Origin of the sequence: Mesorhizobium zhangyense, assembly GCF_011045115.1 — a bacterium.
In the GTDB taxonomy this organism is placed as follows: Bacteria; Pseudomonadota; Alphaproteobacteria; order Rhizobiales; family Rhizobiaceae; genus Mesorhizobium_M; species Mesorhizobium_M zhangyense.
This window is the reverse complement of record NZ_JAAKZG010000003.1, coordinates 451716-560586: the sequence shown is the minus strand read 5'-3', so window position 1 is coordinate 560586 and position 108871 is coordinate 451716. Positions and strand designations below refer to the sequence as shown.

Annotated in this window: 117 protein-coding genes and 1 pseudogene (1 of these 118 running past the window's edge); 54 read left to right on the top strand and 64 right to left on the bottom strand. The window is 62.3% G+C overall.

Going from position 1 to position 108871, the window contains the following annotated elements; translation table 11 throughout:
• Positions 1 to 321 precede the first annotated feature (321 nt).
• Positions 322 to 702 carry a c-type cytochrome gene (locus G6N74_RS09555; protein ID WP_165116628.1) on the top strand — a complete coding sequence of 127 codons (381 nt, stop codon included), beginning with the start codon at positions 322 to 324 and terminating at the stop codon, positions 700 to 702.
• 68 nt (positions 703 to 770) lie between these two features.
• Here the strand turns inward: G6N74_RS09555 and gph are convergent, their stop codons facing one another.
• The 11 genes from gph to G6N74_RS09500 all read right to left on the bottom strand — a co-directional run bounded on the left by gph (position 771) and on the right by G6N74_RS09500 (position 12027).
• Positions 771 to 1472: a phosphoglycolate phosphatase gene (gph, locus tag G6N74_RS09550; RefSeq protein WP_165116626.1), complete on the bottom strand. Its 702-nt coding sequence runs from the start codon at positions 1470 to 1472 to the stop codon at positions 771 to 773.
• Positions 1469 to 2026 (bottom strand): thioredoxin family protein, encoded by a 558-nt coding sequence (locus G6N74_RS09545; RefSeq protein ID WP_165116624.1) that lies wholly within the window; start codon positions 2024 to 2026, stop codon positions 1469 to 1471. Before G6N74_RS09545 ends, gph begins: the two co-directional genes overlap by 4 nt.
• Positions 2027 to 2045: 19 nt before the next feature.
• Positions 2046 to 2732, bottom strand: a complete 687-nt coding sequence (gene rpe, locus G6N74_RS09540; protein WP_165116622.1) for a ribulose-phosphate 3-epimerase — start codon at positions 2730 to 2732, stop codon at positions 2046 to 2048.
• A 63-nt stretch (positions 2733 to 2795) separates the two neighbouring features.
• Positions 2796 to 3737: a CbbX protein gene (gene cbbX, locus G6N74_RS09535; protein ID WP_165116620.1), complete on the bottom strand. Its 942-nt coding sequence runs from the start codon at positions 3735 to 3737 to the stop codon at positions 2796 to 2798.
• A 66-nt stretch (positions 3738 to 3803) separates the two neighbouring features.
• Positions 3804 to 4238, bottom strand: a complete 435-nt coding sequence (locus G6N74_RS09530) for a ribulose bisphosphate carboxylase small subunit (protein WP_091917632.1) — start codon at positions 4236 to 4238, stop codon at positions 3804 to 3806.
• Positions 4239 to 4253: 15 nt separating this feature from the next.
• Positions 4254 to 5747, bottom strand: coding sequence for a ribulose-bisphosphate carboxylase large subunit (locus tag G6N74_RS09525; RefSeq protein WP_205826583.1), 1494 nt, complete (start codon positions 5745 to 5747; stop codon positions 4254 to 4256).
• 22 nt (positions 5748 to 5769) lie between these two features.
• The gene (fba, locus tag G6N74_RS09520) at positions 5770 to 6849 is read right to left on the bottom strand and encodes a class II fructose-bisphosphate aldolase (RefSeq protein WP_165116618.1); all 1080 of its coding nucleotides are present in this window, start codon (positions 6847 to 6849) and stop codon (positions 5770 to 5772) included.
• A gap of 3 nt (positions 6850 to 6852) precedes the next feature.
• The gene (gap, locus tag G6N74_RS09515) at positions 6853 to 7902 is read right to left on the bottom strand and encodes a type I glyceraldehyde-3-phosphate dehydrogenase (protein WP_165116616.1); all 1050 of its coding nucleotides are present in this window, start codon (positions 7900 to 7902) and stop codon (positions 6853 to 6855) included.
• A 13-nt stretch (positions 7903 to 7915) separates the two neighbouring features.
• Positions 7916 to 9922, bottom strand: coding sequence for a transketolase (gene tkt / locus G6N74_RS09510; protein WP_165116614.1), 2007 nt, complete (start codon positions 9920 to 9922; stop codon positions 7916 to 7918).
• A gap of 164 nt (positions 9923 to 10086) precedes the next feature.
• Positions 10087 to 10959 carry a phosphoribulokinase gene (locus G6N74_RS09505; protein WP_165116612.1) on the bottom strand — a complete coding sequence of 291 codons (873 nt, stop codon included), beginning with the start codon at positions 10957 to 10959 and terminating at the stop codon, positions 10087 to 10089.
• Between the two features lie 15 nt (positions 10960 to 10974).
• Positions 10975 to 12027: a class 1 fructose-bisphosphatase gene (locus G6N74_RS09500; RefSeq protein ID WP_165116610.1), complete on the bottom strand. Its 1053-nt coding sequence runs from the start codon at positions 12025 to 12027 to the stop codon at positions 10975 to 10977.
• Positions 12028 to 12147: 120 nt separating this feature from the next.
• Here G6N74_RS09500 and G6N74_RS09495 point away from each other — a divergent pair, with 120 nt between their 5' ends.
• On the top strand, positions 12148 to 13095 hold the full coding sequence (locus G6N74_RS09495; protein ID WP_165116608.1) for a LysR family transcriptional regulator: 948 nt from the start codon (positions 12148 to 12150) through the stop codon (positions 13093 to 13095).
• Between the two features lie 6 nt (positions 13096 to 13101).
• Here G6N74_RS09495 and G6N74_RS09490 read toward each other — a convergent pair whose 3' ends face one another.
• Genes G6N74_RS09490 through pedA1 form a run of 6 tightly spaced genes read right to left on the bottom strand, consistent with a single transcriptional unit; the run spans position 13102 to position 18249 of the window.
• Positions 13102 to 13734, bottom strand: coding sequence for a hypothetical protein (locus tag G6N74_RS09490; protein WP_165116606.1), 633 nt, complete (start codon positions 13732 to 13734; stop codon positions 13102 to 13104).
• On the bottom strand, positions 13734 to 14612 hold the full coding sequence (gene pedC / locus G6N74_RS09485; protein ID WP_246245688.1) for a lanthanide ABC transporter permease protein PedC: 879 nt from the start codon (positions 14610 to 14612) through the stop codon (positions 13734 to 13736). Before pedC ends, G6N74_RS09490 begins: the two co-directional genes overlap by 1 nt.
• Positions 14609 to 15394 carry a lanthanide ABC transporter ATP-binding protein PedB/LutE gene (pedB, locus tag G6N74_RS09480; RefSeq protein ID WP_165116604.1) on the bottom strand — a complete coding sequence of 262 codons (786 nt, stop codon included), beginning with the start codon at positions 15392 to 15394 and terminating at the stop codon, positions 14609 to 14611. The genes pedC and pedB overlap by 4 nt, the downstream gene beginning before the upstream one ends.
• Before the next feature lie 60 nt (positions 15395 to 15454).
• Positions 15455 to 15961: a cupredoxin domain-containing protein gene (locus tag G6N74_RS09475; protein WP_165116602.1), complete on the bottom strand. Its 507-nt coding sequence runs from the start codon at positions 15959 to 15961 to the stop codon at positions 15455 to 15457.
• Between the two features lie 42 nt (positions 15962 to 16003).
• Positions 16004 to 16978 carry a YVTN family beta-propeller repeat protein gene (locus G6N74_RS09470; protein ID WP_165116600.1) on the bottom strand — a complete coding sequence of 325 codons (975 nt, stop codon included), beginning with the start codon at positions 16976 to 16978 and terminating at the stop codon, positions 16004 to 16006.
• Between the two features lie 29 nt (positions 16979 to 17007).
• Positions 17008 to 18249, bottom strand: a complete 1242-nt coding sequence (gene pedA1 / locus G6N74_RS09465) for a lanthanide ABC transporter ABC transporter substrate-binding protein PedA1 (protein WP_246245687.1) — start codon at positions 18247 to 18249, stop codon at positions 17008 to 17010.
• Positions 18250 to 18518: 269 nt separating this feature from the next.
• On the opposite strand from pedA1, the gene G6N74_RS09460 reads away from it, so the two are divergent.
• Genes G6N74_RS09460 through G6N74_RS09440 form a run of 5 tightly spaced genes read left to right on the top strand, consistent with a single transcriptional unit; the run spans position 18519 to position 22890 of the window.
• Positions 18519 to 19709: a (5-formylfuran-3-yl)methyl phosphate synthase gene (locus G6N74_RS09460; RefSeq protein WP_165116596.1), complete on the top strand. Its 1191-nt coding sequence runs from the start codon at positions 18519 to 18521 to the stop codon at positions 19707 to 19709.
• The gene (locus tag G6N74_RS09455; RefSeq protein ID WP_165116594.1) at positions 19706 to 20344 is read left to right on the top strand and encodes an amino acid kinase family protein; all 639 of its coding nucleotides are present in this window, start codon (positions 19706 to 19708) and stop codon (positions 20342 to 20344) included. The genes G6N74_RS09460 and G6N74_RS09455 overlap by 4 nt, the downstream gene beginning before the upstream one ends.
• Positions 20345 to 20346: 2 nt before the next feature.
• The gene (locus tag G6N74_RS09450; RefSeq protein WP_091913351.1) at positions 20347 to 20898 is read left to right on the top strand and encodes a flavoprotein; all 552 of its coding nucleotides are present in this window, start codon (positions 20347 to 20349) and stop codon (positions 20896 to 20898) included.
• Positions 20891 to 22288, top strand: coding sequence for a DUF6513 domain-containing protein (locus G6N74_RS09445; RefSeq protein ID WP_165116592.1), 1398 nt, complete (start codon positions 20891 to 20893; stop codon positions 22286 to 22288). Before G6N74_RS09450 ends, G6N74_RS09445 begins: the two co-directional genes overlap by 8 nt.
• Positions 22288 to 22890, top strand: a complete 603-nt coding sequence (locus tag G6N74_RS09440; RefSeq protein WP_165116590.1) for a DUF447 domain-containing protein — start codon at positions 22288 to 22290, stop codon at positions 22888 to 22890. The genes G6N74_RS09445 and G6N74_RS09440 overlap by 1 nt, the downstream gene beginning before the upstream one ends.
• A 7-nt stretch (positions 22891 to 22897) precedes the next feature.
• Here G6N74_RS09440 and G6N74_RS09435 read toward each other — a convergent pair whose 3' ends face one another.
• On the bottom strand, positions 22898 to 23947 hold the full coding sequence (locus G6N74_RS09435) for a hydantoinase/oxoprolinase family protein (RefSeq protein ID WP_165116589.1): 1050 nt from the start codon (positions 23945 to 23947) through the stop codon (positions 22898 to 22900).
• Positions 23948 to 23988: 41 nt separating this feature from the next.
• Here G6N74_RS09435 and G6N74_RS09430 point away from each other — a divergent pair, with 41 nt between their 5' ends.
• Positions 23989 to 24696 (top strand): HisA/HisF-related TIM barrel protein, encoded by a 708-nt coding sequence (locus G6N74_RS09430; protein WP_165116587.1) that lies wholly within the window; start codon positions 23989 to 23991, stop codon positions 24694 to 24696.
• Between the two features lie 175 nt (positions 24697 to 24871).
• Here G6N74_RS09430 and fae read toward each other — a convergent pair whose 3' ends face one another.
• From fae to G6N74_RS09395, 7 genes are all read right to left on the bottom strand, one after another.
• On the bottom strand, positions 24872 to 25378 hold the full coding sequence (gene fae / locus G6N74_RS09425) for a formaldehyde-activating enzyme (RefSeq protein ID WP_165116585.1): 507 nt from the start codon (positions 25376 to 25378) through the stop codon (positions 24872 to 24874).
• A gap of 170 nt (positions 25379 to 25548) precedes the next feature.
• Entirely contained in the window at positions 25549 to 26391 is an 843-nt protein-coding gene (locus G6N74_RS09420; RefSeq protein ID WP_165116583.1) for a triphosphoribosyl-dephospho-CoA synthase, read from the bottom strand.
• A 4-nt stretch (positions 26392 to 26395) separates the two neighbouring features.
• Complete coding sequence (locus G6N74_RS09415) at positions 26396 to 27352, bottom strand: ATP-grasp domain-containing protein (protein WP_165116581.1); 957 nt, start codon at positions 27350 to 27352, stop codon at positions 26396 to 26398.
• Positions 27353 to 27453: 101 nt separating this feature from the next.
• Complete coding sequence (mch, locus tag G6N74_RS09410) at positions 27454 to 28410, bottom strand: methenyltetrahydromethanopterin cyclohydrolase (RefSeq protein ID WP_165116579.1); 957 nt, start codon at positions 28408 to 28410, stop codon at positions 27454 to 27456.
• The gene (locus G6N74_RS09405) at positions 28407 to 29537 is read right to left on the bottom strand and encodes an ATP-grasp domain-containing protein (RefSeq protein ID WP_246245686.1); all 1131 of its coding nucleotides are present in this window, start codon (positions 29535 to 29537) and stop codon (positions 28407 to 28409) included. The genes mch and G6N74_RS09405 overlap by 4 nt, the downstream gene beginning before the upstream one ends.
• On the bottom strand, positions 29515 to 30411 hold the full coding sequence (locus G6N74_RS09400) for an NAD(P)-dependent methylenetetrahydromethanopterin dehydrogenase (protein ID WP_165116575.1): 897 nt from the start codon (positions 30409 to 30411) through the stop codon (positions 29515 to 29517). The genes G6N74_RS09405 and G6N74_RS09400 overlap by 23 nt, the downstream gene beginning before the upstream one ends.
• Positions 30412 to 30452: 41 nt before the next feature.
• The gene (locus G6N74_RS09395; protein ID WP_165116573.1) at positions 30453 to 31421 is read right to left on the bottom strand and encodes a beta-ribofuranosylaminobenzene 5'-phosphate synthase family protein; all 969 of its coding nucleotides are present in this window, start codon (positions 31419 to 31421) and stop codon (positions 30453 to 30455) included.
• 160 nt (positions 31422 to 31581) lie between these two features.
• Between G6N74_RS09395 and G6N74_RS09390 the strand changes: the two genes are divergently transcribed.
• The 5 genes from G6N74_RS09390 (at position 31582) to G6N74_RS09370 (ending at position 36481) form a co-directional block, all read left to right on the top strand.
• Entirely contained in the window at positions 31582 to 31974 is a 393-nt protein-coding gene (locus G6N74_RS09390) for a 4a-hydroxytetrahydrobiopterin dehydratase (protein ID WP_165116571.1), read from the top strand.
• Positions 31975 to 32074: 100 nt separating this feature from the next.
• Entirely contained in the window at positions 32075 to 33154 is a 1080-nt protein-coding gene (locus G6N74_RS09385) for a molybdopterin-binding domain-containing protein (RefSeq protein WP_165116569.1), read from the top strand.
• Positions 33148 to 34779 (top strand): formylmethanofuran dehydrogenase subunit A, encoded by a 1632-nt coding sequence (locus G6N74_RS09380; protein WP_165116567.1) that lies wholly within the window; start codon positions 33148 to 33150, stop codon positions 34777 to 34779. Before G6N74_RS09385 ends, G6N74_RS09380 begins: the two co-directional genes overlap by 7 nt.
• Positions 34767 to 35675, top strand: coding sequence for a formylmethanofuran--tetrahydromethanopterin N-formyltransferase (gene fhcD / locus G6N74_RS09375; protein WP_165116565.1), 909 nt, complete (start codon positions 34767 to 34769; stop codon positions 35673 to 35675). The genes G6N74_RS09380 and fhcD overlap by 13 nt, the downstream gene beginning before the upstream one ends.
• On the top strand, positions 35672 to 36481 hold the full coding sequence (locus G6N74_RS09370) for a formylmethanofuran dehydrogenase subunit C (protein ID WP_165116563.1): 810 nt from the start codon (positions 35672 to 35674) through the stop codon (positions 36479 to 36481). Before fhcD ends, G6N74_RS09370 begins: the two co-directional genes overlap by 4 nt.
• Before the next feature lie 35 nt (positions 36482 to 36516).
• On the opposite strand, the gene G6N74_RS09365 is transcribed toward G6N74_RS09370, so the two are convergent.
• The gene (locus tag G6N74_RS09365) at positions 36517 to 36930 is read right to left on the bottom strand and encodes a MerR family transcriptional regulator (protein ID WP_165116561.1); all 414 of its coding nucleotides are present in this window, start codon (positions 36928 to 36930) and stop codon (positions 36517 to 36519) included.
• 345 nt (positions 36931 to 37275) lie between these two features.
• Between G6N74_RS09365 and G6N74_RS09360 the strand changes: the two genes are divergently transcribed.
• The 4 genes from G6N74_RS09360 to G6N74_RS09345 all read left to right on the top strand — a co-directional run bounded on the left by G6N74_RS09360 (position 37276) and on the right by G6N74_RS09345 (position 41687).
• Entirely contained in the window at positions 37276 to 39477 is a 2202-nt protein-coding gene (locus tag G6N74_RS09360) for a heavy metal translocating P-type ATPase (RefSeq protein ID WP_246245703.1), read from the top strand.
• Positions 39478 to 39643: 166 nt separating this feature from the next.
• Positions 39644 to 40621: a L,D-transpeptidase family protein gene (locus G6N74_RS09355; protein ID WP_165116837.1), complete on the top strand. Its 978-nt coding sequence runs from the start codon at positions 39644 to 39646 to the stop codon at positions 40619 to 40621.
• 95 nt (positions 40622 to 40716) lie between these two features.
• Entirely contained in the window at positions 40717 to 41079 is a 363-nt protein-coding gene (locus G6N74_RS09350) for a hypothetical protein (protein ID WP_165116557.1), read from the top strand.
• Positions 41080 to 41123: 44 nt separating this feature from the next.
• Positions 41124 to 41687, top strand: coding sequence for a L,D-transpeptidase (locus G6N74_RS09345; RefSeq protein ID WP_376767691.1), 564 nt, complete (start codon positions 41124 to 41126; stop codon positions 41685 to 41687).
• A gap of 80 nt (positions 41688 to 41767) precedes the next feature.
• Here G6N74_RS09345 and G6N74_RS09340 read toward each other — a convergent pair whose 3' ends face one another.
• The 3 genes from G6N74_RS09340 to G6N74_RS09330 form a co-directional block, all read right to left on the bottom strand.
• On the bottom strand, positions 41768 to 42211 hold the full coding sequence (locus G6N74_RS09340) for a BA14K family protein (protein WP_165116555.1): 444 nt from the start codon (positions 42209 to 42211) through the stop codon (positions 41768 to 41770).
• 291 nt (positions 42212 to 42502) lie between these two features.
• A complete protein-coding gene (locus G6N74_RS09335) occupies positions 42503 to 42715 on the bottom strand; it encodes a cold-shock protein (protein WP_018428999.1) in 213 nt (70 codons plus the stop codon).
• 377 nt (positions 42716 to 43092) lie between these two features.
• Positions 43093 to 43305 carry a cold-shock protein gene (locus tag G6N74_RS09330; RefSeq protein WP_008835623.1) on the bottom strand — a complete coding sequence of 71 codons (213 nt, stop codon included), beginning with the start codon at positions 43303 to 43305 and terminating at the stop codon, positions 43093 to 43095.
• 399 nt (positions 43306 to 43704) lie between these two features.
• Here G6N74_RS09330 and G6N74_RS09325 point away from each other — a divergent pair, with 399 nt between their 5' ends.
• On the top strand, positions 43705 to 44220 hold the full coding sequence (locus G6N74_RS09325) for a Kazal-type serine protease inhibitor family protein (protein WP_165116553.1): 516 nt from the start codon (positions 43705 to 43707) through the stop codon (positions 44218 to 44220).
• A 95-nt stretch (positions 44221 to 44315) separates the two neighbouring features.
• Here G6N74_RS09325 and G6N74_RS09320 read toward each other — a convergent pair whose 3' ends face one another.
• The 3 genes from G6N74_RS09320 to G6N74_RS09310 form a co-directional block, all read right to left on the bottom strand.
• Entirely contained in the window at positions 44316 to 44570 is a 255-nt protein-coding gene (locus tag G6N74_RS09320) for a hypothetical protein (protein ID WP_165116551.1), read from the bottom strand.
• A gap of 194 nt (positions 44571 to 44764) precedes the next feature.
• Positions 44765 to 45211: a hypothetical protein gene (locus G6N74_RS09315; RefSeq protein ID WP_165116549.1), complete on the bottom strand. Its 447-nt coding sequence runs from the start codon at positions 45209 to 45211 to the stop codon at positions 44765 to 44767.
• A 75-nt stretch (positions 45212 to 45286) separates the two neighbouring features.
• Positions 45287 to 45724 (bottom strand): VOC family protein, encoded by a 438-nt coding sequence (locus G6N74_RS09310; RefSeq protein WP_165116547.1) that lies wholly within the window; start codon positions 45722 to 45724, stop codon positions 45287 to 45289.
• Between the two features lie 178 nt (positions 45725 to 45902).
• On the opposite strand from G6N74_RS09310, the gene G6N74_RS09305 reads away from it, so the two are divergent.
• A complete protein-coding gene (locus G6N74_RS09305; RefSeq protein ID WP_165116545.1) occupies positions 45903 to 46550 on the top strand; it encodes a glutathione S-transferase family protein in 648 nt (215 codons plus the stop codon).
• 10 nt (positions 46551 to 46560) lie between these two features.
• Here the strand turns inward: G6N74_RS09305 and G6N74_RS09300 are convergent, their stop codons facing one another.
• Positions 46561 to 47157 (bottom strand): YdeI/OmpD-associated family protein, encoded by a 597-nt coding sequence (locus tag G6N74_RS09300; protein WP_165116543.1) that lies wholly within the window; start codon positions 47155 to 47157, stop codon positions 46561 to 46563.
• 279 nt (positions 47158 to 47436) lie between these two features.
• Here G6N74_RS09300 and G6N74_RS09295 point away from each other — a divergent pair, with 279 nt between their 5' ends.
• On the top strand, positions 47437 to 47808 hold the full coding sequence (locus G6N74_RS09295; RefSeq protein ID WP_165116541.1) for a DUF1428 domain-containing protein: 372 nt from the start codon (positions 47437 to 47439) through the stop codon (positions 47806 to 47808).
• Positions 47809 to 47811: 3 nt separating this feature from the next.
• Here G6N74_RS09295 and uvrB read toward each other — a convergent pair whose 3' ends face one another.
• Entirely contained in the window at positions 47812 to 50976 is a 3165-nt protein-coding gene (gene uvrB, locus G6N74_RS09290; protein WP_165116539.1) for an excinuclease ABC subunit UvrB, read from the bottom strand.
• A 301-nt stretch (positions 50977 to 51277) separates the two neighbouring features.
• On the opposite strand from uvrB, the gene G6N74_RS09285 reads away from it, so the two are divergent.
• Positions 51278 to 52411: a glycosyltransferase family 4 protein gene (locus G6N74_RS09285; protein ID WP_165116537.1), complete on the top strand. Its 1134-nt coding sequence runs from the start codon at positions 51278 to 51280 to the stop codon at positions 52409 to 52411.
• Positions 52412 to 52447: 36 nt separating this feature from the next.
• On the opposite strand, the gene G6N74_RS09280 is transcribed toward G6N74_RS09285, so the two are convergent.
• A complete protein-coding gene (locus G6N74_RS09280) occupies positions 52448 to 53458 on the bottom strand; it encodes a GlxA family transcriptional regulator (protein WP_205826582.1) in 1011 nt (336 codons plus the stop codon).
• A 131-nt stretch (positions 53459 to 53589) separates the two neighbouring features.
• Here G6N74_RS09280 and G6N74_RS09275 point away from each other — a divergent pair, with 131 nt between their 5' ends.
• Positions 53590 to 54414, top strand: a complete 825-nt coding sequence (locus tag G6N74_RS09275; RefSeq protein ID WP_165116535.1) for an alpha/beta fold hydrolase — start codon at positions 53590 to 53592, stop codon at positions 54412 to 54414.
• Between the two features lie 33 nt (positions 54415 to 54447).
• On the opposite strand, the gene G6N74_RS09270 is transcribed toward G6N74_RS09275, so the two are convergent.
• Together G6N74_RS09270 and G6N74_RS09265 are read right to left on the bottom strand one after the other, a co-directional pair.
• Positions 54448 to 54978, bottom strand: coding sequence for a hypothetical protein (locus G6N74_RS09270; protein WP_165116533.1), 531 nt, complete (start codon positions 54976 to 54978; stop codon positions 54448 to 54450).
• Between the two features lie 57 nt (positions 54979 to 55035).
• Positions 55036 to 55476 (bottom strand): SH3 domain-containing protein, encoded by a 441-nt coding sequence (locus G6N74_RS09265; RefSeq protein WP_165116531.1) that lies wholly within the window; start codon positions 55474 to 55476, stop codon positions 55036 to 55038.
• A gap of 284 nt (positions 55477 to 55760) precedes the next feature.
• Between G6N74_RS09265 and G6N74_RS09260 the strand changes: the two genes are divergently transcribed.
• The gene (locus G6N74_RS09260; protein ID WP_165116529.1) at positions 55761 to 56291 is read left to right on the top strand and encodes a DUF1097 domain-containing protein; all 531 of its coding nucleotides are present in this window, start codon (positions 55761 to 55763) and stop codon (positions 56289 to 56291) included.
• Positions 56292 to 56563: 272 nt separating this feature from the next.
• Complete coding sequence (locus G6N74_RS09255) at positions 56564 to 57601, top strand: CapA family protein (protein ID WP_165116527.1); 1038 nt, start codon at positions 56564 to 56566, stop codon at positions 57599 to 57601.
• On the opposite strand, the gene G6N74_RS09250 is transcribed toward G6N74_RS09255, so the two are convergent.
• Complete coding sequence (locus tag G6N74_RS09250; RefSeq protein WP_165116525.1) at positions 57586 to 57864, bottom strand: SWEET family sugar transporter; 279 nt, start codon at positions 57862 to 57864, stop codon at positions 57586 to 57588. The two genes, G6N74_RS09255 and G6N74_RS09250, sit on opposite strands and share 16 nt — an antisense overlap.
• Positions 57865 to 58285: 421 nt before the next feature.
• On the opposite strand from G6N74_RS09250, the pseudogene G6N74_RS31495 reads away from it, so the two are divergent.
• A pseudogene (locus G6N74_RS31495) lies at positions 58286 to 58948 on the top strand (FAD-binding oxidoreductase); the annotation flags it as partial.
• A 970-nt stretch (positions 58949 to 59918) separates the two neighbouring features.
• Here the strand turns inward: G6N74_RS31495 and G6N74_RS09240 are convergent.
• The gene (locus G6N74_RS09240) at positions 59919 to 60353 is read right to left on the bottom strand and encodes a hypothetical protein (RefSeq protein WP_165116521.1); all 435 of its coding nucleotides are present in this window, start codon (positions 60351 to 60353) and stop codon (positions 59919 to 59921) included.
• A 242-nt stretch (positions 60354 to 60595) separates the two neighbouring features.
• Between G6N74_RS09240 and G6N74_RS09235 the strand changes: the two genes are divergently transcribed.
• Complete coding sequence (locus tag G6N74_RS09235; RefSeq protein ID WP_165116519.1) at positions 60596 to 60850, top strand: type II toxin-antitoxin system Phd/YefM family antitoxin; 255 nt, start codon at positions 60596 to 60598, stop codon at positions 60848 to 60850.
• The gene (locus G6N74_RS09230) at positions 60847 to 61101 is read left to right on the top strand and encodes a Txe/YoeB family addiction module toxin (RefSeq protein ID WP_165116517.1); all 255 of its coding nucleotides are present in this window, start codon (positions 60847 to 60849) and stop codon (positions 61099 to 61101) included. Before G6N74_RS09235 ends, G6N74_RS09230 begins: the two co-directional genes overlap by 4 nt.
• Positions 61102 to 61113: 12 nt before the next feature.
• Here G6N74_RS09230 and G6N74_RS09225 read toward each other — a convergent pair whose 3' ends face one another.
• The 3 genes from G6N74_RS09225 to G6N74_RS09215 all read right to left on the bottom strand — a co-directional run bounded on the left by G6N74_RS09225 (position 61114) and on the right by G6N74_RS09215 (position 63318).
• Positions 61114 to 62244, bottom strand: a complete 1131-nt coding sequence (locus G6N74_RS09225) for a hypothetical protein (protein ID WP_165116515.1) — start codon at positions 62242 to 62244, stop codon at positions 61114 to 61116.
• A 4-nt stretch (positions 62245 to 62248) separates the two neighbouring features.
• On the bottom strand, positions 62249 to 62683 hold the full coding sequence (locus G6N74_RS09220; protein WP_165116514.1) for a hypothetical protein: 435 nt from the start codon (positions 62681 to 62683) through the stop codon (positions 62249 to 62251).
• Between the two features lie 227 nt (positions 62684 to 62910).
• A complete protein-coding gene (locus tag G6N74_RS09215) occupies positions 62911 to 63318 on the bottom strand; it encodes an OsmC family protein (protein ID WP_165116513.1) in 408 nt (135 codons plus the stop codon).
• 192 nt (positions 63319 to 63510) lie between these two features.
• Here G6N74_RS09215 and G6N74_RS09210 point away from each other — a divergent pair, with 192 nt between their 5' ends.
• The 3 genes from G6N74_RS09210 (at position 63511) to G6N74_RS09200 (ending at position 65083) form a co-directional block, all read left to right on the top strand.
• Positions 63511 to 63930: a MerR family transcriptional regulator gene (locus G6N74_RS09210; protein ID WP_165116512.1), complete on the top strand. Its 420-nt coding sequence runs from the start codon at positions 63511 to 63513 to the stop codon at positions 63928 to 63930.
• Entirely contained in the window at positions 63875 to 64294 is a 420-nt protein-coding gene (locus G6N74_RS09205) for a carboxymuconolactone decarboxylase family protein (RefSeq protein WP_165116511.1), read from the top strand. The genes G6N74_RS09210 and G6N74_RS09205 overlap by 56 nt, the downstream gene beginning before the upstream one ends.
• A 267-nt stretch (positions 64295 to 64561) precedes the next feature.
• Positions 64562 to 65083, top strand: a complete 522-nt coding sequence (locus tag G6N74_RS09200) for a hypothetical protein (protein WP_165116510.1) — start codon at positions 64562 to 64564, stop codon at positions 65081 to 65083.
• Positions 65084 to 65172: 89 nt separating this feature from the next.
• On the opposite strand, the gene G6N74_RS09195 is transcribed toward G6N74_RS09200, so the two are convergent.
• Both G6N74_RS09195 and G6N74_RS09190 read right to left on the bottom strand, forming a co-directional pair.
• Entirely contained in the window at positions 65173 to 66390 is a 1218-nt protein-coding gene (locus tag G6N74_RS09195) for a mandelate racemase/muconate lactonizing enzyme family protein (RefSeq protein ID WP_165116509.1), read from the bottom strand.
• Between the two features lie 183 nt (positions 66391 to 66573).
• Positions 66574 to 68193, bottom strand: a complete 1620-nt coding sequence (locus tag G6N74_RS09190; RefSeq protein WP_165116508.1) for a GMC family oxidoreductase — start codon at positions 68191 to 68193, stop codon at positions 66574 to 66576.
• Positions 68194 to 68363: 170 nt separating this feature from the next.
• Here G6N74_RS09190 and G6N74_RS09185 point away from each other — a divergent pair, with 170 nt between their 5' ends.
• Positions 68364 to 68756, top strand: a complete 393-nt coding sequence (locus G6N74_RS09185; protein ID WP_165116506.1) for an acyl-CoA thioesterase — start codon at positions 68364 to 68366, stop codon at positions 68754 to 68756.
• Positions 68757 to 68792: 36 nt separating this feature from the next.
• On the opposite strand, the gene G6N74_RS09180 is transcribed toward G6N74_RS09185, so the two are convergent.
• Complete coding sequence (locus G6N74_RS09180) at positions 68793 to 69188, bottom strand: winged helix-turn-helix transcriptional regulator (protein WP_165116504.1); 396 nt, start codon at positions 69186 to 69188, stop codon at positions 68793 to 68795.
• Positions 69189 to 69276: 88 nt separating this feature from the next.
• On the opposite strand from G6N74_RS09180, the gene G6N74_RS09175 reads away from it, so the two are divergent.
• Positions 69277 to 69882, top strand: a complete 606-nt coding sequence (locus G6N74_RS09175; RefSeq protein ID WP_165116502.1) for an NADPH-dependent FMN reductase — start codon at positions 69277 to 69279, stop codon at positions 69880 to 69882.
• 312 nt (positions 69883 to 70194) lie between these two features.
• On the opposite strand, the gene G6N74_RS09170 is transcribed toward G6N74_RS09175, so the two are convergent.
• From G6N74_RS09170 to G6N74_RS09150, 5 genes are all read right to left on the bottom strand, one after another.
• The gene (locus tag G6N74_RS09170) at positions 70195 to 71484 is read right to left on the bottom strand and encodes a hemolysin family protein (protein WP_165116500.1); all 1290 of its coding nucleotides are present in this window, start codon (positions 71482 to 71484) and stop codon (positions 70195 to 70197) included.
• Positions 71485 to 71552: 68 nt separating this feature from the next.
• Positions 71553 to 72260 (bottom strand): LssY C-terminal domain-containing protein, encoded by a 708-nt coding sequence (locus G6N74_RS09165; RefSeq protein WP_165116498.1) that lies wholly within the window; start codon positions 72258 to 72260, stop codon positions 71553 to 71555.
• A 102-nt stretch (positions 72261 to 72362) separates the two neighbouring features.
• Positions 72363 to 73445, bottom strand: coding sequence for an extensin-like domain-containing protein (locus G6N74_RS31490; protein ID WP_165116496.1), 1083 nt, complete (start codon positions 73443 to 73445; stop codon positions 72363 to 72365).
• A gap of 94 nt (positions 73446 to 73539) precedes the next feature.
• The gene (locus G6N74_RS09155; protein ID WP_165116494.1) at positions 73540 to 74667 is read right to left on the bottom strand and encodes an extensin family protein; all 1128 of its coding nucleotides are present in this window, start codon (positions 74665 to 74667) and stop codon (positions 73540 to 73542) included.
• Between the two features lie 66 nt (positions 74668 to 74733).
• Positions 74734 to 75159 carry a DUF3775 domain-containing protein gene (locus G6N74_RS09150; RefSeq protein WP_165116492.1) on the bottom strand — a complete coding sequence of 142 codons (426 nt, stop codon included), beginning with the start codon at positions 75157 to 75159 and terminating at the stop codon, positions 74734 to 74736.
• Positions 75160 to 75313: 154 nt separating this feature from the next.
• Between G6N74_RS09150 and G6N74_RS09145 the strand changes: the two genes are divergently transcribed.
• A complete protein-coding gene (locus G6N74_RS09145) occupies positions 75314 to 75664 on the top strand; it encodes a DMT family protein (protein ID WP_091913254.1) in 351 nt (116 codons plus the stop codon).
• Between the two features lie 8 nt (positions 75665 to 75672).
• Here the strand turns inward: G6N74_RS09145 and G6N74_RS09140 are convergent, their stop codons facing one another.
• Positions 75673 to 76569 (bottom strand): DMT family transporter, encoded by an 897-nt coding sequence (locus tag G6N74_RS09140; RefSeq protein ID WP_165116490.1) that lies wholly within the window; start codon positions 76567 to 76569, stop codon positions 75673 to 75675.
• Between the two features lie 361 nt (positions 76570 to 76930).
• On the opposite strand from G6N74_RS09140, the gene G6N74_RS31370 reads away from it, so the two are divergent.
• Together G6N74_RS31370 and G6N74_RS31365 are read left to right on the top strand one after the other, a co-directional pair.
• Entirely contained in the window at positions 76931 to 77056 is a 126-nt protein-coding gene (locus G6N74_RS31370) for a hypothetical protein (protein WP_312857852.1), read from the top strand.
• Between the two features lie 114 nt (positions 77057 to 77170).
• Positions 77171 to 77464 (top strand): tetratricopeptide repeat protein, encoded by a 294-nt coding sequence (locus G6N74_RS31365; RefSeq protein ID WP_312857851.1) that lies wholly within the window; start codon positions 77171 to 77173, stop codon positions 77462 to 77464.
• A 64-nt stretch (positions 77465 to 77528) separates the two neighbouring features.
• Here G6N74_RS31365 and G6N74_RS09130 read toward each other — a convergent pair whose 3' ends face one another.
• Complete coding sequence (locus tag G6N74_RS09130) at positions 77529 to 78674, bottom strand: PQQ-dependent sugar dehydrogenase (protein ID WP_165116488.1); 1146 nt, start codon at positions 78672 to 78674, stop codon at positions 77529 to 77531.
• 324 nt (positions 78675 to 78998) lie between these two features.
• Between G6N74_RS09130 and greA the strand changes: the two genes are divergently transcribed.
• The 4 genes from greA to G6N74_RS09110 all read left to right on the top strand — a co-directional run bounded on the left by greA (position 78999) and on the right by G6N74_RS09110 (position 82318).
• Positions 78999 to 79472: a transcription elongation factor GreA gene (greA, locus tag G6N74_RS09125; RefSeq protein ID WP_165116486.1), complete on the top strand. Its 474-nt coding sequence runs from the start codon at positions 78999 to 79001 to the stop codon at positions 79470 to 79472.
• A 73-nt stretch (positions 79473 to 79545) separates the two neighbouring features.
• The gene (locus G6N74_RS09120; protein WP_165116831.1) at positions 79546 to 80586 is read left to right on the top strand and encodes a glycosyltransferase family 4 protein; all 1041 of its coding nucleotides are present in this window, start codon (positions 79546 to 79548) and stop codon (positions 80584 to 80586) included.
• Positions 80583 to 81326 carry a glycosyltransferase family 25 protein gene (locus G6N74_RS09115; protein ID WP_165116484.1) on the top strand — a complete coding sequence of 248 codons (744 nt, stop codon included), beginning with the start codon at positions 80583 to 80585 and terminating at the stop codon, positions 81324 to 81326. Before G6N74_RS09120 ends, G6N74_RS09115 begins: the two co-directional genes overlap by 4 nt.
• A 107-nt stretch (positions 81327 to 81433) precedes the next feature.
• Complete coding sequence (locus G6N74_RS09110; RefSeq protein WP_165116482.1) at positions 81434 to 82318, top strand: glycosyltransferase family 8 protein; 885 nt, start codon at positions 81434 to 81436, stop codon at positions 82316 to 82318.
• 69 nt (positions 82319 to 82387) lie between these two features.
• Here the strand turns inward: G6N74_RS09110 and G6N74_RS09105 are convergent, their stop codons facing one another.
• The 3 genes from G6N74_RS09105 to G6N74_RS09095 are packed head-to-tail and all read right to left on the bottom strand — an operon-like array spanning position 82388 to position 84292.
• On the bottom strand, positions 82388 to 83089 hold the full coding sequence (locus tag G6N74_RS09105) for a glycosyltransferase (RefSeq protein ID WP_165116480.1): 702 nt from the start codon (positions 83087 to 83089) through the stop codon (positions 82388 to 82390).
• Between the two features lie 57 nt (positions 83090 to 83146).
• Complete coding sequence (locus tag G6N74_RS09100; RefSeq protein WP_205826581.1) at positions 83147 to 83776, bottom strand: hypothetical protein; 630 nt, start codon at positions 83774 to 83776, stop codon at positions 83147 to 83149.
• Between the two features lie 33 nt (positions 83777 to 83809).
• Positions 83810 to 84292, bottom strand: coding sequence for an Lrp/AsnC family transcriptional regulator (locus G6N74_RS09095; protein ID WP_165116827.1), 483 nt, complete (start codon positions 84290 to 84292; stop codon positions 83810 to 83812).
• 258 nt (positions 84293 to 84550) lie between these two features.
• Here G6N74_RS09095 and trxB point away from each other — a divergent pair, with 258 nt between their 5' ends.
• Positions 84551 to 85525: a thioredoxin-disulfide reductase gene (gene trxB / locus G6N74_RS09090; RefSeq protein WP_165116479.1), complete on the top strand. Its 975-nt coding sequence runs from the start codon at positions 84551 to 84553 to the stop codon at positions 85523 to 85525.
• Between the two features lie 131 nt (positions 85526 to 85656).
• Entirely contained in the window at positions 85657 to 86553 is an 897-nt protein-coding gene (locus G6N74_RS09085) for a LysR family transcriptional regulator (RefSeq protein ID WP_165116477.1), read from the top strand.
• A 22-nt stretch (positions 86554 to 86575) separates the two neighbouring features.
• Here G6N74_RS09085 and G6N74_RS09080 read toward each other — a convergent pair whose 3' ends face one another.
• Positions 86576 to 87076: a methyltransferase family protein gene (locus G6N74_RS09080; RefSeq protein ID WP_165116475.1), complete on the bottom strand. Its 501-nt coding sequence runs from the start codon at positions 87074 to 87076 to the stop codon at positions 86576 to 86578.
• A gap of 906 nt (positions 87077 to 87982) precedes the next feature.
• Positions 87983 to 90034 carry an elongation factor G gene (locus tag G6N74_RS09075; RefSeq protein ID WP_165116473.1) on the bottom strand — a complete coding sequence of 684 codons (2052 nt, stop codon included), beginning with the start codon at positions 90032 to 90034 and terminating at the stop codon, positions 87983 to 87985.
• A gap of 259 nt (positions 90035 to 90293) precedes the next feature.
• On the opposite strand from G6N74_RS09075, the gene G6N74_RS09070 reads away from it, so the two are divergent.
• Positions 90294 to 91883, top strand: a complete 1590-nt coding sequence (locus G6N74_RS09070; protein WP_165116471.1) for an ABC transporter substrate-binding protein — start codon at positions 90294 to 90296, stop codon at positions 91881 to 91883.
• Positions 91884 to 92264: 381 nt separating this feature from the next.
• A complete protein-coding gene (locus G6N74_RS09065) occupies positions 92265 to 92663 on the top strand; it encodes a (R)-mandelonitrile lyase (protein ID WP_165116469.1) in 399 nt (132 codons plus the stop codon).
• A gap of 80 nt (positions 92664 to 92743) precedes the next feature.
• Here the strand turns inward: G6N74_RS09065 and G6N74_RS09060 are convergent, their stop codons facing one another.
• A complete protein-coding gene (locus G6N74_RS09060) occupies positions 92744 to 93946 on the bottom strand; it encodes a pyridoxal phosphate-dependent aminotransferase (protein ID WP_165116467.1) in 1203 nt (400 codons plus the stop codon).
• A gap of 192 nt (positions 93947 to 94138) precedes the next feature.
• Here G6N74_RS09060 and G6N74_RS09055 point away from each other — a divergent pair, with 192 nt between their 5' ends.
• The 3 genes from G6N74_RS09055 to G6N74_RS09045 all read left to right on the top strand — a co-directional run bounded on the left by G6N74_RS09055 (position 94139) and on the right by G6N74_RS09045 (position 96581).
• Positions 94139 to 95029 (top strand): EAL domain-containing protein, encoded by an 891-nt coding sequence (locus G6N74_RS09055; protein WP_165116465.1) that lies wholly within the window; start codon positions 94139 to 94141, stop codon positions 95027 to 95029.
• A complete protein-coding gene (locus G6N74_RS09050; RefSeq protein WP_165116463.1) occupies positions 95026 to 95880 on the top strand; it encodes an EAL domain-containing protein in 855 nt (284 codons plus the stop codon). The genes G6N74_RS09055 and G6N74_RS09050 overlap by 4 nt, the downstream gene beginning before the upstream one ends.
• Before the next feature lie 89 nt (positions 95881 to 95969).
• The gene (locus G6N74_RS09045; RefSeq protein WP_205826580.1) at positions 95970 to 96581 is read left to right on the top strand and encodes a glutathione S-transferase family protein; all 612 of its coding nucleotides are present in this window, start codon (positions 95970 to 95972) and stop codon (positions 96579 to 96581) included.
• A 249-nt stretch (positions 96582 to 96830) separates the two neighbouring features.
• On the opposite strand, the gene G6N74_RS09040 is transcribed toward G6N74_RS09045, so the two are convergent.
• The gene (locus G6N74_RS09040) at positions 96831 to 97043 is read right to left on the bottom strand and encodes a cold-shock protein (protein WP_091913209.1); all 213 of its coding nucleotides are present in this window, start codon (positions 97041 to 97043) and stop codon (positions 96831 to 96833) included.
• A gap of 266 nt (positions 97044 to 97309) precedes the next feature.
• Here G6N74_RS09040 and G6N74_RS09035 point away from each other — a divergent pair, with 266 nt between their 5' ends.
• Positions 97310 to 97645 carry a hypothetical protein gene (locus tag G6N74_RS09035; protein WP_246245685.1) on the top strand — a complete coding sequence of 112 codons (336 nt, stop codon included), beginning with the start codon at positions 97310 to 97312 and terminating at the stop codon, positions 97643 to 97645.
• Positions 97646 to 97702: 57 nt separating this feature from the next.
• Here G6N74_RS09035 and G6N74_RS09030 read toward each other — a convergent pair whose 3' ends face one another.
• The gene (locus tag G6N74_RS09030; RefSeq protein WP_165116461.1) at positions 97703 to 98281 is read right to left on the bottom strand and encodes a methylated-DNA--[protein]-cysteine S-methyltransferase; all 579 of its coding nucleotides are present in this window, start codon (positions 98279 to 98281) and stop codon (positions 97703 to 97705) included.
• A gap of 187 nt (positions 98282 to 98468) precedes the next feature.
• On the opposite strand from G6N74_RS09030, the gene G6N74_RS31485 reads away from it, so the two are divergent.
• The 3 genes from G6N74_RS31485 to G6N74_RS09015 all read left to right on the top strand — a co-directional run bounded on the left by G6N74_RS31485 (position 98469) and on the right by G6N74_RS09015 (position 100513).
• The gene (locus tag G6N74_RS31485; RefSeq protein WP_446685569.1) at positions 98469 to 99308 is read left to right on the top strand and encodes a transglycosylase SLT domain-containing protein; all 840 of its coding nucleotides are present in this window, start codon (positions 98469 to 98471) and stop codon (positions 99306 to 99308) included.
• 97 nt (positions 99309 to 99405) lie between these two features.
• A complete protein-coding gene (locus G6N74_RS09020; RefSeq protein WP_165116459.1) occupies positions 99406 to 100035 on the top strand; it encodes a glutathione S-transferase family protein in 630 nt (209 codons plus the stop codon).
• A gap of 4 nt (positions 100036 to 100039) precedes the next feature.
• Positions 100040 to 100513 carry a GNAT family N-acetyltransferase gene (locus G6N74_RS09015; protein WP_165116457.1) on the top strand — a complete coding sequence of 158 codons (474 nt, stop codon included), beginning with the start codon at positions 100040 to 100042 and terminating at the stop codon, positions 100511 to 100513.
• 9 nt (positions 100514 to 100522) lie between these two features.
• On the opposite strand, the gene G6N74_RS09010 is transcribed toward G6N74_RS09015, so the two are convergent.
• Positions 100523 to 101191 (bottom strand): glutathione S-transferase family protein, encoded by a 669-nt coding sequence (locus tag G6N74_RS09010; RefSeq protein WP_165116455.1) that lies wholly within the window; start codon positions 101189 to 101191, stop codon positions 100523 to 100525.
• Between the two features lie 101 nt (positions 101192 to 101292).
• Between G6N74_RS09010 and G6N74_RS09005 the strand changes: the two genes are divergently transcribed.
• Both G6N74_RS09005 and G6N74_RS09000 read left to right on the top strand, forming a co-directional pair.
• Positions 101293 to 101739: a MarR family winged helix-turn-helix transcriptional regulator gene (locus G6N74_RS09005; RefSeq protein WP_165116453.1), complete on the top strand. Its 447-nt coding sequence runs from the start codon at positions 101293 to 101295 to the stop codon at positions 101737 to 101739.
• Positions 101740 to 101801: 62 nt separating this feature from the next.
• Positions 101802 to 102818, top strand: a complete 1017-nt coding sequence (locus G6N74_RS09000; RefSeq protein WP_165116451.1) for a serine hydrolase domain-containing protein — start codon at positions 101802 to 101804, stop codon at positions 102816 to 102818.
• Between the two features lie 17 nt (positions 102819 to 102835).
• Here the strand turns inward: G6N74_RS09000 and G6N74_RS08995 are convergent, their stop codons facing one another.
• Positions 102836 to 103327: a Gmad2 immunoglobulin-like domain-containing protein gene (locus tag G6N74_RS08995; RefSeq protein ID WP_165116449.1), complete on the bottom strand. Its 492-nt coding sequence runs from the start codon at positions 103325 to 103327 to the stop codon at positions 102836 to 102838.
• Between the two features lie 237 nt (positions 103328 to 103564).
• Between G6N74_RS08995 and G6N74_RS08990 the strand changes: the two genes are divergently transcribed.
• Positions 103565 to 104017: a GFA family protein gene (locus G6N74_RS08990; RefSeq protein ID WP_165116447.1), complete on the top strand. Its 453-nt coding sequence runs from the start codon at positions 103565 to 103567 to the stop codon at positions 104015 to 104017.
• 334 nt (positions 104018 to 104351) lie between these two features.
• Here the strand turns inward: G6N74_RS08990 and G6N74_RS08985 are convergent, their stop codons facing one another.
• On the bottom strand, positions 104352 to 104690 hold the full coding sequence (locus G6N74_RS08985; RefSeq protein WP_165116445.1) for a hypothetical protein: 339 nt from the start codon (positions 104688 to 104690) through the stop codon (positions 104352 to 104354).
• Positions 104691 to 104818: 128 nt separating this feature from the next.
• Between G6N74_RS08985 and G6N74_RS08980 the strand changes: the two genes are divergently transcribed.
• Positions 104819 to 105688 carry a hypothetical protein gene (locus G6N74_RS08980; RefSeq protein ID WP_165116443.1) on the top strand — a complete coding sequence of 290 codons (870 nt, stop codon included), beginning with the start codon at positions 104819 to 104821 and terminating at the stop codon, positions 105686 to 105688.
• Between the two features lie 543 nt (positions 105689 to 106231).
• Here the strand turns inward: G6N74_RS08980 and carB are convergent.
• On the bottom strand, positions 106232 to 108871 hold the 3' portion of the coding sequence (carB, locus tag G6N74_RS08975) for a carbamoyl-phosphate synthase large subunit (protein ID WP_165116441.1). Its footprint extends 840 nt past the window's final position; 2640 of the gene's 3480 nt are visible here — the last part of the coding sequence; its start codon lies beyond the right edge, outside the window; the stop codon is at positions 106232 to 106234.

The following is a 108871-nucleotide window of genomic DNA, read 5'->3' as shown; positions in this document are numbered from 1 at the left end:
CCGGTTCCGATCGCCCGTTGCCCGTGTTTCCCCAAGGTGCCATTGGGAAACCTTGGGAAAGGCTACGCGTTCACCGTAATTGCGTCAATAACGATGGCCGAAGGGAACTTGTTTCACCGGGCGCCAAATTCGCAGGGCAGCACCTTGGTATGATTGACTTCCGGCATTCACCGACTAGCTTCCCTTGTCGCGAGTGCCGCAATTCCAACAAGGGATGGCCGGATACTCCGCGTACCCGCATCAAAAGGGCGAGCCGGCGGGAGGAAAATAGCGGCATTCGCCCGTCGTTCAGGGCACCCTGACGATCAATGGGGAAATACCATGCGCTCAATTGTATTTTTCGCAGCTCTAGCCACGGCCAGCGCGCTGGTCAGCCACGCCCAAGCGCAGGACGCAGCCGCCGGTGAGAAGGTCTTTGCCAAATGCAAGGCCTGCCACGTCGCCGATGAGGACAAGAACAAGATCGGGCCTTCGCTGCACGGCCTGATCGGCCGGACGGCGGGAACCCATGAAGGGTTCAAATATTCGCCGGCTATGGTCGCTGCGGGCACGGGTGGGCTCGTCTGGGACGAGGCCCATCTCAAGGACTATCTGCATGATCCGAAGGCGAAAGTTCCAGGCACGAAGATGGCGTTCCCCGGCCTGAAGTCGGATGACGATATCGCCAATGTCATTGCATATCTGAAGCAATTCACGCCGTAACCATAAGGTTGACGAGCGCCGGCTCCCGAGGCATCCCTCGGGGGCGGTAGTTCTTGTATGTGCGCGGGTCAGGCGGCGCTTCGAAGCCCGTGCAGGGCGGTCGGCAAGTCTAGCAGGCTGTCGCAGACCATGTCAGCGCCGAGTTCTTCCACCGGAACCTGCGTATAGCCGCCGCGAACGAGCACGACCGCCATGCCGGCAGCGCGGGCTGCCCCGACGTCTGCAGAACTGTCACCGACCATCAGTGCGTCGGCAGGTTCGACACGAAGCCGCTCAAGGGCCAGGAAAAGCGAGTCGGGCGCCGGCTTCTGGTGGCTGACGGCATCGCCGCCGACGATCGCGCCAAGCTGGTCCGTAAACCCGAAATGCAGCAGGACCTCACGGGTCGCCAGTTGCGGCTTGTTGGTGGCGACGCCGAGGGCTACGCCGGCAACATGGAAATGCGCGACGACTTCCTTTGCGCCCGGCATCAAGGTGGTGAGCTTGGTTAGATGCCGCCGATAGATCGGAGCCATGTCGCGGTTCGCCTGCTCGAGTGCGCCGCCGTAAAGCGGCATTCCCGACGCTGAAAAGGCGCGCTCGACCAGCTTTTTGACGCCGTGCCCGATCATCGATTTGGCTTGCGCCAGCGAAAGCGGCGGCAGGTGACGTGTCGCCAGAAGCTCGTTGACGGCAGCACCTATATCGGGTGCTGAATCGACCAGCGTCCCATCGAGATCGAAGATGATGGCCTTCGGAAAGGCAAGGGAAGTTCCCGTCTCGCCGCTCATGCGGTCTCCTTCCATTTTATCGAGCAACCTATCGAGGTGATCTGTTCAACCGGGCCGTCGCCGGTGCGGGCGACCTGCTTCATGGCCTCATAGAGATCGCGCCTGAGGCCGGGCGGCCCGGCTTCCTTGCGCGAGGCGTCGAGCCGGCCGCGATATTGCAGCGTCAGGTCGTTGTTGAAACCGAAGAAGTCTGGCGTGCAGGCCGCCCCATAGGCGCGGGCGACGCTTTGATCTTCGTCATGGAGATAAGGAAAGGTGAAGCGGTGCTCGGCGGCGAAGAGCTTCATCTTGTCAAAGGAATCGTCCGGATAGGCATCCGCATCGTTGGAATTGACGGCGACGAAGCCGATGCCTTCCTTTTTCAGGTCGGCGGCGTCGCGCACGATGCGCTGGATGACGGCTTTCACATAGGGGCAATGGTTGCAGATGAAGGCAATGACAAGCCCGTTCGGGCCGGCCTGATCGAACAGCGAATGGGACTTGCCGTCGGTGCCGCGCAGCGGGGCATCGACAGCCGGCCATCCGAAATCGCAAACGGGCGGCGTTGATGCCATGGTGCCCTCCTGATCAATCTTACGCCGCTTTGCGCGCGGCGCCATCCGCCGCCTCGCGAATGGCTGCGATGTTGGCGCGGTAGGCGGCTTCGGTGCCGCCCTTGAAGACAGCCGAGCCGGCGACGAGGATGTTGGCTCCCGCTGCGGTGACCAATGGTGCGGTTTCCGGGGTCACGCCGCCATCGATCTCGATGTCGATCGGGCGGTTGCCGATGAGTGCCTTGACGCGCTTCACTTTCTCGACCATCGCCGGAATAAAGGCCTGGCCGCCGAAGCCGGGATTGACCGTCATCAGAAGCACGAGGTCGAGCCGGTCGAGCACATATTCGATGACGCTTTCAGGCGTCGACGGGTTCAGCGAAACGCCGGCCTTCTTGCCGAGGTTTCTGATTGCCTGCAGCGAGCGGTCGAGATGCGGGCCTGCCTCGGCATGGACCGTGATGATATCGCAGCCGGCGTCCGCAAAGGCGGCCAGATACTGGTCGGTTGGCGCGATCATCAGGTGACAGTCGAACACCTTGTCGGTACGGTCGCGGATGGCCTTGATGATCGGCGGGCCGAAGGTGATGTTGGGCACAAAATGGCCATCCATGACGTCGAGATGGATCCAGTCGGCGCCGGCACGAACCACGGCCTCAACTTCGTCGCCGAGGCGCGAAAAGTCGGAGGACAGTACCGAAGGGGCGATAATCGTATTGGCGGTCATGTCTCGTTCTCACCTCATTTGCACGGCTTGCGCCAGTCACATTGCCTTACCGATTGCGACGTCTCAAGGAACCGCGCCGTCAACCGGATCGCCGTCGAGCTTTCCTTCCACGAAAACCCGGCTGCCGCGGATATCTGCCTCTTCTATGGTGATCAGGTCGAGCCTGGTCAATTTTTCGCTCCGCCCGGCGAACAGGCGGTTGGCCTGCCGGAGGCGTGCCCGGTCGAGCGCGTTGCGGATCGATCGAGCGTTGGAAAAGTGCGGCAGCTTCATTCTGAGGGGGATGTATTCCTCCAGCGCCGCAGCCGCACCTTCGCTCAACCGGTAATTCTGGCCGGCCAGCATGATCTCGGCAATCGATTTGAGTTCGGTGGAACTATAGTCAGGAAAATCGAGATGATGGGCAACGCGCGAGCGCATGCCCGGATTGCTGTTGAAGAAGCGGTCCATCTTGTCCTTGTAGCCGGCAAGGATGACGACGAGATCGTCGCGGTTGTTTTCCATGCACTGCAGCAGGATTTCGATGGACTCCTGGCCGTAGTCCCGTTCGTTTTCGGGCTTGTAGAGATAATAGGCCTCGTCGATGAACAACACGCCGCCCATCGCGCGCTTGATCACTTCACGCGTCTTGGGCGCGGTGTGGCCGACATATTGCCCGACAAGGTCGTCGCGGGTGACCGAAACCAGATGTCCTTCGCGCACATAGCCCAGCCGGTGCAGAATCTCTGCCATCCGCAGCGCCACCGTGGTCTTGCCGGTACCGGGATTGCCGGTGAAGTTCATGTGCAAGGTCGGCGTTTCGGCGGAAATGCCGAACTTGCGGCGCAAGCGGTCGACGAGCAGGAGTGCAGCGATCTCGCGAATGCGGGTCTTGACGGGTACCAGCCCGACAAGGTCACGGTCGAGCTTGTCGAACACGTCATCGATGCTCGATGCCTCGAACTCCGCCTGCAGATCGACCGTTTCATCGTCGCCGACGACCGTCTGGCCCAGGCTATTCAGCATGGCGCCCTCCTGTTTGCTGGAAAACCGGCAACGCTGCTCCAGGTCGGAGCAGCGTTGCCGCTGCTGCTACGATCGCTCGCCTTCGGGCCGATCGGTCGCGTAGGGAACGATGGAGTAGCCCTGGCTGCGGCCGTCGCGCTCCTGGCGCAGCAGGCGGAAGCCCGGTTCGTTCGGCGGCCGGTTGACGATGAAGGACATCCGCGGCGCTTCCCAGCCCTTGCTCGAGTCGAATGCGGTGACGCGGATGTACATATTGGGCAGCGCCTTTCGGCAATTGTTGATTTCCATCAGGATTCCGGCGGGGTCCTTCAGGTCGAACATCGGATTGCCGTACATCTCCCAATAGGTATTGCGGGGATGCGGATCGTCGGAATATTCGACACTTACGGCCCAGTGGTTCTTCAGGGCATATTTGATCTGCGCCGAGATCTGCGCGTCGGTCAGGTCGGGCAGGAACGAGAACTGTCCCTGCGTGACCTTGTTTCCGGGGTTGGTCATCATGGCTGTGGTCCTTCCTTAGAAGCTCGGGGTCGCGGTCGGCACGAAATCGGCGGTGTCGGTCGATTCGTAGTTGAAGGTCACGTCCTTCCAGGTCGTCAGCGCAGCCTTCAGCGGCGAGCACCATTTTGCCGCATTTTCGAGGATTTGCGGCCCTTCGCGCAGATAGTCGCGGCCCTCGTTGCGGGCGAGGATCATCGCTTCCAGCGCCACGCGGTTGGCCGTCGCGCCGGCCTGGATGCCGTCGGGATGGCCGATGGTGCCGCCGCCAAACTGCAGCACCACATCCTCGCCGAGGTAATGGATGAGCTGGTGCATCTGTCCGGCATGGATGCCGCCAGAGGCCACCGGCATCACCTTGTTGAGGGAGGCCCATTCCTGGTCGAAGAACAGCCCGGTCTCGAGGTTCTGCGGCGTGCGTTCCTCACGCAAGGTATCGTAGAAGCCCTTGATCATCAGCGGGTCACCTTCGAGCTTGCCGACGACGGTGCCGGCATGGATGTGGTCGACGCCGGCCATGCGCATCCACTTGCAGATGACACGGAAATTCATGCCGTGGTTCTTCTGGCGCGAATAGGTCGAGTTGCCGGCGCGGTGCAGGTGCAGGATCATATCGTTCCTGCGCGCCCACTTCGCCATCGACTGGATCGCGGTGTAGCCGATGACGAGGTCGATCATGATGATTGCCGAGCCGAGGTTCTTGGCGAATTCGGCGCGCTCATACATCTCCTCCATGGTGCCGGCGGTGACGTTGAGATAGTGGCCCTTGACCTCACCGGTCGCGGCCGACGCCTTGTTCACCGCCTCCATGCAGTAGAGGAAGCGGTCGCGCCAATGCATGAAGGGCTGCGAGTTGATGTTTTCGTCGTCCTTGACGAAATCCAGCCCGCCCTTCAGCGCCTCATAGACGACGCGGCCATAGTTGCGGCCGGAGAGGCCAAGCTTGGGCTTGGTCGTAGCGCCAAGCAGCGGCCGGCCGAACTTGTCCAGCCGCTCGCGCTCGACCACGATGCCGGTCGCCGGGCCCTGGAAGGTCTTCAGGTAGGCGACGGGGATGCGCATGTCCTCCAGACGCAAGGCCTTGACCGCCTTGAAGCCGAAGACGTTGCCGATGATCGATGCCGTGAGGTTGGCGATCGAGCCGGGCTCGAACAAATCGAGGTCGTAGGCGATGTAGGCAAAGTACTGCTGCTCGGTCTTGGTGCCGGGTCCGGTGTTGGGCACGGGTTCGGAACGGTAGGCCTTGGCGCGGTAGAGTTCGCAGGCGGTCAGCCGATCGGTCCAAACGACGGTCCAGGTCGCCGTCGAGCTTTCGCCTGCGACCGCGGCGGCTGCCTCCTCGTGGTCGACACCGGGCTGCGGGGTGATGCGGAACATCGCTATCAGGTCGGTGTCCTTGGGCCGGTAGTCCGGCTCCCAGTAACCCATCTGCTTGTAGGGGAGGACACCGGAGCGATAGCGCTCCTTGCCTTCCTTGAGGGTTCCAGTCGTGTTTATGTCCACCTTGTTCATGACAAATCTCCTTCTAGTTGCTTCAGGCTGCCTTGGCAGCCGCGATATGCGGGTCGAGTTTTCCCGCGGCGTAACGTTTGGCCATCTCGTCGAGCGCGATGACCTTGATCTTTGAGGCATTGCCGGCGGTGCCGAAGCGCTCGAACCGGTCCCGGCAGAGATCGCGCATGGCGTCCATCGCCGGTTTCAGGAATTTGCGCGGGTCGAACTCATTCGGGTTTTCGGTGGCGATGCGGCGGAACTGTCCGGTCATCGCCATGCGGCAATCGGTGTCGATGTTGACCTTGCGCACGCCGTGGCGGATGCCGCGCTCGATCTCCTCCACCGGCACGCCGTAGGTCTGGGGCATCTCGCCGCCGAACTTGTTGATGACGTCCTGCAGTTCCTGCGGCACCGAGGAGGAGCCGTGCATGACGAGATGGGTGTTCGGCAGCTTGTGATGGATCTCCTCGATGACCCGCATCGCCAGAATGTCGCCGTCCGGCTTGCGGGTGAACTTGTAGGCGCCGTGCGAGGTGCCGCAGGCTATCGCCAGCGCGTCGACCTTGGTGCGGGCGACGAAATCGACCGCCTGGTCTGGATCGGTCAGCAACTGGTCGTGCGACAGCATGCCTTCCGCGCCGTGACCGTCCTCTGCCTCGCCATGGCCGCTTTCCAGCGAGCCGAGCACGCCAAGTTCGCCTTCCACCGATGCGCCGACCCAATGGGCCATGCGCGAGACGCGCTCGGTGATAGCCACGTTGTATTCATAGCTCGCCGGCGTCTTGGCGTCTGCCTCAAGCGAGCCGTCCATCATTACCGAGGTGAAGCCGTGGCGGATGGCGGTGAGGCAGGTGGCTTCGTTGTTGCCGTGGTCCTGATGCATGCAGACGGGTATCTGCGGATAAATCTCGGCGAGCGCGTCGATCATCTTGGCCAGCATGATGTCGTTGGCATAGGAGCGCGCGCCGCGTGACGCCTGGATGATGACCGGCGCGTCGCAGGCCTTGGCCGCCTCCATGATGGCGAGGCCCTGTTCCATATTGTTGATGTTGAATGCCGGCACGCCGTAGCCATGTTCGGCGGCGTGGTCGAGCAATTGCCTCAGCGTAATGCGCGCCATGGATCAGGCCTCCTCTTTCGTTCTGATGTCTTGCTTGGTGGGTTCGAGCGTGCGGCCGATGGCGACCGCCGTATCGGCCATGCGGTTCGAAAAACCCCATTCGTTGTCGTACCAGGACATGACGCGGACCAGCGTGCCCTCGATGACCTTGGTCTGGTCGAGCGCGAAGGACGACGAGGCCGGGTTGTGGTTGAAGTCGATGGAGACCAATGGCTCGTCGACGACCGAGAGGATGTGCTTCAGACGACCCTTGGTCGCCGCGATCATCGCCGCGTTGACCTCCTCGACGGTGGTCGGGCGCTTCGGCACGAATTTGAAATCGATGACCGAGACATTCGGGGTCGGCACGCGGATCGAGACGCCGTCGAGCTTGCCGTTGAGTTCCGGCAGTACGAGGCCGACAGCCTTGGCCGCGCCCGTCGAGGTCGGGATCTGGGAGAGGGCGGCGGCGCGGCCGCGGTAGAGATCCTTGTGCATCGTATCCAACGTCGGCTGGTCGCCGGTGTAGGAATGGATCGTCGTCATGAAGCCGCGCTCGATGCCGATGGCGTCGTTCAGCACCTTGGCGACCGGCCCGAGGCAGTTGGTGGTGCAGGAGGCGTTGGAAATGACGATGTGATCCTTGGTGATCTTGTCGTCGTTGACGCCGTAGACAACCGTGAGATCGGCACCGTCGGCAGGTGCGGAAACCAGCACGCGCGTGGCGCCGGCGGTTAGATGGGCGGAGGCCTTCTCCTTGGACGTGAAGATGCCGGTGCATTCCAGAGCGATGTCGACACCGAGTTCGGCATGCGGCAGCTCGGCCGGGTTGCGGATGGCCGTGACCTTGATCGGTGGCAGGTCATCGACCTCGATCGTGTCGCCCTTGACCGTGACGGTGCCGGGGAAGCGGCCATGCACGGAGTCGTAGCGCAGCAGATGGGCGTTGGTCTCGACCGGGCCGAGATCGTTCACTGCGACCACCACGATATCGGTCCGTCCGGACTCGATGATGGCGCGCAGGATGTTGCGGCCGATCCGGCCAAATCCGTTGATTGCGACGCGAACTGCCAATTTCCCCTCCCGTTCAGATGATGAGCCGCCGGGCCGCGTCGGCGACCGCTTCAGGCGTGATGTTGAAATGCCGATAGAGATCGGGTGCCGGCGCACTTGCGCCGAAGCCGGTCATGCCGACGAAGGCTCCGTTGTCGCCGATCCAGCGGTCCCAGCCGAGACGGGCAGCAGCTTCGACCGCGACGCGCGGGGCCGAGCCGAGAACCGACTTGCGATAATCCGCGTCCTGTTCCTCGAAGAGTTCCCAGCAAGGCATCGAGACGACGGCAGTGGCGAGCCCATGTTCGGCCTGCAGCTTTTCAGCGGCTGCAACCGCGATCTCGACTTCCGAGCCGGTGGCGATCAGCGTTGCGGCGCGGGGACCGTCTGTCTCGCGCAGCACATAGGCACCGCGCGCCGAGCGGTTCTCGTCGCTATGCGCGTGGCGCAGCATCGGCAGGTTCTGGCGCGACAGCACGAGAACGCTCGGCCGGTCCTTCGACTTCAGCGCAAGTTCCCAGCACTCCGCCGTCTCGATGATATCGGCGGGACGGAAGAGGTTGAGGTTCGGGGTGGCGCGCAGCATTGCCAGATGCTCGACCGGCTGATGCGTCGGGCCGTCTTCGCCGAGCCCGATGGAGTCATGCGTCATGACATAGATGACGCGCTGGCCCATCAGCGCCGAAAGCCGCATCGCGCCGCGTGCATAGTCGGCAAAGCAGAGGAACGTGCCGCCATAGGGCACGAAGCCGCCATGCAAGGCGATGCCGTTCATCGCTGCGGCCATGCCGTGCTCGCGGATGCCGTAGTGGATGTAGCTGCCGGCATAGTCGCTAGGTGCGACGCGGTTCATGCCCTTGGTGATGGTCAGGTTCGAATGGGTCAGGTCGGCGGAGCCGCCGACGGTCAGGTCGGTTGCAGTATTGATCGCGCCCAGCGCCATTTCGGAGGCCTTGCGGGTGGCGACCTTGGTCGCCTTCTCGACATGCTCCTTGCGGAAGGCGTTGAGCGCCTCGAAGACAGCATCAGGCAGCTCGCCGGCGGTGGCTGCCTCGAAGACCTCGCGCTGCGGCGAGCCGGCGAGGCGCTGTTCCCAAATGCGGCGCTTCGCTTGCCCGCGCGAGGCTATCCCACGCCAGGCATCGAGGATGTCTGCCGGCACATCGAACGGGGCAGAGGCCCAGCCGATGTTTTCGCGCGTGGCGGCGATTTCGGCGTCACCCAGCGGCGCGCCGTGGGTCTTTTCGGACCCCTGGAGATTGGGTGCGCCCTTGCCGATCAAGGTCTTGCAGGCGATCAGCGAGGGGCGATCCGACTGGCGGGCATTCTCGATGGCCTCGGCAATTGCTTCGGCATCGTGGCCGTCGATCGACTGGACATGCCAGCCGGCCGCTTCGAACCGTGCGGGCTGGTTCATCGAGGTCGAGAGCGAGGTCGGGCCGTCGATCGAGATGGAATTATCGTCCCAGAAGAGGATCAACCGGTCGAGCATGAGATGACCGGCGAGGTCGATCGCCTCGTGGCTGATGCCTTCCTGCAGGCAGCCGTCGCCGGCAATGACATAGGTGTGGTGGTCGACGAGATCGTCTCCGTGGCGGGCGGCAAGCATGCGTTCGGCCAATGCCATGCCGACGGCGGTGGAGATGCCCTGACCGAGCGGGCCAGTCGTCGTCTCGATGCCGAGTGCGTGGCCATATTCGGGGTGTCCGGCGGTGCGGCTGCCGAGCTGGCGGAAGCTCTGCAACTGCTCGATCGGCATGTCGGCATAGCCAAGCAGGTAATGCAGCGCATATTGCAGCATCGAGCCATGTCCGGCCGACAGTACGAAACGGTCGCGGTCGGGCCAGCTGGGGTTTGATGGATCGATGGCGATGAAGCGGTTGAAAAGCACGGTCGCGACATCGGCCATGCCCATCGGCATGCCGGGGTGGCCGGAATTGGCCTTCTGCACGGCGTCCATCGCCAGCGCGCGGATGGCATTGGCCATGTCACGTTCGGAAACGGCGGTTTCGGGGGCGGTCCCGATGGCGGTCTGGCTCATGACAAGTTCCTCCGGTTCCGTGAGTGGATCTTCACCGGTATCGGTCTCTCGACCGCTGGACAGAGAAGGTCGGTCAGCCCTCGTGCGAGGGTCTCGAGCATGCGTCGAAGCCGAGATGAAATCAGGCGAGGGGGCGTTCTGCGGTTGGCCATCATCGTCTCTCCTCAAGACATCCGGTTCTGGCGTTCGATCAGTTGCAGGATCAGCGGGGTCAGGATTAGCTGCATGGCGAGGTCGAGCTTGTTGCCCGGCACGACGATCGAGTTTGCCCGCGACATGAAACTGTCGTGGATCATCGACAGCAAATAGGGGAAGTCGATGCCTCGCGGCTTCGCGAAGCGGATGACCAGCATCGACTCGTCCGGCGTCGGTATCCAGCGCGCGATGAACGGGTTCGAGGTGTCGACGATCGGCACGCGCTGGAAGTTGATGTCGGTCAGCGTGAATTGCGGCGTGATGTAGCGGATGTAGTCCGGCATACGCCGCAGGATCACGTCCATCACCGCCTCGGCCGAATAGCCGCGCGTGGTGCGGTCGCGGTGGATCTTCTGGATCCATTCGAGATTGATGACCGGCACGACGCCGATCTTGAGGTCGGCGAACTTCGCCAGGTCGACCTTGTCGGTCACCGCGCAGCCATGCAGCCCTTCGTAGAAAAGCAGCTTGCTTGGCTCGAAGTCCCGCCACGGGGTGAAGGTACCGGGAGGCTGGCCGTAGAGCTTGGCTTCCTCGTCGTCATGGACATAGGTGCGGGTCTTGCCGGACCCACGGCGGCCATATTCCTCGAACACCGATTGCAAGGTTTCGAGTTCGTTGGCCTCGGCGTTGAAGTGGGTGAAATTGGGATTTCCCCCCTTTTCCTCCTTGGCGACCTTTTCCTTCATCGCGGTGCGGTCATAGCGATGGAATGCGTCGCCCTCGATGAAGGCGGCGTCGATGTTTTCGCGCCGGAAAATCTGCTCGAAGATGCGCTTGACCGAGGTCGTGCCCGCGCCTGACGAGCCGGTGATTGAAATGATCGGGTGCTTGGCTGACATGCTGAATTCTCCCGATCAGGCGCGAAACAGGCCGCGATTGCCGAACAGTGGCGAGCGTTCGCCGATGCTCGATGGGTCCGTGTGGTAGCGGGTGATGCGCGCCACCTCCTTGGCCGAGCCGAATACGACCGGCACGCGCTGGTGCAGGCTGTTCGGTTCGATCTCGAGGATGCGGCCGATCGTGTCAGTGGCTGCACCGCCTGCCTGTTCGATGAGATAGGCGATCGGATTGGCCTCATAGACGAGGCGCAGCCGGCCTTGTCCGTAGCCGCGGCGCTTGTCGCCGGGGTAGAGGAAGACGCCGCCGCGCATCAGGATGCGGTAGCAGTCGGCGACCAGCGAGGCGATCCAGCGCATATTGAAGTCGCGTTCGCGCGGGCCTTCGCTGCCCTTCAGGCAGTCGTCGACATAGAGCCGAACGGCCTCGTCCCAATGGCGGTAGTTGGCGGCGTTGATGGCGAATTCGTGCGCGCGGGTCGGCACGATGCGGCTTTCATAAGCCTGGACGAAGGTGCCGAGCCGCGTCGACTGCACGAAGACATGCGTGCCGCTGCCCAGCGAAAGCACCAATGCCAGCTGCGGCCCGTATATGAAGAAGCCGGCGCCGATCTGCTTTTCTCCGGGCTGCAAAAAAGTGGCGGCCGGGTTGCCGTCCGGCGCGCCAGTTGCAGGGAGGAGCGAGAAAATCGTGCCGATGGAAACGTTGGTGTCGATGTTGGACGAGCCGTCGAGCGGGTCGATGGCGATGGCAATCGGCGCATCCTTGTTGAGCAGCACCGGCTGCTCCAGCTCTTCAGAAGCGTAGAGGGCGACGGGCGCGTGGCGCATGGCGTCGAGAAAGATGTCGTCGGCGTAGACGTCGAGATCCTTCTGGGCGTCGCCGTCGGCATTGAAGCCGCCGCGCGTTCCGGCGAAGGCCTTGCCGAGCACGCCCTGATTGATGGTGTGGCGGATCTTGACTGCGGCCTGTGCGAGTTGCCGGACCGTCGCGGCAACCGCCGCGCGCAGATCGTCTTGCTCCTTGCCGACATAGGAATTCAGAACCGCATCGAGCGTTGCCACAGTCATTATCGTCTCCTCCGCCTGTTCCGGTTGGAGTGGTCAGGCACAGGGAATGAGAGCAAAGTGTATGCGATAAGTAAAATTTAATAACTTTACCTAGTCAGTAAAAATCTCTTATTATGCTATATGCGCAACCTGACCCTCAAGCAGTTCCGGGCCGTCGAAGCCATCGTCTCTCACGGCAAAATCATCAATGCTGCCAAGGTGTTGGGGCTTTCGCCGCCGGCAGTCACCATCCAGTTGCGGCAAATAGAGGAAGAGCTTGGTCTCCAGCTCTTCGATCGCACCAATGAGGGTATGCGTCCGACTGCCGCAGGTCTGGCCTTCGTCGACACGGCTCAGGCAATCGAGGAACGCATGCGCCTGCTGGCGGACCAGATCGACGCGATAAAGGGCGTGCGCACCGGCAGCCTCAGGCTCGGCGTGGTTTCGACGGCCAAGTATTTCGCGCCGCGGATGATGGCGGCCTTCATGAAGGACTATCCCGATATCGATATGCGGCTTGCCATCGGCAACCGTGCAGAGACTATCGCCCGCCTGAAGAACCATGAGGTCGATATCGCGCTGATGGGACGGCCGGCGAAGGACGTGCCGGTGCGGGCCTCGGCCTTCGGCGATCATCCGCTGGTGATCATCGCGGCCCCGGAGCATCCGCTGGCGAAGGCGCGCGACATTTCCAAGGAGCGCATCGCGCGCGAAAACTTCCTGATCCGCGAGCCGGGTTCCGGCACGCGCATTTCACTGGAGATTTTCCTGAGTGAACTGCCCGGCCGGCTCGACGATCTCGGCATCGAGATGGATTCCAACGAGACGATCAAGCAGGCGGTGATGGCGGGGCTCGGCATCGCCTTCATTTCCGCGCACACCATCGCCTTCGAGGTGGAGGCCGGTCGGCTGGTCATTCTCGATGTCGCCGGCATGCCGATCCGGCGGCAATGGTTCGCTGTCATGCGCACCGATCACGCGATCTCGCCGGCGATGGCGACCTTCCACGATTTCCTGATGCGCAAGGGCGCGATGTATCTGCCGCTGTTCGGAAAGCTCTATCCCGACCCGGAAGTGAAGCGCGGCTGAGCTAAATCACTTCTTGGGAAGGGTTTCCGCGACCGTTTTCGCTAACTGATACAGCCGCTGCTCGATAAGCGTCGGCACCTCGCAGACATAGGTCAGCGACTGCACGCGTTCTTCGAACACCCGCGTCTGCCAGGTCAGCTGGTCGGTGCGCTTCGTCACCTCGTTCTGGTCGGCGTCGGGCTTGTTGCGCAATGCATCGACGTCGGAAGACTCTTTCCGCAACGCGGTCGCCATTTCCAGCTGCTTGTGCGCATAGCGGGCGATGCCGGAAATGACATGCGAGCGCTCGGCGTTCATGTGGTCGAAAAGTCCCTGAACCAGCATGGTCAATTGCGGCTCCAGCTTTTCCGCCGGCAAGGTGGCGGCAAAATCCTTGATCTCCTTCTGCGCGTCCGGAAGCGGCAGGCGTCGGGCCGCCAGTTCTTCGACACGTTCGGAGATATCGGCGTTATTTGACCAGTCCTTCGCCGCCTCGGGCAGGTCCGGTCCGTTCCATATCTGGCCAAGCGAGAGTTCGGGCACCTTGCGCTGGATGCAGGGCCAGTCGGGATCGTTGTTGGCGGCAGCAAGCGCTGAACTGGAAAAGCCGGCAGCCAGCAGAATGGCTGTAAGGCCGAAAACAGGTCCGGTTCGTCTCATCAGGCATTTCCTCCCGTATCCTGTTTGCGGTTCATGAGACCGCGCGATGGGTCGTAGGCGATGATCGCTCCGCCAAGGAACAGCAGCGTGCATCCGACCACGACCGCAAGCGATGTCCAGTCGATCTGGCCATAGAAGGCAAAGCGCACCAGTTCGACGGCATAGGTGAAGGGGTTGGCGAGGCAGATCTTGTAGAGCAGGGGGCTCGATTCCTGGATGCGCCACAGCGGATAGAGCGCCGGCGAGGCGAAATAGGCCGGGAAGATCACGAAATTCATGATGCCGGCGAAGTTTTCGAGCTGCCTTATCATCGAAGACAGCAGCATGCCGAGCGCGCACAGCATCAGCCCGGACAGGAACAGCGCCGGCAGCACCATGACATAGCCGATCGGCGGGGCCTTCACGCCCCAGAACCAGGCGATAACCAGAAACGCATAGACCTGGGCGATCGAGACAGCGACGCCGGCAAGCAGCTTCGACACCAGCAGGAACCAGCGCGGGAAGGGGCTTACCAGCAGCGTGCGCATGTTGCCCATCTCGCGGTCGTAGACCATCGACAGCGATGACTGCATGCCGCTGAACAGCAGGATCATGCCGCACAGGCCAGGCGTGATGTAGACCTCGTAGAGCACATAGGTCTTGTAGGGCGGGATGATCGAGACGCCGAGCACTTGGCGGAATCCCGCCGCGAAGATGAAAAGCCACAGCAGTGGGCGGACCAGCGACGAGATGAAGCGCTCGCGCTGGTGGATGAAGCGCAGGCCCTCGCGCAGCAGGATACCCTTCAGGCAGATGAGATAATTGACCAGCCTGTAGGGTTTCGAGCGCACGGGCACGATGCCCGCGCCGGTCGCATTTGCGGGCAGGGTCGTGCTCATGTCTGCGCCCCCGTTGCTTTGCGCGCATCGAGCCCGCTCAGTTGCGAAAACGCCTCGCGGATCGTCTGCTTACCGGTCGATTTCACCACATCGGCGACACTGCCTTTGGCGACAAGGTTGCCCTCGCGCAGGACCACGACATGGTCGTTGTCATCAACCTCGTCGATGAGATGGGTGGCCCACAACACGCCAATGCCTTCGGTCACCACGAGCCGTCTTATGGTGGCAAGAATGCTGGCGCGCGACTGGATGTCGAGGCCGACGGTGGCCTCGTCCAGCAGCAGCAGGGAAGGGCGATGCAGCAGTGCGCGTGCGATCTCGACGCGCCGCATCTGGCCGCCGGAAAGGCTGCGGGCCTTGTCATGCAGGCGGTCGCTCAATTCGACGGATGCCAGCAGCGCATCGATGCGCTGGCGGGCATCGCGCGTACCGATGCCGTGAAGCGAGGCGTGGTAGGACAGGTTTTGGTAAACGCTGAGATCGAGGTCCAGCGTGCGCGCCTGGAAAACGATGCCGAGCCGCCGCAATGCCTCGCCCGAGGCGCGGTCGATGTCGTGACCGAAGATGCGGATGGCGCCGTTGCGTGTGTTGTAGAGGTGGCTGATGAGCGAGAACAGCGTCGTCTTGCCGGCGCCGTTCAAACCGAGCAGGACAGTGAAGCTCGCCGGCGCGATGAAGAAAGAGACGTCGGACAGAGCGCGTTTCGAGCCATAGGAATAGCTGAGCGCGGCGACGTCGAGAGCCGCCACGCTGCCATGTCCATTGGTCTTCACGTGCTGCAAGCCGGATTTCTCCTTCCCTGCCTCACAGGATAGCCCGCAAGTCTGTCACGCTCCATCGGACTATTTGATGGTAATCGTGCCTTTCAGGCCCTTGTCGGCGAGATCGGGCACGGACCATGTGTAGATGCCGGGCCGAACCGTGGTGAACTGCACCTGGATGGTGCCGTCGGCGTCATATTCCAGCCAAGCCGGCGCACCGTTCATATGAACTTCGAGATCGTTGATGACGATCTGGTTCATCCAGACATTGCGGAACAGGTCGGTCACGAACTTGTATTCAAGCCCGCCAGCAGCCGAAATCTTCCAGCGGTAACCCTGGCCGGCGATCAGTTCGAAATCCTTCTGGTTGGCGGTGAACTGGTCCTCCTTGGTGCCGAGGATCAGTTCGGGCACATCCTTGCTGGCGCGCGTCACCTGCTCCTTTTCGCCGCTCGCCGGCTCTGTGGTGGTGGCAGCAGCAGCCGGCTGCTCGTCATCATCGTCGTCGGCGTCCTGCGCCCAGCCATGCGACGCCGACAGTGCCGCTCCCATCAGTGCCGCGAAAGCGATCGTGCGGTATTTCCTCATTAACGTCTCCTCCTTTTGTTGCCTGCGTAAATTCTGTGCCGCTCAGTTCGGCGACACGACCACCCCCCATGGCAGCGCCCCGACGGTAACCGACTGGGTCGGCTCGTCGGTGGCGACATCGATGAAGGTGATGTCGTTGGATATGCCGTTGGTGCTGATGATCGTCTTCTGGTCGGGCGTGAAGGCGAGCTGCCAGACACGCTGGCCGACCAGCACATATTTCTCGACCTCGTAGGTCTCGGCGTTGACCACCGCCACCCGGTTGGCCGGCCCGAGCGCGACATAGGCCTTCTTGCCGTCGGCGGTGATGCGGATGCCTACCGGCTGGATCGATTCGGCGCGCAGGCCGGGAATTTCGAAGGTGATCTTGTGCGTCACCTCGCGGCTGGCATTGTCGATGATGGAGACCGTGCCGCCGATCTCGGCGCTGACCCAGACCTCCGAGCCATCCGGCTTGAACTCGGCAAAGCGCGGGCGCGAATCGACCAGCACGTTGTTGACGATCTCATGGCTTTCGGTGTCGATGAAATGGGCCATGTTGGTCGTTTCCGACGTGTTGACCATGACCTTGCCGTCGGGGCTGATGCCCATGCCTTCCGGCTCGACGCCGACCGGCACTTCGGCCAGCACCTTCTTGGTGGCGACGTCGATGACGGTGACGAGGTTGTCGTCCTCATTGGCGACGTAGAGCTTCTTGCCGTCTGGAGACAAAACGAACAGTTCCGGGTCGGGACCGGACGGCAGCGTGTCGACGATCTCGAGCGTTGCCGTGTCGATGACCTCGATCGTGTCGTCGTCGCTGGCGCAGAGATAGACGAACTTGCCGTCATGCGAGATGGTGATGCCACGCGGGCGCTGGCCGACATTGACGGTCTTGACCACTTCCATCGTCGTCGAATCGACGACGCTCATGGTGTTGTCCTTCTCGTTGGAGACATAGACCATATAGGCCCAGGCCGGCGAGGCCGCGCAACCTGCGGCCAGCGTCGCGGCCAGCAATGCCAATCGTCTTCCCATTCAGAACTCCTCCCGACTTGCAGTTTATTCTATTTAAAGTGGCATTTGGTCTCCGGCTGGTCGACCCCGAGCGTGTCGAGTTCGGAAACCTGATGCAGGAAACCCTCCTGCGGCGATGTGGTGACGACAGAGCGCCCGTCGCCGAGGAAAATCGGCTGGCGCAGCTGCCAGTTCCATTTGCGGAAGGTCAGCTTCTGGCCCTTGAAGGCGGCGATGGAAAAATCGTCGGCGCGGATGAAGGCCTCGATCTTGGCCGGGTCCGCACCTTGCGTGCGCGTGGCGGCATCGCCGAGAATGCGCGCTGCCGTCCATGCCGCCATATCCTTGGACAGCATGCGCCGGCCGGCGTATTTGGCAAAGCGGTTCTGGATCTGCGAGCCGCCCCATTGCTCGCTGGCCGGATGCCAGCCGGAAGGGATCAGGCCCGCAGTGCCGGCGACAGGGCGCGGTATCCATGTGCGAAATGGAACATAGGTGCCGAACACCTCACTCTCGTCGGCCACCAGCAGCACATCATGGTCGGGCAGATCCTGGGTGAAGACCGGCATCTGCCGCTGGATCTGCACGACGCCAGAATCCGTCCGGCGCGCCGTGCCGGTATCCTTGAATTCCTTTTCCGCGACGATCTGGCCGCCGAAACGCGTTGCAGCGCGGCGAAGCGCCTCGGCAAAGAGCTTGTCCTTCTCGTGCGAGCCATAGATCAGCGCCCATTTGGGCCATTGCTTCCAGATAAGGTACTGCGCCAGCCCGTCGGCCAGCATGGTTCGGGTGGGTGCCGTGTGGAAGACGTTGACGCGGCATTCTTCTTCTCGAAGGATGTCGTCGGTTGACCCGACATTAAAGATCAAAACACCGTGATCGCGCGCAATATCGGCGATCGACAGCAATTGCTGGGCCGAAATATCGGCAAGCAGATAGCGATCGCCCTTGGCGACCATCTCGTTGAAGACGGCAACGACATCGGCATCCGGCTTCACCTCGGTGACGTCGAGGACGAATTTCTGGCCGAGAAAGGAGCCGGTCGTGTTGTTGTCATTGAGCGCCACATTTGCGCCGGCGACACCTTCGTCGCGTGGCGCAATGTCGAGAACCGAAAGCGCAAGCTGCGGCTCATAGGCGCGCAGATAGCCGATCTTGATCTCGATAAGCTGCTTTTCGGGCTTTGCAGCCTGAGCCTTCGGTGCAGGTGCGACCTCCTGAGAGGTGGCTGGGCCAGCGTTGACGCTTGCCAAAAAAAGGGCGATGAAGACTGCGAGAGTGTTAGGCACCATACTCTTCATAGATACTCGTTCTTCTTGCATAAGCCGTCGCCCGATCTAAACCGGGAGATGCAGAAATACGGTGCCGCGATGAGCTTAACCCACGAGAAAAATTTATCAAACCCCGTAAGTCTACTTTTTCGGGCAGCTTTCGATGTTTGCCCAATCTCCGGTTTTGGCAAGGTGGCCAATAGAACAAGAAGCGGCGATTTGCGGCTCGTGCCCTGCATGGATTATCGCTATCGTGACATGCCGGTTTCGCGCCTTGAGGACCTGACCAAATGACAAAAATGCTGGCGAGCGTAAACGGGGTCGACGAGGCGGAGATCGCCCTCACGGGCGGTGCCGATATCATCGACCTGAAGGATCCAAAGGCCGGAGCGCTAGGGGCGGTCACCATCGAGATCGTCCGCCAGACCGTTGCGACCGTTGCGGGGCGACGGCCCGTCAGCGCGGTGTGCGGCGACCTGCCGATGGTGCCGGAAACGATCCGCGCCAAGGCCGAGGAAATCGCAGACGCCGGCGTCGATTATGTCAAGATCGGCTTCTTCCCATCCGGCGATGCTGCGGCTTGCGCAGAGGCGCTGGCACCGCTGGCCAAGCGGACGAAACTGATCGCGGTCTTGTTTGCCGATCTCAAGCTGGATCTGGACCTTTTGCCGGTGCTGGCGAAGAACGGTTTTCACGGCGCGATGATCGATACGGCCGACAAGGCGGGCGGACGATTGCTCGACCACATGCCGCCGGAACGTATTCCGGGCTTCGTCAATCGCTGCAGGGAAGCGGGTTTGATCAACGGGCTGGCAGGGTCGCTGGAAACGCCCGACATCCCCCGCCTGCTGCCTTCCGGACCGGATTTCCTCGGCTTTCGCGGCGCGCTCTGCGATCAGTCGCAGCGTACAGCGTCCATCGATATCGAGGCCGTGAGGCAGATACGCGAACTCATTCCCGAGGAACGGCCGGCCGGCAACGCGTCGAGCGTCGACTATCGTCTGCTGGCGGCGCGCGGCTATTCGCCGGGTGCGGCCGATCCGACGCTTGGAACCGACAAGATATTCGTGCGCGATTTCGTCGTGCCGGTGCAGATCGGCGCTTACAGCTTCGAGCACGGGCATACGCAGAAGGTGTGCTTCAACGTGACTGCCGACGTGCTGCGGGTGACCAATGCGCCGGAAGACATGCGCCACGTCTTTTCCTACGACATCATCATGGACGGCATCCGCACCATCGTCGCGCGCGGCCATGTGCAGTTGAGCGAGGCGCTGGCCGAGCAGGTCGCGGCGCTGGTGCTCGAAGACCCGCGCGTGATGCGCGTCGTCGTGCGGGTTGAGAAGCTGGAACTCGGACCCGGCGGCGTCGGTGTCGAGATCGAGCGCAAGCGCGCCAAGGAACAGACATCGTCATTGCACCCGCCGGCTCCTTCCCATGGCGGCGGCTTGCACGGGCGGGACAAGAAGGGCGCCTCTTCATGAAGCGCACTGTCGTCAAGCTTGGCGGCAGCACGGCCTATCATGCCGAAATGCGGGAATGGATTTTTGCCCTGGCAATAGCGGACTTACCGTTGGTCGTCGTGCCGGGCGGCGGACCGTTTGCCGATCAGGTTCGCGACGCGCAGAAGCAGATGCGTTTTTCCGACCAGGCCGCCCATTTCATGGCGATCCTTGCCATGGACCAGATGGGGCTGGCGATCGTCGAGATGCACGACCGGCTGGTGCCGACACGTACCTTCGAAGAAATAGATGCGGCGCTGGAGCGGAGGGAAATTCCGGTCTGGTTGCCTTCGCAGGTATGCTTTTCGGCGACCGAGATTCCGCAATCCTGGGACATGACTTCGGATTCGCTCGCGGCATGGCTTGCCGGAAAAATGGGTGCGGAGGCGCTGCTGTTGATCAAGCAAACCAATGCCTTCGATGAGAATTCTCAGCTTTTGAATCTGGTTGCCAACGGCATCGTCGATCCCTTGCTGCCGGCGATGCTGAAACTGGGAACGGATTTTTTCGTCGGCGGGCCTGATGCACTAGCAGCCGCCAGGGAGCGTTTTGCTGCAGGCGCGATGCCCGGTGTGAGGATTGGCGCTGAAAGATCCTTGGCCAGGGGAGCCGCATAGCCATGGCCAAGCTGCATACGCCGCGCTGGGCCTGGGTGCTGACCGGTTCCGGCCATTTCTTCACCGAGAGTTTTGCGCTGATCCACGAGTTGGAGCATTGCGATATCTTCGTCACCAAGGCGGCCAACGAAGTGCTGCGCATGTACAAGCTGAAGCTCGATTTCCCCGACACGATGCGCGTTCTGCACGACAAGACGTCGAGCTCCGTGCCGGTCGGCGGCTTCTATCACGGCGTCTACCACACCGTGGTGATCGCGCCGGCCACCTCCAACACCGTTGCCAAATGCGTGCTCGGCATTTCCGACACCATCGCCACCAACGTCTTTGCGCAGGCCGGAAAGTGCCGTGTGCCGGCGATCGTCTTTGCCTGCGATACCGCACCGGAGCTTGAAACGATGGCGCCGGATGGCATGGTCAAGGTCTATCCGCGGCCGGTCGATCTCGAACATACCGAGCGGCTGAAAAGCTTCGAACGCACCAAGGTGGTGGAGTCGCTGGCCGATCTTCAGGCGGCGGTGGCCGCGCGCCGGGCCGAACTCGAACGCCATGGCTGAGCGGCTCGTTTTCCTCACCGGCCATCTCGCGCGATCGCGGCTGGAAAAGCTGCTGGCCGGTCTGGGCGATACGGAATTCGAGTGGGAGATCGTCGATATCGGGGTGAAGGTCGCCGCCCTGATGACCGAGGAAATCATCAAGCGGCGGCTGACACTGCCCGAAGGCGCCGGACGCGTCATTCTACCGGGGCGCTATCGCGGTGAGCTTGAACGTCTGTCGGCGCATTTCAACGTGCCGTTCCTGCGCGGTCCCGATGAAATCGCCGACCTGCCGGCCTTTCTCGGGCGCGCCGGCGAACCGCCTGACCTGTCGCGCCACGACATGCGCATCTTTGCCGAGATCGTCGATGCGCCGATGCTGTCGGTTGCCGGGTTGCTGGCGCGCGCAAATGTCCTTCGAACGGCGGGCGCGGATGTCATCGACATTGGCTGCCTCCCTGAAACGCCCTTTCCGTTGCTGGGCGAGGCGGTGCGCGCGCTGAAGGCCGAAGGGTTTGCGGTTAGCGTCGACTCGGCCAGCCTCGATGAGCTGAAAATCGGTGCGCAGGCTGGGGCGGATTACCTGCTCAGCCTCACCGAGCACACCCTGCCGCTGGTGCTCGATTTTCCTGTGACGCCGGTGCTGATCCCCTCAGTGCCTGGCGACCTGGATTCGCTCGGGCGCGCCATCGAGGCTGCGCAGAAAGCGGGAATTGCTTTCATTGCCGATCCTGTGCTCGATCCGATCCATTTCGGTTTTGCTCAGTCCATCGGCCGGTTCATCGAAACACGCCGGCGCTGGCCGGAAATCGAGTTGCTGATGGGCACCGGCAATCTCACCGAACTGACCGACGCCGACAGCTCGGGCGTGACGGCGCTGCTTGCTGGACTGTGTTCGGAGCTTTCGGTGCGCAATGTGCTGACTGTCCATGTCAGCCCGCATACGGTGCGGACAGTGGAGGAACACGACGTCGCCCGCCGCATTCTGTTTGCCGCGCGCAACGATGGCGCGCTGCCGCGAAGCTATCATGCCGGCCTGCTGCAGGTGCACGACCGCAAACCCTATGCGGCGACCATCGAGGACATAGAGGCCCTTGCCGGTTCGGTGCGCGACGCCAATTTCCGCATCATGACGGCGCAGGACGGCATCCATATCTTCAACAACAAGGGCCATGCGGTCGCCACCGATGCTTTTGAACTGTTTTCCGGTCTGGGCGTTGAGAAGGACGGCGCTCATGCGTTTTATCTCGGCGCCGAACTGATGAAGGCTGAAATCGCCTGGCGCCTTGGCAAGCGCTATGCGCAGGACGAACCGCTGGCCTGGGGCGTGGCAGCTCCCGCGCCGGAAACCGATCGCACCCGCCTTGCCGAGGCGGGCCACACGCTGCGGGCGAAGAAAGAGGGTTCGTGATGCCTTACATTCGCGAGACGATCATCACCACGGCCGACAAAAGCGGCAATGTCCACATTGCGCCTATCGGTATCATCGCAGAGAAAGACGGCTGGATCATCGCGCCGTTTCGGCCTTCGACCACGCTCGACAATCTGGCGCAGGTCCCCTTTGCCATCGCCAACTACACGGACGATGCCCGCATCTTCGCCGGTTGCCTGACTGGCCGGAAGGACTGGCCGACGGTTGTCGTGAAAGGCTATGCCGTTCCGCGCCTCAAAGCCGCGCTGGCGCATTCGGTGCTCGAAGTCGTTCGCGTCGATGACGACGGTCTGCGCCCGCGCCATTTCTGCCGCGTCGCCTCGGAAGAAACCCACGCGCCGTTCACCGGTTTCAACCGCGCAAAGGCGGCGGTGCTGGAATTGGCGATCCTGGTCAGCCGCCTCGGCATGTTGCCGCGTGACAAGATCGAGGCCGAAATCGCCTATCTGACGATCTCCATCGACAAGACTGCCGGCCCCGAGGAAAGGGAAGCCTGGGGCTGGCTGATGGAGCGCGTGGCCAGCCATTTCGCCGATACCGATGCCAAGGGCGAGGATGTGCAGGTAAAATCGGCCGTATAAGCGGCGATCAGCCCTTCCTCGGCAAATCGCAGGCCAGAATAGCAAGCGCTGCGGCGGGTGCTGCGCTGCTTGCCTCGCTGCGGCTTTCCTCTGTCGCTGGGATCAGATCGGCGAAATCGATGAAGCGGCGCTGCAGGCGATCTGCCAGCCGCTTCAACTGCCGGCGTCCAATACCGGCGCCGACCAGCGGTGCGTCTGGCTTGGCCGCGAGCTTTCCCGCCACTCGAAAAGCAGCGTCGTGAACCGTGCGAAGCTGCTGTTCACTGAACCAGCCAGCGAGTTCGCGCCATTCCGGCGCGGTCAGGTCGGACGTATCGCGCCCGACCATCCGGGCAATGCGCGCGATTGAACCGTCCACCGTCTTTGCCTGGCCATCGGCGGCAGACTGCTTGTCATCGGCTTCATCGAGCACGCCGAGAATGCGATGCGCATCGGCGATGGATGCGAAATATTCGTTCATCAGCGGCGTCATCCGGCCGCGCACCGGGGCGCTGGAAGCCACGCCGATCAGGGCGCTGCGGGTGAAGCCCGTATAGACCAGTTCGCCGGCGAGCAGCCTTTCCGCATCGGTGTAACCGTCATTGGCAACGACACCACCTTGCGTGACGATGATGTCGGTGGTGGTCGAGCCCATGTCGACGAACAGTGCATCGCCGGTGAGCTTTGCTACGAGGGCAGCGCTCGCATGCCAGTTGGCCGAAGCGACGTCCATGGCAAGCGCTACTGCGCGGTCAGGGCTAACGAAGCCGGAGCGGCCGGCGTAGATATGTGCTTCGCCGGGGAAATGTTCGGAGATCATCTGGAGCAGCGTTGCAATGCCGGCCTCGCGCGACGGGAAGATGTCGGAGAGTTCGCCGGTCATGGTGAAGGCGTTGAGGCTGCTTCCCGAAAAGAGCGGCAACGCCTCGCGGATTGCCGTGGTGAGGCGATCGAGGCCGAGCCAGATCGGTGTCGCCAGCGTCAGCGCCTCGACAATGCGGCCGTCTTGCGCGCGCGCGACTTTCAGATGCGCGCCGCCGATGTCGCAGCCGACAGTGATGTTCTTTTCTTTTGTCACGCTTCAGGCTTTCATGGATTGATTCAACTGGAATTTGCCGCATGCGTATCATCCCCGTTCTCGACCTGAAAGGCGGGCAAGTCGTCCGCGCCGAACAGGGCAGGCGGGACCGCTACAGGCCGATCGTCACACCGCTCAGCACCAGTGCCGATGTGGTGGCTGTGGCCGAGGGTTTGCGGGGTTTGCATCCGTTTTCGACCTTCTACATCGCCGATCTAGACGCCATCGAAGGCCGCGCACCGAATGAGGATGCGCTGTCCCGGCTGAGAGGAATATCGCCGCCGCCCGAACTGTGGGTAGACGCCGGGCTCGCAGATGAGAAGGCGTTCGCCAGCGCTCTCGGCACGCCGTCGCTTTCTCCTGTGCTAGGATCGGAGTCGCAGGCCGATGACACGTTGCTTAAGCGCTTTTTGAGCCATCCCGATCTCATATTATCGCTCGATTTTTTCGCTGACGGGTTTCGCGGGCCCAAAGCCTTGCTCGAGAATCCGGACATCTGGCCACAAAGGGTGATCGTCATGACACTGGCCAAGGTCGGTTCTGCCGCCGGTCCCGATTTCGCTCGGCTCACAGAGATCAAGGCGAAGGCTGGAAACCGTATGGTGATTGCCGCCGGTGGCGTGCGCAATGAGGCGGATTTGCTTGAACTGTCCTCGCTCTGTATCGCCGCCGCTTTGGTCGCGACGTCGCTTCACGACGGCACGCTGACGCCGGCCCAGCTCGAAGCGCTGGCTGACAAATCGTCCTGACTTCAGCCCAAACAAACTTCATCCCGCAGGCTTGCAGGCTGGTCGCATAAGCAGTCATCCGAAGGATCGAAACAATCCTTCGGATGGGAGATCAAAATCCCAAGAGCTTTTTCAGCCGGCGCAACAGACCATCCGGCTCTGCAGAGGGTTTTACCTGTGCGGGGCTGTCTCTTGTCTAAGCGCCGAACGGATGCTTGACCTTGTCCCGCTGGGCAGTGGCTTCGGCGGCTGTCGGCGTGCCTGCGATAGCGCGCTGAATGGCTTCCTTGGTTGCCTTGTAGTTGTATTCCTGGATCTTGGCGTCATCATTGGCTTCCCAATGGATGAACACGCCGACGCAGATGAAAATGTCATCGGCTTCGGCGGCGGGAATGATGCCTTCGGCAACGCTGTCCTGCACGGCCTTGGCGACGGCGAACTGCGCCGGGCCGAACATCTGCACTGCCTGCTTGGCGCCCTTGATCGTGACCTTGTTGAACATCACGGTGTTGGGCTTGCACTGAAGATTGGGCGCGATCACCGCGAGAAGCGAGGTGAAGCCGTCCTTGTTGTTGGTGAGCGCGTTGCAGAACGCGGTCTCGACCGCACTCCCTCTCGGGCCGATCAGAAGATCGATGTGGGCAACTTCGTTGCCGTCTCCGACAAGCGATTCACCGACCATAACTTTAGAAATTTTTGCCATGCCAATTTCTCCTCCAAGACACAATTATGGTGTCCACAGATGCCGCGACCGAGCGGGCGCTCGATGGACAGCTATCCTTGTTGGCAGCGCCCGGGGAAATCCGGACCGGTTGGCTAGATAGCCGCGAAAGCGTTGCTTCCGCGAAGGAAATTCAACCATCAACGTTTCGATTATGCAAGGCGAAGCCGGAGATTGTGGACTAAAAGACAAGCTACCGTCAGATCGGCCGACGTGCCGGGGTTGATGCCGCGCTGCTTGAGGCGTCCATCGAATGCGGCGAGGATGCGAATACGGTCCTCCCGGTCGCCATTGCGGCCGATTGTGGCGCGCACGATGGCAGCTTCCTGACGTACTTCCTCGGCGATTTCCGCGCCATGTTTTCGCAGCACGTGGCTATCCGGAAAAGTGCTCAGGAACTCCATGTAAGCAAACACGGTCGGCCACATGGCGCTTTCGCCGCGGGCCGTTGCGGCTTCCAGCGCCGGCAACCCTCTTTCGAAAATATCCTGGTAACTCGTTACATATTGCCGGGCGATGCTGTCGCGCGCCGAGGCCTCGCGCATGGCTTCAAGCAGATGCACGGTCGGTTTTTCGCGGACATCGTGCTGCGACGACGATCCGAGCCCGCCGGGGGAGGCGAGTACGATCGCCTCGAACACTGCGGCGGTGTCTTCCAGATCCATGGCCCGCAGGGCTTCGTCGAGATTGCTGCGCAGATCGCCAGTGTTCGTTTCGGCTGCAAGCATGAGAGGCGCGCACAGCAGGATGATGCCGAGATTGGTGTTGGTGCCGACCGCGTTGCGCGTGGCTCGCACCGCCTCGAAGATGCGTGTTCCGAGCGATAGCTTCGGGTCGGTGAGCGGCTCGGACGAGACGTTCGCGCTGGTCAGGAATTGACCAACAGTCATGTCATGACCCTCGGCGAAGACGTGGACGTTGCCGGGCTTGAAAGCTTCGATTTCCTGCCGGCAGGCATCTTCATAGGCTGTACGAATGTCGCTGTGGGTAAGCATCGGCTTACGACTTCGCGACGGCCATCGGGAATGGCTCTACCAGCCGGAGCGGCGGACGCGTCTGAGCACGCGTGTCGAGGAAGGCGAGCAGTTCTCCCGCGATTGCCTCCGCGATGTTGACGGCCACGACCGACTGCAAGCCCGACCAGGCCGGCATGCTGTTGACTTCGAGCACGAAGAGATTTCCGTCCGAAGCTGGCACGATATCGACACCGGCAAAGTCAGCGCTGACTGCGACAGCCGCGGCAAGCGCCAGTTTTGCGAGTTCAGTCTCGATCCTGCCTGAGATCGCTTCGGGTGCCGCACCGCGATTGACGTTGGTGATCCAGTCATCGCCGCGCCGCGCCATCATCGCCAGTACCTTGCCGGCGCAGACGAAGACACGGTAATCGCGAAACGGTGGGCCGGCTCGCGGCACGTAATGCTGGAGATAATAGACGCCGTGGATCTCCTCCTCGGTGGGAAGGTCCAACAGTTCGCGTATCAGCCTTATGCCCCGGCCCTGTGCCCCGAACAGCGGCTTGAGCACCAGCGGTGTCTGGGGCAATTCACGCGCCGCGATCGCGGTTGCGGCTTCCAGTCCCTCAATGGCGAAGGTCGTTGGTGTCGGAACGCCGGCGTTCTTCAGCAAGAAGGTTGTCATCGATTTGTCGACGCAACGCTCTATCGCCTGCGCCGAATTCCAGACGGGAACGCCAAGCTTGCCGAGCGCGTGCAATATGCCGAGGCGGCGTGTGATCGCCTCGAAAGACCCGGCCGAAATCGAGCGGACGATGACAGCATCGGGCAACGTGCCCGCGTCGAAGCCGGGAATATCGAGGCCACTGCGGCTCGTCGTGTCGAAAGCGATGGCGGACAGCGAGGCCGTGGTCACGTCAAAGCCTCTTTCACGCAAGGCAGAGAGGAGCCGTTTCGATTGCGGCCCGGCATTGTCGTTGACGACGAGTATTCTGGCCTTCACGCGATGATTCCCTTGCCGGCGCCAAGTGGTTGTTTCGACGCGTGATCTTCGTTGCCGCAGTCTGCAACTTTTCGCGCCGGCTTTCGACAGGGCATCATGCGTCAGCCAAGGCTTTTTTCCAGCATTCCGAGATCGCGGCCGCCGGTTCGGAACGTGTCGCCTGTCTCGATCGCCGTCACCAGTACCTGCGCCGGGCTGAACAGCAGCGGGTCGATGGCATAAAAATCGCCTTTGAAATGCTTGAAGATGTCGGCGAAGGGACGGCCATGGTCCCGCGAAGCGCTGCTCGGCAGTTTCTCGGCAAGTGCTTGCGCATCCTTCGCCGTTCCGCGCACGAAAAGCTGCGCTACGCCACCATATATTATCGCGTCGTTGGTGCGGCCCATCGCCGTGAGAAAATCCGGATGGGGCGCCGGAATGGGAGCGGTGGCGATCCCGTCGACGATATTGTCGAGCGGGAATTTGAGATCGTTGGCCTTGTGCAAGGCAACCTCAAGCACGCGGCTGACGATCTGCACGGCACCGGCAATGCTCTGGGTCGGCGCGTAGATGAATGTCAGTTTTTCGGGGGCGAGGCTTGTTGCCTTCGCCACTTTTTCGACCACCGCTTCGGGTGGCGGTTTTGCTGTTTCCAAAATGATCACTGAAGCATTGGCCGTCTCACGATAGCTTAGCGTGGAGAACAACGGCTCGACCCGTGCCAGCGCGCGAACGGGGCCGGAACCCATGGCGAAATAGTCGCCGTTGGAAAGATTCCAGCCGGCATACTGGCTGGCGAGGCAGGCCAGGACGGGTTGCGAGGAGCGGACTTCGACATGGAGCGGCCAACTGTCCGAACCCTGGTCCAGATTGGTGGCGATGACACCGAGCCCGCCCATGGCAGCCTCGGCCATGCGTAGACCTGCTTCGACACTGCCTTGCGCCTTCGCGCCGGCGTCGATCAGGCATTCGCCGAGCGGGCCTTTCGAAACGGAAACACGCAAGCGTTCAGCATCGCGGATTATGTCCTGAACGATGCGTTGCGCATTGTCATTGAGATATGCGGAACCGTCCTTCATGACGGGTCTCCTGCCCATTGGCGTTGCAATTCCCGCACGCGGCGGTTCAGGGCATGTTGGGCGACATGTGCGCTGGGGCCGTTTGCGAAGATGGTGCAGACCGGATCGCCGGCATCGAGGCGGGACCCGGCTGACTGGCGGTCCGCCACCCATTCGGGCCACGCCATCTGCGGAAAACTTGGGATCGGTTTCTCGGCATAGGCGATCATCGACGCCATGCAATCGGAAAAGCCAGGCAGGCGATGGGATTCGCCGCGCGAGGCGCGCAGATGAGCTTCCATCAGCGGTGCCTCATCGGTGTCGAAGATGTCCAGCGTGGCGCCCGGGCGCGGATTGATTTCGAGCAGGTGATAGCCGTTCTCGTTGCGAATGAAATCGGCGCTGCACAGGCCGACAAGGCCGGCTCGAGCGGTGAGGGCATTCAGCCAGCTGCCAATCATTGCCGCATCCTTCCGGTCGAAGCGGCGCAGCCGCACCGCGCCGCCGTAGCGGTAGGGAGCGCTGGCGGTTGGTGACAGAAACTGGCGGCTGAAGCCGACGATACGCGCGGAGCTTCCGTCGCCGACAAACAGCGCCGAGATGCTCTTGCCTGGAATGAAGCGCTGGAAATAGCGGCCGGCTTTCGTCGCATCGCCAGTGGCCCGGTGAATATGCGTTCCACCGGCGGCGCCTGCGGTCTTGACCAGCCAATTCTCGGGATCGGCCGGTGGCTCGCGCCGCAATTCCGGGTGCGGAATGCCGAGTGCGGCGCAATCGGCGGCGAAAGTCTCAGGGTCTTTTACCCGGCGAACAGCATCGCCGCTGTTGCCGGCAAGCGGGAAATTCCTGGCGATCCTGTCGAGCGTGCCGGGCAGGCGCTCGAAGCCCGAGCCGCAAACGATGGCGAGGGGCTCTTCGCCTTCCGTGAGTTCCGTGAGCGTATCGATCATGCGCGTGCCGTCGATGCCGCTGTGCAGGTTGCCCGGCAGCCTGATCGCGCGGTCCGCCAGTTCCATCGTGTCGGCATCGCAGAACATGTCGGCGACCAGCGCGCGATAGCCGGCGCGCCGTGCTGCCGTTGCAAGCGCACGGCCGGAAATTGCCGCGATGACCACGGCCTTGGAGTTATTTTGCGATCTCGCGGGCAAGGGAAAATGCGTCCTGAAAATCGAATGTGACCGGCTTCTTGGCATCGATCATCTTCTGAAACAAACCGAACTCGGTCTTGTATTTGACATTGCCGATGGCGAGCGCGCCGATGCCGAGTGCGCTCGCGCCATCGATCGGATCGCTGTTGGCGTTGACGGCAAGGCCTTCGATGCCGGCTGGCGGCACGGCGTTGACATCGGCTGCCAGCAACAGCTTTGCGGCCCCGTTCAACTGTGACTTCGAGAGAACCTGAACACCGGCCTTGGCGGCGGCGAGCACGACCTCGCTGGCTTCCAGGATCGCCGTCTTCCTGGCTTCGGACGAGCCGTCTTCGGCATGGACCTCGACGCCGAACCGGCTCTTGATTTCCGCCGCGATCTTGCCGACACGCTCCAGCCCGTCATGACCGACCACCGTGACGTGCGCACCTTCCTTGGCAGCGATGACGGCGGTGCAGAAACCGACGACACCGGTGGCGCCGAAAACAGATATGCGCGTGTCCTTCAGCTTGCGGTCAAACTTCTTGTCCAGCGCCTTCTCGACCTTGGCGACCATGGCGGCTGCCGTGGTGAAGGAACCGGCCGGGTCTGCGAACACCGAAACCACGAAGGGCGGCACCATGGCCTGCTTTGCCGCGTCGAACATGTCGAGTGCCAGCGAGACATCCTTGCCGGCAATGAAGATGCCGGTATTGGCACCCGCATCCGGCGGGCGCGAGAAGATGGCGTCCTGAACGAGGCCGGTGACTTCGGCGAGCGTGACGCCGGTGTAGGGCACCACCGCGTCGAAGCCGGCATCCACCGCCATGTTGACGTCGAAGGGGCTCATCTGCCGGAGCGGCGTGAGCATGTGCAGAATGTGTTTGGTGGCCATGTGTGGTCTTTCCGACGTTTCGGGTGGTGCCCTTCGACGTCTCAGCTTCCAACGAGGTCGAGTTCTGACGGCGCGATCTCCGCGCCCGAATTGCGGCCGCGCACAATCTTTATCTCCATGCCGGTTTCGGCTGTTCCGGCAGCGGCACGGACCATCGCTTCGGCGGCGTCCTGCGAGGGGGCAAAGGCAAAACCCGTCGGCCCCCACGAACTCTGCCCGATGCCAACGGCGCCGGCTTCCGCCAGCCTGTTCGCGACGACTTCCACCCTTTTGCTGGTAAAAACCCCGCCTTGGGCCGGCGCGAAATAAGCGCCGATGGTGGATTGGATCGCGGTTATGGCGGTGCCGAAGGCTGCGAGATTGTGCTCGATCATCGCCGGCATGACGCCCATCAGCACATGACGGCAGATCTCGCCGGCGCTTGTTGTGGGGAAGGGGGGCAGCGCGCGAAAGGCCTCGAGTTCTTCCGAACCGTGAATGCCGTTCTGGTGCGAATCGAGGATGAGCAGGACGCGCCAGTCTTCCGGGAAGGGCAGGCGGGCGATCACCGGCGGCTGCTTGCCGCTGTCATCCTTGCCGGCGTCGATGATCAGGCCGCCGCTTTCAAAGCTGGCGATGCCGATGCCGGAACGCTCGCCGCGGCCGAGAAGGATTGCGTCGGTTCCGGTTTCCAGCGGCAGCCGGTGCAGCGTGCGCAAGGCCGCTGCCACGGCGATGGCGATCTGGGTGCCGGAGCCGAGGCCGGCATGGCGCGGTATGGCCTGCTCGATCGAAAGCCGATGGTGCGAGCGTATGCCGAGATGCTTGGAGAGTGTCGCAAGATGCTCGGCGGCGCGAGCACTGTCCGGCCCCTCTACGACTGTCTCGGCGGCGCGCGAAAGCGTCAGCACCATTTCCGGCTCGCTCAGGGGCAGCCCAAGGCTGCCGAACCGCCGTACGGCTTCGCCACTCAGATCGAGGAATCCGAGATGCAGTCGCGCCGGCACCTTTATCGTTACGGAATTAGACATCTGCCCCCATGTGGGTGCATCATACATGCATCACAGAAGTTTAGGTGCCCGACATCATGATAACTGCTTTCATCGATGGAGCAAGCGGGGGAAGAGGATATCTCTGCTCTTTCCGTGCATGCAGAAGCAACGGCGTTCTGTGCAACAGGCGGAGACGGCAATGAGCGACGATGACACAAAAGCTGCGAAAGAACGGGTTTACTCCGAAGCCGAAGTTACCGAACGGCTGAAGAAAGACCTGCCGAACTGGCGCTACGAAAACGGCTGGATCAGGCGAAAGTACAAGACGCACAGCTGGAAATCGACGCTGATGGTGATCAACACGGTCGGCCATCTGGCCGAGGCGGCGTGGCATCATCCCGATATCGCCGCATCTTACGCCTTTGTCGAGGTGAAGCTGATGAACCATGCGGCAAAGGGCATCACCGACAAGGATTTCGAACTCGCCAGGAAGATCGAGGATGTCGTGCAGTGGCAGCCGGCCAAGGAAGGCGGGGCGCTGGAAGGCACGCCGGCCACCGACCAGCGCTTCGCTTACGTCAAATACGATTGACGGCGCGGCAAAACGTCCGCACCCGGTTGTCTCGAGTGGGGTTTGCGCTCGAATTATTTTTGGCTACAGTCTGATCGGCACCAGAAAGTAAAAGCATAGCATGGCGGTTGCGTGGATCGGCGACCGGGATGTGCCTGTAGCGCAGGCGGCAAAACATGCCGCCGGGCTTTTGGTGTCCAGTCTCAGCCCGGTTTTCAGTTTCGATACGGATGTGCATGGCACGCGCGCGGCGATCGCGCTCGCCGAGCGCGTCGGTGCGGCCTATGACCATATCGGCGGCGAGGCGCTGGCACGGGAGACAGCGCTGTTCACCGATAGAGGCGGTATGTTCATCGCACCCGGCGAGACGAGGCGGCGGGCCGATGTCGTCGTCATTGCAGGCAGTTTGCCTGCACATCACCATGAGTTCGTCGGGAAACTTGCAAGCACGATTCCCGATCTTGGCGGTGGTGCCTCGCGACAGTTTTTCCTGATCGGCGCCGAAACCAGGGCTGCGTATCTCAGCAAGGTTAAGCCGACACGGCTTGCCGTGACGGGTTCGGACGTCGGCGGCACGCTGGCGGCAGTTCGGGCACAATGCGCCGGGCGTGCGGTGGCCGAGCCGGTGTCGAATTTCGAGCGTTTCGCAAAGGCGCTGGCTGAGGCGAAGTTCCCCGTCTTCCTGTTCTGCGGCCAGTCGCTCGACCTGCCCGGACTGGAAATGCTGCAGGGGCTGATCGCCGATATCAACCGCAAATCACGCGCCTCGGCACTCCATTTGCCGGCGAGCGAAAGCGGCTGGGGCAGCACGCTCGCCTCGACCTGGATGACCGGCTTTCCGATGCGCACCGGTTTTGGGCGCGGGATGCCCGAGCTCGACTCGTGGCGCTTCGACGTTGCGCGGATGCTCGCGGCGGGCGAGGCCGACCTTCATTTATGGGTATCGGCGAAGACTTCAGTATCGGTCGCGAAAGGCGTTTCAACGATCGCGCTGACCAAGGGCAAAAAGCCTGTGGCCGGTGCGGCGGTCACTATTTCCATCGGCGAACCGGGCGTCGACCGCGATGCCGTCGCCTGGTCGAGCCGGATCGGCACGCTGGCCGCCGTCAAGGCGCAGGCCGCGACTGATCTGCCGGATGCTGCCTCGGTCCTGCGGCTGATTGCCGAACACCTGCCTGACGGAAAGGCGCTGCCATGCTGACGCGGATAAAGGGCGGCGAGATCGTCGATCCCGTCAACGGACGGCTCGGCAAGGGCGACCTGTGGATCGAAGATGAAGCGATTGTCGAGGCCCCAGCCGGCAGGCGTGCCGACCGGACCATCGATGCCACCGGCTGCGTCGTCATGGCTGGCGCCATCGACATCCACTCGCATATCGGCGGCGGCAATGTGAACACGGCGCGTTTGCTTCTGCCGGAGCACCACGCGGCGCACGCGCAGCGACCGGCGGAAACGCCGCTTTCCAATGCCGGGTGGTCGACCTTCCAGACAGGCTGCCTCTACGCCAAGATGGGTTTTACGACCGTCGTCGAGCCGGCCATGTCGCCCGGCAGCGCGCTGCACACGCATCTCGAGCTTGCCGATATCCCGATCATCGACAAGGCGACGCTGGCGATCCTCGGCAATGACGATTTCCTGCTGTCGATGATCCGCGACAAGGCTTCCTCGCAGATGATCGAGGACTATGTCGCCTGGACGGTCGGCTCGAGCCGGGCGCTGGGCGTCAAGGTCATCAATGCCGGGGCGGCGGCGGCCTTCAAGGAGAATGTGCGCACCTTCTCGCTGGACGATGTCGTGCCGTCCTACGGGGTCAGCTCGCGCAAGATCGTGAAAACGCTGCAGGCGGCGGTGACGACGCTTGGCATTCCGCACCCGCTGCATGTCCACTGCAACAACCTTGGTGCGCCGGGGGCCGCGGACACCGCTGCCGCAACGATTGCCGCCGCAGAGGGCGTGCCGCTGCATTTGGCGCATCTGCAATTCTATGGCTACGGAACCGAAGGCAAGCGCCGCTTCTCCTCGGAAGGCGCGCGGCTTGCCGAATTGGTCAATTCGACGCCGGAGGTGACCATCGACATCGGCCAGGTGATGTTCGGCCAGACGGTGACGATCTCGTCGGACGTGATGCGGCAGTTCACCTCGCGGGGCACGGCCAGCCCGAAGAAGACGGTGATTTTCGATGGCGACGGCAATGGCGGCGGCATCGTGCCCTATCGCTATCGCGACGATTTCTACGGCTCGGTGCAATGGGCGATCGGGCTGGAGCTTTTTCTCCTGATCAACGATCCATGGCGGGTGTTCTTCACCACAGACCATCCCAATGGCGCGCCATTCACGGCCTATCCCGATCTCTTTGCGCTGCTGATGAGCCGCGATGCCCGTAATGCGGCGGCAGCAAACCTTTCGCAAAAGGCGCTGGCGCTTTCGACGCTCGGCTCGATCGACCGCGAATACACCTTCGAGGAAATCGCGATCATGACGCGGGCAGCACCCGCGAAGCTGCTCGGCTTGAAGGATCGCGGCCATCTCGGCGCCGGCGCGCTGGCCGACGTCGCGGTCTATCGCAAGGGCAAGGATATTGCGCAGATGTTCCGCGAGGCAGCCTTCGTGATCAAGAACGGCGACGTGGTGGTCGAAGATGGCGCGATCAAGAACTATCGCTGGGGCAGGGCGCTGCGGCTCAACCCGCCGCCGGACAAGGCGATGGTGCGGCGGCTGGAGGCATACTATCAGGAGCGCTACGGCCTGTCGCTCGACTGGTTCGATTTTCCCGATTCCGCCATCCGGCGCGATGAACCATTCGGCGAGGTGTCATGCAACGCTTGATGGTCAACGGTGTGGCGATCGACGACACTTTCGCGGAAGCCTTCGGCATGCGCGCGACCGCCATCATCATCACAGGGCCAAACCGCAAATGGGCGCGGCAGGCGGCGATTTCGATGACCGGTTTTGCCACATCGGTTATCGGCTGCGGCTGCGAGGCGGCGATCGACGTCGAGCTTCCCGCCTCGCAGACGCCCGACGGCCGGCCCGGCTGCCGGGTGATGATCTTCGCCGTCAGCACCGACGAATTGCAGAAGCAGTTGCAGAACCGGCTCGGCCAATGCGTGCTGACCTCGCCGGGCAGCGCCTGCTTTGCCGACCTGAAGGGCACTGCCGATCTCAAGCTCGGCTCGGCGCTGCGCTATTTCGGCGATGGCTGGCAGGTGTCGAAGAAATTCGGCGGCAGGCATTACTGGCGCGTGCCGGTGATGGATGGCGAGTTCCTGTGCGAGGCGACGACCGGCCTGACCAAGGAAGCAGTCGGCGGCGGCAATCTGCTGCTGCTTGCCGAAAGCAATGCCCAGGCGCTGGCGGCTGCGGAAGCAGCGGTCGCGGCGATCGAGAAGGTGCCGGGTGCGATCATGCCGTTTCCCGGTGGCGTCGTGCGCTCCGGCTCCAAGGTCGGCGGCAAATACAAGGGCATGACGGCCTCGACCAACGACGCTTTCGCACCAACGCTGCGCGGCGTGGTGAAGAGCGAGCTCGGCCCTGACATCAACGCGGCGCTGGAGATCGTCATCGACGGGCAAACCAGCGATGCAGTGGCTGCCGCGATGAAGGCGGGACTGGGTGCGGTAACCAAGCTCGGGCCGGCCAAGGGTGCATCGCGCATCAGCGCCGGCAATTATGGCGGCAAGCTCGGCAAGTTCCACTATCATCTGAAGGATTTGCTGCCGTGAAAGCGCTGACCTTCACCCTTCGCGAAACGCCGCCGGAGCGGCTCGATCTCTCGCCGCTGACACCGGAAAAGCTCGCCAGTGTCGACAAGCGAGAGATCGGCAAGATCCGGCTCGGCATGTCGAAGCGCGGTTTGACTGTGAGCGATCTGTTCAAGGTTTCAGGCAGCGATTTGAAGACCATCGTTTTCGAGGGTGGCAGCGAGCGGTTCGATCGTGTCGGAACCGGGCTTGTCGATGGCACGATCCGCGTGGTCGGTGATGTCGGTGCGCAGGCGGGTCGCCAGATGCGCGCTGGCCTCATTACCATCGAAGGCAATGCCGGTCCTCACGCGGGCTCATGCATGCGCGGCGGGCGCCTTGAAATTATGGGCAATGCCGGCGATCATCTCGGCGGGCCGCTGGCTGGCGAACTCGCCGGCATGAATGGCGGCGTGATGATCGTGCGTGGACGTGCGGGTGCTTTTGCCGGCGACCGGATGCGGCGCGGCGTTGCGGCGGTGCTGAAGGGATGCGGCGAGTATGCCGGGGGGCGGATGATCGCCGGGACGCTGGTGGTGACTGGCGGCGTCGGGCGATTGCCCGGCTATCTCATGCGGCGCGGCTCGATCCTGCTTGATCGCGCGCCGCAGGAGTTGTCGCCGAGTTTCGTCGAATGCGGCGCGCCGGACAGCAGTTTTGCGGCGGTGATGGATCGCTATCTGGTGGCTGATGGCATTCTGAAGCGGCCGCTGCTCGGTAAGGCGCCGGGTAAGTTCGGCGGGGATAATGCTGTGTTTGGTACGGGCGAGATTTTGTTTCGGCGGTAGAGCACTGACCTCAGACCAGAGATACCCCCGAATTTCTAATGCTCATGCTCACAAAGATCATGGTTCGCCAGCGCCTGAATGACATAGCAATCCTTGACCTGATCGCCATGGCAATGGGTCGTGATGCGCTCAAGTTCACTTTCGAGCCGCTTCAGCTTCTCGATCTTCTCGCGCACCGCCAGCAATTGCTCGGCGGCGATGCGGTCGGCCTCGGCGCAGGGCTGTTCGGGATGGGCGCTTAGCTCGATCAGCTCGCGGATCGCCTCGATGGTCAGGCCGAGGTCGCGGGCGTGGCGGATGAAGGACAGCCGGTCTCGTTCCTCGCGCGTATAACGACGCTGGTTGCCTTCGGAGCGCTCGGCCGCCGCGATCAAGCCCATCTGCTCATAGTAGCGGATGGTCGGAATTTTCACGCCGGTCCTGCGCGACAGGTCGCCGATGGTCAGCATTTTTGACTCCCTGAATAGCTCTAGTCTCTGGAGATGTGGGGCCTTTCTCGGCGTAGGTCAAGCTTCAAGGAGCGATCGCAGGTCGAGGATGAAAAATGTTAGAAAACGGCAAAAAGGCTCTTGTAGCTCTAGTTGCTATAGATGTTACGCCGCTTCTGAATGAACAGGAGCCGAACCATGTCTGCCCGGAAAACTACTCACTCTCACGCCGCTGAACCCGCGTCCTGCTGCGGTCATGACCATTCCGGGCATGCGAAAATCATCGAGCATTCGCACAAGCACGATGACCATGGGCATTCCCATAGCCATGACCACGCGCATGATCATAGCCACGATCATGGTCCGTTGCCGGAGGCGCCCACGGCGGCGCAGAAAGCATCCGGGCGCAGTTTCCGCGTCTTCGGCATGGACTGCGCAGAGGAAGTCGCGACGCTGAAGACGGCGGTCGGGCCGGTTGTCGGTGGCGACAGGCACCTTGCCTTCGACGTACTCAACGGCCGCATGACGATCCTCGACAGCGCCGGTTCGGTGCGTGATGCCGCTATCGTCTCGGCGGTCGCGGCGACTGGTCTGAAGGCTGAGCCGTGGCAGGAGGGCGCGCCGCCGGCCAAGGATGCGCGGCTCGGCGAACAGAAGCTTTTCACCGCGCTCAGCGGCATCTTTCTCCTTGCCGGTTTTGCCGTGCATGTCGTGACTTCGCCGGGGCAGTCGTTCCTGGAAATCATGGGTTTTCATCATCCCGCCGGTGCGCCGCTGGCCGAGCAGGCGGCGCTGCTGCTGTCGGTCATCACCGGCGCGCGTTTCGTCGCCATCAAGGCGTGGTATTCGCTGAAGCGCCTCTCGCCGGACATGAATCTTTTGATGATGGTCGCGGTTGCCGGCGCGCTGATCATCGGCGAGTGGTTCGAGGCGGCAACCGTTGCCTTCCTGTTTGCGCTGTCGCTGCTGCTCGAAAGCTGGAGCGTCGGGCGAGCACGCAACGCCGTCTCGACCTTGCTTGATCTGGCGCCGCCGGTGGTGCGGGTCAAGGACGCCAATGGCGAGCGCGAAATGAAAGCGGCCGAGGTTGCCGTCGGCAGCCGCTTCATCGTGCGCGGCGGTGACCGCATCGCGCTCGACGGGCGCATCGTGTCGGGTGCCAGCGCCGTCAATCAGGCGCCGATTACCGGCGAGAGCATCCCGGTTTCGAAAGAGATCGGCGACGAGGTGTTCGCCGGCACCATCAATGGCGATGGCCTGCTCGAAGTCGAATCCGCCAAGGCGGCGACCGACACGACGCTGGCGCGCATCATCCGCATGGTGTCGGACGCCCACAGCCGCCGTGCCGCCGTGGAGCAATGGGTCGAGCGTTTCGCGCGGGTTTACACGCCGGCGGTGATGGTTCTGGCGCTGCTGGTGTTCGTGGTGCCGCCACTGCTGTTCGGCGGGACATGGGAAGCCTGGTTCTACAATGCGCTGGTGCTGCTGGTCATTGCCTGCCCCTGCGCGCTGGTCATCTCGACGCCGGTTTCCATCGTCGCTGCTTTGGCTTCCGCCGCGCGCAACGGCGTGCTCATCAAGGGCGGCACTTTCATCGAACTGCCGGCCAAGCTCACCGCACTCGCCATGGACAAGACCGGCACGCTGACCAAGGGCGAGCCGCAGGTGACGCGCGTCATTCCGCTTTCCGGCCATTCCGAGGAAGAACTGCTGCAAAGGGCAGGAGCGCTGGAAGCCAGAAGTTCTCATCCGCTGGCGCAGGCTGTCACGCAGTATCTCGCCTCGAAGAAGGTCAAGGCGGTGGCGGCCGAGGACGTGAAGCTGCTTCCCGGCAAGGGCGTGCAAGGCTCGTTCAACGGCAAGACCTATTGGCTGGGTTCCTGGCGCTATGTGGTGGAGCGCGGTCAGGCGGACGATGCGGTGGCGGCGCAAATTGCCGAGCTGGAAAATGCGGGGGCGACAACGGTCATCATCGGCAATGACGAGCATCTTTGCGGCATCATCGCGCTCGCCGACACGATCCGGCCCGAGGCGAAAGCAATACTCTCGGCGCTTCATGCGGAGGGCGTGAAAGAAGTCGTCATGCTGACCGGCGACAACCGTGCTGCCGCCAATGCCGTGGCGCAGGCTGTCGGCATCGACACGGTGCGAGCCGAACTGCTGCCTGAGCAGAAGGTCGAGGCCATCGACGCGCTGACCAAGCGGCATGCGATGGTCGCGATGATCGGCGACGGCGTCAACGATGCGCCGGCGATGGCGCGGGCGCATTTCGGCATCGCCATGGGCGCGATCGGCAGCGATGCCGCGATTGAGACGGCTGATATCGCGCTGATGACGGACGATCTCTCCAAGGTGCCGTGGCTGATCCGACACTCCAGGCGGGCGATGTCGATCATCCGCCAGAACATTGTCTTCGCGCTTGGCGTCAAGGCGCTGTTCGTGGCCTTGACGGCACTTGGCATCGCCACGATGTGGGGCGCGATCGCTGCCGATGTCGGCGCCTCGCTGCTGGTCGTCGGCAACGCGCTGCGCCTGCTCAACGCAGGAGACAAGCGGATGCAGGGCTGACTGCGGTCAACTCTTCGTTAATCATGCTGACCAACAATAGCAGCGATGATATGAACCGCCATGCCCGCAGTTCTGCCACACAATTATGGCAGGTCGAGGCTGGGTGACGGGTTTCCTTGGACGGATCGGGTTGGATTTGCTGCGTAGATTTGCGATTCTTTTTGCGATGGTGACACTCTCGGCAGTCCTTTCGGGCTGCGTGTCGAGCGTGCTCGACGTCGACAAGAGGGCGATCCAGCCGATACCGGCCAAGCTGATGGGGCAGATGAATGCCAAGCAGATGAAGCCGTCTGATCCGATCGTGGTGCGCATCTTCAAGCAGGAAAGCGAGCTGGAGATCTGGAAGCGCAATCGCAGCGGCCGCTACGCATTGCTCAAGACCTATCCGATGTGCCGCTGGTCCGGTAAGCTCGGGCCGAAGGTCCGCAACGGCGACCGCCAGGCGCCGGAAGGGTTTTACACCGTTTCGGCATCGATGCTGAACCCGCAGTCGCAATATTACCTGTCGTTCAACCTTGGTTTCCCCAACCGGCTTGAAAGCGCGCTTGGCTATACCGGCGAGGCGCTGATGGTGCATGGCGCCTGCTCGTCTTCCGGCTGCTATGCCATGACCGACGATGGCGTCGCCGAAATCTACGCGGTCGCCCGCGAGGCGCTGAAGGGTGGGCAGACGACCTTCCAGGTCCAGGCCTTCCCGTTCCGCATGACGGCGCAGAACATGGCCAAATACCGCAACGATCCGAACATCGAGTTCTGGAAGAACCTCAAGGAAGGCTACGACATTTTCGAAGTGTCGCGCCGCCAGCCGACGATTTCCGCCTGCGGGCGCCGCTATGTCTTCGACGCGCAGTTCGAAGGCGGCGAGCCTGCCGATCCGCTGGCTGCCTGCCCGCCGATGACGACGATGGAAGAGCCGGCTCTGCTCGCCAAGCGTGACGCGGAGATGCGCGCCATGGAGACGGCGATGACCAGCAGCACACCCGTCGCCGTTCATGCCTATTCGGATGGCGGCATGCATCCGAGCTTCCGGGCCATCCTGCAGCGCAACGGCGCCAAGGAGCTTGCCAAAAAGACGTCGCGCACGCTGGTGCCGATCAGCCGTCCCGATGCAGCACTTGCCGATCCGCACAATCCCGGGGAGTGACCGCGAGGCAGCCAAGCCGCTGATTTGACTGCCATTCACGTCTTTTTGATCGAGCGCTAACCAGTCCGACAGGGTTTTCACCGATAGTGCGCGGCATGGGTAACATGCTGCTGCGATGCGTTATGGGTTTCGTCGTGGCGCTGGTCATGACGATGCATGCCGGCGCGGCAGATGGCGTCGCAAACATCGCTGCGCCCGCTTTCGGCAAGCCGACGCCGTGTTCCCAGAAGCTGGACGCGAAGGCCTTTCTTTCTGACGACCAGCCCGATGGCGATGTGCAGGACGAGCGGGCCCCACGAAAGGCGTTGTGCAAGATCGACATGACGCCGATCATGGCAGATGCGCTGCTACATGGCGTCATCTCGCCGACTCGCTGGATGGGCTGGCGCGGCGATCCGCAGCCCGTGACCGGTGTTTGGCCGGTTTCCGAGAAGCCACCCAACCTTCGAAGCCTTTGAAACGATAGCTCAATTCATGTTTCAGGTCTTCAAAGGGTAAGACAATGTTCAATCGTCGTGTTTTCATGCTCGGCCTCGCCGCCAGCGCGGTGGTGCCCGGTGTTGCCGAGGCTGCCAAGCCGAAAAAACAATTCGCAATCGATCCCAAATTCATGCCGCAGCTGGTCGATTTTCCGGGCGGCTATCCGATCGGCACCGTCGTGGTCGATCCACGCAACAGGTTCCTCTATCTGGTCGAGGGGTTCGGTGTGGCGCGCCGCTACGGTGTCGGGGTCGGACGGGCGGGGCTGGCGTGGTCGGGCAAGGCCGAAATTGCCCGGAAGGCGAAATGGCCGAGCTGGACGCCGACCGCCAACATGATCAAGCGCCAGCCTGACAAATACGCCAAGTATTCCAACGGTGTCCCCGGCGGGCCCGGCAATCCGCTCGGTGCGCGGGCGCTGTATCTCTATCGAAACGGCCGTGACACCTATTACCGCATTCATGGCACGACGGAGCCCTGGACGATCGGGACGGCTGTTTCAAACGGCTGCATTCGGCTCGTCAACGACCACGTTGCCGACCTCTATGAGCGGGTGCCGGTTGGCGCGGCTGTCGTGGTTCTCTGACAAGAACCGGAAGCCCAAAACACCAACGGCTCCCCATGCGATTGCACGGGGAGCCGTTTTTTTATCCGTTTGCGGCTGGATTAGCCGGCGTTGCAGAAGTGCTCCTGGCCGTCATAGCCGACATAGGTGCCCGACCGTGCGTCGAAGGTGCGGTAGCGGCCCTCGCAGTAGCGGTACCAGGCTGGCGACCACGGCTCCAGCGGAGCTGCGTATTCCTGAACGTAAACCCGGCGCGGACGCTCGCGATAGACGCGGCGCGGCTCGACATAGGTGTAGTCCGGTTCGCCGTAGCTGTAGTCCGGCTCATAATAGCGGTCGCGCGGCGGGGGCGGCGGTGTATTCAGCGCGCCGACGGCCAATGCGCCGACCGCCAGACCGAGAACGCCGGCGGCGATAGCGTCGCCACCGCCGCCATGGTGCCGATGATGACGCCAGCGATCGTCTGCATTTGCCGCCGAAAAGGCCGTCAGCGTGGTTGCGACCACAGCGGTGCCAAGGATGGCGGTCTTGAGAAAGCGATTCATTTTGGTCTCCTTCACGCGAGCCCGATTTTAAGGGGCGGGCCAAGCGTTGAGACGAGAAATAGGGCACCGCACCTGAATGCAGGCTGAACGGCTTTTATGTCTTAGTTAAGGATTTGCCAGTTTCGGTGAATCTGGCAGCGGATGCGCCATGTCAGGCAAATACGGGCCGCTTTGCCATATTGTCCCGGCCGCGTGGCCAGGACATTCGAACCTGGTAGAGCCGCCGTGCGGGCAATGCCGTCGGCGTCAGGCGCCTGCGAGGGCCGGAAGCCCGGGGCAGGCTGACGGGCCTCAGCCGACCGTCAGATTGACCGCCTTGGGACCTTTGCCGCGTTTGTCCGGCTCGGTGTCGAATGAAACCTTCTGCCCATCCTCGAGACCGGGAAGGCCGGAGGCCTGTACCGCCGAGATGTGGACGAAGACATCCTTCGCGCCATCGTCCGGCGTGATGAAGCCGAAGCCTTTGGCATGGTTGAAGAATTTGACTGTGCCGGTCTGCGGCATGGGAAACTCCTTATTATCCCCTCATAGTCCAGTTCAGCCGGGACGAATCCCATGCTGTCGGACGCTTACGGGAGGAGAAGAAACAGTTTATCGCGCCGGGGCTCTGCCGAGGCCCTCTCGTTTCGCGATCCAGCCGGGAGAACCTTGCAGCAACCCCCCGGTGCAGGCCATTCCAGTCTCCGGGCCGGCAAATGCCCGAAGCCGAAATTTCTCCATTATTTTAGCGGTTGGGGCAAGCAAAAGTTTTTGCGCCCGCCAGCAGTTCTAACCGCAGGCGGAATTTTGTCCGGTGACAGTTGCGGACAAAAAAGGCGAGACCGCGAGGTCCCGCCTTTTTCAAAAAAGCTCGAATGCCATCGCCGGGATGGCAGAAGGGCTCAGGCCGCGCTGAGGTTTACCGCCTTGGGGCCCTTGCCCATGCGGTCCGGCTCGACGTCGAAGGTGACCTTCTGGCCGTCGACCAGCGTGCGCAGGCCGGACGCTTCGATGGCGGAGATGTGGACGAACACGTCCTTGGCGCCGCCGTCAGGCGTGATGAAACCAAAACCTTTGGTTGCGTTGAAGAATTTTACGGTTCCGCTCTGGGACATTGGGGAGAACTCCTTCACCCGTTTCGTTGGTCAGTCCCGGTCTTCCGTCTGGCGCCGGAGGCCGGGTTGGTGGCTGCTTGGCGGTCATGCATTGGCGCATGGCAAAACCCCCCGCCAATGAACGGGGCTGTCAGAGATTCACAGTGTCGGGGAAAGGGCTCGTGCAAAACGTTCCAGTCTCCGGGTCAGCAAACGCCCGAACACAAAATTTATTGCACGGAAACGTGATGCTGGCAAGACGCCGGCGAAGGGCCGAAAAACAGGGGCTTTGCAAAGCCTAACGAAATCAGTCCCATGCAGGGTATTCCGCAACGCCGGGGATTGCATTTAGCGGCAAAGTTGCGAGGATTGAAAAGCAGCGACAGCCGTTGCTTTGGGGACGGGGCCAAGGGAGAGGTCATGAATTTCTTTGCGACATTGTTTTCGCGCCGCGGCGCGGCGATCGTCGGCGCGGCGATGCTTTCGGCCTGTACCGTGGTTGAGGGACCTGGCCCCGGCCCGGGACCTTATCCCGGTCCGCGCCCGGAGCCGGGTCCTCGCTTCTGCACCCGCGAATACCAGCCGGTGTGCGCTCGCAGGGGTGGTGACCGCCAGTCCTTCCCGAACGCCTGCGAAGCCGACCGCGCCGGCTACCGTGTGATCCGCGACGGCCAGTGTCGTGGCGACGATGGTGGCGGTGGCATGGGACCACGGCCGCCCCGTCCAGAATATCCCGGCCTGGGCACGCGCCCGCCGCGTCCAGAATACCCCGGTCCGGGCACGCGCCCGCCACGCCCCGACCCTGAGCAGGCCTTCTGCACCCAGGACTACAGGCCGGTCTGCGCCACCCGTCGCGGCAGCACCCGCACCTTTGGCAATGCCTGCGAGGCACGCGCGGCCGACTACCGCATCGTCGACCAGAACGGCCCCTGCTGAGGGACGGTTTCCTGACACTGCCCTGCCGGGCATGACCGGCAGGGTGCGATCGTTGGCCTTTCTGGTCATCGTGATCAGGCGATGTTGACGCGATGTCATTCCGCCTGCCGACCATGGCGATGAAGCCCTCGCTCGACCGCGGCGCAATCGGGAACGCGATGAAAGTGCCGCACCGAGCGCTCCCGTTCCGAGGCGTGATGCGTGCGATTGTCGGTATGGCAACCGCCGTCCGCAATTGCCTGGCTCTCGTCTTCGATGCTCCGCGGCGGAGACATGGCGGCGCTCGTGGCGGCAAAGCCGGCTGCTGCCGACAGGATGAGGGCAAAGGCGGTGGGCGGAAATTTCGTCATGAAAAAGCGTCTCCGAACATCTCGTCACAGCGCCGCACGCTCATCTGGACGAGGCCACGCTGAAGGTTCTCAAATCTGCGTCTCATGCTTGCCGAAGGCCAGAATCGGCTTTCGGCAAGCATGACGCGCCAGGCCCAGTTTAACGGTGTGTTAAGCGGAGTGTTCTCCTCACGTTTCGTAACATCGCTGTAAGGTTAACGCGCTTTGGAAACAGGCCGTTTCTTGCTGGCCCTGGGCTGTGCGGGCTGCGGCGGCACCAGAGCGTTGCGGGCGCGGTCGGCGCGGCGTTCTTCCAGTATCCAGGACAGAGCCATACCCTCGCAGGCGCCTTCGAACCTTTGCACCAGCGCGTCCGGCCAATGCGCGCCGCAGGGTGGACCTTGCTCGCCGAGCGTCTCGGCCCGGCAGATGCCGCTGCGACGGCAGGCGGCGTCTTCGCATTTTTCCGGAATGCCGGCATCGGTCGCCATGGAATGCAGCAGCGCCAGCATCTCGTTGCGCGGCCCGGGCCGTGCCTGACAATGCTGCGGCCAATAGGTCCCGGATAACCTCCGCTTCGCTCCGGTTTCCGGGATGACGACTTCAGGGTTGTTACCGTAGGCTTCGCTCGCCTTGCGGGATGACGCCGCTGCGAGCGCCATCTCGCTCTTCCCTCATCCTTCAACAGGCTCAGGATGAGGGAAGAAAGGCGCTCAGGACGAGGGCCGCGAAAGCGCTCAGGCCTGTTTAACAGGTGCGTTCATGGCCCAGTTGATGCCGAAGGGGTCGCGGAGCTGGCCCCAGCGGTCGCCCCAGAACATGACCTGAAGCGGCGTTATCACTTCCATGCCGGCCTTGACTGCGCGGTCCCACCATTTGTCGATGGTGTCGTTCTCCAGAATGAGCTGCATGGTGTAGCCCTGCGGCGCCTGATGCGGATGGCCATGCTCGGGATAGGCGTCGCACAGCATCAGCGACGAGCCGTTTATGTAGAGATGGACATGCATGGTCCGGCCCTGCTCGTCTGGCGGAACGGCGAAGACCTGCCTGGCGTCGAGAGCCTTGGCGTAGAACTCGGCCACCTTCATTGCGCCGTCGACCTGCAGATAGGCGATGAGGCCGCCAAGCACTTTCGGGGCCGGCTGTTCGAGGGTCTGTGCGCTTGCTTCGGACATGAAAAGCTCCTGTCGTTCGGGTTGTGCCGCGGAGGGCTGACACTATGACGAACGGGGAGGAGGGAAACCGACAGGGGCGGGGAATTTTTTAAAGTCGGCAACAGGTATATCGAGCAGGGGGTGTCGGCATCTCGTCTGGCCAATCGTCTTCAAGACGGACAAGCTATGGAGAACGGCGATGACTATTGTGATTACCGCCTTTGAGCGGTCGCCCGATGGCGGCAAGGGACTGGCGCGTGATACGCGCGTTCGCTGGGCGCTGGAAGAAGTGGGTCAGCCTTATGAGGTTCGTCTTGTTTCGTTCGGTGCGATGAAGGAACCGGCACATCTGGCGCTTCACCCTTTCGGGCAGATTCCGACCTACGAAGAACGCGATCTCGGCCTGTTCGAGACGGGTGCGATCGTGTTCCACATCGCGGAGCGCCATACGGGCCTGCTGCCGGACGATGCGAATGCCCGGGCGTGCGCGATCACATGGATGTTCGCGGCGCTCAACACGGTGGAGCCGCCGATCCTTGAACTCGTAACCGCCAGGATTTTTGAGAGCGACAAGTCCTGGTCCGCGCAACGCATGCCTCTCGTCGAGGATCGCGTCCGCAACCGGCTGGGCCAACTTTCTCGTCGCCTTGGCGATGCCGAATGGCTCGATGGCGCGTTCAGCGCCGGCGACCTGATGATGGTGTCGGTGCTGCTCAGGTTGAGAGCGTCGGGCTTGCTGGACGAATATCCGAACCTTTCCGCCTATGTTGCCCGCGGCGAAGCACGGCCCGCATACAAGCGCGCTTACGATGCTCAGCTGGCGGTGAACAAGCCAACGGCCGGCTGACAAAGGTCCGCTATTTCTCCCGCTGCGGGTAGATCGTTTCGCCGCGCTTGAGCATGTCGACGAAGGTGGCGATCTTCTTCTTGCGGCCGGCTTCGGTTTTCATGTTGTGGGTGCGGAAGGCCAGTGCGAAGCGGTTTTGTGCGCTGAGTTTTGCGAGCATCGCTTTGGCCGTCGGTTCGGCGTCGATCGCGGCCTGAAGATCGTCGGGAATCTTCATGTCCTTGCTGCTGTAGGCGCGGTCCCAGCGGCCGTCGGCCTTGGCGGCTTCGACTTCGCGCAGGCCGTGCGCGGTCATGCGGCCTTCCTCGATCAGGCGGGCGACGTTGTCGACATTGATCTGGCTCCAGATGCTCTTCTTGCCGCGCCGCGTGTAGCGTTGCAGGAAGCTGTTTTCGTCAAAACCCTTGCGGATCGCATCGATCCAGCCCCAGCAGAGCACGACATTGATGGCTTCGACCGGCGTGATGGACTTCAGGCCCGAATTCACCTTGTGAATCTTGATCCAGACCTCGTCTTCGCTGTCGTGATGTTTTTCGAGCCAGCGATAGAACGTCTCGGCAGTCTCGAATGCGTGAACCTTGTCCGGATCGACCTTGAATGGTGCCATCGGCCGGTATGCTCCTGTGCGGAAGACTCTGTGCCAAGCGGTGGCTCGTGCAGGCATAGACCGCAAATTCGTTTCTTTCAAACAATAGACTGCTTGCAAAACAATATCGGTTATGGCATTACCGTACTGGTTGTGAAAAGCAATCAGTTTGGAGGATTGAGACCGCGCTGTTTCTTCTTCGCCTCGCTCGCTGGCGAGGAACCGGAAAAATGAAGAAGCAATGTCGGAATCGGCCTCGATGAAACGTCCTTTGGACGTCAAACCGCAGAGGAGATCGTAATGTCTTATGTCGACGGGTTCGTGCTTGCCGTGCCGAAGAGCAAAATCGATGCCTACAAGGCCATGGCAAAAGTGGGTGGTGACGTGTGGATGGAGCATGGCGCGCTGGCCTATGTGGAATGCATCGGCGACGATGTGCCCTATGGCGAGTTCACCTCTTTTCCGCGCGCCGTGCATGCGAAGGACGACGAGGTCGTCATCTTCGCATGGGTCGTCTATGCGTCGCGCGAGGACCGCGATGCGATCAACAAGAAGGTGCAGGCGGACACACGCATGAACGACTTCATGACCGACATGCCCTTCGACGGGAAACGCATGATCTTTGGCGGGTTCCAGAGCTTCATGGCGCTGGAACAGGGCGAGCGCGGTTAGGCGCTACCGCCCCGGCCGACCCGTCTTGCCCGGACGCCGCTTCTGGCGGCGGGCATCAGTGGGGTCTTCATAGGAGCCTATGCCGGCGCGTTCGCGGTTGATGGGTTTGGCGTCGTCACCCCTCACCAAGTTCGCCGAACCGCTCGGCTTCGCCTCGCGGGGCGAGCTATCCTCTCCCACAAGGGGAGAGGAAGACGGCTTCGCCGGCTTGACGCCTTCGACCGGCTTTTCGGTGCGGCGGACGGTCATTTCGTCTAGCGAGTTCTTCTTGAACAACGATTTGTGGGCGTCATCCGGCAAGCCGTAGTCGGCGCCGTGGGCTTCGTGGGCGGACTGCTTCTTGAACAGCGAGCGCGACACCGCGCCGGCGGGTGTCGTCGCGTCGGTGCCGGGTCCCATGTCGTCCAGCGAGGGTTTTGCGAAGAGCGGTTTGGATGGAGGGGTCTTGCCAAGCGGCTTTGCGCCGTCGGCACCCATTTCGTCCAGCTCGGGCTTGGCAAAGAGCGACCGGCCCGAGGCGGCGCGCTGTTTGGTGCGCTCTTCCTGCGGGGAGAGCGCGTTGTCGTCGACCGCCCGGTGGATGGCGCGGCCCTTGTTGTGCTTGCCCTTTTCGCGGCCGGAAACCGGGCTTTCCATGTCGGCATATTTGGCCAGCGGGTCGTCGGAGACGGCGAGTTCCATCTCGCGCAGGCGCTTGATCTCGTCGCGCAGGCGGGCGGCCTTCTCGAAGTCGAGATCGGCGGCGGCGTTGCGCATCTGCTTGTCCAGCGCTTCCAGATGGGCCTTGAGGTTGTTGCCGACCATGTTGCCGTCGGCGGCGAAGTCCGAAATGTCGGCGCGGACATGGTCCTTTTCGTAGACCGAGTCGAGAATGTCGGAGATGCGCGACTTGACGCTTTCGGGAGTTATGCCGTTGGCCTCGTTCCACGCGACCTGCTTCTCGCGGCGGCGCGCCGTCTCGGCCATGGCGCGCTCCATCGAGCCCGTCACGTTGTCGGCATAGAGGATCACTTTCCCGTCGACGTTGCGCGCGGCGCGGCCGATGGTCTGGATGAGCGAGGTTTCGGAACGCAGGAAACCTTCCTTGTCGGCGTCGAGGATGGCGACGAAGCCGCATTCGGGAATGTCGAGGCCTTCGCGCAGCAGGTTGATGCCGACCAGCACGTCGAAGGCGCCGAGGCGCAGGTCGCGCAGGATCTCGATGCGCTCCAGCGTGTCGATGTCGGAGTGCATGTAGCGCACGCGGATGCCATTTTCGTGCAGATATTCGGTGAGGTCTTCGGCCATGCGCTTGGTCAGCACCGTCACAAGCGTGCGGTAGCCGGCCTTAGTCGTTTCGCGGATCTCGCCGACGACATCGTCGACCTGCGATTTGGCCGGGCGGATTTCCACCGGCGGGTCGATCAGGCCGGTCGGGCGGATGACTTGCTCGGCGAAGACGCCGCCGGCTTCCTCCATCTCCCAGCCGCCTGGGGTGGCCGAAACGGCGACCGAAAGCGGGCGCATGGCGTCCCATTCCTCGAAACGCAGCGGGCGGTTGTCCATGCAGGAGGGGAGACGAAAACCATACTCCGCCAGCGTCGCCTTGCGCCGAAAGTCGCCGCGATACATGCCGCCGATCTGCGGGATGGTGACGTGGCTTTCGTCGACGAAGACCAGCGCGTTGTCGGGGATGTATTCGAACAAAGTCGGCGGCGGATCGCCGGGGCGGCGGCCGGTGAGATAGCGCGAATAGTTCTCGATGCCGGCGCAGGAGCCGGTGGCCTCCAGCATTTCGAGGTCGAAGCGGGTGCGCTGCTCCAGCCGCTGGGCTTCCAGCAGGCGGCCGGCTTTTTCCAGTTCGACAAGGCGGCCCTTAAGCTCGTCCTTGATCGACTTGATCGCCTGGTTGAGCGTCGGGCGCGGCGTGACATAGTGCGAATTGGCGTAGATTTTTACGCTTTTCAGGTCGCCGGTCTTGTGGCCGGTCAGCGGGTCGAATTCGGTGATGCTGTCGATCTCGTCGCCGAACATCGAGATGCGCCAGGCGGAATCCTCCAGGTGGGCCGGGAAGATTTCGATCGTGTCGCCGCGCACGCGGAACGAGCCGCGCACGAAGTTGATGTCCTGCCGCTTGTATTGCTGGGCGACGAGGTCGGCGAGCAGCGCGCGCTGGTCGAGGCGGTCGCCGACCATCATCTGGAAGGTCATGGCGGTATAGGTCTCGACCGAGCCGATACCGTAGATGCAGGAGACGGAGGCGACGATGATGACGTCGTCGCGCTCCAGCAGCGAACGCGTCGCCGAGTGGCGCATGCGGTCGATCTGCTCGTTGATCGAGCTTTCCTTCTCGATGAAGGTGTCGGTGCGCGGGACGTAGGCTTCGGGCTGGTAGTAATCGTAATAGGAGACGAAATACTCCACCGCGTTTTCGGGGAAGAACTTCTTGAACTCCGAATAGAGCTGGGCGGCCAGCGTCTTGTTGGGCGCGAGGATCAAGGCAGGGCGCTGGGTCTCCTCGATCACCTTGGCCATGGTGAAGGTTTTTCCGGAGCCGGTGACGCCGAGCAGAACCTGCGTGCGGTCATGATTGCCAACACCTTCGACCAGATCCTTGATCGCGGTCGGCTGGTCGCCGGCGGGCTCGAAGTCGGACACCATCTTGATCGCCACGCCGCCTTCGGATTTTTCCGGGCGGGCAGGGCGGTGGGGAACCCACAGCTCGCCATTCTTGTGCAGCGGGTTGCCGGATTCGATCAGGGCGGAGAGCGCCGCGACCGTGGCGGTAACGCCGCCCGACGCAGACATTTTCTCGGCGTCTTCCAGCGAAATGTCGAGGCCGGCAACGGGGTTGAGGCCGGCCGCCGAGCGTTCACGGGCGGTGGCTGCGCCGCCCATGGAGGTGCCGCGCGCCGATTTAGTCGGGGCGGAGGAGCGTTCGGGGACTTTTTTGGGCTTGGCTTTGGCCTTTTCGGCTTCCTTCGAAATCTCCTCTGCCCAGTCCGAAATCGAGCCGCTCAATGGTGCGCCGGTGAACTCGGCTTGTGGTGCCTCGGCAAAGCCCTTGCGCTCCAGCGGTTCGGCGGCGTCCATGAAATCGGTCAGCGCGCTGCGGCGCACGCCCTTCGCCGGACGGTCGTCACGAGCAGCCGCTTCGCGCGGCGATTTCTTGTCGGGAGATTTGGCCATGACCGGAATATGGTGGGAGTCCGGAGAAATGAAAAGAGAAAGGTAGATGAAAGGCAGGCGCAATGTTCGGCTGCTGACAGTAGGGTGTCAGGAGTCGGCAGTGGTTTGACGCGACAATCAAGCTGCGGCCGATGTAGCCCGATTGCGCTATCCCGCTGAATTTTGCGAAGACTCGCAAACGGCTTTGCGCAAAGACAAATAACCCCATATGAGGGGTGCGGAAAAATCGACGCGCCCCACGCGGTTTTTCTGAATTGGAATCTCAGAGGCCGCTGAGGCCAAGCGGAAAAACCGATCGTTCATGAAGATCGCTCATCTCATAAGCCACGATGCCCTGAATGGTGTCGCGACGAGCACCAAGACCTTGATCGATAATCAGATCAAGGCTGGCCACGAGGTGATGCTGATCCACCCGCGAAAGAGCTGGATACAACGGCAGAAATTCGTTGGCCCGGTGAAGATGCTGGAAAGCAGCTTTCGAACCAATCCGACCGACCTGCGCAACACCGGCTATCCGATACGCGACTGGGGCCGCACGCTGGTTCATGCACATGGCAGCCGGGCCAACAAGTTCCTGATGATCTTCACCATTGCCGATGGTGCGCCGGCGGTGATGACGGCGCATACGCGGCAGTTCCAGATTCCGTGGCGTTTCGCCCATGCCGTTGTCGGGCTCAGCCGGCAGACGGCGGATTACTACATCAAGCGCCTGCTGGTCTCGCCGGCCAGGATGCACATCGTGCCCAACATGTTCGACAGCGCGGCCTTGCGGCCGGTTTCGGCCGAGGCCAGAAGCCTTGCACGCCAGAAGCTGGGCATCCGGCAGGACACTTTCCTTCTCGGCTCGGTCGGCCTGATCGGGACACGCAAGCGCCAGATCGACATGCTGCGGATCCTGAAGCGACTGCTCGGGAAGGGCATCGACGCGGAACTGATGCTGGTCGGGGGCGTGGACAAGAGTGCGATGATGCCGGGCTGGCAGGGCGCGCTCGACGATCCGGCCTTGCGGGGCAAGGTCCATCTCGTCGGCCCCCGCGAGGATGCCGTGCAACTGGTGGCGGCGATGGATCTTTTCCTGTGCACGTCGATAGCCGAGGAGGCGCCGATCGCGCCGCTGGAGGCGATGGCACAGGCAATTCCCGCCATTTCCACCGATGTCGGCAATATGGAAGATCTGCTTCCGGCCGACCGCCTTTTCACGGTCGGTGACGTGGACGGCCTTTCGAAAGCGGCGGAACGTTTTGCGCGCGACCCGCAATGGCAGGTTGAGGCTGGTGCGGCGGACAGGCAAACGGTCACCGAGCAACTGGCGCCTGAGGCGATGCTGCCGCAGATCGAGGACATCTATTTCGCCGCACTCGGCCGGGCGCGCGACCGCGGCTGGAAATATTTCAAGAACCCGGCGGACAGATGGGTGCCTGACAAGGCAAGGTAAGCAAGCGGTTCCGGGTCGTCGGGCAGCGTCGCCGGATCAACCCATTGCCGGCATTTCCTCGTGAAATGCCGAGCGGTTCTGCTCTGCTCCGAAACGACGCCGGTAGTCGCTTGGCGCAAGACCGGTCACCTTGATGAAGACCTTTCTGAACGAACCCGGGTCGTCATAGCCGACGTCCCAGGCAACCTGATCGATCGGCTGCGTCGACGATTCCAGCAATTCCCGCGCCTTGCTCACGCGCAGGTGCTGGCAATATTCGGTGGGCTTCAGGCCGGTGGCCTTGTGGAAGCGGCGTAGAAAGGTGCGCTCTTCCAGCCCCGCTTTTTCCGCCATCGCACCAGCCGTGACGTTGCGCCCGCCGACCTGCTGCAGCCAGTGCTGCACTTTGAGGATAGCGGCATCGCCATGGGTCAGCCGCGGCGCGAAGGGGTTATAGAAACGCTGCTCCCGGCCCGGCGGATCGACCAGCATGAACCTCGCCGTGTCCATCATGACTGCGGAGCCGAGAATTCTGTCCACGATCTTCAGCCCGAGGTCGGTCCAGGCCATGTAACCGCCGGCGGTGATGATGTCGCCATCGTCGATGACGAGCTTGTCGGCATCGAGCGCTATGTCGGGGAAGCGGGTGGCCAGGGCCTCCTGATAGGCCCAGTGCGTCGTGGCCGGGCGGCCGGACAGGAGACCGGATTCGGCGAGCACGAAGGCGCCGGCGCAGACCGAACCCAGCGTGGCGCCCGCCGCATGACGGGCCCGGAGCCAGGCAGCGTAGGGCTGTGCCGCCTCCCGGTCGATCGGGTCTCCGAGCGTCGGCGGTACGATGATCACGACAGGGCCGTCGCCGGGTCCGGGCTCGCTGTCGAAGGCGCGTGTCACCGCATCGCCGGAGCGCTGCCAGTGGCTGACGCGCAGATGCGCGGCATCAGGCGACCGAGCGGCGGCCATCTGGTTGGCCACCGCGAAAAGATCGGTGAGGCCATAGACGGACGCCGCCTGCACGCCGGGATAGAGGACGAGGCCGATTTCGATCGCTTCATCTCGATCCATCATTTGTCAGTTTCGCCTCGATCTTTGTCATTTCTGCCAGTCCGCACCATGCCGTATTGACGCTAGTGTTGCAATCAGGCGGCAGGGCTTCCGGCAGATTATGACCCGCAACCGCAACCACAGGAGACAGGCTCATGGGAACGATTACCACCAAGGACGGCACCGAGATCTTCTACAAGGACTGGGGCAAGGGACAGCCGATCGTGTTTCACCACGGCTGGCCGCTGAGCGGCGACGACTGGGACAACCAGATGCTGTTTTTCCTCGAAAAGGGCTTTCGCGTGATCGCCCATGACCGGCGCGGCCATGGCCGTTCGAGCCAGACCGCGACCGGCAACGAAATGGACACCTATGCCGATGACGTTGCCGCGCTGACCGCGGCGCTCGACCTCAAGGACGCAGTCCATATCGGCCATTCGACTGGCGGTGGCGAAGTTGCCCGCTACCTTGGCCGTCACGGAACCAGTCGTGTCGCCAAGGCGGTGCTGATCGGCGCTGTGCCGCCGATCATGGTCAAGTCTGACAAGAACCCCGGCGGATTGCCGATCGAGGTGTTTGACGGCTTTCGCTCCGCTTTGGTTGCCAATCGGGCGCAATTCTACATCGATGTGCCCGCCGGCCCGTTCTACGGCTTCAACCGCGACGGTGCAAAAGTCTCGCAGGGCGTCATCGACAATTGGTGGCGGCAGGGCATGATGGGTGGAACGAAGGCCCATTACGACTGCATCAAGGCGTTTTCGGAAACCGACTTCACCGAAGACCTGAAGAAGATCGACGTGCCGGTGCTGGTGATGCATGGCGACGACGACCAGATCGTGCCGTTTGCCGACTCCGCGCCGCTTTCAGCCAAGCTGCTGAAGAAGGGCGAGTTGAAGGTCTACAAGGGGCTGCCGCACGGCATGTGCACGACCCATCCGGAAATCGTCAATCCGGACCTTCTGGCCTTCATTCAGGCCTGACGCCGGCGGGGTGAGGCGGGTTCGGTGCCTGCCTCACTCGCAGTTACCGACGGCCTTGCGGATCGTTTCGCCATGGCCGTCGAGATCGAAGGAGGCGAAGGTTTCGAAGGTCGAGCCGTCGGCTGCGGTTGTCGGGTTGAGGTCGAAAGCGAGCGTCAGCAGCTTGCCGGCGGTCAGCGCCCCGATCAATGCGTCATCCAGCGGCGCCATGTAACTTTCGGCTTCCTTGCCCTCCGAAAACAGGACCACGGCATCGCCCGAGCCGGCAGCGACCATCGGGAAGGTGCTGCCGTCGATGTCGGCGCGGATGAAGCCGGGCTTGTAGAAATAGTCCACAACCTCGCCGCCGGCCGCCGGTTTTATCGTGCCGTCGCCGCCGGAATAGACGTCGATGGCCGCGCCGTCGACGCAATGGAGAACGACCGCCTGGATGGTGCTGTTGGTTTCCTTGGGAACCGACGATATGCCGCCGTCGATCTCTTCCCAGGCGGCAAGGGCCGGGCTGGATAGGAACAGCGCAAAAACAAGCGGCAGCACGGTTTTCATAGCTCGAAACTTACTCACGAAAACCCCGGTGCGACAAGGCCGTGCCGGGGTTGTTTGCCTGGATGGCTACTGCCTTCACGGGCAGGGGAAGCCGGGCGCGATCTTGCAGTGGTTGCCTGGACGCGGCGGGCGCGGCTTGGGCGGCCTTGGCCGGTGCGGCGGGCGGTTCCAGTGTGGAGGACGGTTCCAATGCGGCGGCCGGTAATGCGGTGGGCGCACGATGATGGGCGGCGGAACGACGACCACCGGCGGGCGATAGCTTGCACCCGACAGATAATTCGCCGAGACCCAGCCGCGCAGGCCGCCACCGCGGATGTTGCACCAGTTGGCTTCGCAGCCGCGCACATTGACCGTGGTGCCGGCGCTGAGCGTTCCGACGCGGTCATAGCCGGTGCCCGGGCCCGAGCGGACGTTCACATTGCCGGTGACATAAGCGTTGGCGGCAATAGCTGCCGCGGGCAAAAGCACCATCCCGGCCAGCATGGCTGCGGCGGTGACCAGTTTTCGAAAATTCATGGACCGTCCCTCCAGAGCGGATTGCATTTCGAAGCGGATACAACCTAGCGCCGATTCCCAGCCGCACCAATATGGCAGCGTGGTTATGCTTTATACCTGGTAACAGCGGCTTTCGCTGGCGTGGGCGCGGCTTTCTGTTGATGACTGATCAATCCGTAGGCACGGGCACAAGCTATGGTTGACGTAAGGTAAATTTGCTGATCTTTTGAGCAACAGGGCACCGGCATAGGACAGCGCACACGCGATGTGGCTGTCCTGATGAATCCCATAGGGAGGGAATTCACATGCCATTGCTCACCGCACTTGCACTCAGCGTTGGAATACTCGGCGGCATAGCCACCTGGCTTTTCGTCGGACCATTGGCCGGACTTGGCCTGCAGATATGGGCGGCCTTCATTGCCTGGGGCGCCTATTACCATTCGGGCGGCAAGGAAGGCTCGCTCAAGACCAACATTCCAGCCCACATATGGGGCGCGATCCTCGGCTGGATCGCGCTTTACGGCATATCGCTGCTTGCCGGCTCGCTCGGCGTACCACTGGCGGCGGGCATATCGGTAGCAGTCACCGTCATCGTGCTCATCATGGGTGCGAATGCGCCGCTGCTGGCGCAGATACCATCGGCAGTCTACGGCTTTGCCAGCGTCGCCGCCTATGCGCTGCTCGCCGGCAAGATGGCGACGTTGACTTCAACTTCCGTCGTCGACAATCCGCTGATCAACATCATCGTCTCGATGATCGTCGGCGCGCTGTTCGGCTGGCTGTCGGAGAAGATCGCCGGGGCACTGGTAGCCAAGCCTGCGGGGGTGGCTGCTTAGATCGTTCGGGTATCGGCGGAAACTGCCCCTCACCCTTACCCTCTCCCCGTAAGTACGGGGAGAGGGGGCGTCAGCGTCGGGGCTTCCTCCTTCTTCCCGTCACTATATGGGAAGAAGGTCGCGGCAGCGGGATGAAGGGTGGCTCTTCCTGAGTCGGAAAGGCCCCGGGGACCGTACGCAATCTCTACCGATCCTTCCGCGTTCAGGCGCGGAAGGATTTAACCTGGGCATCCGTTGCTGTAGCGTGCGCGCGCAAATCAACGGGCGGCGCGGTGTCGAATTTTTCTCTTTCCTACAAGCTGTCATGGCTGCCGCGCTTCCTACGACCATCGCTCCGTGGCGATCGAGCCGGCTTTGCACCCTTGTCGCGGCCGGCGCCGGCGAATGGCAGGTTGGTGCGGCTGGTTTTTCTCGGCGACCTTTCGGCGGTTGCCAACCGGCGTGCGCCGCTGGTCGACCCGGCGCTCGGCAGGATCATTGCATCGGCCGATCTGGTGGTCGCGAATTGCGAGAGCCCGGTGGTTGAAAGGCCCCATGCGCCGTTCGGGACAAGGCTCGGACTGCGTCACGCGATGACGCCGGGCTTTCTCGAAAGCGCCTTGGCGGCGCTGAGCATCGCGCCAAAAAAGCTTGTCCTGTCGCTCGCCAACAATCATGTGCTCGACCAAGGCATTGCCGGTTTCGATGAGACGGTCGCGAATCTCGGGCGTCTCGGCATCCGCACCGTCGGCACCGCGGCGGATGGCTGGGTGAAGCCTTTCGAAGTCGCAGGGCTGACCATAGGATTCTCGGCATTCACGCAGTGGCGCAACGCGGGGCGCGAGGATTTCGCCGGCCGGGTGCTGATGATGGAGGGTTTTGGCGGCTGGGACGCGGAGGCGAAAGCGGGCGTCGACCTCATCTGCGCCGTGCCGCATTGGGATCTGGAGTTCCGGCATTTTCCGCAAGGAACGACGCGGGCGTTCGCGCGCAAACTGGCGGCTGCCGGGGCAGGGCTGATCGCCGGGCACCACTCCCACGTCGTGCAGCCGCTGGAGGAAATCGGCGAAACTTTCGTCGCCTATGGCGTCGGCGATTGTCTCGGAACCGCATGGGCGCGGCAAACCTGGCCGGGGAGGATCGGCGCCATGCTGGTGGCCGACATCGGCACCAAGGGCGCGCGGCGCGGACGGATTGCCGGCTACGAGACGGTGCCGTTCATGCGGCTGCGCGAGGGCGACCGCGAGCGCCTCGTGCCGGTCGGAGTGCTGGAGGGCCGGCTGAAGCAAAAGGTCGCGGCGCGGCTTGGGGCCGTCTATCCGCCGGTCTGAACGGCGCGGGCGTAGTGCAGTTTCATGCCGACAATCGCGACGATGAATAGGAACGTCACGGCGTTGGCCATGATGACCGGCCACGAGCCGATGAACAGGCCGTAGAACGTCCACAGCAAAACGCCGGTGGCGATGGTGCCGATAGCGACGAGCGAGATGTCGTCGGCCTTCTTTTCACGGCGGATTTTCAAAAGCTGCGGCAGCCAGCCGAGCGTGGTGATGACGGCGGCCAGCGAGCCGAGAATTTCGACGACGGGGTGCACGGAGCGACTTTCGAAAAAGAGCGGAGGATTTCCCGACACTCATGCCAGAAAGCCCGATTCTTGTGAAGCGGGATCGTGAGGCTGGCCCAATCTTAGAATGCCAGGCCTTGCAAAGTCCCCCTCTCCGTCGCGCTTCGCGCGCCACCATTCCGGGGCGAGCCACGGGTCTCGCCCGTCCTTCGGACCCCCCGCGTTGCGTGGGCGAGGAACCGGCACTCGCTGAAGTCGCGGTAACTCCGCGGTCGAGGCATTGCAGAACTTGGGTTCCTGCCCCGCTTGCGGGGAGAGGTGGCTCGGCGAAGCCGAGACGGAGAGGGGGGACTGCTTGAACGCAATCATGCGCGCGCCTTGCCGTTATGTGATGCGCCTTATGGTTTTCATCGGAAGGCCGCGCTATCGGTGATCCCGCGAGGAGATCACCATGGCGGATGGGCGCAAGAGGTTAGGCATTTCGCGGCGACTGCTGCTGGGGGCCGCCGTGCTCGGCGGTGCCGCTGCCTGGGGCGGCACGACGCTGGCGCGGCTGGCGCGCGACCCATCAGGGGCGAAGGACGCCGGGCGAATTGCCGATTTCGACGGCGTGTCGCTGCCACTGGAACCGCTCGCCAATCCACCAGCCTACGATCCCTCGCTACCCTGGCTTTCCAAGGGCGGAAATATCAACGACGCCAGCGCGCTTTCGCGCACGCCGGTCTATGGCGTGGTCGCGGTGAGCGAGGAGGATCATGTCGCGCGGGCCTTGGCATTTGCGCGGCAAAACGGGCTGAAGGTCTCGATGGCCGCGGTGCGCCACTCGATGGGCGGGCAGGCTTTTGACGACAATGCGCTGGTGCTGGACATGCGCAAGTTCAACAAGGTCACTGTAGAGGCCGAGGCGAAGACCATGACCGTGCAGCCGGGCGCGACATGGCACGATATCCAGAACATGCTGCATCCGCGCTTTGCCGTGAAGGCGATGCAGTCGACCGACATCTTTTCTGTCGGCGGCTCGATCTCGGTCAATGCCCACGGCATGGACCATCAGGCTGGTTCGGTGGCCGGCTCGGTGCAGTCGATGCGGGTGATGCTGGCCGACGGCTCGGTCGTGACCTGTTCGCGAGGCGAGAATGCAGAGCTGTTCCGGCATGTGCTGGGTGGGTACGGCCTGTTCGGTGTGGTGCTGGAGGCCAAGCTCGATATCGTCGACAATGCCGTCTACCAGACCTCACGCGAGATCATCCGCTCCGAAGATTTCCCGGCCTTCTTTGCCGAGCATCTGGAGCAGGACAGGAATATCGGGCTGTTCTACGGGCATCTTTCGACGGCGCCCGGCAACTTTCTCGAGGACATGATCGTCTATCGCTATGACAAGGTCGCGGACCAGCCGCCGGCGGATATGCCGGCACTTGGCGAGCCGGACGGTGTCGGGATGAAGCGGGCGATCATGAACCTCGCCAAGCTTGGCGATACGTTCCAGAGCCTGAAATGGTATGCAGAAAAGAACCTCGAGCCGAAATTCGAGAGCTGCACGGTGCCGCGCACGGCGGCGATGGGCGAGGGCGAGGCGTGCCTGGTGACGCGCAACAACCCGATGCACGATTCCGTACCCTATCTGTTCAACGATCTCGCCTATGAGACGGATATCCTTCACGAATATTTCGTGCCGCGCGGCGAGTACGACGCCTTTATCGCCGGCGCGCGGGAGATTTTGCGCGGGCAGGATCTGCCGGTGCTGAACGCCTCGGTGCGCATCGTGCACCGCGAGGACGTGGCGCTGACCTATGCGCCGGAGCCGGCCTTCGCGCTGGTGCTTTACATTAACCAGAGCGCGGACGACGCCGGCAACGCCAAGATGCGGGCGCTGACCCGGGCGATGATCGACCTGACGCTGAAACATCGCGGCCGGTTTTTCCTGCCGTATCAGCTTCATTTTACGCGAGCGCAGCTGCTGGCGTCCTATCCGGAGCTGCCGGCGTTTCTGGCGAAGAAGCGGGAGGTCGACCCGGGGGAGCTGTTCCAGTCGACGTTTTATCGAGCGCTGAAGACGGCGGTTGGGGTGGCTTAAACCCGTCCCCTCAAAACGTCGGCAGCTTGGCGGCGATCCAGCCGGTGGCCCAGCTGGCAAGGTCGGCGGTGCTTTCGGCGGCGTGGCTGATGCCCTTGCGCACGACGGTGTAGCCGCCGGCGGTGCGGTAAAGCACGGAGCGGCCGTCTTCGACCAGTCCGGCGTAGATGGGCGCGCTGCGGCTCGGCTCGAGGGTTGGCGGCACGGGTGCCGGATCGGTCGCCTGGACGGAGGCCGTCTTGAAATCGTCGGGCTGGTTCGAACGGCAGATGCCGGAGACCAGCGGATAATCAACGGTTTTCTCGTGCAGGATCTGCTTTTTCAGCGCGGCCTCGCAATCGGCCACGGAGGCGTATTGCGGCGGCGTCTCGCGGATGAACTCGCACAGTTTCGCGTCACAGTCGCAGCCGACAATCGTCATGGCGATAAGCGCGGTCTTGATCATGGCGTCCTCGGAAGGGATATCTAGCAGACCGAAGATGCGCCCGGTTCGCGGCGGGATTTGGCTTGAATCGCGGAATAAGTGTGGTGAAGCGCAACTGAATGTTGCTGGAAATGCGGGGTCGGCTCCTACCGGGTTGATTCCGCTTGCGGGGCTATCGTTCTGATTGGAAAGGGTATTTCTGGTAGTTGTTTCCGGCCGGACGTGTCATTGCAAATATGTACGTAAATGCGTACATTAGCACGATGAAAACAACCTCCTACAGCGAACTGCGCCGCAACCTCGCCGCCGCACTCGACAGCGTGACTGCCGATCGCGAGCCGGTCGTCATCACGCGCGAGCGCGGCAAACCCGCCGCAGTCCTGATGTCGATAGAGGACTTCGCCTCCTACGAGGAGACGCGCTATCTGCTGAAGAGCCCGAAAAATGCCGATCGGCTGCTTTCGGCTATCGATGAGCTGGAAGCGGGAAAAGGCACCGAGCGGCCGCTTGCCGAATGAAGATCGTGTTCAGCGAACAGGGATGGGAAGACTATCTCTATTGGCAGGAACATGACCGCAAGCTGCTCGAACGCATCAACGCCCTGATCAGGGAGTGCACGCGTGCGCCCTTTGCCGGCATCGGCAAGCCGGAGCCTTTGCGCGGGCCGCTGAGCGGCTGGTGGTCACGAAGGATCACGCAGGAACACAGGCTGGTCTACCGGGCGGAAGGCGATCAGTTGATGATCGCCCAATGCCGCTATCACTATTGAGCGGCTTAGCTCTCAATAATCATAAACATGTTCCAGCTTCGCGCCGTCATCGATCAGCGTCGGCAGCACGGCGTGCAGTGAGCGAACCGAGACGGTCAGGCCGGTGCGGCGGCGGCTTGGCTCGGCCGGGAGCTGATACGAAAACAGTTCGCGTGCGCCGGCCGGAATTTCGACTTCGCCGTTGGACAGCACGGTGACGAGGATCTCGTCGTTGCCGCCGATTTCGACGAAGCTGACGCCCTTTTCGATCAGGCGCGGGATCATGTCGGTGAAGACCTGATAGCGTTTGGTTACGAAGACTACGCCGTCCGGGCCGAAATCCTTTTCGAGTTTCGTGTCGGGTTCGCCGGCAATCGCTTCCTCGACCGGGCCCTTGGCCCAGACATGAATGTCGAGGAAGGCCGGATCGGCGGTGGCCGACAGTGCCGATTTGATGAGGTCGGCATAGGCCTGCTTGATGGTGTAGGCGAGACCGAAGGCGATCTTGCGCTCGCTGGTGCGCAGCTGGTCCTCGTTGGCGGCGTTGCCGACCGCCATCAGGCCGGCGCGCTTTTCGGCGTAGGGAAACTGGTACCACGGCACCTGATCGAGAAAGGCGGCGTATTCCGTGGCGATCCGGGCCTGATAGACGTCGACCGCGATGCGCCTGCCCGAGGTCGCCTCGGTGATGCGGCCGATGGTGTTTTCGTAGGCCCACTGGATCAGGTGCTCGATGGTGTGGCTGGTGCCGATGACGGCGAGCATCTGGTGGTTGGCGAAGTTGAACGGCTTGTCCGAGGTGGCGCGGATGACCATGGCATGGTCCTGCCAGAAGCGGCCGATGGTGGACCAGTAAGGAAAGCCGCTTTCGCGATCGTTGCGGACGAAGCCGGCATATTCGCGCGCGGCGTAGACGATCGACCACTCGGGGTAGGTGAGATAGGTCGATTCCTCCGGGCGCTGGTAGCCGGGGATTTCGGCGCGCGCTTGATCGGCAAGCGCCTGCGGCGGCGCGCCCTGCTCGATGCCGGCAAGCGGCGTCTGGTCGATGCTGCTGGTGGTCAGGAAACCATAGGCGAGGCCGAGAAGCGGGATCGCCAGCACGACGATCAAAATGATGAGCAGCGTCTTGACGAGGCGCTTCAGCAGGCGGACGAGAAACATGCGCTCAGGCCGCCGCGAGTTTTTCATGCACGCGCTTCGACAGCCAGTAGCCGACGAAGACGGCAAAGCCGCCAATGGCCAGATGCGGCGCATTGGCGAAGAAGCGGGTCGGGAACTCGACATCGCCGAAAGAGCGGAAGCCGTCGATGAAGATGCCGCCATCCAGGCAGCCGGAACCGGTGACGAGGCCGAGCACGCCGTCGAACAGGTAGATCGCGCCGAACAGCTTGAAATAAAGCACCGACTGGCGATGCGAGACGAAGGCGGCGATCAGCGCCCAGACGCCGGAGAAAGCGTGCAGAAGGTCGTCATACCATTGCAGCGAGAACAGCCCGAACAGATAGCCATTGGCGTCGTTGAAGGCCGGCACATAGCCAATGCCGACAACGAAAAAGAACATGGCGGCGTAGAAGATCGCCAGCTTCTGGATCAGTGTCATGGTTGTCCCCGTTACCGATATTCAGGTGAGGGCGGCCTGCGAACAACGGCTTTCTGCGCTTCCGGTGCTCACGTACCCAAATGTACGCTCCGCTCCGATTCTCGAAATCCGCCGTTTTCGGCTCACCCTGACCTGAATCTCAAGACAATGCAGCTTAGCCGATTCCGTTCACCAAAGCGTGAGGTTCGGACCATGTCCACAGATATGGGCGATGGGATGACCGCAGGCTAAGCCGCCGCTTCGATCGTCACCGGCACGCCCTTTTGCAGCGAGTTGGCGACCATGCAGATCGATCTGGCCTTGTCGATGACGGCCTGCGGGTCGGTACCGTCGAGCGTTTCGCAGGAGACAGTGAGCTTTGCGGCGGTCGTCAGCAGCGGGCTGCCATCGAGATCGATCGTGACCGAGACGGCGATGCTGCCGAGGCGGACGCCCAGTTCATGCGCGGCGTAGCGCAAATCGTTGCAGAAGCAGCCGCCGAGCGCCAGCGCCAGAAGCTGGCCGCCGTTGAAGCCGAGGCCCTTGCCGCCGGCTTTTCCCTCCGGCCGGTCGACGACGATGGTGTGCGAGCCGGCCCAGCCCATTGCGGCTTCAGTGCCTTCGACATTGCGCAATTCGACAGTCATGGATGCCATGGCGTTTTTCCCGTTGGTGAAGTCCGGCTTGGGGCGAAGACTAGGCGCATGATTTGGCTCTCGCAAAGTCTCACAAAAGGAGGAGGGCAGGGCTGGATCTACCTACGCAATTTTTCCTCAAGAAACCCTATTGACTTAGAGTGCACTCCAACCCCTAGCCTTGTGAGCGTCGTGACGAGACAGGGCAAGATCATGAAGATTGGCGAACTCGCAAAGCGGTCGGGGCTGTCGGCTTACACGATCCGTTACTATGAGCGGATCGGGCTGCTTCCCTATGCCGACCGGGACCAATCGAGCCAACGTGACTACGACGCCTCGATCCTGACATGGATCGAGTTTCTCGGTCGCCTGAAAACGACCGGGATGCCGATCCGGCAGATGCTGCAATATGCGGCTTTGCGGGAACAGGGCGCCGATACGGACAGGCAGCGCCGCGAATTGCTGGAACGGCACCGCGAGCGCGTGCGCAATCATGTGGCTGAACTTCAGGCCTGCCTTCTCGTCCTCGATACCAAGATCGCCGGCTATGCCGGCTCTGAAAAAAGGACGAAACCCCATGACGCAGAACAACCACGACAGCAGATTCGAACGCGGCAAGCGGGCGCTCGCTGAAATAGACGGCGAAGGCGGCGAAAAGGTCATTGCGGCGCTGGCCGATATCGCGCCCGATTTTGCTCGCTACATCATCGAGTTTCCCTTCGGCGACATCTATTGCCGGGAAGGACTGGGTCTGCGCGAGCGCGAGATCGCAACCATCGCCGCACTGACAGCGCTGGGCAATGCCATCCCGCAGCTCAAGGTGCATATCGAGGCCGGGTTGAATGTTGGGCTGACCCGCGACGAGATCACCGAAGTGATCATGCAGATGGCGGTCTATGCCGGCTTCCCGGCAGCCCTCAACGGGCTGTTCGCGGCCAAGGAGGTGTTTGCGCATCGGAGCGAGGCGGAAGCTCTTGGGCAGGAGCGCGCGGCATGAAAAACTGACTCAGCCGCCTTGCGAAATGATTCCGGATCGCCGGCCAAGGCCTTGATCCGGAATCGCTTTCTCACGAGATGGCGGTCCTTGCCGCATCGATGGATGACGGAGAGCACAGCCGCGATGTGCGGTTGTGGGAAGTCAGGATCGGCCGTCTTCGGGGGAGGCTGGCTGAGATGTCGACATACCAGACATCGGCGGAAATCAGTGGCCGTCAGGCGAGCTTTCACTATATTGCGGCCGACGAATCTCTTGCCGGAGCATCCTGTGCCGCTTTATCGCCTGACCAGTTTTGCAACCGCCTTTGCCTGCACCATGGCCACTTCGGCGCTGGCTCAGGATATCAATCCGGCTACCACCGCCTGCCAATTGCTGACGGCCGAAAATATCGTCGAGATCGTGGGGAAGCCTGCGGCGATCTACGAAACCAACGACGGGGTCGGCGATGCGTCGAACTGCTTTTGGGAGGTTCCCGACGTCGATGGTTATGTGCAGGTCCATTTCGTCCGCTCGTCCGAGCCGAACACCACGCCGGCGATGGCGCAGGAAGGCTTCGATATCTATGAGAAAAACAAGCGAAAAGAGCTTCAGGCGAACGAGATCAGAAACGTCGAGGGCTTGGGAGAGCGGGCCTATCTGGTCAATCTTGCGGATAATCCGACCGCCTTTATCGGTATCCAGTTACTGAGCGGCACCGATATGATTTCCATCGATACAAGCAAACTCAGCGAAGAACTCGCGATTGCCCTGGCGCAGAAGGCTGTCGCCAACAAGCCTGGCGTCGACTAGTTACGCTGGAGCGAAACGGTCAATTCAACCGCCTTGCGAAATGATTCCGGATCGTCGGCCAAGGCCTTGATCCGGAATCGTTTTTTGGCTCAGGGAAACAGGGGCTCCTGCATCATGTCGAGATGCAGGTCCTTGCCGGTCCAGGGATGGGCCTCGCAGACGGCCTCGTTGAGCTCGACGCCGAGGCCGGGTTCCTTCGACGGGATGACATTGCCGTCCTGCCACTCGATCTTCTTCTTCAGCAGGGTCTCGTGGAAGCCGTCCCACTGCTTCAGCGATTCCAAGATGAGGAAGTTGGGCAGGGTGGCGGAAAGCTGGACGTTGGCGGCGCCGACGATCGGGCCGCAATAGCAGTGCGGGGCGATCTGGATGTGATAGGCCTCGGCCATGGCCGCGATCTTCTTGGTTTCGAGAATGCCGCCGGAGCGGCCGAGGTCGGGCTGGAGAATTGTGGCGGCTCGGTTTTCGATGACGCGGGCGAATTCGAATTTGGTCGTCAGACGTTCGCCGGTGGCAATCGGGATCGAGGTGCCGCGCGCCACCTGCGCCATCACTTCGGGCATGTCTGGCGGTACGGGCTCTTCGAACCACAGTGGGTCATAAGGCTCGATGGCGCGGGCCATGCGCAGCGCGCCCGAGGCGGTGAACTGGCCATGCGTGCCGAACAATATGTCGGCGCGGTTGCCGACCGCCTCGCGGATCGCCTTGACCATGGCCGCCGAGCGCTCGATGTCGATCAGGCGCGGCTGGTGGCCGTCGAAGGCGGTGTAGGGGCCGGCAGGGTCGAGCTTCACCGCGTTGAACCCCTGCTCGACATAGGCGAGCGCGCATTCGGCGGCGAGGTCGGGATCGTTGTAGACGTTCCTGTCCGGGTTATCGGCTTCGGCCGGAACGGCGCTGCCGGTGTGCGGATAGAGATAGGTGTAGGAGCGCAGGGCCTCGTGCACCTGGCCGCCGAGCAGCTTGTAGATCGGCTTGTTGGCTTCCTTGCCGATGATGTCCCAGCAGGCGATTTCGAGTGCTGAAAAGCAGCCCATGACGGAAATGTCCGGCCGCTGCGAAAAGCCGGACGAATAAGCGCGGCGGAAGAAGGTTTCAATGTCGTGCGGGTCGCGGCCGACGAGATAGCGCTCGGCCAGATCCTCGATCATTTTTGCGGTGACGTGCGGGCCGAAGGTGGCGTTGTAGGCCTCGCCATAGCCGACGATATTCGAGTCGGTCGTCAGCTTGACGAAGATGAAATAGCGCCCGCCAATGCCCGGCGGCGGATTGCCGACGACGAAGGTTTTAACGTCGGTGATTTTCATGGGTCTCTCCTCGGTCGTGGCGTCTTGCTTGTCAGGTCGGCGCTGCCCCTCACCCTTACCCTCTCCCCGTGAAGGACGGGGAGAGGGGGGCGTCAGCGTTGGAGCTTCCTCCTTCTCCCCGTCCCTATACGGGGAGAAGGTGCCGGCAGGCGGATGAGGGGCGGCGCCCAAGTTGGTGACTGTCTATCCAACATGATCCTCCAATATCATCGCCGCACCCTTGGCGCCGGTCATGATGGAAGCGGCGTTGGTGTTGCCGCTGATGTTGTCGGGGAAGATCGATGCGTCGATGATGCGCAGGCCGGAGAGGCCGTGCACCTTCAAGCGCGGATCGACGACCGACTGAGACGCGTCCGGGCCCATGCGGCAGGTCGAGACCGGGTGATAGACGGTGCCGCTGCGTTTGCGAAAATCGGCAACCAGTTCTTCGTCGGTCGTGCATTTGGGGCCGGGCAGCACTTCCTCCTCGATGATCTCGGCCATGGCCGGCATCGAAGCAATCTTGCGCACGAATTTTACCGCGTCGAGCATTTCGGTGACATCGGTGTTGGTGGAATAGGCGTTGGGCGCGATTCTGGGGTAGTCGAGTGGGTTTTTCGTGCGGATCATGATCGAACCGCGGCTCGACGGGCGGCAGTTCGACAGGCCGATGGAGAAACCCGGCCAGGGGTCTGGCGTGAGGATGGGACGCTCGCCGACCCGTGGCAGCACGGTCGAGAAGGCCTGGAAATAGAGCTGCATGTTGGGCCGGGTCTGGCCGCTGTCGGTGCGGAAGAAGCCGCCGCCCTGGTTCATGCTCATCGCCAGCGGGCCGCCGCGCGTCAGGATGTATTGCATGCCGACCAGCATCTTGCCCCACCACGGGCGAAGGATCTGGTTCAGCGTCGGGAGGCGGCCCCGAAAAGTGTAGTTGATGCCCTGATGATCCTGCAGGTTGTCGCCGACGTGGTCGTTGGCGTGGACGACCGGTATGCCGAGATTTTTCAGGAGGGCGGCGGGGCCGACGCCGGAAAGCTGCAACAGTTGCGGCGTGTTGATGGAGCCGGCGCTGAGGATCACCTCGCGGCCGGCGCGGGCGGTGAGCGTCTGGCCGCCGCGCAGATATTCGATGCCGACCGCGCGCGTTCCCTCGAACAGGATTTTGGTCGCCAGCGCATTGGTCTCGACGCGCACATTGGCGCGCTTCATCGCCGGGCGCAGGAAGGCGCGCGCCGCCGACATGCGGCGGCCATTCCTGGTGTTGATCTGGTAGACGCCGACGCCCTCCTGGTTCTTGCCGTTGAAATCCTGATTCAAGGTGAGGCCGGCCTGCTCACCGGCCTTGAGGAAGCGATGGGTGAGGGGGTGGACGCGGGTGCGATTGTCGGTGATGTGGACCGGGCCGCCGCGCCCGCGCCATTCATCGGCGCCGGCCTCGTTGTCCTCGATCGCCTTGAAGATGGGCAGGAGGTCGTCGAAGCCCCAGCCGGGATTTCCGGCGGCAGCCCATGCGTCGTAGTCCTCGCGCTGGCCCCTGATCCAGACCATGGCGTTGATGGAGCTGGAGCCGCCGAGCAGCTTGCCCCGCGGCCAGTGGTCGACATTGTTGCTGAGGCCGGGATCCGGTTCGGTCTTGTAATTCCAGTTCACCGCCGGGTCGAAGAAGGTCTTGCCGTAGCCGAGCGGCATCTGCACGAAGAAGCGGCGGTCGGTGCCGCCGGCTTCCAGCACGAGCACCGAGAAGCGGCCATTGGCCGACAATCGCTCAGCCACCACGCAGCCCGCTGAGCCTGAGCCGACGACAATGAAATCATAGCTTTGCATGTGAAACGAAAGGCCGCCCGTGAACTGGCTCAGATATTGATTCAGCCTAGCGTTCGCGGACGGGCTCTAACACCCCGGCATCCGGCATGGCTTGTGAAAAAAGCGACCGGTGCTTGCTGTAGTTTGTGTTAGCTGCCATCGATGCGGCTAGGCATTTACGGAGATTCACGATGGTTCATTACGCAGACGGCCAACCCACGGGCGAACTCACCTTGCGCACGCTGGCGATGCCGTCGGATGCCAATGCCGCCGGCGATATCTTTGGCGGCTGGGTGATGGCGCAGATGGATCTTGCCTGCGGCATACGCGCCGCCGAGCGCGCCAAGGGGCGTGTCGTGACGGCGGCGGTGAAGGAGATGTCCTTCGCCAAGCCGATGAAGATCGGCGACACGCTGTGCATCTACACGCACGTCAACCGCGTCGGGCGCACCTCGATGACGCTGAAGGTCGAAGCCTGGGCGCAGCGCTATCTGCAGGATCTGATGGAGAAGGTGACCGACGCCGATTTCATCATGGTGGCGCTGGATAAGGACGGCAAGCCGAAGGCGGTGCCAGCTGAGTGATTAGAGAGCGAAGCAGCTCAAATCCACTGCTCACTCTCAAGCTGCCTTCCTGACCTTCGCCCGTTCCGGGCAGGCGGCATCGAACTTCGCGCGGGCTTCGTTGACGCGGTTGGTGTTTTGCTTGGCCCATTCGCCCAGCGCGTTGACGGGTACGAGCAGTTCGTGGCCGAGTTCGGTCAAATCGTAATCGACGCGAGGCGGGATCGTCGGGAACATGGTGCGGGTGACGAAGCCGTCGCGCTCCAGCCCGCGCAGGGTCGTCGTCAGCATCTTCTGCGAGATGCCGCCGATGATGTGGCGCAGTTCGTTGAAGCGCATCGGCCCGTTGCCCAGCTTGCTGACGACCAGAACAGTCCATTTGTCGCCGATGCGCTGCAGGATGGCGCTGACGGCGCGACAGTCCTCGGTGTGATGGATGTGCCTAGGTTTCAAAAAAGTGCCTCCTTGTGCACTGGGTGATCAGTCACCAATATAGTGCGGGTATCCAATGGATACCAAGTGTTTCATAGGGAAAATTATCATGTCCAAGCCGAAAATAGGAATCATTATCGGTTCGACGCGCGCGGCCCGTTTCGCCGACGTTCCGACCGAGTGGTTCGCCAAGATCGCCAAGGCCCGCACCGACATCGACGTCGAGGTCATCGACCTGCGCGATTTTCCGCTGCCCTTCTTCGAAGAAGTGGCCTCGTCCGCCTGGGTGCCGTCGCAGAACGAAGTCGCGCTGCGCTGGCAGAAGAAGATCGCCAGCCTCGACGGTTTCATCTTCACCGCTGCCGAATACAATCATGGCCCGACGGCCGTGCTGAAGAACGCGCTCGATTATGCCGCGACCGAGTGGAACAAGAAGCCTGCCGGTTTCGTCGGCTATGGCGGCGTCGGCGGCGCGCGTGCCGTCGAACAGCTTCGGCTTCACGCTGTCGAACTGCAGATGGCGCCGACCAAGGCTGCCGTGCACATCGTCTGGGCCGATTTCCTTGCGGTGAAGCAGGGCGAAAAGAAGCTCGAGGATCTCGAGCATCTCAACCAGGCTGCGCATGGTTTGATCGAAGAGACGGTGTGGTGGGCCAAGGTGCTGAAGGCTGCCCGCCTGGCCGATGCCGAGGCCGCTGAAGCGGAAGCTGCGTAATTACGTTTGAAAGATTCCTCCCAAGGGATGAAAAGAGGGTGGCGGAAACGCCGCCCTTTTTGTTGGGCTGGGTGGGTCAATCGATGAACGCTGTGCTGCCCCTCACCCTTACCCTCTCCCCGTGAAAAACGGGGAGAGGGGGTCGCAAGCGTTGCGGCCAGCCTTCCTTCTCCCCGTCACTATACGGGGAGAAGGTCGCGGCAGCGGGATGAGGGGCAGCGCAGACCTATCAGAAGACGATCTGGTTCTGATTCATACGCCGTCGGCAAGCCATTGTTCTTGCGGTCAAAAACGCTTCGTTCAGATCGCCGGCTACCCCGGCAGTTTCGAAGCAATAACCTTGTCGATGCGGCGGCCGTCGAGATCTACGACTTCGAAGCGCCAGCCCTGCGCATCGACGCTTTCGCCGGTCGCGGGCAGGTGGTGCATGTGCGACAGCACGTAGCCGGCGACGGTTTCGTAGTCGCGGTTTTCGGGCAGGTCGATACCGAGCTGGTCGCCCATTTCGTCGGCCTGCATGTAGCCGGCCAGCAGCCACGAGCCGTCCTCGCGCTGGACTGCGCCTTCCGACTCGTCCTCGTCGAGATCGGCGCGGAAGACGCCGGTGATCGCCTCGAGGATGTCGGCGGGGGTGACGATGCCTTCGAAATGGCCGTATTCGTCATGCACCAGCGCCATCGGCACATCCGACTGCTTCAGCGTGGTCAAGACGTCGAGCGCGTCGGCCTGGTCGTGGACGATGGGGGCTGCGCGGACGTGCTTGCGCGCGTCAAAGGCGCGGCCGGCCAGAAGGGTCGCCAGGATTTCGCGCGTCTGCACGACGCCGACCATGGCATCGACCGAGCCCTCGCCGGCGGGCAGGCGCGAATGCTGCGTTTCCATCAGCAGTTTCTTGAGCGTTGTCTCGTCGGAATTGAGATTGAGCCAGTCGACCTCGGTGCGCGGGGTCATGACCGCGCGGACGGCGCGGTCGCCGAGTCGCATCACGCCGGCGATCATGCGGCGCTCGTCGGATTCGATGGTGCCGTGATGCTCGGCCTCGGCCACCAGCATCTTGATCTCCTCGTCGGTGACCTTTTCCTCGCTCTCGCCGCGCTGGCCGAGCAGCCACAGCACCGAGCGGCCTGAAATATCAAGCAGCCAGACCAGCGGTGCACCGACGACGGCAATCACGCGCATCAGCGGCGCGACCCTGACGGCGACGCCTTCGGGATTGCGCAGCGCGATCTGCTTGGGCACCAGTTCGCCGATGATCAGCGAGCCATAGGTGATGATTGCGACGACGATACCGACGCCGAGCGCATCGGCAATGCCGTCCGGCACGCCGTTGGCCGTCAGCACCTGGGTCAGGCGCTGGCCGAGCGTGGCGCCCGAAAATGCGCCGGACGCAACACCGACCAGCGTGATGCCGATCTGCACCGACGACAGGAATTTGCCGGGATTGGAACCAAGTTCAAGCGCGCGGCCCGCGCCCTTGACGTTGCGGTCGATCATGGCTTTGAGCCGTGCCGGCCGGGACGAAACGATCGCCAGCTCCGACATGGCCAGAAGGCCGTTCACGCAGATGAGGACGACGACGATAGCGACTTCGATGTATAGCATCGACGCTCAATAGCATTGAGGCGGGGCGCTAGAAAATAGGGAACGGCACTTTTCAGTGCGGTATTGTTTCAGGGCTTTCGGTTGAGATCGCAAATTGTGGCCATGCCGTCGGTAAAATAGCGGTCGCCGCCGCCGTTGCGGCCGTTCTGCGTCGCCCCTACTCCATCGACGCTGTGGCAGTCCTCGATTGCGCCGGCAGCTTTGAGGTCGGATATGAGCAGATTGCGCTCGGCGTCGATGTCGGGGCCGATATGGTGGGTGATCTGCCCGGTGTCATGGCTAAGGCCGACATCGCGATCGAAACTGGCCGATCCCAGCCAGAGCGGTCGATCGTCGCCGTCGGGCGGTGGGATCATCCAGAGGCGGACATGGTGGCGTTGATCGGCGCTTGCGCCCACCGATTTCTCAAAAACCACATCCTGCCTGCGCCCGTCGAACAGCAACGTGCTGACCGGAGCGTCGGCATAGGGGCGGTCGAAGAGGACGCTTTCGCCGATCTCAAGGCTGGAACGCCAGGTGATTGCGTCGGCCGGGTTCCATCCGGCCGCCGCAAAAGCGTGCATGAGATCGGGTTTGGAACCGATGAGCCCGACATTGATCGGATCGCCCGGAATGCCTTGCGGGGTGGTCGTCACCATCGCCTCGGGGAGCTTGCGGCTATCGTGCTCCCTGACCGTCCAGAATTCGGGTGCTGCCATATAAGCGACGAGGCCATAGGCCAGCGCCAGCGTCACAAGAGAGTTGGCGACACGCCGGGGCAATCTGTGTCGTGGCATGCGGCAGACACCGGGCTGCGACGCAGCCATGTGCTGCGTCGACGTTGAGTTCAAAGAGAGATTATGCCCGGCGTTCGAATTGGCAAGAATGGTGCTTTCGCATCACCGGCAGGCGACGTAGCCGTTGCGGCGCGGCTTGATGTCGAAATGGAAATGGTTGCGGTGGTCGTAATTGTAGCCGGGGCCGAGCACGGTGGTGAAATAATCGCAGCCATCGGCGCGCACCGTGTTGAGAAAGCCCTTTTCGCGGAAGGCGAACCAGCCGGGCTTGCGCACGTCGATATCCTTGCCGTTGCTGAGCTCGATGCGCATCACGTCGAGCGCATTGCCCTTGGAGTGTTCGGACATGGTGCGGGAGCGGGCGATGCGGCGGCAGGAATAGCTCGATCCCTGGTGGATCGTCTTGACGCCCGACCAATAGCGCATGCGGGCGGACGGCACGAGCTCCTTGCGGGTCCAGCGCGAGAAGGTCGCCGCCATGCTGCAGCTCAGCGTCGCTGCCGGCTTCATCTGGACGCTGCCGATGGCGGAAACTTTTACCGGGAAATCGATGCCGCAGCTGCCGTCGTGGATGGGAGCTAGGTTCTGGAAGGTGACGCCGAGGCGTTTCAGGTCGTTGCGACAGGTTACCTCGTCGGCAGGCATGGCCGTCGACCGCGCCATCGGCGGGTCCATGCGCGGATAGCCGACCATCATCGGATTGGAAGGAACCAGCGTCTGCAGGCCTCTCGGCTTGACCGAAGCGGGCGGAATGACGGCGGCGATTTGCGGCTGCGGCTGTACGGGCTCGATGGAAGGCTGGATGGTGGCCTGGGCAGGCTCGTCGACTTCCGAATCCATCGTGGCTTCCGCGGATTCGGGCTCGATCGGTGTATCAGCCGCCCCGAACGACGGTTCGACTGGTGCGACTGCCGGCGCAAGGTTTGGCTCGACCGGCTCCAGCATCGGCTCGACCGGCGCCAGCATGGGCTCGACGGGAGCGAGGGCAGGGGCAGGCTGCATGACCCGTGGCGCGACAGCGGCGGTCTGCGTGCCGACATCGACTTCCGGCCGCATCGACATCAGGCTGTCGGTGGTGCAGGACGCGACCATCGCCACCAGCAGCACCGCGCCGCCGGTGGCCGTCAAGCGCGCGCTGCCGAACCGCCGCGCCCACGCCAGCGCGGAAGGAGTTTTCTGGGCCATGACCGGTTCCCTGTCCCTTGAGTTTCAAGGATAGCGGCCGAGGGTAAAGGAAAGGTCAGCGGTCAAATTTACGCCTGTGACTTGAATGAGGCAGTCACTGGCAGAACGTACCGCCGTGCTTGCGCGGGGCGAGGTCGAAGTGGAAATGCAGCGAATGATCGGCGTCGCTTCCGGGGCCGAGCACGGTCTTGAACGGGCCACAGGCGGCCTTGCGGATTTCGGCGAGGAATTTCGCTGCCTTCTCGTCGGGTGCGGGTTCGACGTCGATCTTCGTGTCCTTGGAGAGAGTGAACTGGGCGATGTCGAGCGCGTTGCCGAAGGCGTGTTCCGACAGTTTTTTGGTGCCGTTGCGCGGCCGGCAGACATAGGCGGAGGCCTGCGAGATGGATTTCAGCTCCTCGCCATAGGCTGCCTTGGCGGCAGGCGAGATGACATCCTTGGCGAATTTGGCCGAGGTTTCTGCGAGGGTGCAGTTCATCAGCGCATCGGGCGCGAGCGCGATGGTCTTGCCGAGCGATTTGACGGTGATCGGCCAGAGCATGGCGCAGCCGGCGGGGTCGCTCTCCGGCTTATGCTCCTCGAACTCGACGCTGAGATCCCTAAGGCGCGCGCGGCAGGCCAGTTCTTCTGCCGGCATGGTGGCGGCGCGCGGGGCATTTGAGCGCGGATCGGGGAGGTATTTCGGCTCGGATTTTTCCTCGGACGGCTTTTCGCCGGGCTTTGGCTTTTCCTCCGGTTCGGTGGGTTTTTCGCCCGGTTTGGCGTCGTCAGTCGCTTTGTCCGGTTTAGGCGCTTCGGCAGGCGGAAGTGGCTTCTGGTCTTTGGAAGGCTCGTCGGATTCTTTCGGATTTTCCGTCGGGACTGGCGCCGTTGCCGGGATTTCCTGCTTTTCGGATTCGGACTTGTCAGCAGGCGTCTTTTCGTCCGGCTGTTCGGGGTTTTCGGTTGGCAAGGGCGCGGTCGCCGGGGCCGTTACCGGCTCGGTCTTGTTGTCGGCGTCGGGCTCTGCCGCGTCGCCTTTCTTATCGGGGCGCGGCTCGGGCACGGGTGTGTCGCCAAGTTTTTGCGGCGGGATGTTGCCGGCTGGAGGCTCGTGCACCTTGGGCACCGGCACTTCCCGCGGCAGCGCAGGCGGCTTGTTGTCGGCGGCGGTGATGAAAAGCAGCGATACTGCCAGCAAGGGCAGGGTTTTCAGGAAATTGCCACGCGGTGAAAGCTTCATCGCGGAGGCAACGGCAATAGCGGGTTTTTGGTTGCGCGCTGGCGATCACTCTGCGTGACAGGGCCGTTACGCGCCGACTGCCTCCAGGCCTTCTTCGAGCCAGTCGCCCAGCATCGGCATGCCGAGCAGATATTTGGCGGTGCGCTTGTTGCCGCGCTGGCGCGCTTCGGCAAGCGCCTCGGCCCATTCCGACGCGTCGTAGTCGCCGCGGCCTATCCACATCAGCGCGATAAGTTCGGCGGCTTCGTCGACATTCAGGTCGTTGATCAGCTCCGAGAGTTCCTCGGCCATCAGGTTGTCGGCCTTTTCTTCGGCCAACCCGTCATGGTGGTGGTTGTCGCGGGTGTCGCCGTCCAGCTCGACCTCATGCTCGTTGCCGTCGGCATAGTCGTCCTTGATGGCCGCACTGATGGCGTTGGCCTTTTCAATGAAAAGGCGCACGGTGTCGGGACCGATCGTCAGTTCCCATTCCCTTTCCAGCCGTTGCTGCACGGGCCACCTCCTTGCCGGATGATACCTGATTTGCAGGCTACGTCACGCCCCTGCCGTTTTTGAGGGATTTGAAGGCTTTCGCCGCCGTCGGCCGGACATTGACAGTGGCGTGGTTCCCATTGAAATGGCTGCTCCCTCCAACACGGTTTCTCCCATGGCATCCCTGCTGTCGCCCAAGATCCTGCCGATCCTGATGCTCGTCGCCTCGAACGTCTTCATGACCTTCGCCTGGTACGGGCACCTGAAGTACAAGACCTCGCCGATCTACATCGCGGTGATCGCCAGCTGGATGATCGCTTTCTTCGAATACTGGTTCGCAGTGCCGGCCAACCGCATCGGCAGCGCGGTCTATTCGGCGGCCGAGCTGAAGACCATCCAGGAGGTGGTGACGCTGACGGTGTTCGCCGTGTTCTCGGTGTTTTACCTGAAGGAAGCGCTGACCATAAACCACGTCATCGGCTTCGCGCTGATCGCGGGGGGCGCGGCGTTCATCTTCAAGGGCTGAACCTGACTTCAGATGGTCTCGGCGGCAGGCTTTTTCGCAAACAGCTGCGGCAGAACCTCGACCGCAATGATCGCGACGAAGATCAGGCCGCAGCCGAGCAGACCGGTAGCCGGCAGGCGCTCGCCCAGGAATAGCGCGCCGAACAGGCCGGCGAAAACCGCTTCCGACGACAGGAAGATGGCCGCCTGCGAGGCCGTGGTGTAGCGCTGTCCGATGATCTGGAGCGTGAAGGCGAGGCCGCCGGAAAAGATGCCGGCATAGAGGATTTCAGGAAGCGCAAGGCGTATTGCCTGCCATTCGATAGGCTCGACCGCCAGCGCGATCACCAGGCCGAGCACGGCAACGACAGCGGATTGCGTGACGGCCAGCGTGAGGGGCCTGCCGGTGGGCGCTGCCGCGCGGCCGATGAAGATGAGCTGGAGGGCGCAGAAGCCGGCAGCAAGCACGGTCAGCCAGTCGCCGGTGCTGAAGGTGGTCGCGCCGCCGCCCGACAGGAACCAGATGCCGGCCATTGCCGTGATCGCGGCCGGCCAGATGATCGGATGCGGCCAGTTGCGGAACAGGATGACCGCGAATATCGGCGTTATCACCACGTAGAGCCCGGTGAGAAAGCCGGAATTGGTGACCGTGGTGGAGAGCAGTCCGATCTGCTGGAAGACGATGGCACCGAAAAGCATCAGGCCGATCCAGCCGAAGGAGAGCCAGTTGCGCGTGGTCAGCGGGCTGACCGCGCGCCCGGATTCGCGCAGCGCGAAGGGCAGGATCGCCAGGGTCGCCATCGCGAAGCGCAAGCCGGTGAACAGGAATGGTCCGATCGCCTCCATGGCCGTCGACTGGGCGACAAAGCCCATGCCCCAGATGGCACCGGCAAGCAGCAGAAGGAGATTGGCCTGAATTCTTGTCATTTCACGCGCATTTACAGAAGGCTGGAGAATATCGCCAGCGTGTCTTAGCATCGCCGGGCGCGGCCGCATGAGCCACGCGGGGGACAATGGGGGGTTCAGCCTGACCGGGCGGCAAGAAGTGAGGCGGACGCCCGGACGGCAAAAAAAAGCCCGTCCCGGTGGTAACCGGTGCGGGCAATGAAGCCTGGGAGGCCTAGGCTTCTAACCTAGGGGCATTGCGGCGCGCCGAATATGAACTGCTTCACACGGCTCGCGGAAAACGCCGCCAAACCGGCAGGAAGGCTCTACCGCATATTGTCGGGATGAAAGCGGGCGCGCGATGCGTTAGTATGGAAAACGGATCTTTTCAGGAGGACTTTCCATGCAAACCCGGATTGCCATCTATGCGGCTTCGCTGATCGTCGCAGCGCCGCTCTTTGCCGTGCCAGTGTTTGCCGCGGGCGGCGATGCGCCGACGGTTCCGACGTGCAGCAAGGGGCAAGTTTAGGATCAGGCGAAGAAAAAATGTGTCAAGCAGAAGGCCGGCTATACCGACGACAACAGCCTCTACCTGACCGGACGCCAGCTCGCGCTGGCCGGCCGTTATGGCGAGGCGATCAGCGTGCTCAGCCTTGCTGAAAACAAATCCGATCCGCGCATCCTGAACTATCTCGGCTATTCGCACCGGAAGATGGGCCGCGTGACTGTCGGGCTCGGTTACTACCAAGAGGCGCTGAAGGCCGATCCGAACTACACGCTGGTGCGCGAATATCTCGGCGAGGCGCATCTGCAACTTGGCGATGTCGCATCGGCCCGCCAGCAGCTTTCGGAGATCGAGAAGCGCTGCGGCAAGGGCTGCGAGGAATATGCCGAGCTGTCGAAGCAGATCGACGCCTTCGAGAAGACGAAGTCCTGATCCCACGCGGTTGAGCGGGGTGTGATGAGAGCTTGATCGCGAAAGCGATCGGGCTCTTTGTCATCTAGCCGGCAGACAGCCTGATGATAGCGCCGTCGCTTTCGTCGGTCAGCAGCCAGACCGAGCCGTCGGGCGCGACGTTCACGTCGCGGATGCGGCCGAAATCTGCGTCGAACATGCGTTCTTCGCCGGTGATCTTGCCGGCATCGTCGCGCTCAAGCCGCGACAACTGGCCGAATTTCAGCGAGCCGACCAGCAGGTCGCCCTTCCATTCGGGGAACATGTCGCCCTGATAGCTGGCGAGGCCGGACGGTGCGATGGACGGGTCCCAGTAGAATTGCGGTTGTTCGTAGCCAGCCGCCTCGGTGCCGGTGCCGATCTTGGCGCCGGAATAATCGACGCCGTAGGTGATGACGGGCCAGCCATAGTTTTTGCCGGCTTCGGGATAGTTGATCTCGTCGCCGCCCTTTGCGCCGTGCTCGACAGTGATCAGCGCATTTATGACCGGATCGAAGGTCGCGCCCTGCAGATTACGATGGCCCTTCGACCAGAGGATGGGCAGGCCTTTTCCGCCATCGGCAAACGGATTGTCGGCGGGGGCGAAGCCATCGGCATTGATGCGAATCACCGCGCCGGCGCTGTCCTGCATGTCCTGGGCACGATCGCCCTGGCCGCGATCGCCGGTGGTGATGAATAGGGTGCCATCAGGCCGGAAAACCAGCCGCGAGCCGAAATGATGCGACGTGCCGGTCTTCTTCGCCATGGAGAAGATGGTGGTGAGGTCTTCGAGCTTGGCGCTTGCGCCGTCACGGACGAGTTTCGCCCGCGCCACTGCCGTGCCCTGGCCGCCTTCGCCCGGCTCGGAATAGGAGAAAAAGATCAGATTGTCGGTGGCGAAGTCGGGCGACAGTGCGACATCGAGCAGGCCGCCCTGTCCGCTTGCCGCGACCTGCGGCACTCCGGCTACGGGTTCGGACAGCTTGCCGTCGGCGATGATGCGAATGCGGCCATCGCGTTCCGTCACGATTGCCTCGCCATCGGGCAGGAAAGCGAGACCCCAAGGGTTTTCGAGGCCATCCACGACGGTTTCGGCCAGTATTTTGGCCTTCTGCGTTTCGAATGTCTGCTGGGCGAGGGCCGGAGTGATGGTTGATCCTGCAAGGAGGCCAAGCAGGACGGCGGAGCTGGCAAGGGTTTTTGTCGGGCTCATGCTAAGCAAGGTAGGCGAACACAAATGTGAGGCAAGACGTGGCTGAGCGGCAGGGGGTAAACATTGCGGCTTGCCGATCACAAGCCGGTGAGTTGTGCGTGAAGTGCGAGTGCCCGGCGAACCGCGAAAAGAGTGGCTGCCGGTACAAGAATTTTGCCGGGTTCGTTTTTTGACGTGAAAAACGTGAGAAGATCGCTATATTAATTGGAACTGTAAGGACGGTTCCTGTGGCCAAGGCTGCCGGACCGTTTTCTTTTTGTGCTCGCCCGCGTCTTTTCAGGAAGGATTCCGACGGGCAGGTAATTTGAGGAAAGGCCGATTGAAATGAATAAGGTCCCGATGACCGCCGCCGGATTCACGACGCTGAAGGAAGAGCTGCGGTGGCGCCAACAGGACGAGCGTCCGCGCATCATCGAGGCGATCTCCGAGGCGCGCTCGCATGGCGACCTTTCGGAAAATGCCGAATATCATGCCGCCAAGGAGTCGCAGAGCCTGAATGAAGGCCGGGTCAACGAACTCGAGGATCTGATCGCGCGCGCCGAAGTTATCGATATCTCCAAGCTGTCCGGCGACAAGATCAAGTTCGGCGCCACCGTCAGGCTGGTCGACGAGGACACTGAAGAGGAAAAGACCTATCAGATCGTCGGCGACCAGGAGGCTGACGTTAAGTCCGGCCGCATCTCCATCTCTTCACCGATCGCGCGGGCGCTGATCGGCAAGGAAGTCGGCGAAACCATCGAGGTCAACGCGCCCGGCGGGCCACGTGGCTATGAGGTTGTCGCAGTCCAGTTCATCTGAGGATAACCGGATGAACGCCAAGGGTGCAGCGGCAGCCCCATCGGCTGCCGCCGGACGCTCGGCTGTGCCCGACATGTCGACCGTCGAGGTCATCGCTCCCAATCTCAAGCAGCGCCTTTCCGGCGTGACCAGCACGATCATCCAGCTTGTGCCGGTGCAGGCACGCACGCTGGGCATCGTCACGGTCGGTCCCGGCCTGCCCGACAGCCTGCCCAAGATGCGCTGGTGGCAGCTTCCCAGCCTGCGGACGCGGCCGAAGTCCGGCCGGGATCGCATCTGGCATGCACGGCGCAATACGGAAATGGTCGCGGGGCTGGTGCTGCGGGATATCTTCCGTGCGCCTTTGAAACTCGTCTTCACCTCGGCTGCGCAGCGCGACCACCGGCCTTTCACAAAGTGGCTGATCCGGCAGATGGATGCTGTAATCGCCACCGGCGAGAAGTCGGCGAGTTTCCTGAAAGTGCCCCATAGCGTGGTCATGCACGGCGTCGATCTCGACGTGTTCCATCCGCCAGCGGGCGACGATGATGCGTTTATGGCATCCGGCTTGCCCGGCAAATATGCCGTCGGCTGCTTCGGGCGCGTGCGGCACCAGAAGGGGACGGATCTGTTCGTCGACGCGATGATCGCGTTGCTGCCGCAGCATCCGGAATGGACAGCCGTGATAACCGGCCGCGTCACGGCGGAACACAAGGCGTTTGCGGACGAACTCAAGGCGCGTATTGCCAAGGCCGGTCTGTCCGACCGCATCCGGTTTCTCGGCGAGGTGGACGACATCAAGCCGTGGTATCGCCGCGTCTCGCTCTATGTCGCGCCGTCGCGCAATGAAGGTTTCGGGCTGACGCCGCTGGAGGCGATGGCCTCGCAGACGGCGGTGGTGGCAAGCGACGCCGGCGCTTACGCCGAGATGATCGTGCAGGGTGAGACCGGCGCACTCGTGCCAGCGGGCGACGGCAATGCGCTGCGCGAGGCGATCAGGCCCTATCTTGCCGACGCGGCCTTGACTGAAACACATGGCATCAACGCGCTGGCCGAAGTCCGGGCGCGGTTTCCGCTCGAGCGTGAGGCCGAGGGCGTGCGGCGCGTCTACGACCATGTCTGGGCCATGCGATGAACGCCGAAGCCTTCATTATCCATCTCCAGCGCGCAGAAGGGCGTCGGCCACAGGTCGAGGCGCTGAAAGCGATGCTTCCGTTGACGGTGAACGTTATCGACGCGGTCGACGGCCTGAAGCTGAGCGAGAGCGACATTGGCGCTGTCTATCGCCGCAACGTGCATCGCCCGCGCTACCCGTTCGAGCTTCGTGCTGCCGAGGTTGGATGCTTCCTGTCGCATCGCAAGGCATGGCAGGAGATCGTCGACCGCGGGCTCGATGCCGGGCTGATCGTCGAAGACGATGTTCAGCCGGAGGGCGAGGGTTTCCGCGAGGCGCTGACGATGGCGCTGAAGACGATCAAGCCCGGCGACTACATCCGCTTTCCCTATCGCAGCCATACCGACAAGGGTCGGGAGGTGGCGGGCTGGACCGGCGCGATGCTGGTCGAGCCGGATCATGTCGGGCTGGGCATGCAGATGCAGCTTGTCGGGCGGGATGCAGCAGCGGAACTGCTGAAAGCGACCGAGATATTCGATCGCCCGGTCGATACGACCATCCAGATGCGCTGGCTGACCAAGGCGCGCATTCTCTCGGTTTCACCTGTCTGCATTCGCCAGATCGATCATCTGCTCGGCGGAACGGTGGTGCAGAAGAAGTCGAAGCCGCTTGGCGAGGTGATTTCGCGCGAGATCAAGCGGGCAGCCTACCGGCTCTCCTTGCGTGCCGTGTCGTATCGAAACCGTCCGCGCCGCGCATAGCCGGCAGACCTTCAAACCACTGCAATAATTCTTTGGCTATTCGGCCTTTGCGGCGCTGCGAGGCGCGCTATGTTTTTGACGGTTGGCAACGGACTCGGGACGGGAGGATGATGCTTATCGCATGTGCTACCGATCATCATTATGCGGAATTGGCCGGCGTCATGCTGGCTTCACTTGCAAAAAATGGTGATTCAGCGGGCAGCGAAGTGGTGCTGTTCGGGGCAGGGCTTAACAACCGGGACAAGAAGTGGCTGCGCGAAAGCGCCGGTCAAAGCATCAAGGTCACCTTTTTCGATCTTGATGGGCGGCAACTCGCCGCTCTGCGGCGGTTGCGCACGACGCGCTACATCACCGCCGTCGCCTATGTCCGCATGCTCATGCCTGACCTCCTGAACGACCGTATCGGACGGCTGCTCTATCTCGACTGCGACGTCGTGGTGAACCACAGCCTTGCCTTCCTGCGCGAGTTCGACCTGAAAGGTCTGCCACTTGCTGCGGTGCGTTCGAGCATTGCGCCGGACAAGCTTGCGGCCATCAATGCCGGCATAGGGCGCCAGGCAGACGCGCCTTATTTCAACTCGGGCGTGCTGCTGTTCGATATCGACGAATGGCGCCGCCGCGATCTGGGACCGCGCTGCATGGATTACGCGGCAAACCGCAAGGGACCCATCCATTTTCACGATCAGGACGTCCTGAACCATGTTGTCGGAGGCGACTGGGTCGCGATCCCCGGCACGTGGAATCGCGGTGTGAAAGGGCTGTCGCTGGAAGAATGCGAGGCGACCGCTGTCCTTCACTTCAAAGGCAAGAGGAAACCGTTCCACTCCGATTTCGTCTGGCCGGCAAAGCAGATCTACGATCGCCACCGGGCCGCGACACCCTGGGCGGCACGTCGTCCGATTTCCGCGCTTCGGCGAAGCCTGCGGATGCGTTGGAAGACACTCAAGGGTCGAATTCGGGGCACGGTCAGCGCTTCGGCTGGCGAAGAATGAGTTTAACGCCCGGCTTGAAAGACTTCATGGCGAGCATCTCTTGATACCCGCCATGAAATCGGGGTTCGATCAGATCGGCTTGAAAGCGGGGTCGATCTTCAGCGCCTCAGTGCGCCATTCGTCGCCATAGTCGACGTCCTGCCAGTCCTTGAACCATGGGCCGCCGCTCGTGAAATGGACGGCATTGGGCAGGCCCTTGGCCGGCTTTTCGTTCCAGCCTTCGAGCCAGTTCCATTCGATCGGCAGGTCGCCGATCTCATCGTCGGCGGCCCACTGCATGCGGTGCAGATAGGCACCGGTCTGGCTGTTGATCAATTCCGGGGTCAGCTGGCGCGTGGAGGGATGCGCGCAGTTGAAGAACATGAAGGACGACCAGTTCTTGCGCGGATAGCTGGTCTGCACCTTGCCATCCATCTTCACGCCATCCTTGGGTTGATAGTCGTGCTTGGCGCACAGAACGGCCTTTGACGGGTCCTGATAGTTGCGGAGGTCGGCGAGGTCGCCGAAGAACAGGAAATCGCAGTCGCAGAACAGCGCCCAGCCGTCATAGCCGGCAAGATGCGGCGTGAAGAAGCGGGAATAGGTGAATTCGGTGGAGGCCAGCGGGTCTATATCGCGCGAATACAGGCCCTTGGCGACGAGATCGTCGAGCTTGATCGGCTGGATATCGAGCGGGATGGAGGAATTTTTCAAGGCTGTCGCCTTGGCGACTTCGTAGGCGATTGGCTCGCGGGAGTCCCAGCCAATGAAGATTCTCAATGCTTCACTCATCTGAATGTCCGTTTCCTTTCTCGATGTGGGGCTACTTAGATTTGCGTCCACAAAACTCTAATTGACGCCCTCGTCGATGAGGACAATGCGGCCCTGGTCGACCTGCTCGCCAACCCAGCGCCGCTCGTCGGCCCAGGCATGACGTTGCCATCCCTGCCATGAGAAGCCGCAGACCTCTATACGCCACTCTTGGGCAGAATAATGCTCAAGCGCATGCCAGATGCCGAAAAACCCGGTGCTGGGAAATACCTCGTGCATCTTGTCGGCGGGAACGCCGAGGAGACGGCAGCCCTCCATGTAGAATTGCGGCGGCATGATGCGGATTTCCTTGCCGGCGCCGCCGAATTTCTCGATCGCGGGCAAGGTCCAGTCGGTGCGGCGGCCTTTCAGGCGCGACAGGATGTTGGGCCGGCGGAAGTAGCGCGCGATGATGTGCGGGTGATAGGCGAACATCAGCTCCTTCGTCGCGCGGAAGATCGGCGATTCGAGCAGTGCGGGATCCTCGAGCCGGCGCTGCATCGGCTTGCCGGAATTGGCCATGATCAGGCGGTCGGTGCGGACGCCGCTCATGCCGATGGAGGCTTTCGGTTCGTTGAAGCGGATGACGAAATCGGCAGCATCGACCTCGGCGGAAAAGTCCCGCGACAGCGGGCCGTTGCCGACGATTAAGAGGCGCTTTGGGATCATGCGTTTTGACGGAGCGGACGGCATGTGAGGCACTTAGGCCCGATCGCCGATCGCCACCACGCCCTCGTCCTTGACCTGGCGGATGGTGAGCGCGGTGCGCACGGTGTCGACATTGGGCGTCGAGGTCAGATCCTCGATGACGAAGGCCTGGAACGTGGCGAGGTCGCTGGCGACGCAATGGAGCAGGAAGTCCGAATCGCCCGACACCATCCAGGCCTGACGCACGATGGGCCAGAGCCGCGTGCGGTCGGCGAAGGCTTTCAGTTCGACCTCGGCGTGATGATGCAGGCCGACAAGGCAGAAGGCGACGACATCGAGCCCCAGCGCCGGGCTGTTGAGCAAAGCGCGATAGCCGCGGATGATGCCCGAATCTTCCAGCCGCTTGACCCGCCGCAGGCAGGGCGGAGCGGAGATGCCGACGCGCCGCGACAATTCGACATTGGTCATGCGACCCTCGTCCTGCAGTTCGCGCAGGATTTTCCAGTCGATAGCGTCGAGATCGGCCTTGAGAGGCATCATTGTCCTTTCGGTGCGTTGGGCGCAAGAATCTGTCGCGATCGTGTAATTAAACTATAAGATTGCTTCCGTCAGGCCCCGGAAGAAGGAAATTTTCCCGGCAGGTCGAGGCCGAAACGGCAGGCATGAACGGGCGCGGGGCAAAGCTTTCCGGGGACTATCGATTCGTTGCCTTGCTGCCACACCCGGCAACACCTAGATTAATGGCACTATTTCGTTGAAATCGCTCTGCCGTTTCCAGTTTACGAAGGCTGTCCCATGACGACCAAACACGCGCCTGTTCTCATCATCGGTTCCGGTCCGGCCGGATATACGGCCGCGATCTACGCCGCCCGCGCCATGCTCAAGCCGGTGCTGGTCGCCGGCATGCAGCAGGGCGGCCAGTTGATGATCACCACCGATGTCGAGAACTATCCGGGCTTCGGCGATCCGATCCAGGGGCCGTGGCTGATGGAGCAGATGCTGAAGCAGGCTGAGCATGTCGGCACCGAAATCGTCAACGACCTGATTACAGAGGTCAATCTCGACGTGCGGCCGTTCCGGCTGAAGAGCGATTCCGGCACCGAATACACCTGCGATGCGCTGGTCATCGCCACCGGCGCGCAGGCCAAGTGGCTCGGCATTCCGAGCGAGCAGACCTATATGGGCTTCGGCGTTTCGGCCTGCGCCACCTGCGACGGTTTCTTCTATCGCGGCAAGGACGTCGCGGTGATCGGCGGCGGCAATTCGGCGGTCGAGGAAGCGCTCTATCTGTCCAACCTGGCCAAGAGCGTGACGGTGATCCACCGGCGCAATGATTTCCGCGCCGAACGCATCCTGCGCGAGAGGCTGTTTGCCAAGGACAACATCAAGGTCATCTGGGACACGGTCGTCGACGAGATCACCGGCCAGCCGGGCAAGGCGCCGATGCCGCCTTCGGCCGACGGGTTGAAGCTTCGCAACGCCGTGACCGGCGAGGAAAGCCACCTCAAGGTCGATGGCGTGTTCGTGGCGATCGGCCATGCGCCGGCGGTGGAGCTGTTCGTCGGCAAGCTCAAGCAGAAGCCGAACGGCTATCTGTGGACCGCTCCCGACTCGACGCGCACCGACGTGCCGGGCGTGTTTGCGGCGGGCGACGTGACCGACGACGTCTATCGCCAGGCGGTGACGGCCGCAGGGCTTGGCTGCATGGCAGCACTGGAAGCGGAAAAGTATCTGGCAGGCATCGAGGTGCACAGAGAAGCGGCGGAATAAGCGGAACAGACCGGCCCCAATGTTTGTGGATTGAATCAGGATTGCGCTCTAAATCGTTGTTTTGACGCATTCTTGTCCAAAAGCCTGCAACTTCGGGAGTATAAATAAGGGCCGGCGGAACGAGGGGAACCATGGCACTGGATTGGGATAAGCTACGCGTGTTTCACGCTGCGGCGGAGGCGGGTTCGTTCACACATGCGGCCGAGACTTTGCGTCTTTCGCAATCGGCGATCTCGCGGCAGGTGAGCGCGCTGGAGCATGATGTCGGCGTGCCGCTGTTTCATCGCCATGCGCGCGGGCTGGTGCTGACCGAACAGGGCGAGATGCTGTTTCGCACGGCGCATGACGTGCTGATGAAGCTGGAATCGATCAAGACCCGGCTGACCGAGGCGAAGGACCGGCCATCCGGCGTGCTCAAGGTGACGACGACGGTCGGCCTGGGTGCGGGCTGGCTGACGGAACGGGTGCAGGAATTCCTTGAACTCTATCCGGAAATCAACCTGCAGCTGATCCTCGCCAACGAGGAACTGGACCTGACCATGCGGCAGGCTGACTGCGCGATCAGGCTGAGGCAGCCGCAGCAGCCGGACCTGATCCAGCGCCGGCTGTTCACCGTGCATTTCCACCTCTATGCCTCGCCGGCCTATATCAACAAATACGGCAAGCCCGACACGATGGCTGAGTTGAAGAAGCATCGCATCGTGACGTTCGGACTGCCGGTGCCGTCGCATCTGAGCGAGCTGAACTGGCTGGAGACGGTCGGCGATTTCGAGGGTGGGCAGCGCGTGGCCAATCTGCAGATCAACGACCTGCTTTCGATCAGGCGCGCCGTGCAGACGGGGGCGGGCATTGCCATGCTGCCGGATTATCTCGTGAACAAGGACACAGAACTCGTCCAGGTGTTGCCGCAGACCGAGGTGCCGTCCTTCGACACCTACCTGGCTTATCCCGACGCGATGAAGAACCAGGCCAAGCTGCATGTCTTCCGCGACTTCGTGATTGCCAAGGCGCGAAGCTGGTCGTTCTGACGCGCACTTTTCCTGGAATTGCTTATTTGCCCTTCCACGGCGTGAGGCGCGGCCACCAGCCGGGGACCGCGCGGCGGTAGACTTGGTATGAAGCGCCGTAGCGGCGCGCCAGCGTCGGCTCTTCGTAGGTTTTGACGAAGGCGAACATGGCGGCGCCGGCGACACAGGCATACAGGGCGACCGGCGAGTGCGCGAAGAGCAGGGCCTGTCCAAGGATGATCGACAGCACTGCTACATACATCGGGTTTCGGACATAACGGTAGATGCCGCCGACAACCAGTTTCTCGGTCGGCGCGACGGGGGCAGGCGTGCCTGATCCTTCGAGTGCAAAGCGGGTAAATGCGTGGAGCAGCACTGCCAGTCCGGCAATGACGAGCAGCGATCCCGCTGCGACGAAGCCGGCCATGGAAGAGAACGGCAGGCCATAGCGGTCGGTGAGCAGCCATGGCAGCAGCCCGGCCACGACACCCGGAGCCAGGATCAGGAAGAGTACACTGCCTGCAATCGCGGATGGCTTGCGCATGCGTAAAACTTAGCCCCTTTTCGTCGGTGTCTATAAAATAGGCAAGAAGTCTCGCCTGTTCCTCATCAGACTGCAAGCCTGCGGGATTTCGAAAACGAACGGTCGAGCCTGCTTTCTCCTTGGATTCCCTTGGTCCTATGCGATCGCCCCGGCGATTGGACCACAGCCTGCGTCATTTTGCATGGCAGCCTTGCAAGGTTTTTGCTTGTTTCTTGGGCAGGAGAGGCGCATATAACAGTCATCTCCTGGGCGCGTTCCTCCTCCCATTAGCGCCCGAGAGTGTTCCCCTCTGGAGGTTTAGCCTTAATCGGCACTTCCAATCAAACTCAGCCGGGTCTTTCAGATCCGGCTTTTTTGTTGCCTGGCGTCAGCCGGCCAGCCCGCGGTATTTGCTTTGAGGGGTGGGTGATTGCGCCATCGGTTTCCCGCAGGCCGCATCCTTCAGCACTGAAGGGAACGCACGGCCACTCTCCTGATTTCGAGAACGTCGCTCTCGTGTTTGTGAACGCGCAGGCTGTCTCGTTGCGTTACCTTCGCTGTATGGAAGCGCATATGACGCGTAACATGGCACCCGGTATCCTTGCTGTGAAAAGGGCCGGCGACGTAACAGTGACATGTAACCCCCGGTAACGTGCCGCACAGGTTTCGAATTTGCTAGGCATCGTTCAGGACGCGGCGTTGGGCCGCCGGGAGATGGGGGCATCACTCGGCTGGACCAGGGCTTAGGCAGCCGTCGCGTCCAGCCAGTTTCGCGCCACATGTTTCGGGGCGCAGTCGTATCGGAAAGTGTTGCGGCGGACCTGACGTGCCGCTTTTCCTCCCCACCCACTCCCCATGGGCGGTACGGTCCGCAAAGACGGCGTCTGGATGTTGGTCCAGGCGCCGTTTTGCTTTTCACCGTTTGCTTTATGCGGCCTTGCCGTTAGCGTTCATCGCTTCGTCGGCCAGCCTGCCGGTCAGTTCGGCCATATGGTCGAAACCGGCGCGGTAGCTGGCAACGCCGGCGGTGGCCGAGCGCAGCTCGATGATGAGATCGCCGATCTCGGCCTGCGGCATGGTCGCCTCGACGACATCCCAGCCCGGCCAGCCTGGCCGTGCGTCATAGCCGAGGATCTGCCCGCGCCGCTGCGGCACGATGCCGGTGATCTTGGCCGTCGCGTCCGAAGGCGTGAAGATTTCGACCTTCATCACGGGTTCGAGCAGCACCGGCGAGCACGCCGCCATGCCTTCCTTCATGGCGAGCTTGGCGGCCATCTGGAATGCCATGTCGGAGGAATCGACCGCATGGTAGGAGCCGTCCGACAGGTTGACCGCGACATCGACCACCGGAAAGCCGAGCGGGCCGGTTTTCAGATAATCGCGCACGCCTGTTTCGACCGACTGGATATAGGTCTTGGGCACCACGCCACCGGTGATGGTGTCGCTGAACTGGAAGCCCGAGCCGCGGGGCAGGGGTTTGATCTCGACCACGACATCGCCGAACTGGCCATGGCCGCCCGACTGCTTCTTGTGGCGGCCGCGCTGCTGGACGCCTTTGCGGATCGTCTCGCGATAGGGCACGGCCGGCGTGTGGCCTTCGACGGCGATCTGGTTCTTGCCCTCCAGCCGCTCGACCGTAACGCGTAGATGCATCTCGCCGTGGCCGGACAGCACCGTCTCGCTCGAATCCTGCTGGTGGCGCAGGCCGAGCGACGGGTCTTCTTCAGCGAGCCGCTGGATTGCCGCCGACATCTTGACCTCGTCCTTGCGCTCCTTGGGCCGCAGCGCGAAGGCATAGACCGGCTGTGGTGCCTCCAGGGCGATGAGGGGCGCGATGCCGCCCTTGGCAGAGGTCAGCGTCTGGCCGGTGCGCACGCCGTCGAGCTTGCCGAGGGCTACCGTCTCGCCGGCCTTGGCCGACGCCTGCTTGGCCTGATCCTTACCGAGCATGCGGTAGATGCCGGACACCTTGGCGCTGTCGCCGCCTTGCCCGAACAGTTCGGTACCGTCGGCGACGCTGCCGGAAAGGATGCGCGCGATGGACAGCTTGCCGCCATGGGCCGTGTGAACCGTCTTCATCACCTGGACGAGGGTTGCAGCACCATCCGGTGCGTCGAGCCGCTTGCGCGTCGCCTCAATGTCGGGCGCATCGTGGCGGATCGCCTTCAGCAGGCGCAGCACGCCGTTGCCCTTCTCGGCAGTGCCGATCAGCACAGGCGTGACGGAGCCGTCGCGCAGATCGGCCGACAGGTCGTCGAAGACGGCATCCTTGGGCGGCTCGATCTCTTCGAGGAGTTGTTCCATCAACTGGTCGTCATGGTCGGCCAGTGTCTCGAGCATGGAGAAGCGTGCCTCGATCTCGCGCGCCTTTTCGTCGCCTGGAATCTCGGCAACTTCGCTTTCGGCATGTTCGCGGTAGATGTAGGCGCGCTCCAGCGCCAGGTCGATCGAGCCGATGACGATGTTGTCCTTGCGCAGCGGTATCTGGCGCAGCAGCAGAGGCGCGGTGCTTGCCGGCTGCAGCATCTTCAGGGTTTCGCGCACGCCGGCGATAGCCTTGTCGACCTTGTTCAAAAACAGGATGCGCGGCACGCCGAGTTCGTCGAGCTTGCGCATGATGAGCTGCAGGGCGGGTATCTTTTTCTCGTCGGCTTCGGCGACCACGACGGCGAGGTCGCAGGCGGCGAGCACCGGTTCGGCCTCGAAGGCGAATTCGATCGAGCCGGGGCAATCGACGAAGGTCAGGCTGTCGCCCATGAACTCGGTGGTGGCGAAGGTCGCCTCGACGCTCATGGCATGCGCCCGCGCTTCGGCGGAATGATCTGAGACGGTGTTTCCCGATGAGACCGGGTTCTGGCGGGCTATGGTGCCCGTTCGGGCAAGTATGGCTTCAAGAAGGGTTGTTTTTCCGCTTGCAAAGGGACCGACGATGGCAATGCATTTCGGTCCCGTGCGTCTTCCTCCGGCGCGATTTCCCATGGTCTGACGACCTCCTCCTCACGTGTTGACACCGAGGCGGCGGCCGGCCTCCTCCCGGCCGTCGCGCGGCGGGACAGGCTTGTCCCGTCGAAAGGCCATCGTCACATGAGGACGGGCCAAGGGCAAGGGGATTGGCGAGCCGCCATGCCAATTGCGCCATCAAATGTCGCAACCGGCTCCGTGGCCTGATTGGCCGTCCGGCCAATATCCCCTTGGGGAATGCAACAACCGTCAAACGGTGCTGGAGGAATTTTCTGCCATGTCCGATGAACTGAAATTCTTGAGCCGTCATGTCATTTTCGGGCGGCTGTCGCGCCGCGATTTTCTCGGCCGGGCAGCCGCACTCGGCGTGACCGCGACTTTCGCCAACTCGCTGCTGGCGGGTGCTGCGCGCGCCGAAGGTCCGGTCAAGGGCGGCCAGCTGAAGGGCGGTCTTGTCGGCGGCGCTGCCACCGACAGCCTCGACCCGGCGACCTGGGCGAGCCAGGTGCCTTACACGTTCGGCCGCTGCTGGGGTGAGCAGATGCTGGAGGTCTCGCCGACCGGCGAGATCGAGCCGCGGCTTGCGGAAGAATATCACGCCTCCGATGACGCCAAGACCTGGACCTTCAAGATCCGCAAGGGCGTGACCTTCCACAATGGCAAGGACCTGACGCCGGCCGATATCGTGGCGACGCTGGAGCGCCACGCCGACGCCAATTCGAAATCGGCGGCACTGGCCTTCGTCTCGAGCTTCGAGAGCATAAAGGCTGACGGCGACAACGTCGTCATCACGCTGAAGGATCCGAATGCCGATCTGCCCTATGTCGTGGGCGATTATCACCTGATGATCCAGCCCAATGGCGGCAAGGACAACCCGACCGAAGGCATCGGCACCGGCCCTTACAAGGTGGCCGTCAACGAACCCGGCGTGCGCCATGTCGGCGAGCTTCACAAGGGCTATTGGGGCTCGGACAAGCGCGGCCATGCTGACCAGATCGAGATCATCGTGATCAACGACGCCACCGCGCGCACCTCCGCCCTGCAAGGCGGGCAGGTGCATATGATCAACCGCGTCGAGCCCAAGATCGTCGAACTGGTCAAGCGCGTGCCGGGCGTCGAAATCCGCAACGTGCCGGGCAAGGGCCACTATGTCTTTATCGCCCATTGCAACACCGCGCCCTTCGACAACAACGACCTCAGGCTGGCGCTCAAATACGCCGTCGACCGCGAGGAGATGGTGCAGAAGATCCTCGGCGGCTACGGCTCGGTCGGCAACGACATGCCGGTGACGGCGGCCTATGCGCTGTTTTCCGACGATATCGAGCAGCGCAAATACGATCCCGACAAGGCGGCCTTCCACTTCAAGAAATCCGGCCATGACGGGCCGGTGCTGCTGCGCACCTCCGACGTGGCGTTTCCCGGAGCTGTCGATGCTGCGCAGCTTTACCAGCAGAGTGCCGCCAAGGCCGGCATTACCCTCGAGGTCAAGCGCGAGCCGGGCGACGGTTACTGGTCGGAAACCTGGAACAAGCAGCCCTTCTCGATGTCCTACTGGACGGGGCGGCCGACGCAGGACCAGGTCTACTCGATCGCCTATCTCAAGAACGCCGAATGGAACGACACGCGCTTCTTCCGCGACGATTTCGACAAGCTGATCCTCGGCGCGCGGGCCGAACTCGACCAGGCCAAGCGCAAGCAGATGTACCGCGATGCCGGCATGATCCTGCGCGACGAGGGCGGGGTGATCGTGCCGATGTTCAACAACTACATCGACGCGACCAGCCAGAGTGTCGGTGGCTGGGTCGACGATCCGAATGGCGAGCTGATGGGTGGACATGCGCTGACCAAGTGCTGGCTGAACGCGTGAGGAAAACGCAGCGTTGTGCACCGCCGATCTACTGAGCTGATTGAGCGGCGGCACAGGATGTCGTCATCCCGGAAACCGGAGCGAAGCGGAGGCTATCCGGGATCTATTGGCCGCAGCATCGTCAGGCACGGCCCGGTCCTTGCCTTGGTGCGCTTCAATACCGCAGCGCGAACTCAGTACCCGGCCGTGCTGGTCAATGGATCCCGGGTCTTCCCTTCGCTTCGCTACGGTCGCCCGGGATGACGACGGTTCGGCGGACGTCAGGGCCGGCAATGGTTCATTGCGCTCCGGATGATAAAGAGCAACAGTGCCGCCGCTTCCACAAAAAGGAGCGGGCGGTTTTGTTTGTTCATCCGCGCATACCCGAAGGAGTACCCGACCATGAAGATCGTTGCCTGCGGCAGTGTGCCGACGATATCCGCGCCGGAGAACTACTTCACCGGACGGGTTTTCCAGACGCCCCTGATGACTGAGCCGGAAGAGCCGGCGAGACTGCGAACCGTCCTGGTAAGTTTCGAGCCTGGCGCGCGGACTGCGTGGCATACGCATCCCTTTGGGCAGACGCTGCATGTCGTTTCCGGCGCAGGCCGCGTCCAGAGCTGGGGCGGGCCGATCCAGGAAATCAGGGCCGGCGATACGATCTTCTTTTCACCCGGCGAAAAACACTGGCATGGCGCCGGCCCGAATACGGCCATGTCGCACATTGCCATGCAGGAAGCGCTCGACGGCGTTACCGCCGACTGGCTGGAGAAGGTGTCTGACGAGCAGTATGGCGGCTGAGGCGCCGGAAGGCGTATTAAATGCTTCCAAGAAAAAACCCGGCGCGAGGCCGGGTTTTCCGTTTTCGATTTATGCGCCGATCAGGTCAGCGAAGCGGTAAAGCGCTGGATGCGGGTGCAGGCTTCTTCCAGCAGCGCCTCTGACGTTGCGTAGGAGATGCGGAAGTTGGGTCCGAGGCCGAAGGCCGAGCCCTGAACCACCGCCACGCCTTCGGCTTCCAGAAGCTCGGAAGTGAAGACCGCGTCGTCGGTGATGACCGTGCCGGCTTGCGTCTTCTTGCCGATCAGCCCTGCGCAGGACGGATAGACATAGAAAGCGCCTTCCGGCGACGGGCAGGTGATGCCGCGCGCCTGGTTGAGCATCGACACGACGAGATCGCGGCGCGCCTGGAACACCGCCTTGTTCTTGGCGATGAAGTCCTGCGGGCCGTTCAGCGCCTCGACCGAGGCCCACTGTGCGATGGTGCAGGCGCCCGAGGTCTGCTGGCCCTGGATCATGTCCATCGCCTTGATGAGCTGGACCGGGCCGGCAGCATAGCCGATGCGCCAGCCGGTCATGGCATAGGCTTTGGAGACGCCGTTCATGGTCAGCGTGCGGTCGTAGAGTTTCGGCTCGACCTCGGCGATCGTCTTGAAGACGAAATCGCCATAGGTCAGGTGCTCGTACATGTCGTCGGTCAGCGTCCAGACATGCGGATGCTTGAGCAGGACATCGGCGAGCGCCCGCAGTTCGGCCTCGGTGTAGGCCGCGCCCGACGGGTTCGACGGCGAGTTCATCAGAAGCCACTTGGTCTTCGGCGTGATCGCCTTTTCCAGCTCCGCTGCCGTCAGCTTGAAGCCGTTGTCGATGGAGGTCTCGGCAAAAACCGAGGTGCCGCCGCAGATCGCGACCATCTCGGGATAGCTGACCCAGTAGGGACGGGGGATGATGACCTCGTCGCCGGGGTTCAGCGTCGCCATGAAGGCGTTGAACAGAATCTGCTTGCCGCCAGTGCCGACGATGGTCTGCTCTGGCTTGTAGTCGAGATTGTTCTCGCGCTTGAACTTATTGGCGATCGCCTCGCGCAGCGGCGCAATACCGGACACCGGCGGATACTTGGTCTCGCCGCGACGGATCGCGTCGATGGCCGCATTCTTGATGTTGTCCGGCGTGTCGAAGTCGGGCTCGCCCGCGCCAAGGCCGATCACGTCCCGGCCCGCATTTTTCAGCTCGCGCGCTTTCTGGGTGACCGCAATGGTCGCAGAAGGCTTTACGCGTGAAAGGGCATCGGCAAGGAAGGCCATGACGTTTTATCTCCGGTTCATGGATGGGCCAGTTTTCAGCCGCGCTTCTCATGTCGGATTGTGCGGAGAATCGCAAGTGTTGCTTGGCCGTTGCCAAGACAAATCGCCGTGTGGGCCGATTCATGGATTTATTAACGCGCAATAAAACGTTGCGTGGCAATCTCCGGCGTCAATTCCGGAGCAACGAGCATCGTGTCGCGCAGTGTCGGCCTCAATCACGTCATCCGCGGCGATGACGGTACCGCGACAGGCGTATGGGGTGCATTCACGCTGGAAACGGCGTTCCAGCCGATCTTTGCCTTCCGCGATGGCAAGCTGCAGATCGTTGCCTATGAAGGCCTGCTGCGGCCTTCGCGCGACGGCGTTCAGGTGGCGCCGACGACTTTCTTCAACGAGATCGCCGCCGCCGACCGGCTGTCCGTCGAGACACTGACGCGCACGCTGCATCTGCTGAACGCGGCGATCTGGCTGGACCCGGATGCCACGATCTTCGTCAATTTCGACCCCTCCATCTTCACCGAGCGATCGGTTGTCGACAACGCTCTGCGCGACCTGCGCCTGGTGCTGCACGAGGCCGGCATCGAGCCCTATCGCGTGATCTGCGAAGTGACGGAGCAGAAGGCCGCCTCGCAGGAGGTGCTTTACGCCTTCGTCGAAGCGCTGCGGGCTAATGGCTTGAGGATCGCCATCGACGACTATGGCGCAGCCGAGTCTGACATCACGCGCATCCGGGAATTGCGGCCCGACATCGTGAAATTCGACGCGCAGTGGATTGCCCGGCTGATGGAAACGGGAGCCGGCTTCGCGCTGCTGACCTCCATGGTCGAGAACTTTGCCGAACAGGGCATCATGACCGTGTTCGAGGGTATCGAGGAGGGCTGGCAACTGGACCTCGCCGAACGATCCGGCGCCTCCATGGTGCAGGGTTTCGTGCTGGCTCGGCCGGAAACGGTGGTGGCCGTGGCGTCACCCTTGCCGGAAACGCCGCCGGCAGAACTGGCCGTCGAGCCGCAACCCCAAGTGAAACCCGTCCACAGTGCCCGGCGCGCAGACAGAAAATTCGGCCGGAGGAGGCCTTCATGACATTCGCATCAGGCCTTTTGGCTGCCATCGACGAGGCGGTTTTCGTCGACGAAGTGGGTATCGAAATCGGCGTCATGGGCGATCTTCGGCTTAAGAGCGCCTGCCAGCCGATTTTTTCGCGCTCGGATGACGTGCTGGTGACGGTGGGCGTCAAATCCGTGCCGGCCTTCTTCCGGCATGGACGGTCTTTGACGGTCGAGGAGTTTCGGGACGGTGCGGCAGCTCCGTCGGCCGAATTTGCCGAGATGCTGTTTCAGGTGCTGCATCTGCGGAACTATCGCAATATCGGGCTCGGCGACGTCGACATGTTCATCGATTTCGATCCGGGATCGGCCGATCTCGATACCTTCTTGAGCTTCCTGCCGACCGCCGCGTGGGAACCGGAACATACCCTGCTGTGCCCGGACATGCTGGTTTGCGAACTCGACAACGCCATGCAGTTAGAAGCCGGGCATGTTTTGCAACTTGCCGAGCAAATGCGCTGGAAGGGCATTCGGACAGGTTTGCGCGTCTACGGCGTCGGGCAGGCCGGCGACGATGAGATCGAGTTGATTCGCCCGGATGTCGTGCGCGTGGACGAGACATGGTTCGGTGAGATCTGCCGGGACAGCGCCACCGCGCGGCTGTTTGCGCCGATTGTTTCGGCCTTGCAGGACCAGGGCGTGAAGGTGCTTGTCGAAGGCATAGCCGACGCCGCGTCGCTGCGTGTCGCGCTGGATGCAAATGTCGATCTGTTCCAAGGCGACCTTCTGGCGCTTGCCGCGCTGGCCGGAACGGTTTTCGACGAGAAGCCACTGCCGATCGCGCGGCTGCTTGATGGCGGGCGCAACGTGGTGCGGCTGTTCGGATAAACACATCAGCCGCGCTGATAGACCCGTCATTACAAATCACTGGATGGATTTTGCGGCAGCGATAATCTGCGCGCAAACAGGAGATATGGATGATGCGAATCTACGGCATGGTCGACAGCGGCAATTGCTACAAGCCGCGGCTGCTTCTGGCCAAGCTCGGCCAGAGTTTCGAACATGTCGAGGTGAGTTCGCATAGCGGTGCGACACGCTCGGCCGACTATCTGGCGAAAAACCCGAACGGCATGGTGCCGCTGCTCGAACTCGACGACGGGCGGCTTCTGGCCGAATCGAACGCGATCCTGCTCTATTTCGCCGAAGGCACGCGGTTTCTGCCTTCGGACCGCTATCTGCGCGGGCAGGCCTATCAATGGCTGTTCTTCGAACAATACAGCCACGAGCCCTATATCGCCGTGCGCAAGGCCCTGCTGACCTTTCCCGAGCGGGCGAAGGACGCAACGCCGGAGCGGCTGGCCCTGACGCTGGAACGCGGCAACAAGGCGCTCAGTGTCATGGAAAAACATCTGGCCAAGAATGCGTTCTTTGCCGGCGATGCCATGAGCGTCGCCGACATCGCGCTCTATGCCTATACGGCCGATGCGGGCAAGGGCGGCTTCGACCTCGGTGCTTATCCGGCGGTGTCAGCCTGGCTGGAGCGTGTGAGGGCGGACCCGGGGCACGTATCGATCGACTGGCTGCCTTGAATTGTTGATTGCGCTGCGGGCGACTTAGGAGCGCCCGGCGTCGCTGCAAACTCCAGACAACAAAAAGGCGGGGAGTTACCCCGCCTTCCGCGCCCAAAACAGGCTGATCTGGAATTCATCGACCAGGTCTGGCGGCTATCTGCCGCTTCAGTTCCTGGCCTTGACCTCCGGCGCGCTTGTCGCGCGGCCGCCAGTACATCCGTGACTTGCCGTGCGCTTCGAACCTTTCAGTCCGAGGCGCGCGTAAAATCAGCCGGCCTTGGAAAGAGAACCAGCAGACGACTTGCCGGTGCGGCGGTCCTGCTCGATCTCGAAGTTGATCTTCTGACCTTCGACGAGGTTCGACAGACCAGCGCGCTCAACAGCGGAGATGTGGACGAAAACGTCCGCGCCGCCTGCGTCAGGCTGGATGAAGCCGAAACCCTTGGTCGAGTTGAACCACTTTACGGTGCCAGTAGCCATTTTATATTTCCTTGCGTTTGCAACGTTATTTAACCAAGCGAACTTGGTCGCCTTGTATCGAGATTTTGGAGATAGACGTCAGCAAACGCGAATAAATCGCGGGACTACCATATCGATCGGCCGAAATATCAACGGGGCTGATATAATGCGTATTGCTCGCAAGCACAAGAGCCAGAGAAGATGATCGTTCACCGGGATGTGATCGGCCAGCATGAGCACTTCCGTCGATCCCGCTCGTTCCTGTCTATAGGAGCATTTGGTGATGCATGCGCAGGGAGGTGACCTTGAAACGTGTTTTGCTCGTTCTTTGCCTGTCTTTGATCGCGGTCGAGGCGCAGGCGATTTCCCGCTATACCTCTACCAGCATGAGTTGCGGCGAGGTTCAGGCAACCGTCCGGCGCGATGGTGCGGCGCTGCTGCGTTATCGTTCGGAGCGCAATCCTTCCATCCTGCGCTATGACCGCTATGTCGCGGATCGCCGATTCTGCAAAAGCGATGAGAGCGCCGAGACCGTCTTCGTACCGACGGCCGACCGGTCCTGTCCGGTGCGCCGGTGCGAGCGGGTGGACCCGGACGACCGTTTCCTGATTTTGCGCGACTGAGGCGCATTGATATTATTGATATTCAGGTGAGGCAGCCTGTCCAAGCAGCCAGGCGGTTCAGAAGCCGAAAGACGCCTGTGCGGACGGTGGCGGGCCGACCCGCACGCCTTCCATGGTCAGAAGCTTCTCCTTGGTGGCAGAGCCGCCGGGAGCCGAAAAGCCGCCGATCTTGTTGCCGGCCGCGAGAATGCGGTGGCAGGGCACCACGATCGGCACCGGGTTGGAGCCCAGCGCCTGGCCTGTTTCGCGCGCCAGCCCGGTGTGGCCGGCACGCTGGGCTAACTCGCCATAGGTCGTCGTCTCGCCGAAGCCGAGCTTCCGCGCCGCGTCGTAGATCGCCAACCGGAAGTCGTTGATGCCGGCGAGGTCGACCTTGATGTCCGAAAAGTCCACTATCTCGCCCGCTGCATAGCGCGTGATCTCATCGACTGCGGCGACGATGTTCGCCGGCAGCTCTCTCGCCGTCTGTTGCGACGGCTCGCCGGACTGTGAGATTCGGGACATCGTCGCCAGCAGCCGCCTTTCGGTGGCTGCACGGTCGCGCTCGGGCAATTGCACCCGCGTCAGGCCCCGCTCGCTCCAGGCGATCCCGATCCAGCCGATGGCGGTTTCGAAGAGATGATAGGGTATGGTCATCACGCTTTATCCAGAAAAGCCACGCGGTTTTTTACCACAAAAGCTGCCCGGTACAAAGCGGGAACAGTCTCTTATCAGTGGACAGCGCAAAGCCTGCTGACAGGGTGGCGGGATACACTTGCAACCGGGCCGTGTTGCCGAAACGGCGCGGCTGATGTATTGGGGTTTCCAATCGTTAACAATTGATTTGCAGACAACGAGCGCGGCTTTGCCTTCTTATTTGAGATTTTCTCTCGTTGCAGCGCTGCTTTCGCCCCTGGCGCTGGCAGCTTGTGCGACGACCGGAGAAGACACGTCGACAAGCCTTGCCATGGCGCCGACGGTCGATCTGGCACTGCCTGACACCGTTTCGATTTTGCCGAGTTCCTATACGCAGACTGTGGCGCGCGAGGCGGCCTCACCGGCCGAGGCTGTCACGGCCAACGCCTTCGCCACGCCGGATACGCCCGTTAGCCCGCTCGCGCCGCAAAACGGCACTGTGGTGGACAAGCTCATCGCCAAATACGCCGCGATCTACGAAGTGCCGGAAACGCTGGTGCGCAGCGTGGTCAAGCGCGAGAGCACCTTCAATCCGCGTGCCTACAATCGTGGCCATTGGGGCCTGATGCAGATCAAGCACGCGACCGCGCGCGGCATGGGCTATGACGGCCCGGCGAACGGCCTTCTCGATGCCGAGACCAATCTGAAATATGCGGTGAAATATTTGCGCGGGGCCTATCTGGTGGCCGGCGGCGACCATAGGCGCGCTGACCGCCTCTACCAGACCGGCTATTATTACGACGCCAAGCGCAAGGGGCTACTGGAAGAGACGGGCCTGGGCAAGGACCGCCGCCGCATGCGCCGCGCGGAACCGGCACCCGAGATGAACCCGATGGCCGGAGGCCCTGTGCCCGAGCCGATCCCCGGCGCTGCCGGTACTGCGCCGACGGCTATTCCGGCGGCGGCCCCGGTGTTTCCGCCGGCGCCAACGCAGATTCCTGCAGCCGCACCGGTTCCGACCCCGGCCGCCGCGCCCGGGGCTGCCTGAGACCTCTCCGCAGTTTCCATATCCGTTTTGGGCGGACGCGATTTCCGTTTCCGGTCTGATGCGGTAAGTCGGCATGGTCCGAATGCAAGGGGATCGCATGCTCACGCTTCACCATCTCAACAATTCGCGCTCGCACCGCATTCTCTGGCTGCTGGAAGAACTCGGGCTCGAATACGACCTGGCTCTCTATCAGCGCGACCCGAAAACCATGCTGGCGCCGCCGGAGCTGAAAAACGTCCACCCCCTCGGCAAGGCCCCGGTGCTGACGGACGGAGACCTGACGGTCGCCGAATCCGGCGCGATCATCGAATATCTGCTCGACCGGCATGACGACGGCACGCTGCGGCCTGCACCGGGCACCCCTGAGCGCGTGCCCTATCTCACCTTCATGCATTTCGCCGAAGGCTCGGCGATGCCGCCGCTGCTCTTGAAACTCTATTTTTCGCGCATGGGCGAGGCCGCTGCCGCCGTCCTGCCGCGCATCGATGGCCAGATCGCCGAGATCCTGACCTTTCTCGACGGCGAGCTTGAGAACCGCGATTATTTCGCTGGCGACGATTTTACCGCCGCCGACATCCAGATGAGCTTTCCGCTGGAAGCTGCGGTGGCGCGTGGCGGGCTCGACCATCGCTTCCAGAACTTGACGGGCTTCCTCCAGCGCATCCATGCACGCCCGGCTTATCAGCGAGCCGTTAAACGAGGCGGTGCGGTGACGCTGGGGCGCTGAGACTATGGCAGACGAGCAGGTGGTGCGGTTTCGCCGCGATCTCGACGGCGATTTTCCAGCGCCAGTATGGCCGGCTGGGTTCTCGATGCGGACTTTTAGAGCCACCGATGCCCAAAGCCTGCATGCGCTGCTGAGCGAAGTGTTCGACGATGGCGAGGAAGGCCCTTTCGATGTTTGGTGGCCGAAAGTGTCGAACGATGCCGAGTTCGACCCGGCACTGTGCTTCCTGGTGTTCGACGGCGACGAGCGGCTCGTCGCGGCAGCGCTGTGCTGGACCAGCGCCTATCTGAAGGACCTTGCCGTGCGCCCGGAGGCGCGCCGGCGTGGGCTGGCCGAGGCGCTGCTATGCCAGGTCTTCGGCACTTTTCGGGCGCGCGGTGCGGCCTATGTCGACCTCAAGACCGACCTCGTTAAAAATCCCGATGCCGTGCGGCTTTATGAGCGGATGGGCATGCGGCGCGTTCCGCTCGAAGGCTGATTGCGCCGCTCAGGCGGCTAGAGGCAGACGGCCCAAAATGCCGTTTTTCTTCTGCAGGAAGCGCAGAAGCCGGTCGTTGTATTCCGCCATGACGGCATTTTTGACCGAGGGGCGTGCGGCCGGCGCCTCGCGCCATTTCTGCACCTTGGGCAGGCCGTCGAAAATCTCGAGATCGGCGAGGCGGTCGATGATTTCGAAATAACGGAAGGCCGGGGCGAAGACGGCATCGACGATGGAAAAATCCTTGCCGGCGAAATAGGGGCCGTCGCCGAGCTCGCTTTCGACGCGCGCGAGCTTTTCCTTCAGAGCCGCGCGGGATGCGTCGAAGGCGGCCTGATCGCTGGTCACTTCCAGCGTCCAGATGTCGCCCAGAACTGCCGAGCCGAACTCCATCCAGGCGCGGTGGCGCGCCCGCGTCACCGGGTTGGCCGGGTGCAGGGCTGGCAGGTTGGTTTCATCCAGATATTCGACGATGGCGGCGCTTTCGAACAGCACCTCGTCGCCGACCTTCAGCAGCGGGACCTTGCCGAGCGGCGAGATTTTCAGGAACCATTCCGGCTTGTTTTCGAGATCGACATCGACGCGCTCGAAGGGCACGTTCTTCTCGGCCAGCACGATGGCGGCGCGTTGCACATAGGGGCAGAGGTCGAAGGAGATCAGCGTGAGATTGTTCGTCATGGCGGGCACTCCGTGAATTTGATGCAGTTGCATCTAAGTAGGCGAGCGTATATTTTCTGTCAATCTTGATGCAGATGCATGAAATCAACTATGTGTGAGAAATGAGCACGAAACCGGACGACACGACCATCGCGGCCTGGATCGGCCTTTCGCGTGCCCAGCGCGTGGCGACGGCCGGCATCGAGGCGCGGCTGAAGGCGGCGGGCTTTCCGCCGCTTGCCTGGTATGACGCGCTGTGGGAACTGGAACGTGCGGGCGGCGAGGGGCTTCGGCCTTTTGAGCTGGAGCGGGCGCTGCTGTTCGAGCAGTACAACCTTTCGCGGCTGATCGACCGGCTGGAAAAGGCCGGGCTGGTGGTGCGCCGCGCCTGTCCCAATGACAAGCGCGGCCAGGTGCTGGCGATTACGCCCGAAGGTTTGAAGCTTCGCTGCGAGATGTGGGGCGTCTATGCGCCGGCGATCGAGGCGGCGGTGGGCGCGAAGCTCGATGCGGAGGAGGCCAAGGTGTTGGCGGGTTTGCTGGCAAAGCTTGCCATAACATCTGCGTGAAGCGCGAACGCCGGGAAGGCTTCCGCCTATCTTTTGCCGCGCACGCTCCCTACCTCGCTTCCATGGACAGACGCACAGCACTTGCCCTTCTAGCCTCCGCCGCGATGCCGTGGCCGGCTTTCGCCCAGACGCCGACGGAGCCTGCAATGCCTCGCGCTCTGCCGGACCTGCTCGACGAGGCGGAGCGGCTGACCTCGCTCAAGACGGTGCTGGTGATGCGCGGCGGTGAAACGATTGCCGAGCGCGGCTATCGCGGTAATTCGCTGACGGCTCCCACCAACATCAAGTCTGCCTCGAAATCGGTTGTCTCGGCGCTGGTCGGCATCGCCATCGACAAAAAGCTGTTGCAAGGGCCGGACCAGAAGATCGCGCCGCTGCTGCGCGCCGATCTTCCGGCCAAACCCGATCCGCGCATTGAGGACATCACCGTCGGCAATCTGCTCTCCATGCAGGCGGGGCTGGGGCGCACCTCGGGGCCGAATTACGGGCGCTGGGTTTCGAGCCGCAACTGGGTGCGCACCGCCCTTGCCATGCCCTTCGACGACGAGCCGGGCGGGTCGATGCTCTATTCCACCGGCTCGACGCATCTGCTGTCGGCGATCCTGACGCGCGTCGGCGGCAAGTCGACGCTGGCGCTGGCGCGCGACTGGCTTGGGCCGCTCGACGGCTTTCGCATCACCGCCTGGGACCGCGACCCGCAAGGCATCTATGTCGGCGGCAACCAGATGGCGATGAGCGCCCGCTCGCTGGCCGCCTTCGGCGAGCTCTACCGCAACGGCGGCAAGACGCCTGAAGGCCGGCAGCTCGTGCCGGCGGCATGGGTCGAGCAATCCTGGCAGCCACGCACCACTTCGCGCTTCAACGGCGATGGCTACGGCTATGGCTGGTTCCTGCGCGAGCTTGGCGGGCGGCCGGTCAGCTATGCCTGGGGCTATGGCGGACAGATGCTCTACATCGTGCCGTCGCTGGAACTCACCATCGTCATGACCTCGGCCGAGGACAACCCTTCCGCCCGCACCGGCTACCGCGACGACCTCCACGCGCTGGCAAGCGGCATCATCGAAGCCGCTGCGGCCTGAGGGAGCGCCGCTGAACTTCACGCGCCGATCGGCACTTTCAGTTGCTGGCCGACGAATATCTGGTTCGGATCGTTGATCACCAACGGGTTGGCGCGGACGATGCGCGAGAACAGGGCGGAATCGCCGTAATGTTCGCGCGCGATCTTCGACAGCGTGTCGCCCGCCTTCACAACATAGATGCGGAATCCGATATAGTTCGCGACGATGCGCGGCCCATAGATGACTGGCACGATGACCTTGTTGATCTCGGAGCCATCGGCTGCGCTCTCCTCGAACACCTCCACGAACAGCCGGTCGAGCTGGAAGGCAGCATTGCCGATGGCTGCCGCGATCTGGAACTGGCCGTGCTCGCCGGTGCCACCGCCGACATTGAAGAAGCCGGTGCGCTCGTCATGGCCGTCATGCACGCGCCAGTTCAGAGTCGCCTCAAAGCCCTGGCCGATGCCGGCAATGAGGACGGGATCGCCGACGAGATCGAACGGCTTGGGCTGCTGGATTTCATTGGGCATGGCTCGGATGCTCCCTCCTGTGCCGCCCACCGCCTGACATTTGGGATTGTCACGCTCCAGCTTGGTTCGGCAAGGCGTAAAAGTCGATTGGCCGGACATCCCCAATATGGCGGATAACGCGGCCATGCGGACGATATCGGCCCAGCGGCCTTTTCGCACATCCGAAGGCAGGCAGTTGCAGGATCGCGCCGGCTGCCGTTAGCTGCACCAGGTGATTTGCGACGCAAGGAGGCAGTTATGACCGACTGGAAACGCGAAGGGGGATGCCGCTGCGGGCAGGTGCGCTTCAAGGTGAGTGCCGCGCCTTTGGTCACCATGGCCTGCCACTGCACCGGCTGCCAGAAGATGAGTTCCTCGGCCTTTTCGCTGTCTGCCGCCATCCCCGCCGAGGGTTTTGAAGTGACGCAGGGCGAGCCGGTGATCGGCGGGCTGCACGGCGCCTCAAAACACTATTTCTGCCCGCATTGCATGAGCTGGATGTTCACACGGCCCGAAGGAATGGACTGGTTCGTCAACCTCCGCTCGCCCCTGCTGGACGACACCGGCGGCATGGCGCCCTTCATCGAGACATGGACCAGCGAAAAGCTGCCCTTCGCGCAGACCGGCGCCCCGCACAGCTACGAGGCCCTGCCGCCGATGGAGGCGTATGAGGGGCTGATGAAGGAGTATGTGGAGTGGACGGGGAAGTGATGGCCTGACCCGGCTGGACAGGCGTCCGCTCACAGGGCAAATATACGGCATGCAAGGAAAGCACACCTCAGACCGACCGAAGATGCGCGTGCGCCGCTAGGGGCGCACCGGTCAACGGAGGTTATTTTCATGCATCACAAGCGCAAGCGCCCCAAAAGCGCGCGGGCTGGCTGCATTATGTGCAAACCGCACAAAGCCAATGGAATGTGTCCCAAACATCGCAATATGCAGTTCGGCAATTATCGTCGATATTTTTCCGGTACGGACCAACTTCGCTGCGAGGGCGTTGCGGTTTCGGGCCGCTGGCGGCGACGGCTGGAGTGAGGGTGCGGCCTCAAATATCCGGCGCGTTGCCGATGCGGGTCTTGAGGTCGAGCGCCCAGGCGCGGCCTTCGTCGCCACCCCATAGAAGCCAGGCGATGTAGCCGGCCGAGGGGTTTTCCTCATTGCCGAAATTCTTCGCGCGCTTGTCGACCTCGTGACGGGCGAAATAGCTCACCATGCGCTTGATGACGGAAGGTTGCAGCGCGCGCCGCGCAACCAGCTCCTGCGCCCGCCCGTAGCCGATCTCCGTTCCGCCCCGCTTGAATTTTGCACGAAAGGCTAGGCCCTTGGCGGCGTTGTCGGCGACGGGTTGGGGAGGGACGAGGGAGATGAGGTCGTGGGGTTCCATGTGCCTGCCACCTGTTCTGTCCAGAGTGACGTCGAGATGTAGCCGACGATGTGGTGAGGTTCCATCCCTTCGGATTGCACCAAGTTTGTTCGTGGTGCAGAGTTGTGAGGAATGTGAGGGTTTAACCAATGGCTTTGCGACGGTTTGTGCTAGCAGCCTCTTTTATTGGTGGGGTGATGTCTTCTTATGCGGCACAGCAAGAATGTAAGGGCGACACGAACCAGGAGCATCACTTAGGTAATTTTAACTTTGTCACAAGTTCATGGGTAGAAAATATCGACGGCAGGAGACGCTACGTTTCGTGCGTTGCCAACCTCGATGTTGGTAGCGATTTACTCGTCCACTGGTTTATTCCGGGACCATACAAGGAGTATGTACCATCCTCTCGGGTGATTACTCGCATTCGCCTGAGAGATGATCTGAATACTCGTCCTGTTTCTGGTTGCCTTCAGTATGGTGGCCTTGGTGAGTTAACTACCGCCGATTTCCTGGGCACGACCGACGACGAAGAAAGAAACAAAAAGGGAGATTGCAAGAACCAAGCTGCCGAAGTACGCGATGTTGGGACAGCAATTGGTGGGCTGCCACCTTCTGGCTACGCCGATGAAGTGCAGGTCTATTTCCCCAGCGATCCGTCCAATCCATACGACACCATGTTGGAACTGACCGGTAAGATTGGGTTTAGCGTTGACGGAAGTATGTACAGTAGCTTCTTTCAGTATTCCGTGCAGCAGCTTCAAGGTCGTGAAAAGGGCGTCGTGGAAGAAATTCGCGTAGAACCCTATTTCCCAGTGGCAGCAGATAAGTTCGTGGCTGCCTATACAAAAGCTAACGCAAACACTTACGCGCTCAGTAAAGAAGGTCTCATAAACTTTAAGTTCTTTGGAGAAAGCAATAATTCGTGGCGAACTGTCGAAGCTTACTACCAGTTTATCGATAAAGAAAACCATGTGGTCGCTCGCATTCCAATGCCGCTCATGCTTTATGAGGGACAATGACAATAAAAGGCTTCTTGGAATTGATTACAGCTGTAACGCCGTCGCTTGTCTCTGCGTGGGCTTCTAGTTGGTATGATCTTTTCAAAGATACGCTAGTAATGCGACCTGGAGCCCCCAATTCAGTAGCCAATACTGGGATAGCGTTTGCATGTATGCTAACGATAATTTTTGCTCTTCTAACGCGGGGCTGGTCCGCGAGAGCACATAAAACAACCGCGCTAGTGCTTCTGATCTTGGCCCTGCTTGCCGGGTTCATTTGCTATTGGATACGGTTCAAATATCAATATCCGCTGGATCGAGTTGCGCAGGAGCTTCTCAATTTTTGGTGGGACTGTGCGTCTTGGATATTCATCGTGCTCATCATACAGGCGATCCTGTTCGCATCGATGTTTGCTGTGGCGACCTGGGCGGGTCCCAAAGTGCCAGAGTAAGTCTGATGAGACGGTGACATGGTCTGCCGGTCGAGATAGCAAACCGAATTCTCTTTACAGAGGATACCATATCTGGACTGCAGGCGGTGCGTTGTGGGTCGATCAGAAGGGTCTAAAAATACTCCTGCAACGGCCGAACCTCCAAGCTCCCAGCCCTCAACGCTGCAATCGCCTCCGCCACCGCAGCCATGCCGGCCAGCGTCGTATAGTACGGCACCTTCTGCATCAGCGTCGCGCGGCGCAGTGACTTGGAGTCCGAGACGGCTTTCTGGCCGTCGGTGGTGTTGAAGACGAGTTGCACCTGGCGGTTGCGGATGGCGTCTTCGATGTGGGGGCGGCCTTCGAGGACCTTGTTGATCTTTTCGGCGGCCACGCCGTTTTCGGCGAGGAAGCGCTGGGTGCCGCCGGTGGCGAGGACTTTAAAACCCTGTTCGGCGAGGCGCTTGACGGCGGGCAGGATGCCTTTCTTGTCTTCGTCGCGCACCGACACGAACAGCGTGCCCGAGCGCGGCAGGTCGACGCCGGCGCCTAGCTGCGCCTTGGCGAAGGCCAGCGCATAGTCGCGGTCGAGGCCCATGACCTCGCCGGTCGAGCGCATTTCAGGCCCGAGCAGGATGTCGACGCCCGGGAAGCGGGCAAACGGGAAAACGGCTTCCTTGACCGCGATGTGGCCGGGGTTGCGCGGGTTCGGCTTTTCGCCATAGGCGGCGAAGGCGTCGTCCAGCGTCTGGCCGGCCATGATGCGGGCGGCGACCTTGGCGATCGGCTTGCCGATGGTCTTTGCCACAAAAGGCACGGTGCGCGAGGCGCGCGGGTTCACTTCCAGCACATAGATGGTGCCGTCCTGGATGGCGAATTGCACGTTCATCAGGCCGCCGACCTTCAGCGCCTTGGCGAGAGCCGCCGTCTGGCGCTCCAGCTCGTCGACGGTCTCGTCCGATAGCGAGTGGACCGGCAGCGAGCAGGCACTGTCGCCCGAATGGATGCCGGCCTCCTCGATATGCTCCATGATGCCGGAGACGAAGGTGTTGCTGCCGTCGCACAGGCAGTCGACATCGACCTCGATGGCGTCGGTCAGGTAGGTGTCGAACAGCAGCGGGTTTTTGCCCAGAAGCGTGTTGATCTGGCCGGTCTTGTCGTTGGGGTATTTCTGCTTGATGTCTTCCGGCACCAGGCCGGGCACGGTGTCGAGCAGGTAGGTCTGCAGCATCTGCTCGTCATGGATGATCTGCATGGCGCGGCCGCCAAGCACGTAGGACGGGCGCACGACCAGCGGGAAGCCGAGCTCGCCTGCAACGGTGCGCGACTGCTCGACCGAATAGGCAATGCCGTTCTTGGGCTGGGCGAGGTCGAGCTTCTGCAACAGCTTCTGGAAACGGTCGCGGTCTTCGGCCAGGTCGATCATGTCGGGCGAAGTGCCGAGGATCGGGATGCCGGCCTTTTCCAGCGCTTCCGCCAGCTTCAGCGGCGTCTGGCCGCCGAACTGGACGATGACGCCGTGCAGCGTGCCGGCGGTCTGTTCGGCGCGCAGGATCTCCAGCACGTCCTCGGCCGTCAGCGGCTCGAAATAGAGCCGGTCGGAGGTGTCGTAGTCGGTCGACACGGTTTCCGGGTTGCAGTTGACCATGATCGCTTCATAGCCGGCTTCGCGCAGAGCGAAGGCGGCATGGCAGCAGCAATAGTCGAACTCGATGCCCTGGCCGATGCGGTTGGGTCCGCCGCCGAGGATGACGACCTTCTTGGCGGTCGAGACCTGGGCCTCGGAGCGCGTCTCGCCGGCGAAGGGCACTTCGTAGGTGGAGTACATGTAGGCCGTGGGCGAGGCGAACTCGGCCGCGCAGGTGTCGATGCGCTTGTAAACCGGGTGAACGCCGAGCTTCTGGCGCTGCTTCTGGACATCCTGCGCCTCTTTCTTCACCAGCGAGGCGAGGCGGGCGTCGGAAAAACCCATCGACTTCAGCATGCGCAGATTGGCGGCATCTTCCGGCAGGCCGTGCTCGCGGATGCGCGCTTCCATGTCGATGATACCGGCGATCTGCTCGAGGAACCACGGGTCGATCTTGCACATGGCGTGCACGTCTTCCAACGAGGTGCCCATGCGCAGCGCCTGGGCGACCATGCGCAGGCGGTCGGGCGTCGGCGTGCCCAGCGCGGCGCGGATTGCGTTCTTGTCTTCGCCATGGGCAAGACCGGGGATTTCGATCTCGTCGAGGCCGGTGAGGCCGGTTTCGAGGCCGCGGAGCGCCTTCTGCAGCGATTCCTGGAAGGTGCGGCCGATGGCCATGACCTCGCCGACCGACTTCATGGCGGTGGTCAGCGTCGGCTCGGCGCCGGGGAATTTTTCGAAGGCGAAGCGCGGGATCTTGGTGACGACGTAGTCGATGGACGGCTCGAAGGAGGCCGGCGTCGCGCCGCCGGTGATGTCGTTCTCAAGCTCGTCCAGCGTGTAGCCGACGGCAAGCTTGGCCGCGATCTTGGCGATGGGGAAGCCGGTGGCCTTCGAGGCCAGCGCGGAGGAGCGCGAGACGCGCGGGTTCATCTCGATGACGACGAGGCGGCCGTCGGCCGGGTTGACTGCGAACTGCACGTTGGAGCCGCCGGTCTCGACGCCGATCTCACGCAGCACTGCAATCGAGGCGTTGCGCATGATCTGGTATTCTTTGTCGGTGAGCGTAAGCGCCGGCGCGACGGTGATCGAATCGCCGGTGTGGACGCCCATCGGGTCGAGGTTCTCGATGGAGCAGATGATGAT

Excerpts from the sequence above, each read along its gene's own strand:
- G6N74_RS09555 (WP_165116628.1), top strand. The coding sequence starts at position 322 with ATGCGCTCAATTGTATTTTTCGCAGCTCTAGCCACGGCCAGCGCGCTG.
- gph (WP_165116626.1), bottom strand. The coding sequence starts at position 1,472 with ATGAGCGGCGAGACGGGAACTTCCCTTGCCTTTCCGAAGGCCATCATC.
- G6N74_RS09545 (WP_165116624.1), bottom strand. The coding sequence starts at position 2,026 with ATGGCATCAACGCCGCCCGTTTGCGATTTCGGATGGCCGGCTGTCGAT.
- rpe (WP_165116622.1), bottom strand. The coding sequence starts at position 2,732 with ATGACCGCCAATACGATTATCGCCCCTTCGGTACTGTCCTCCGACTTT.
- cbbX (WP_165116620.1), bottom strand. The coding sequence starts at position 3,737 with ATGCTGAATAGCCTGGGCCAGACGGTCGTCGGCGACGATGAAACGGTC.
- G6N74_RS09530 (WP_091917632.1), bottom strand. The coding sequence starts at position 4,238 with ATGATGACCAACCCCGGAAACAAGGTCACGCAGGGACAGTTCTCGTTC.
- G6N74_RS09525 (WP_205826583.1), bottom strand. The coding sequence starts at position 5,747 with ATGAACAAGGTGGACATAAACACGACTGGAACCCTCAAGGAAGGCAAG.
- fba (WP_165116618.1), bottom strand. The coding sequence starts at position 6,849 with ATGGCGCGCATTACGCTGAGGCAATTGCTCGACCACGCCGCCGAACAT.
- tkt (WP_165116614.1), bottom strand. The coding sequence starts at position 9,922 with ATGAGCCAGACCGCCATCGGGACCGCCCCCGAAACCGCCGTTTCCGAA.
- G6N74_RS09505 (WP_165116612.1), bottom strand. The coding sequence starts at position 10,959 with ATGTCAGCCAAGCACCCGATCATTTCAATCACCGGCTCGTCAGGCGCG.
- G6N74_RS09500 (WP_165116610.1), bottom strand. The coding sequence starts at position 12,027 with ATGACTGTGGCAACGCTCGATGCGGTTCTGAATTCCTATGTCGGCAAG.
- G6N74_RS09495 (WP_165116608.1), top strand. The coding sequence starts at position 12,148 with ATGCGCAACCTGACCCTCAAGCAGTTCCGGGCCGTCGAAGCCATCGTC.
- G6N74_RS09490 (WP_165116606.1), bottom strand. The coding sequence starts at position 13,734 with ATGAGACGAACCGGACCTGTTTTCGGCCTTACAGCCATTCTGCTGGCT.
- pedC (WP_246245688.1), bottom strand. The coding sequence starts at position 14,612 with ATGAGCACGACCCTGCCCGCAAATGCGACCGGCGCGGGCATCGTGCCC.
- G6N74_RS09475 (WP_165116602.1), bottom strand. The coding sequence starts at position 15,961 with ATGAGGAAATACCGCACGATCGCTTTCGCGGCACTGATGGGAGCGGCA.
- G6N74_RS09470 (WP_165116600.1), bottom strand. The coding sequence starts at position 16,978 with ATGGGAAGACGATTGGCATTGCTGGCCGCGACGCTGGCCGCAGGTTGC.
- pedA1 (WP_246245687.1), bottom strand. The coding sequence starts at position 18,249 with ATGGTGCCTAACACTCTCGCAGTCTTCATCGCCCTTTTTTTGGCAAGC.
- G6N74_RS09460 (WP_165116596.1), top strand. The coding sequence starts at position 18,519 with ATGACAAAAATGCTGGCGAGCGTAAACGGGGTCGACGAGGCGGAGATC.
- G6N74_RS09455 (WP_165116594.1), top strand. The coding sequence starts at position 19,706 with ATGAAGCGCACTGTCGTCAAGCTTGGCGGCAGCACGGCCTATCATGCC.
- G6N74_RS09450 (WP_091913351.1), top strand. The coding sequence starts at position 20,347 with ATGGCCAAGCTGCATACGCCGCGCTGGGCCTGGGTGCTGACCGGTTCC.
- G6N74_RS09445 (WP_165116592.1), top strand. The coding sequence starts at position 20,891 with ATGGCTGAGCGGCTCGTTTTCCTCACCGGCCATCTCGCGCGATCGCGG.
- G6N74_RS09440 (WP_165116590.1), top strand. The coding sequence starts at position 22,288 with ATGCCTTACATTCGCGAGACGATCATCACCACGGCCGACAAAAGCGGC.
- G6N74_RS09430 (WP_165116587.1), top strand. The coding sequence starts at position 23,989 with ATGCGTATCATCCCCGTTCTCGACCTGAAAGGCGGGCAAGTCGTCCGC.
- fae (WP_165116585.1), bottom strand. The coding sequence starts at position 25,378 with ATGGCAAAAATTTCTAAAGTTATGGTCGGTGAATCGCTTGTCGGAGAC.
- G6N74_RS09420 (WP_165116583.1), bottom strand. The coding sequence starts at position 26,391 with ATGCTTACCCACAGCGACATTCGTACAGCCTATGAAGATGCCTGCCGG.
- mch (WP_165116579.1), bottom strand. The coding sequence starts at position 28,410 with ATGAAGGACGGTTCCGCATATCTCAATGACAATGCGCAACGCATCGTT.
- G6N74_RS09400 (WP_165116575.1), bottom strand. The coding sequence starts at position 30,411 with ATGGCCACCAAACACATTCTGCACATGCTCACGCCGCTCCGGCAGATG.
- G6N74_RS09395 (WP_165116573.1), bottom strand. The coding sequence starts at position 31,421 with ATGTCTAATTCCGTAACGATAAAGGTGCCGGCGCGACTGCATCTCGGA.
- G6N74_RS09390 (WP_165116571.1), top strand. The coding sequence starts at position 31,582 with ATGAGCGACGATGACACAAAAGCTGCGAAAGAACGGGTTTACTCCGAA.
- G6N74_RS09385 (WP_165116569.1), top strand. The coding sequence starts at position 32,075 with ATGGCGGTTGCGTGGATCGGCGACCGGGATGTGCCTGTAGCGCAGGCG.
- G6N74_RS09380 (WP_165116567.1), top strand. The coding sequence starts at position 33,148 with ATGCTGACGCGGATAAAGGGCGGCGAGATCGTCGATCCCGTCAACGGA.
- fhcD (WP_165116565.1), top strand. The coding sequence starts at position 34,767 with ATGCAACGCTTGATGGTCAACGGTGTGGCGATCGACGACACTTTCGCG.
- G6N74_RS09365 (WP_165116561.1), bottom strand. The coding sequence starts at position 36,930 with ATGCTGACCATCGGCGACCTGTCGCGCAGGACCGGCGTGAAAATTCCG.
- G6N74_RS09355 (WP_165116837.1), top strand. The coding sequence starts at position 39,644 with ATGGTGACACTCTCGGCAGTCCTTTCGGGCTGCGTGTCGAGCGTGCTC.
- G6N74_RS09350 (WP_165116557.1), top strand. The coding sequence starts at position 40,717 with ATGGGTAACATGCTGCTGCGATGCGTTATGGGTTTCGTCGTGGCGCTG.
- G6N74_RS09345 (WP_376767691.1), top strand. The coding sequence starts at position 41,124 with ATGTTCAATCGTCGTGTTTTCATGCTCGGCCTCGCCGCCAGCGCGGTG.
- G6N74_RS09340 (WP_165116555.1), bottom strand. The coding sequence starts at position 42,211 with ATGAATCGCTTTCTCAAGACCGCCATCCTTGGCACCGCTGTGGTCGCA.
- G6N74_RS09335 (WP_018428999.1), bottom strand. The coding sequence starts at position 42,715 with ATGCCGCAGACCGGCACAGTCAAATTCTTCAACCATGCCAAAGGCTTC.
- G6N74_RS09330 (WP_008835623.1), bottom strand. The coding sequence starts at position 43,305 with ATGTCCCAGAGCGGAACCGTAAAATTCTTCAACGCAACCAAAGGTTTT.
- G6N74_RS09325 (WP_165116553.1), top strand. The coding sequence starts at position 43,705 with ATGAATTTCTTTGCGACATTGTTTTCGCGCCGCGGCGCGGCGATCGTC.
- G6N74_RS09320 (WP_165116551.1), bottom strand. The coding sequence starts at position 44,570 with ATGACGAAATTTCCGCCCACCGCCTTTGCCCTCATCCTGTCGGCAGCA.
- G6N74_RS09315 (WP_165116549.1), bottom strand. The coding sequence starts at position 45,211 with ATGGCGCTCGCAGCGGCGTCATCCCGCAAGGCGAGCGAAGCCTACGGT.
- G6N74_RS09310 (WP_165116547.1), bottom strand. The coding sequence starts at position 45,724 with ATGTCCGAAGCAAGCGCACAGACCCTCGAACAGCCGGCCCCGAAAGTG.
- G6N74_RS09305 (WP_165116545.1), top strand. The coding sequence starts at position 45,903 with ATGACTATTGTGATTACCGCCTTTGAGCGGTCGCCCGATGGCGGCAAG.
- G6N74_RS09300 (WP_165116543.1), bottom strand. The coding sequence starts at position 47,157 with ATGGCACCATTCAAGGTCGATCCGGACAAGGTTCACGCATTCGAGACT.
- G6N74_RS09295 (WP_165116541.1), top strand. The coding sequence starts at position 47,437 with ATGTCTTATGTCGACGGGTTCGTGCTTGCCGTGCCGAAGAGCAAAATC.
- uvrB (WP_165116539.1), bottom strand. The coding sequence starts at position 50,976 with ATGGCCAAATCTCCCGACAAGAAATCGCCGCGCGAAGCGGCTGCTCGT.
- G6N74_RS09285 (WP_165116537.1), top strand. The coding sequence starts at position 51,278 with ATGAAGATCGCTCATCTCATAAGCCACGATGCCCTGAATGGTGTCGCG.
- G6N74_RS09280 (WP_205826582.1), bottom strand. The coding sequence starts at position 53,458 with ATGATGGATCGAGATGAAGCGATCGAAATCGGCCTCGTCCTCTATCCC.
- G6N74_RS09275 (WP_165116535.1), top strand. The coding sequence starts at position 53,590 with ATGGGAACGATTACCACCAAGGACGGCACCGAGATCTTCTACAAGGAC.
- G6N74_RS09265 (WP_165116531.1), bottom strand. The coding sequence starts at position 55,476 with ATGAATTTTCGAAAACTGGTCACCGCCGCAGCCATGCTGGCCGGGATG.
- G6N74_RS09260 (WP_165116529.1), top strand. The coding sequence starts at position 55,761 with ATGCCATTGCTCACCGCACTTGCACTCAGCGTTGGAATACTCGGCGGC.
- G6N74_RS09240 (WP_165116521.1), bottom strand. The coding sequence starts at position 60,353 with ATGATCAAGACCGCGCTTATCGCCATGACGATTGTCGGCTGCGACTGT.
- G6N74_RS09235 (WP_165116519.1), top strand. The coding sequence starts at position 60,596 with ATGAAAACAACCTCCTACAGCGAACTGCGCCGCAACCTCGCCGCCGCA.
- G6N74_RS09230 (WP_165116517.1), top strand. The coding sequence starts at position 60,847 with ATGAAGATCGTGTTCAGCGAACAGGGATGGGAAGACTATCTCTATTGG.
- G6N74_RS09225 (WP_165116515.1), bottom strand. The coding sequence starts at position 62,244 with ATGTTTCTCGTCCGCCTGCTGAAGCGCCTCGTCAAGACGCTGCTCATC.
- G6N74_RS09220 (WP_165116514.1), bottom strand. The coding sequence starts at position 62,683 with ATGACACTGATCCAGAAGCTGGCGATCTTCTACGCCGCCATGTTCTTT.
- G6N74_RS09215 (WP_165116513.1), bottom strand. The coding sequence starts at position 63,318 with ATGGCATCCATGACTGTCGAATTGCGCAATGTCGAAGGCACTGAAGCC.
- G6N74_RS09210 (WP_165116512.1), top strand. The coding sequence starts at position 63,511 with ATGAAGATTGGCGAACTCGCAAAGCGGTCGGGGCTGTCGGCTTACACG.
- G6N74_RS09205 (WP_165116511.1), top strand. The coding sequence starts at position 63,875 with ATGACGCAGAACAACCACGACAGCAGATTCGAACGCGGCAAGCGGGCG.
- G6N74_RS09195 (WP_165116509.1), bottom strand. The coding sequence starts at position 66,390 with ATGAAAATCACCGACGTTAAAACCTTCGTCGTCGGCAATCCGCCGCCG.
- G6N74_RS09190 (WP_165116508.1), bottom strand. The coding sequence starts at position 68,193 with ATGCAAAGCTATGATTTCATTGTCGTCGGCTCAGGCTCAGCGGGCTGC.
- G6N74_RS09185 (WP_165116506.1), top strand. The coding sequence starts at position 68,364 with ATGGTTCATTACGCAGACGGCCAACCCACGGGCGAACTCACCTTGCGC.
- G6N74_RS09175 (WP_165116502.1), top strand. The coding sequence starts at position 69,277 with ATGTCCAAGCCGAAAATAGGAATCATTATCGGTTCGACGCGCGCGGCC.
- G6N74_RS09170 (WP_165116500.1), bottom strand. The coding sequence starts at position 71,484 with ATGCTATACATCGAAGTCGCTATCGTCGTCGTCCTCATCTGCGTGAAC.
- G6N74_RS09165 (WP_165116498.1), bottom strand. The coding sequence starts at position 72,260 with ATGCCACGACACAGATTGCCCCGGCGTGTCGCCAACTCTCTTGTGACG.
- G6N74_RS31490 (WP_165116496.1), bottom strand. The coding sequence starts at position 73,445 with ATGGCCCAGAAAACTCCTTCCGCGCTGGCGTGGGCGCGGCGGTTCGGC.
- G6N74_RS09155 (WP_165116494.1), bottom strand. The coding sequence starts at position 74,667 with ATGAAGCTTTCACCGCGTGGCAATTTCCTGAAAACCCTGCCCTTGCTG.
- G6N74_RS09145 (WP_091913254.1), top strand. The coding sequence starts at position 75,314 with ATGGCATCCCTGCTGTCGCCCAAGATCCTGCCGATCCTGATGCTCGTC.
- G6N74_RS09140 (WP_165116490.1), bottom strand. The coding sequence starts at position 76,569 with ATGACAAGAATTCAGGCCAATCTCCTTCTGCTGCTTGCCGGTGCCATC.
- G6N74_RS31370 (WP_312857852.1), top strand. The coding sequence starts at position 76,931 with ATGCAAACCCGGATTGCCATCTATGCGGCTTCGCTGATCGTCGCAGCG.
- G6N74_RS09130 (WP_165116488.1), bottom strand. The coding sequence starts at position 78,674 with ATGAGCCCGACAAAAACCCTTGCCAGCTCCGCCGTCCTGCTTGGCCTC.
- greA (WP_165116486.1), top strand. The coding sequence starts at position 78,999 with ATGAATAAGGTCCCGATGACCGCCGCCGGATTCACGACGCTGAAGGAA.
- G6N74_RS09120 (WP_165116831.1), top strand. The coding sequence starts at position 79,546 with ATGTCGACCGTCGAGGTCATCGCTCCCAATCTCAAGCAGCGCCTTTCC.
- G6N74_RS09115 (WP_165116484.1), top strand. The coding sequence starts at position 80,583 with ATGAACGCCGAAGCCTTCATTATCCATCTCCAGCGCGCAGAAGGGCGT.
- G6N74_RS09110 (WP_165116482.1), top strand. The coding sequence starts at position 81,434 with ATGATGCTTATCGCATGTGCTACCGATCATCATTATGCGGAATTGGCC.
- G6N74_RS09105 (WP_165116480.1), bottom strand. The coding sequence starts at position 83,089 with ATGAGTGAAGCATTGAGAATCTTCATTGGCTGGGACTCCCGCGAGCCA.
- G6N74_RS09100 (WP_205826581.1), bottom strand. The coding sequence starts at position 83,776 with ATGATCCCAAAGCGCCTCTTAATCGTCGGCAACGGCCCGCTGTCGCGG.
- G6N74_RS09095 (WP_165116827.1), bottom strand. The coding sequence starts at position 84,292 with ATGCCTCTCAAGGCCGATCTCGACGCTATCGACTGGAAAATCCTGCGC.
- trxB (WP_165116479.1), top strand. The coding sequence starts at position 84,551 with ATGACGACCAAACACGCGCCTGTTCTCATCATCGGTTCCGGTCCGGCC.
- G6N74_RS09085 (WP_165116477.1), top strand. The coding sequence starts at position 85,657 with ATGGCACTGGATTGGGATAAGCTACGCGTGTTTCACGCTGCGGCGGAG.
- G6N74_RS09080 (WP_165116475.1), bottom strand. The coding sequence starts at position 87,076 with ATGCGCAAGCCATCCGCGATTGCAGGCAGTGTACTCTTCCTGATCCTG.
- G6N74_RS09075 (WP_165116473.1), bottom strand. The coding sequence starts at position 90,034 with ATGGGAAATCGCGCCGGAGGAAGACGCACGGGACCGAAATGCATTGCC.
- G6N74_RS09070 (WP_165116471.1), top strand. The coding sequence starts at position 90,294 with ATGTCCGATGAACTGAAATTCTTGAGCCGTCATGTCATTTTCGGGCGG.
- G6N74_RS09065 (WP_165116469.1), top strand. The coding sequence starts at position 92,265 with ATGAAGATCGTTGCCTGCGGCAGTGTGCCGACGATATCCGCGCCGGAG.
- G6N74_RS09060 (WP_165116467.1), bottom strand. The coding sequence starts at position 93,946 with ATGGCCTTCCTTGCCGATGCCCTTTCACGCGTAAAGCCTTCTGCGACC.
- G6N74_RS09050 (WP_165116463.1), top strand. The coding sequence starts at position 95,026 with ATGACATTCGCATCAGGCCTTTTGGCTGCCATCGACGAGGCGGTTTTC.
- G6N74_RS09045 (WP_205826580.1), top strand. The coding sequence starts at position 95,970 with ATGATGCGAATCTACGGCATGGTCGACAGCGGCAATTGCTACAAGCCG.
- G6N74_RS09040 (WP_091913209.1), bottom strand. The coding sequence starts at position 97,043 with ATGGCTACTGGCACCGTAAAGTGGTTCAACTCGACCAAGGGTTTCGGC.
- G6N74_RS09035 (WP_246245685.1), top strand. The coding sequence starts at position 97,310 with ATGCGCAGGGAGGTGACCTTGAAACGTGTTTTGCTCGTTCTTTGCCTG.
- G6N74_RS09030 (WP_165116461.1), bottom strand. The coding sequence starts at position 98,281 with ATGACCATACCCTATCATCTCTTCGAAACCGCCATCGGCTGGATCGGG.
- G6N74_RS09020 (WP_165116459.1), top strand. The coding sequence starts at position 99,406 with ATGCTCACGCTTCACCATCTCAACAATTCGCGCTCGCACCGCATTCTC.
- G6N74_RS09015 (WP_165116457.1), top strand. The coding sequence starts at position 100,040 with ATGGCAGACGAGCAGGTGGTGCGGTTTCGCCGCGATCTCGACGGCGAT.
- G6N74_RS09010 (WP_165116455.1), bottom strand. The coding sequence starts at position 101,191 with ATGACGAACAATCTCACGCTGATCTCCTTCGACCTCTGCCCCTATGTG.
- G6N74_RS09005 (WP_165116453.1), top strand. The coding sequence starts at position 101,293 with ATGAGCACGAAACCGGACGACACGACCATCGCGGCCTGGATCGGCCTT.
- G6N74_RS09000 (WP_165116451.1), top strand. The coding sequence starts at position 101,802 with ATGGACAGACGCACAGCACTTGCCCTTCTAGCCTCCGCCGCGATGCCG.
- G6N74_RS08995 (WP_165116449.1), bottom strand. The coding sequence starts at position 103,327 with ATGCCCAATGAAATCCAGCAGCCCAAGCCGTTCGATCTCGTCGGCGAT.
- G6N74_RS08990 (WP_165116447.1), top strand. The coding sequence starts at position 103,565 with ATGACCGACTGGAAACGCGAAGGGGGATGCCGCTGCGGGCAGGTGCGC.
- G6N74_RS08985 (WP_165116445.1), bottom strand. The coding sequence starts at position 104,690 with ATGGAACCCCACGACCTCATCTCCCTCGTCCCTCCCCAACCCGTCGCC.
- G6N74_RS08980 (WP_165116443.1), top strand. The coding sequence starts at position 104,819 with ATGGCTTTGCGACGGTTTGTGCTAGCAGCCTCTTTTATTGGTGGGGTG.